102 protein-coding genes and 1 pseudogene (1 of these 103 only partly in view) are annotated in these 113,193 nt (G+C 72.9%); 51 read left to right on the top strand and 52 right to left on the bottom strand.

The genetic code is table 11. The features are described 5' to 3' along the window. Positions 1-107 precede the first annotated feature (107 nt). Positions 108-962: an alpha/beta fold hydrolase gene (locus HD593_RS20270; RefSeq protein WP_185103681.1), complete on the top strand. Its 855-nt coding sequence runs from the start codon at positions 108-110 to the stop codon at positions 960-962. A 67-nt stretch (positions 963-1,029) separates the two neighbouring features. Here the strand turns inward: HD593_RS20270 and HD593_RS20265 are convergent, their stop codons facing one another. The 7 genes from HD593_RS20265 to HD593_RS20235 form a co-directional block, all read right to left on the bottom strand. Beyond that, positions 1,030-1,515, bottom strand: a complete 486-nt coding sequence (locus HD593_RS20265; RefSeq protein ID WP_185103679.1) for an Ohr family peroxiredoxin — start codon at positions 1,513-1,515, stop codon at positions 1,030-1,032. 84 nt (positions 1,516-1,599) lie between these two features. Beyond that, positions 1,600-4,344, bottom strand: coding sequence for an ATP-binding protein (locus tag HD593_RS20260; RefSeq protein WP_185103677.1), 2,745 nt, complete (start codon positions 4,342-4,344; stop codon positions 1,600-1,602). A 57-nt stretch (positions 4,345-4,401) separates the two neighbouring features. After that, on the bottom strand, positions 4,402-5,355 hold the full coding sequence (locus HD593_RS20255; protein ID WP_185103675.1) for a carbamate kinase: 954 nt from the start codon (positions 5,353-5,355) through the stop codon (positions 4,402-4,404). Between the two features lies 1 nt (position 5,356). Beyond that, complete coding sequence (argF, locus tag HD593_RS20250; protein ID WP_185103673.1) at positions 5,357-6,358, bottom strand: ornithine carbamoyltransferase; 1,002 nt, start codon at positions 6,356-6,358, stop codon at positions 5,357-5,359. Then, positions 6,355-7,611, bottom strand: coding sequence for an arginine deiminase (locus HD593_RS20245; protein WP_185103671.1), 1,257 nt, complete (start codon positions 7,609-7,611; stop codon positions 6,355-6,357). The genes argF and HD593_RS20245 overlap by 4 nt, the downstream gene beginning before the upstream one ends. Continuing rightward, positions 7,608-9,050, bottom strand: coding sequence for an amino acid permease (locus HD593_RS20240; RefSeq protein WP_221524845.1), 1,443 nt, complete (start codon positions 9,048-9,050; stop codon positions 7,608-7,610). The genes HD593_RS20245 and HD593_RS20240 overlap by 4 nt, the downstream gene beginning before the upstream one ends. Positions 9,051-9,144: 94 nt before the next feature. Next, entirely contained in the window at positions 9,145-10,380 is a 1,236-nt protein-coding gene (locus tag HD593_RS20235; RefSeq protein ID WP_221524844.1) for a low temperature requirement protein A, read from the bottom strand. 191 nt (positions 10,381-10,571) lie between these two features. Between HD593_RS20235 and HD593_RS20230 the strand changes: the two genes are divergently transcribed. The 4 genes from HD593_RS20230 (at position 10,572) to HD593_RS20215 (ending at position 14,248) form a co-directional block, all read left to right on the top strand. Continuing rightward, on the top strand, positions 10,572-11,813 hold the full coding sequence (locus tag HD593_RS20230) for a glycoside hydrolase family 16 protein (RefSeq protein ID WP_185103669.1): 1,242 nt from the start codon (positions 10,572-10,574) through the stop codon (positions 11,811-11,813). 71 nt (positions 11,814-11,884) lie between these two features. After that, on the top strand, positions 11,885-13,579 hold the full coding sequence (locus HD593_RS20225; RefSeq protein WP_185103667.1) for a protein kinase domain-containing protein: 1,695 nt from the start codon (positions 11,885-11,887) through the stop codon (positions 13,577-13,579). Continuing rightward, positions 13,488-13,871 carry a tetratricopeptide repeat protein gene (locus HD593_RS20220; RefSeq protein ID WP_350668418.1) on the top strand — a complete coding sequence of 128 codons (384 nt, stop codon included), beginning with the start codon at positions 13,488-13,490 and terminating at the stop codon, positions 13,869-13,871. Before HD593_RS20225 ends, HD593_RS20220 begins: the two co-directional genes overlap by 92 nt. Then, positions 13,868-14,248, top strand: coding sequence for a hypothetical protein (locus tag HD593_RS20215; RefSeq protein WP_185103664.1), 381 nt, complete (start codon positions 13,868-13,870; stop codon positions 14,246-14,248). Before HD593_RS20220 ends, HD593_RS20215 begins: the two co-directional genes overlap by 4 nt. 25 nt (positions 14,249-14,273) lie before the next feature. Here HD593_RS20215 and HD593_RS20210 read toward each other — a convergent pair whose 3' ends face one another. From HD593_RS20210 to HD593_RS20195, 4 genes are all read right to left on the bottom strand, one after another. Beyond that, positions 14,274-15,578: a hypothetical protein gene (locus HD593_RS20210; RefSeq protein WP_185103662.1), complete on the bottom strand. Its 1,305-nt coding sequence runs from the start codon at positions 15,576-15,578 to the stop codon at positions 14,274-14,276. 73 nt (positions 15,579-15,651) lie between these two features. Beyond that, on the bottom strand, positions 15,652-16,623 hold the full coding sequence (locus HD593_RS20205; RefSeq protein WP_185103660.1) for an Acg family FMN-binding oxidoreductase: 972 nt from the start codon (positions 16,621-16,623) through the stop codon (positions 15,652-15,654). 135 nt (positions 16,624-16,758) lie between these two features. After that, the gene (locus tag HD593_RS20200; protein ID WP_185103658.1) at positions 16,759-18,408 is read right to left on the bottom strand and encodes a sensor histidine kinase; all 1,650 of its coding nucleotides are present in this window, start codon (positions 18,406-18,408) and stop codon (positions 16,759-16,761) included. A gap of 62 nt (positions 18,409-18,470) precedes the next feature. After that, positions 18,471-18,908 (bottom strand): hypothetical protein, encoded by a 438-nt coding sequence (locus HD593_RS20195; protein ID WP_185103657.1) that lies wholly within the window; start codon positions 18,906-18,908, stop codon positions 18,471-18,473. Between the two features lie 144 nt (positions 18,909-19,052). On the opposite strand from HD593_RS20195, the gene HD593_RS20190 reads away from it, so the two are divergent. The 5 genes from HD593_RS20190 to HD593_RS20170 all read left to right on the top strand — a co-directional run bounded on the left by HD593_RS20190 (position 19,053) and on the right by HD593_RS20170 (position 22,660). After that, positions 19,053-19,487, top strand: coding sequence for a pyridoxamine 5'-phosphate oxidase family protein (locus HD593_RS20190; RefSeq protein WP_185111986.1), 435 nt, complete (start codon positions 19,053-19,055; stop codon positions 19,485-19,487). A gap of 111 nt (positions 19,488-19,598) precedes the next feature. Continuing rightward, positions 19,599-20,837, top strand: coding sequence for a cytochrome P450 family protein (locus HD593_RS20185; RefSeq protein WP_185103656.1), 1,239 nt, complete (start codon positions 19,599-19,601; stop codon positions 20,835-20,837). A 39-nt stretch (positions 20,838-20,876) separates the two neighbouring features. Then, positions 20,877-21,764: a hypothetical protein gene (locus HD593_RS20180; RefSeq protein WP_185103655.1), complete on the top strand. Its 888-nt coding sequence runs from the start codon at positions 20,877-20,879 to the stop codon at positions 21,762-21,764. 113 nt (positions 21,765-21,877) lie between these two features. Further along, complete coding sequence (locus HD593_RS63475; RefSeq protein ID WP_185103653.1) at positions 21,878-22,291, top strand: ribonuclease domain-containing protein; 414 nt, start codon at positions 21,878-21,880, stop codon at positions 22,289-22,291. Between the two features lie 9 nt (positions 22,292-22,300). Next, positions 22,301-22,660, top strand: coding sequence for a barstar family protein (locus HD593_RS20170; RefSeq protein ID WP_185103652.1), 360 nt, complete (start codon positions 22,301-22,303; stop codon positions 22,658-22,660). Here the strand turns inward: HD593_RS20170 and HD593_RS20165 are convergent, their stop codons facing one another. Continuing rightward, positions 22,661-23,305: a LuxR C-terminal-related transcriptional regulator gene (locus tag HD593_RS20165; RefSeq protein WP_185103650.1), complete on the bottom strand. Its 645-nt coding sequence runs from the start codon at positions 23,303-23,305 to the stop codon at positions 22,661-22,663. A gap of 11 nt (positions 23,306-23,316) precedes the next feature. Then, positions 23,317-24,534 (bottom strand): sensor histidine kinase, encoded by a 1,218-nt coding sequence (locus tag HD593_RS20160; RefSeq protein ID WP_185103648.1) that lies wholly within the window; start codon positions 24,532-24,534, stop codon positions 23,317-23,319. A gap of 183 nt (positions 24,535-24,717) precedes the next feature. Between HD593_RS20160 and HD593_RS20155 the strand changes: the two genes are divergently transcribed. Next, positions 24,718-26,202 (top strand): alpha/beta fold hydrolase, encoded by a 1,485-nt coding sequence (locus HD593_RS20155; RefSeq protein ID WP_185103646.1) that lies wholly within the window; start codon positions 24,718-24,720, stop codon positions 26,200-26,202. A gap of 18 nt (positions 26,203-26,220) precedes the next feature. On the opposite strand, the gene HD593_RS20150 is transcribed toward HD593_RS20155, so the two are convergent. Then, complete coding sequence (locus HD593_RS20150) at positions 26,221-26,682, bottom strand: SRPBCC family protein (RefSeq protein WP_185103644.1); 462 nt, start codon at positions 26,680-26,682, stop codon at positions 26,221-26,223. Positions 26,683-27,118: 436 nt separating this feature from the next. On the opposite strand from HD593_RS20150, the gene HD593_RS20145 reads away from it, so the two are divergent. From HD593_RS20145 to HD593_RS20135, 3 genes are read left to right on the top strand one after another with little or no spacing between them, the layout of a single operon-like run. Beyond that, positions 27,119-27,550 (top strand): SRPBCC domain-containing protein, encoded by a 432-nt coding sequence (locus HD593_RS20145; RefSeq protein WP_185103642.1) that lies wholly within the window; start codon positions 27,119-27,121, stop codon positions 27,548-27,550. Continuing rightward, positions 27,537-27,908 (top strand): ArsR/SmtB family transcription factor, encoded by a 372-nt coding sequence (locus HD593_RS20140; protein ID WP_312903560.1) that lies wholly within the window; start codon positions 27,537-27,539, stop codon positions 27,906-27,908. The genes HD593_RS20145 and HD593_RS20140 overlap by 14 nt, the downstream gene beginning before the upstream one ends. A gap of 12 nt (positions 27,909-27,920) precedes the next feature. Beyond that, positions 27,921-28,406, top strand: coding sequence for an SRPBCC family protein (locus tag HD593_RS20135; RefSeq protein WP_185103639.1), 486 nt, complete (start codon positions 27,921-27,923; stop codon positions 28,404-28,406). Between the two features lie 269 nt (positions 28,407-28,675). On the opposite strand, the gene HD593_RS20130 is transcribed toward HD593_RS20135, so the two are convergent. Further along, positions 28,676-29,635 carry an NAD(P)H-dependent flavin oxidoreductase gene (locus tag HD593_RS20130; protein ID WP_185103637.1) on the bottom strand — a complete coding sequence of 320 codons (960 nt, stop codon included), beginning with the start codon at positions 29,633-29,635 and terminating at the stop codon, positions 28,676-28,678. A gap of 89 nt (positions 29,636-29,724) precedes the next feature. Continuing rightward, on the bottom strand, positions 29,725-29,961 hold the full coding sequence (locus HD593_RS20125; protein WP_185103636.1) for a DUF2630 family protein: 237 nt from the start codon (positions 29,959-29,961) through the stop codon (positions 29,725-29,727). 351 nt (positions 29,962-30,312) lie between these two features. Here HD593_RS20125 and HD593_RS20120 point away from each other — a divergent pair, with 351 nt between their 5' ends. From HD593_RS20120 to HD593_RS20100, 5 genes are all read left to right on the top strand, one after another. After that, positions 30,313-32,193 carry an AfsR/SARP family transcriptional regulator gene (locus HD593_RS20120; RefSeq protein ID WP_185103635.1) on the top strand — a complete coding sequence of 627 codons (1,881 nt, stop codon included), beginning with the start codon at positions 30,313-30,315 and terminating at the stop codon, positions 32,191-32,193. A gap of 302 nt (positions 32,194-32,495) precedes the next feature. Beyond that, on the top strand, positions 32,496-33,869 hold the full coding sequence (locus tag HD593_RS20115) for an aspartate aminotransferase family protein (protein WP_221524843.1): 1,374 nt from the start codon (positions 32,496-32,498) through the stop codon (positions 33,867-33,869). Continuing rightward, positions 33,851-34,897, top strand: coding sequence for an NAD-dependent epimerase/dehydratase family protein (locus tag HD593_RS20110; protein ID WP_185103631.1), 1,047 nt, complete (start codon positions 33,851-33,853; stop codon positions 34,895-34,897). The genes HD593_RS20115 and HD593_RS20110 overlap by 19 nt, the downstream gene beginning before the upstream one ends. Positions 34,898-34,913: 16 nt before the next feature. Continuing rightward, a complete protein-coding gene (locus HD593_RS20105) occupies positions 34,914-35,870 on the top strand; it encodes a UbiA prenyltransferase family protein (RefSeq protein ID WP_185103628.1) in 957 nt (318 codons plus the stop codon). Positions 35,871-35,919: 49 nt separating this feature from the next. Further along, positions 35,920-36,693, top strand: coding sequence for an AfsR/SARP family transcriptional regulator (locus tag HD593_RS20100; protein ID WP_185103626.1), 774 nt, complete (start codon positions 35,920-35,922; stop codon positions 36,691-36,693). Here the strand turns inward: HD593_RS20100 and HD593_RS64400 are convergent. Genes HD593_RS64400 through HD593_RS20075 form a run of 5 tightly spaced genes read right to left on the bottom strand, consistent with a single transcriptional unit; the run spans position 36,683 to position 41,618 of the window. Continuing rightward, on the bottom strand, positions 36,683-37,852 hold the full coding sequence (locus tag HD593_RS64400; protein WP_185103623.1) for an endonuclease/exonuclease/phosphatase family protein: 1,170 nt from the start codon (positions 37,850-37,852) through the stop codon (positions 36,683-36,685). The two genes, HD593_RS20100 and HD593_RS64400, sit on opposite strands and share 11 nt — an antisense overlap. Next, entirely contained in the window at positions 37,849-38,889 is a 1,041-nt protein-coding gene (locus tag HD593_RS20090) for a glycosyltransferase family A protein (protein ID WP_185103621.1), read from the bottom strand. Before HD593_RS20090 ends, HD593_RS64400 begins: the two co-directional genes overlap by 4 nt. A 3-nt stretch (positions 38,890-38,892) precedes the next feature. After that, positions 38,893-39,897 (bottom strand): glycosyltransferase family 2 protein, encoded by a 1,005-nt coding sequence (locus HD593_RS20085; protein WP_185103618.1) that lies wholly within the window; start codon positions 39,895-39,897, stop codon positions 38,893-38,895. After that, positions 39,894-40,595 (bottom strand): sulfotransferase family protein, encoded by a 702-nt coding sequence (locus tag HD593_RS20080; RefSeq protein WP_185103616.1) that lies wholly within the window; start codon positions 40,593-40,595, stop codon positions 39,894-39,896. Before HD593_RS20080 ends, HD593_RS20085 begins: the two co-directional genes overlap by 4 nt. A 6-nt stretch (positions 40,596-40,601) precedes the next feature. After that, positions 40,602-41,618, bottom strand: a complete 1,017-nt coding sequence (locus HD593_RS20075) for a glycosyltransferase family 2 protein (protein WP_185103614.1) — start codon at positions 41,616-41,618, stop codon at positions 40,602-40,604. A 128-nt stretch (positions 41,619-41,746) separates the two neighbouring features. Between HD593_RS20075 and HD593_RS20070 the strand changes: the two genes are divergently transcribed. The 5 genes from HD593_RS20070 to HD593_RS20050 all read left to right on the top strand — a co-directional run bounded on the left by HD593_RS20070 (position 41,747) and on the right by HD593_RS20050 (position 51,766). Next, complete coding sequence (locus HD593_RS20070) at positions 41,747-42,943, top strand: endonuclease/exonuclease/phosphatase family protein (protein WP_185103612.1); 1,197 nt, start codon at positions 41,747-41,749, stop codon at positions 42,941-42,943. 28 nt (positions 42,944-42,971) lie between these two features. Continuing rightward, positions 42,972-44,057 (top strand): glycosyltransferase, encoded by a 1,086-nt coding sequence (locus tag HD593_RS20065; protein WP_185103606.1) that lies wholly within the window; start codon positions 42,972-42,974, stop codon positions 44,055-44,057. A 20-nt stretch (positions 44,058-44,077) separates the two neighbouring features. After that, positions 44,078-45,103, top strand: a complete 1,026-nt coding sequence (locus HD593_RS20060) for a lysylphosphatidylglycerol synthase domain-containing protein (RefSeq protein ID WP_185103604.1) — start codon at positions 44,078-44,080, stop codon at positions 45,101-45,103. 104 nt (positions 45,104-45,207) lie between these two features. Then, a complete protein-coding gene (locus HD593_RS20055) occupies positions 45,208-46,854 on the top strand; it encodes a phosphodiester glycosidase family protein (RefSeq protein WP_185103602.1) in 1,647 nt (548 codons plus the stop codon). Positions 46,855-47,029: 175 nt separating this feature from the next. Continuing rightward, positions 47,030-51,766, top strand: coding sequence for a GH92 family glycosyl hydrolase (locus HD593_RS20050; RefSeq protein ID WP_185103600.1), 4,737 nt, complete (start codon positions 47,030-47,032; stop codon positions 51,764-51,766). A 73-nt stretch (positions 51,767-51,839) separates the two neighbouring features. Here HD593_RS20050 and HD593_RS20045 read toward each other — a convergent pair whose 3' ends face one another. After that, on the bottom strand, positions 51,840-52,334 hold the full coding sequence (locus HD593_RS20045) for a DUF305 domain-containing protein (protein ID WP_185103597.1): 495 nt from the start codon (positions 52,332-52,334) through the stop codon (positions 51,840-51,842). Between the two features lie 56 nt (positions 52,335-52,390). On the opposite strand from HD593_RS20045, the pseudogene HD593_RS61520 reads away from it, so the two are divergent. Then, positions 52,391-52,879, top strand: a pseudogene (locus HD593_RS61520) (class I SAM-dependent methyltransferase); the annotation flags it as partial. A gap of 262 nt (positions 52,880-53,141) precedes the next feature. Continuing rightward, positions 53,142-54,314, top strand: a complete 1,173-nt coding sequence (locus HD593_RS20035; protein ID WP_185103596.1) for an FAD-dependent monooxygenase — start codon at positions 53,142-53,144, stop codon at positions 54,312-54,314. An 18-nt stretch (positions 54,315-54,332) separates the two neighbouring features. Here the strand turns inward: HD593_RS20035 and HD593_RS20030 are convergent, their stop codons facing one another. Together HD593_RS20030 and HD593_RS20025 are read right to left on the bottom strand one after the other, a co-directional pair. Further along, complete coding sequence (locus HD593_RS20030) at positions 54,333-55,580, bottom strand: AI-2E family transporter (RefSeq protein ID WP_221524842.1); 1,248 nt, start codon at positions 55,578-55,580, stop codon at positions 54,333-54,335. A gap of 119 nt (positions 55,581-55,699) precedes the next feature. After that, complete coding sequence (locus HD593_RS20025) at positions 55,700-56,485, bottom strand: alpha/beta fold hydrolase (protein ID WP_185103594.1); 786 nt, start codon at positions 56,483-56,485, stop codon at positions 55,700-55,702. A 95-nt stretch (positions 56,486-56,580) separates the two neighbouring features. Between HD593_RS20025 and HD593_RS20020 the strand changes: the two genes are divergently transcribed. After that, entirely contained in the window at positions 56,581-57,219 is a 639-nt protein-coding gene (locus tag HD593_RS20020; protein ID WP_246546658.1) for a TetR/AcrR family transcriptional regulator, read from the top strand. Here the strand turns inward: HD593_RS20020 and HD593_RS20015 are convergent. The 4 genes from HD593_RS20015 to HD593_RS20000 are packed head-to-tail and all read right to left on the bottom strand — an operon-like array spanning position 57,216 to position 60,967. Beyond that, a complete protein-coding gene (locus HD593_RS20015; RefSeq protein ID WP_185103593.1) occupies positions 57,216-57,443 on the bottom strand; it encodes a hypothetical protein in 228 nt (75 codons plus the stop codon). The two genes, HD593_RS20020 and HD593_RS20015, sit on opposite strands and share 4 nt — an antisense overlap. A 13-nt stretch (positions 57,444-57,456) precedes the next feature. Further along, complete coding sequence (locus tag HD593_RS20010; protein ID WP_185103592.1) at positions 57,457-58,794, bottom strand: TRAP transporter large permease subunit; 1,338 nt, start codon at positions 58,792-58,794, stop codon at positions 57,457-57,459. A gap of 56 nt (positions 58,795-58,850) precedes the next feature. Further along, complete coding sequence (locus tag HD593_RS20005; protein WP_312903559.1) at positions 58,851-59,795, bottom strand: HpcH/HpaI aldolase/citrate lyase family protein; 945 nt, start codon at positions 59,793-59,795, stop codon at positions 58,851-58,853. Then, entirely contained in the window at positions 59,792-60,967 is a 1,176-nt protein-coding gene (locus tag HD593_RS20000; protein ID WP_185103589.1) for a CaiB/BaiF CoA transferase family protein, read from the bottom strand. Before HD593_RS20000 ends, HD593_RS20005 begins: the two co-directional genes overlap by 4 nt. A 68-nt stretch (positions 60,968-61,035) precedes the next feature. Between HD593_RS20000 and HD593_RS19995 the strand changes: the two genes are divergently transcribed. Beyond that, entirely contained in the window at positions 61,036-61,689 is a 654-nt protein-coding gene (locus tag HD593_RS19995; protein ID WP_246546657.1) for a GntR family transcriptional regulator, read from the top strand. Positions 61,690-61,697: 8 nt separating this feature from the next. Here the strand turns inward: HD593_RS19995 and HD593_RS19990 are convergent, their stop codons facing one another. After that, complete coding sequence (locus HD593_RS19990; RefSeq protein ID WP_185103588.1) at positions 61,698-62,534, bottom strand: helix-turn-helix domain-containing protein; 837 nt, start codon at positions 62,532-62,534, stop codon at positions 61,698-61,700. Between the two features lie 136 nt (positions 62,535-62,670). On the opposite strand from HD593_RS19990, the gene HD593_RS19985 reads away from it, so the two are divergent. From HD593_RS19985 to HD593_RS19965, 5 genes are all read left to right on the top strand, one after another. Beyond that, entirely contained in the window at positions 62,671-63,408 is a 738-nt protein-coding gene (locus tag HD593_RS19985; protein ID WP_185103587.1) for a hypothetical protein, read from the top strand. Next, complete coding sequence (locus HD593_RS19980; RefSeq protein ID WP_185103585.1) at positions 63,405-64,103, top strand: HAD family hydrolase; 699 nt, start codon at positions 63,405-63,407, stop codon at positions 64,101-64,103. Before HD593_RS19985 ends, HD593_RS19980 begins: the two co-directional genes overlap by 4 nt. Positions 64,104-64,247: 144 nt before the next feature. Further along, the gene (locus HD593_RS19975; RefSeq protein WP_185103584.1) at positions 64,248-65,087 is read left to right on the top strand and encodes a TIGR04222 domain-containing membrane protein; all 840 of its coding nucleotides are present in this window, start codon (positions 64,248-64,250) and stop codon (positions 65,085-65,087) included. 57 nt (positions 65,088-65,144) lie between these two features. Continuing rightward, entirely contained in the window at positions 65,145-65,885 is a 741-nt protein-coding gene (locus HD593_RS19970; protein ID WP_185103582.1) for a GntR family transcriptional regulator, read from the top strand. Positions 65,886-65,981: 96 nt separating this feature from the next. Then, a complete protein-coding gene (locus HD593_RS19965) occupies positions 65,982-66,866 on the top strand; it encodes a PPOX class F420-dependent oxidoreductase (protein WP_221524841.1) in 885 nt (294 codons plus the stop codon). A 63-nt stretch (positions 66,867-66,929) separates the two neighbouring features. Here the strand turns inward: HD593_RS19965 and HD593_RS19960 are convergent, their stop codons facing one another. Continuing rightward, positions 66,930-67,457 carry a P-loop NTPase family protein gene (locus HD593_RS19960; protein ID WP_221524840.1) on the bottom strand — a complete coding sequence of 176 codons (528 nt, stop codon included), beginning with the start codon at positions 67,455-67,457 and terminating at the stop codon, positions 66,930-66,932. Between the two features lie 142 nt (positions 67,458-67,599). Between HD593_RS19960 and HD593_RS19955 the strand changes: the two genes are divergently transcribed. Genes HD593_RS19955 through HD593_RS19915 form a run of 9 tightly spaced genes read left to right on the top strand, consistent with a single transcriptional unit; the run spans position 67,600 to position 78,226 of the window. Beyond that, positions 67,600-69,522 carry a glycoside hydrolase family 127 protein gene (locus HD593_RS19955; RefSeq protein ID WP_185103581.1) on the top strand — a complete coding sequence of 641 codons (1,923 nt, stop codon included), beginning with the start codon at positions 67,600-67,602 and terminating at the stop codon, positions 69,520-69,522. Beyond that, positions 69,519-71,213 carry an ABC transporter substrate-binding protein gene (locus HD593_RS19950; protein ID WP_185103579.1) on the top strand — a complete coding sequence of 565 codons (1,695 nt, stop codon included), beginning with the start codon at positions 69,519-69,521 and terminating at the stop codon, positions 71,211-71,213. Before HD593_RS19955 ends, HD593_RS19950 begins: the two co-directional genes overlap by 4 nt. Then, on the top strand, positions 71,214-72,149 hold the full coding sequence (locus HD593_RS19945; protein ID WP_185103577.1) for an ABC transporter permease: 936 nt from the start codon (positions 71,214-71,216) through the stop codon (positions 72,147-72,149). Continuing rightward, entirely contained in the window at positions 72,146-73,144 is a 999-nt protein-coding gene (locus HD593_RS19940; protein WP_246546656.1) for an ABC transporter permease, read from the top strand. The genes HD593_RS19945 and HD593_RS19940 overlap by 4 nt, the downstream gene beginning before the upstream one ends. Then, positions 73,141-73,941: an ABC transporter ATP-binding protein gene (locus HD593_RS64395; RefSeq protein WP_185103576.1), complete on the top strand. Its 801-nt coding sequence runs from the start codon at positions 73,141-73,143 to the stop codon at positions 73,939-73,941. The genes HD593_RS19940 and HD593_RS64395 overlap by 4 nt, the downstream gene beginning before the upstream one ends. Beyond that, on the top strand, positions 73,938-74,750 hold the full coding sequence (locus HD593_RS64390; RefSeq protein WP_185103575.1) for an ATP-binding cassette domain-containing protein: 813 nt from the start codon (positions 73,938-73,940) through the stop codon (positions 74,748-74,750). The genes HD593_RS64395 and HD593_RS64390 overlap by 4 nt, the downstream gene beginning before the upstream one ends. Further along, positions 74,747-76,021 carry an alpha/beta fold hydrolase gene (locus HD593_RS19925; RefSeq protein ID WP_246546655.1) on the top strand — a complete coding sequence of 425 codons (1,275 nt, stop codon included), beginning with the start codon at positions 74,747-74,749 and terminating at the stop codon, positions 76,019-76,021. Before HD593_RS64390 ends, HD593_RS19925 begins: the two co-directional genes overlap by 4 nt. Then, a complete protein-coding gene (locus HD593_RS19920; protein WP_185103574.1) occupies positions 76,014-77,339 on the top strand; it encodes an aminopeptidase P family protein in 1,326 nt (441 codons plus the stop codon). The genes HD593_RS19925 and HD593_RS19920 overlap by 8 nt, the downstream gene beginning before the upstream one ends. Further along, positions 77,336-78,226: a dihydrodipicolinate synthase family protein gene (locus tag HD593_RS19915; protein ID WP_185103573.1), complete on the top strand. Its 891-nt coding sequence runs from the start codon at positions 77,336-77,338 to the stop codon at positions 78,224-78,226. The genes HD593_RS19920 and HD593_RS19915 overlap by 4 nt, the downstream gene beginning before the upstream one ends. Before the next feature lie 7 nt (positions 78,227-78,233). Here the strand turns inward: HD593_RS19915 and HD593_RS19910 are convergent, their stop codons facing one another. Then, on the bottom strand, positions 78,234-79,127 hold the full coding sequence (locus HD593_RS19910) for an ACT domain-containing protein (RefSeq protein ID WP_185103572.1): 894 nt from the start codon (positions 79,125-79,127) through the stop codon (positions 78,234-78,236). A gap of 122 nt (positions 79,128-79,249) precedes the next feature. Beyond that, entirely contained in the window at positions 79,250-79,492 is a 243-nt protein-coding gene (locus HD593_RS19905) for a neutral zinc metallopeptidase (protein WP_185103571.1), read from the bottom strand. 439 nt (positions 79,493-79,931) lie between these two features. Here HD593_RS19905 and HD593_RS19900 point away from each other — a divergent pair, with 439 nt between their 5' ends. The 5 genes from HD593_RS19900 to HD593_RS19880 all read left to right on the top strand — a co-directional run bounded on the left by HD593_RS19900 (position 79,932) and on the right by HD593_RS19880 (position 84,829). Beyond that, entirely contained in the window at positions 79,932-80,207 is a 276-nt protein-coding gene (locus tag HD593_RS19900; RefSeq protein ID WP_185103570.1) for a hypothetical protein, read from the top strand. Positions 80,208-80,427: 220 nt separating this feature from the next. Further along, on the top strand, positions 80,428-81,510 hold the full coding sequence (locus tag HD593_RS19895; RefSeq protein ID WP_185103569.1) for a hypothetical protein: 1,083 nt from the start codon (positions 80,428-80,430) through the stop codon (positions 81,508-81,510). A 16-nt stretch (positions 81,511-81,526) separates the two neighbouring features. Then, positions 81,527-82,669, top strand: coding sequence for a toxic anion resistance protein (locus HD593_RS19890; RefSeq protein ID WP_312903558.1), 1,143 nt, complete (start codon positions 81,527-81,529; stop codon positions 82,667-82,669). Beyond that, entirely contained in the window at positions 82,666-84,222 is a 1,557-nt protein-coding gene (locus HD593_RS19885) for a vWA domain-containing protein (RefSeq protein ID WP_185103568.1), read from the top strand. The genes HD593_RS19890 and HD593_RS19885 overlap by 4 nt, the downstream gene beginning before the upstream one ends. After that, on the top strand, positions 84,209-84,829 hold the full coding sequence (locus tag HD593_RS19880) for a hypothetical protein (RefSeq protein WP_185103567.1): 621 nt from the start codon (positions 84,209-84,211) through the stop codon (positions 84,827-84,829). Before HD593_RS19885 ends, HD593_RS19880 begins: the two co-directional genes overlap by 14 nt. Positions 84,830-84,837: 8 nt before the next feature. On the opposite strand, the gene HD593_RS19875 is transcribed toward HD593_RS19880, so the two are convergent. After that, the gene (locus HD593_RS19875) at positions 84,838-86,901 is read right to left on the bottom strand and encodes an alpha-galactosidase (RefSeq protein WP_185103565.1); all 2,064 of its coding nucleotides are present in this window, start codon (positions 86,899-86,901) and stop codon (positions 84,838-84,840) included. A 127-nt stretch (positions 86,902-87,028) separates the two neighbouring features. Beyond that, positions 87,029-88,471 carry an RICIN domain-containing protein gene (locus tag HD593_RS19870; protein WP_185103564.1) on the bottom strand — a complete coding sequence of 481 codons (1,443 nt, stop codon included), beginning with the start codon at positions 88,469-88,471 and terminating at the stop codon, positions 87,029-87,031. A 283-nt stretch (positions 88,472-88,754) separates the two neighbouring features. Here HD593_RS19870 and HD593_RS19865 point away from each other — a divergent pair, with 283 nt between their 5' ends. Beyond that, positions 88,755-89,651 carry a siderophore-interacting protein gene (locus tag HD593_RS19865; RefSeq protein WP_185103563.1) on the top strand — a complete coding sequence of 299 codons (897 nt, stop codon included), beginning with the start codon at positions 88,755-88,757 and terminating at the stop codon, positions 89,649-89,651. A 3-nt stretch (positions 89,652-89,654) separates the two neighbouring features. Here the strand turns inward: HD593_RS19865 and HD593_RS19860 are convergent, their stop codons facing one another. Both HD593_RS19860 and HD593_RS19855 read right to left on the bottom strand, forming a co-directional pair. Further along, positions 89,655-92,618 carry a DUF2339 domain-containing protein gene (locus HD593_RS19860; RefSeq protein ID WP_185103562.1) on the bottom strand — a complete coding sequence of 988 codons (2,964 nt, stop codon included), beginning with the start codon at positions 92,616-92,618 and terminating at the stop codon, positions 89,655-89,657. Continuing rightward, positions 92,618-93,691 (bottom strand): hypothetical protein, encoded by a 1,074-nt coding sequence (locus tag HD593_RS19855; protein WP_185103561.1) that lies wholly within the window; start codon positions 93,689-93,691, stop codon positions 92,618-92,620. Before HD593_RS19855 ends, HD593_RS19860 begins: the two co-directional genes overlap by 1 nt. Positions 93,692-94,059: 368 nt before the next feature. Here HD593_RS19855 and HD593_RS19850 point away from each other — a divergent pair, with 368 nt between their 5' ends. Both HD593_RS19850 and HD593_RS19845 read left to right on the top strand, forming a co-directional pair. Further along, positions 94,060-94,383, top strand: a complete 324-nt coding sequence (locus tag HD593_RS19850) for an STAS domain-containing protein (RefSeq protein ID WP_185103560.1) — start codon at positions 94,060-94,062, stop codon at positions 94,381-94,383. Between the two features lie 33 nt (positions 94,384-94,416). Further along, on the top strand, positions 94,417-95,838 hold the full coding sequence (locus HD593_RS19845) for an RNB domain-containing ribonuclease (RefSeq protein ID WP_312903557.1): 1,422 nt from the start codon (positions 94,417-94,419) through the stop codon (positions 95,836-95,838). 12 nt (positions 95,839-95,850) lie between these two features. Here HD593_RS19845 and HD593_RS19840 read toward each other — a convergent pair whose 3' ends face one another. The 9 genes from HD593_RS19840 to HD593_RS19800 form a co-directional block, all read right to left on the bottom strand. After that, positions 95,851-96,450, bottom strand: a complete 600-nt coding sequence (locus tag HD593_RS19840; protein ID WP_185103559.1) for a TetR/AcrR family transcriptional regulator — start codon at positions 96,448-96,450, stop codon at positions 95,851-95,853. A 257-nt stretch (positions 96,451-96,707) separates the two neighbouring features. Then, positions 96,708-98,630, bottom strand: a complete 1,923-nt coding sequence (locus tag HD593_RS19835) for an ABC transporter ATP-binding protein (RefSeq protein WP_246546654.1) — start codon at positions 98,628-98,630, stop codon at positions 96,708-96,710. Positions 98,631-99,103: 473 nt separating this feature from the next. Next, the gene (locus tag HD593_RS19830) at positions 99,104-101,827 is read right to left on the bottom strand and encodes a DEAD/DEAH box helicase (RefSeq protein ID WP_185103558.1); all 2,724 of its coding nucleotides are present in this window, start codon (positions 101,825-101,827) and stop codon (positions 99,104-99,106) included. A 122-nt stretch (positions 101,828-101,949) separates the two neighbouring features. Then, positions 101,950-102,843, bottom strand: a complete 894-nt coding sequence (locus HD593_RS19825; protein WP_185103557.1) for a diacylglycerol/lipid kinase family protein — start codon at positions 102,841-102,843, stop codon at positions 101,950-101,952. Between the two features lie 39 nt (positions 102,844-102,882). After that, on the bottom strand, positions 102,883-103,719 hold the full coding sequence (gene tatC, locus HD593_RS19820) for a twin-arginine translocase subunit TatC (protein ID WP_246546652.1): 837 nt from the start codon (positions 103,717-103,719) through the stop codon (positions 102,883-102,885). 92 nt (positions 103,720-103,811) lie between these two features. Beyond that, complete coding sequence (gene tatA, locus HD593_RS19815; protein WP_185103555.1) at positions 103,812-104,171, bottom strand: Sec-independent protein translocase subunit TatA; 360 nt, start codon at positions 104,169-104,171, stop codon at positions 103,812-103,814. 29 nt (positions 104,172-104,200) lie between these two features. Continuing rightward, positions 104,201-104,401, bottom strand: coding sequence for a hypothetical protein (locus HD593_RS19810; RefSeq protein ID WP_185103554.1), 201 nt, complete (start codon positions 104,399-104,401; stop codon positions 104,201-104,203). Continuing rightward, a complete protein-coding gene (locus HD593_RS19805) occupies positions 104,398-105,363 on the bottom strand; it encodes a helix-turn-helix transcriptional regulator (RefSeq protein WP_185103553.1) in 966 nt (321 codons plus the stop codon). Before HD593_RS19805 ends, HD593_RS19810 begins: the two co-directional genes overlap by 4 nt. Further along, positions 105,360-106,310 carry a helix-turn-helix transcriptional regulator gene (locus HD593_RS19800; RefSeq protein ID WP_185103552.1) on the bottom strand — a complete coding sequence of 317 codons (951 nt, stop codon included), beginning with the start codon at positions 106,308-106,310 and terminating at the stop codon, positions 105,360-105,362. Before HD593_RS19800 ends, HD593_RS19805 begins: the two co-directional genes overlap by 4 nt. A gap of 38 nt (positions 106,311-106,348) precedes the next feature. Between HD593_RS19800 and HD593_RS19795 the strand changes: the two genes are divergently transcribed. Beyond that, the gene (locus HD593_RS19795; RefSeq protein WP_185103551.1) at positions 106,349-107,416 is read left to right on the top strand and encodes a DUF3866 family protein; all 1,068 of its coding nucleotides are present in this window, start codon (positions 106,349-106,351) and stop codon (positions 107,414-107,416) included. Here the strand turns inward: HD593_RS19795 and HD593_RS19790 are convergent. From HD593_RS19790 to prcA, 7 genes are all read right to left on the bottom strand, one after another. Next, positions 107,362-107,856, bottom strand: a complete 495-nt coding sequence (locus HD593_RS19790; RefSeq protein ID WP_185103550.1) for a DUF3291 domain-containing protein — start codon at positions 107,854-107,856, stop codon at positions 107,362-107,364. The genes HD593_RS19795 and HD593_RS19790 overlap by 55 nt on opposite strands. Before the next feature lie 16 nt (positions 107,857-107,872). Next, the gene (locus HD593_RS19785) at positions 107,873-108,529 is read right to left on the bottom strand and encodes a helix-turn-helix transcriptional regulator (protein ID WP_185103549.1); all 657 of its coding nucleotides are present in this window, start codon (positions 108,527-108,529) and stop codon (positions 107,873-107,875) included. Between the two features lie 28 nt (positions 108,530-108,557). Further along, positions 108,558-109,454, bottom strand: a complete 897-nt coding sequence (locus tag HD593_RS19780) for an FKBP-type peptidyl-prolyl cis-trans isomerase (RefSeq protein WP_185103548.1) — start codon at positions 109,452-109,454, stop codon at positions 108,558-108,560. 110 nt (positions 109,455-109,564) lie between these two features. Beyond that, the gene (locus HD593_RS19775; protein ID WP_185103547.1) at positions 109,565-110,533 is read right to left on the bottom strand and encodes an FKBP-type peptidyl-prolyl cis-trans isomerase; all 969 of its coding nucleotides are present in this window, start codon (positions 110,531-110,533) and stop codon (positions 109,565-109,567) included. 123 nt (positions 110,534-110,656) lie between these two features. Next, positions 110,657-112,015: a Pup--protein ligase gene (gene pafA, locus HD593_RS19770; protein WP_185103546.1), complete on the bottom strand. Its 1,359-nt coding sequence runs from the start codon at positions 112,013-112,015 to the stop codon at positions 110,657-110,659. 141 nt (positions 112,016-112,156) lie between these two features. Continuing rightward, complete coding sequence (locus HD593_RS19765; RefSeq protein WP_312903556.1) at positions 112,157-112,681, bottom strand: hypothetical protein; 525 nt, start codon at positions 112,679-112,681, stop codon at positions 112,157-112,159. Between the two features lie 211 nt (positions 112,682-112,892). Then, positions 112,893-113,193, bottom strand: partial view of a proteasome subunit alpha gene (prcA, locus tag HD593_RS19760; RefSeq protein WP_185111975.1) — the 3' end only. Its footprint extends 512 nt past the window's final position; only the last 301 of its 813 coding nucleotides appear in the window; its start codon lies off the right edge, out of view; its stop codon occupies positions 112,893-112,895.

Genomic DNA, 113,193 nt, shown 5'->3' with positions numbered 1-113,193 from the left:
ACCCACACGAGCCGGGCGGTACGCGCCCCGGCCGCGGCTCCGGCGCGAACCGTCTCCAGTCTCCCGTCCGCCGGAGCCGCCTCTCTCACACGGAACAGGACAGAGTCATGATCAATCCCCCTGCCCGCCGTACCCTGCGCCGGACCCGCACCGCCGTGGCGCTGCTCGCCGCCGCCGCCCTCATCCTGGGCGGCGCCGGCCCGGCGCTGAGCGTCGCCGCCCAGGACAGCCGGTCGCGTACGCCGAAGCCCACCGTCGTGCTCGTGCACGGAGCCTGGGCGGACGCCTCCAGCTGGAACCGGGTCATCGCCAGGCTCCAGGCCGACGGCTATCCGGTCAGGGCGATCGCCAACCCGCTGCGCTCGCTGTCGGGCGACGCCGCGTCCGTGAAGGCGTTCCTGGAGACGCTGACGGGGCCGGTCGTCCTCGTCGGCCACTCCTACGGCGGGGCCGTGATCACCAACGCGGCCGCCGGAACCCCCGGCGTCAAGGCGCTCGTCTACGTCAACGCCTTCGCCCCCGACGCCGGCGAGTCCGCGACCCAGCTCGCGGGACCGGACTCCGCCCTTTCCGTGCCGGACCCGACGACCGTGTTCGACCTCGTCCCCCCGGCCCTTCCGCCCACCGCGGAGACCGACCTGTACCTGAAGACGCCGACCGTCCTGACGTCGTTCGCGAACGGGCTGAGCCTCGATGACAAGGCGCTCGTGGCGGCCACCCAGCGGCCGGCCACGCTGGGCGCGCTCAACGAGCCGTCCGGCGCCCCCGCCTGGCGGACGATCCCGTCCTGGAACGTCATCGGCACCAAGGACCGGATCATCCCTCCCGGCGTGCAGCGGAGCATGGCCGAGCGGGCCGGCTCCACCGTCGTCGAGTACGACGCCGGGCATGTCGGCCTGATGACGGCTCCCAGGACCGTCGCCCACGTGATCGAGCAGGCCGCGCGGGCGAGCGTGCGGTAGCGGGACCGAACGTGGACGAGGGCACCGGCCGTCACGGGCCGGTGCCCTCTCGTCGTGCGGGGCGGTCTCAGCCGGCGAGGGCGATCGTGGCGGGGATGCCGTGGCGGGCCATCTTGGCGTACGGGCACAGCGCGGTCGCCTGGGCCAGCAGCGGGGTGGCCGTGGCGCGGTCCACTCCCGGCCAGGTCACGACGAGGTCGGCGCGTAGCTGGTAGCCGCCGTCGGCCGGGTCGCGGCCGAAGGTGACGGTCGCCTCCACCGTGATCGCCCCGGGGTCGAGGAGGTGCTGCCTGGCCAGCAGGCTGAGCGCGCCCTGGAAGCAGGCGGCGTATCCGGCGGCGAAGAGCTGCTCGGGGTTCGGGCCGGGGTTGTCGCCGCCCAGCTCCTCGGGCAGGCGCAGCTCCAGGGCGAGCGCGCCGTCGGCCGAGCGGGCCCGGCCGCTGGCGCGCGCGTGGCCGGAGTCACCGCCGGTCACGGCGACGCGGGTGACGTACAGCGGTTTGAACACGGAGCCGCTGTGGTCGTGCTCGGTGGACAGGGTGTGCTCGCTCACTGGGACGCCTTTCAACGGCACATGGGACGGGTCGCCAGCTAAGACCGGACAGCCTTCGGGCTCTGTGACAGCTCCCGCGGTCCCCTAGTCCCTCGGGCGCAGCTGCCTGCGCGAGGTGATGCCGAGCTTGGTGAAGACCTTGCTCAGGTGCCATTCGACGGTGTGCGGGCTGAGCAGGAGCCTGACGCCGATCTCGGCGTTGGTCAGCCCGTCGCCGGCGAGCCTGGCGACGTCCGCCTCCCGCGGGGTGAGGGTGTCGCGCGGGCGGGCGGCCCGCTCGGTGACCGGCTCTCCGGCGGCGGCGAGCTCCTGGCGGGCCCGGCCGGCGAACGCGGCGGCGCCGGCCTCGGTGAGCAGGTCGTGGGCGGTGCGGAGCCGGCCGCGCGCCTCCTTGAGGCGGTTCTCCCGCCGCAGCCACTCGCCGTACAGCAGGTGGGCGCGGGCCAGCTCCGTCCGGATCCTGGTCCGGCCGAGGTGGTCGATCGCCTGCCGGTACAGCTCCTCCGCCGTACGGCCGGACGCCAGCAGCGCCTCGGACCTGGCCAGCACGCCGAGCGCCCAGTCGGTCCCGGAGGCCCGGGCCGTCGCGGCGAGGCGTTCGCAGGCGGCGGCCGCCCACTCGGGCCGCCCGCTGCGGACGGCCGCCTCGACCAGCTCCGGCAGGGCCCAGTAGACGACGCCGGACTCCGTCGGGTGCTCGGTCGCGGCGCGGGCCGCCGTGGCGGCCTCCTCGTAGCGGGCGAGCCCGTTCAGCAGCAGCGCCCGCGCCCAGTGGGTGACCACGACCCCGCTGTCCTCGCCGCGGGCCATCGCGTCGGCCGTGCTCGCCTCGATCAGCGGGGTGGCGGCGGCCTCGTCGCCGTGCCAGGCGGCCAGCACCAGCGCGCCGTACGGCGCCAGCGTTCCCCCGGTCGCCTCGCCGATGGCCTGGATCTCCGCGACCAGGGAGACGGCCGCCGCGCGCTCGCCGGAGAGGAGCCGGACGACCGCGAGCGAGTTGAGGGTGAGCGGGAGGACGCTGAGATCGCCGAGCTCGCGGGCGACCCGGACGTGCCGCTCGGTGAGGACGGCCCAGCTCTCGTCGTCCCACATGTCGGCGGCGGTGATCCCGGCCAGCCACAACCAGGGCTGGTCGTTCGCGCTGGACTTGTCCTCCGCGCGGAACGCCCGCAGCGCCTCCCGGGCCAGCGGCACGGCGGCCGCGTAACCGTCGGTGTAGAGCGCGGCGAGGCTGTCCAGGAGCTGGTCGCCGGGCCGCTGCGGGGCCGGCGCCGGCGCCGCGCGCACCGCCAGCGCCACCGCGCGCACGCCGGAGTCCTCGGTGAACGCGCCGGCGAGCAGGGCCGCGCCCATGGCGTCGCGGTAGGTGTCGCGGGCGAGCTCCAGGTCCAGCGGCTCCAGCCGGCGGCCCGCTTCGAGGAGCAGCCGCGGCGCGGCCATGTCGTGGCCGGAGGCGAAGGCGACCTGCGCCCGCAGCAGGGTCACCCGGGCCTGGTGGAACTCGCCGGCCGCCGCCTGGTCCGCCATGTGCAGCAGCCTCAGGGCGACGTCGAAGGCGCCGCAGCGCAGCGCGGCCTCGGCGGCGGACAGGGCGCGGATCGCGCGGGTCTCCGCGTCCGGGGTCAGCTCGGTGGCGCGCCGCAGGAACTCGGCCACGGCCGCGACCCCGCCACGCCGCTGCGCCCGGTCGGCGGAGCTGACCAGCTCGGCGGCGACCTCCTCGTCGGCATCGGCCGCCGCGTGCGCCCGGTGCCAGGCGCGCCGGTCGGGGTCGGCGGCGGGGTCGATCGCCTGGGCGAGGGCCTGGTGCACGGCGCGGCGGTCGCCGGGCGGCGCCGCCCGGTAGATGGCCGTACGCACGAGCGGGTGCCGGAAGCGTACCCGGGAGCCCAGCTCGATCAGCCCGGCCGCCTCGGCCGGCGCTCCCGCGCTCATCGGCAGGTCCATGGCCTGGGCCGCGCGCAGCAGCAACGTCATGTCGCCGACCGGCTCGGCCGCCGCCGTCAGCAGCAGGCGCTGCGTCGGCGCGGGCAGCGACCGCACCCGCCGGACGAAGCTGAGCTCGATCTGGCTCGCCAGCGGCTGCAGGTCGGGCCGCCCGAACCCGCCGGCCAGCTCCGCCGCCGTCAGCCCGCGCGGCAGCTCCAGCAGGGCCAGCGGGTTGCCGCGCGTCTCGGCCACGATGCGGTCGCGCACCCGCTCGTCCAGCCGCCCGGGAACGGCCGAGTCCAGCAGCGCGCGGGCGTCGTCCTCGGGCAGGCCGCCGACCGCCAGCTCCGGCAGCCCCCGCCACTCCGGGCCCGCCGCCGGTTCCCGTACGGAGAAGACCACGCCGATCCGCTCGGCGAACAGGCGGCGCGAGGCGAACGTCAGCGTCTGCGTCGAGGCCTGGTCCAGCCACTGCCCGTCGTCGATCACGCACAGGAGCGGCTGGTCCTCCGACGCCGCCGCCAGCAGGCTCAGGACGGCCACCCCGATCAGGAACCTGTCCGGCGGGCTGCCGCTGCTGTGGCCGAACGCGACGGCCAGCGCCTCGGCCTGCGGGCCGGGGATGCGATCGAGGCGGTCCAGCATCGGCGCGCACAGCTGGTGCAGGCCGGCGAAGGGCAGCTCCATCTCGGACTCGACGCCTGCCGCGCGCACGACCCTGCAGCCGGCCGAGCGGCCCACGAGGTAGTCGAGCAGCGCCGACTTCCCGACGCCCGCCTCGCCGCGGACCAGCAGGGCACGCCCGGGACCCGAGCGCACGTCGGCGAGCACCCCGTCCAGCACCGCGCACTCCACGCGCCGATCACGGAGCTCGAACGTCCCCGCCGCATCACTCGTCATTGCTCCACCACCCCGACAGGAGAGTAGAGGCATGGACCGCTTCGCAGGTAAGCGGGTCTACCGATCGGCTGCCACGGCGGCTCCCGCGCTGGTGACGGTCCTGGTGCCGGCCGTGATGGTGGTCCCGGCCGTGCCGGCGAGCACCGCGGCCGCGTCCCGCAGCGCCCCGATCGCCGCCGGCCTGCCGGTCGCGGTGACGAACCGGAGGCAGGCCTCGACCTTCGGCGCCATCGATCCGGCGGGGAAGCGCATGGCGCGCAGCTCGCCGGCGTCCACCGCGGACAGCGGCCGCTCCCGGGGGGTGCCGAAGTCCCGGCGTACGGCGTCCACGTCGGTGAGCACCACGAGCCGGTCGGCTCCCAGCTCCACCGCCAGCAGCGCGGCCGTGAGGTCCTTGTCGACGACGGCCTGCGCCCCCTCGTACCGGCCGCCGTCCCCGGCGAAGACGGGCACCCCGCCCCCGCCGCCGCAGATCACGGTCGTGCCGCCGGCCACCAGGTGCCGGATCGTCGGCAGCTCGACGATCCGGCGGGGTGCCGGGGAGGCGACGACCCGCCGCCAGCCCTGCCCGTCCCCGGCGACGGTCCACCCGTGCTCCCCGGCGAGCCTGCGGGCCACCGGCTCCGGGTACGTCTGGCCGACGAACTTGGCCGGGGCACGGAAGGCCGGATCGTCCGGGTCGACCTCGGTCCGCGTGACGATCGTGACGACCGGCCCGGCCAGGCCCGCGTTGCCCAGCTCCAGCGCCAGCCAGTACCCGATCATGCCCTGGGTCTGGGCGCCGAGCGTGTCGAGCGGGAACGGGTGGGTCAGCGCCGGGTCGTTCTCGCTCTCCACGGCCAGCATGCCGATCTGCGGCCCGTTGCCGTGGCAGAGCACCAGCGTGTGCTCGGCGGCGAGCGGGGCCAGGGCCAGGGCGGCGGCCCGGACGTGCTCCCGCTGCACCTGCGCGTCCGGGCGTTCCCCGCGTTCGAGCAGAGCGTTGCCGCCCAGGGCGACGACGATCAGCATCTCACTCCCCCAGCGCCGTGACGAGCAGGGCCTTGATGGTGTGCATCCGGTTCTCCGCCTGCTGGAAGACCACGGAGGCGGCGGAGGTGAACACCTCGTTGGTGACCTCGGCCCCGGCGAGCCCGTAGTTCTGGTGGATCCGCCGCCCCAGCTCGGTGGTGGTGTCGTGCACCGCGGGGAGGCAGTGCAGGAAGCGGGTGCCGGGACGGCCGGTGGCGGCCATCAGCTCCGCCGTGACCCGGTAGGGCGTGAGCAGCGGGACGCGCCGGTCCCACTCGGCCTCGGCCTCGCCCATGCTGACCCACACGTCGGTGTAGACGAAGTCGGCGCCGTCGAGCGCCGCCGCCGGGTCGCTGGTGACCGTCACGCGGGCGCCGCTGGACAGGGCCGCGTGCCTGGCCTCCTTCACCAGCGCCTCCGGTGGCAGCAGCTCGGCGGGGGCGGCGATGCGTACGTCCATGCCGAGCATGGCCCCGGTGGCCAGCAGCGAGCGGGCGATGTTGCCGCGCCCGTCGCCGACGAAGCAGCAGCTGATCGCCTCGACGTCGCCGGGCCGGTGCTCCCGCATGGTGAGCACGTCGGCGAGCATCTGGGTCGGGTGCCACTCGTCGGTGAGCCCGTTCCAGACCGGTACGCCGGCGTGCCGGGCCAGCTCCTCGACGGTCTCCTGGGCGAACCCGCGGAACTCGATCCCGTCGTAGAGCGCGCCCAGCACCCGTGCGGTGTCCGCGACGCTCTCCTCCCTGCCCAGGTGCGACCCCGTCGGGCCGAGGTAGGTGACGTGGGCGCCCTGGTCGTAGGCGGCCACCTCGAACGCGCACCGGGTTCGGGTGGAGTTCTTCTCGAAGACCAGGGCGATGTTGCGGCCGGTCAGCACGGGTCGTTCGCGCCGGGCCCGCTTGGCCTCCTTCAGCTCCGCGGCGAGGTCGAGCAGCGCCAGGAAGCCCCTGCGGCCCAGGCCGGTCGGGGTGAGCAGCGAGCCGGGCGCGGTCGGGAATGTCATGACTGTTCCTTCGGGGCGGGCGAGACGGGGTCACGCAGGATCGGGCAGGTCATGCAGCGGGCGCCGCCTCGGCCGCGGCCCAGCTCGCTGCCGGCCAGCGGGATGACCTCCAGGCCGTGCTCGCGCAGCATGGCGTTGGTCGCGGTGTTCCGTTCGTAGCCGAGCACCACTCCGGGGGCGATCGCCAGGAAGTTGTCGGCGTCGTTCCACTGCTCCCGCTCGGCCTCGCGCCGGTCGCCCGCCGCGGTGAGGATGCGGACGCCGTCGTCCTCCAGCGCCTCGCTCAGGCCGGCGGCCAGCCCCTTCCGCTGCTGGACGCCCCCGCCGGGGGTGAGCAGCCAGACGCGGGCGGCGGCCTGGTCGAAGTAGGGGTAGGCGACGAAGGTGGCGACGTCGACCATCGTCAGCACGGTGTCCAGGTGCATCGTGGAGCGGGCCTTGGGCAGCTCCACGGCCAGGACGCGGCGGGCGTGACCGCCCTCGAAGAGCCGCCTGGCCAGCGCCTCCATGCCCATCGGCGTGGTGCGCTCGCCCATCCCGACCATGGCGACGCCGTCGCCGATGACGTGGATGTCGCCGCCCTCCAGCGTCGCCGGGGCGTGGTCGAGATCGTCGTCCCCGTAGACGATCTCGAAGCCCGCCCCGGCGAACAGGGGGTGGTGCCGGTAGACGGTCCTGGTGTTGATCGACTCGCGGCTCCTGGCCGGCTTGGCCATCGGGTTGACGGCGACGGCCCGCCCGACCCAGGCCGCGTTGTCCCGCTGGAACAGCGTGTTGGGCAGCGGGGTGAGCACGAAGTCGTCGGCGTCCAGGCTCTGCCACGCCACGCTGCGCCCGACGAGCGGGCCGAGGTCCGACTTCACCACCCCGCCGATCAGGTAGCCGGCCAGCAGCGCCGGGTCGAGGTCGAGGAACAGCGCGCGCAGCTCCCTGGCCAGGGCCGCGCCGAACCGCTGGTCGGTGCACACGCGGTCCACGGCGAAGCTCCGGCCGGCGTCCGTCGCGAGCGCCTGCGCCAGGAGCTCGGCGAACAGGTGCACCCGTACGCCGTGGCTCCTCATCACCTCGGCGAACTCGTCGTGCTCGCGGCGGGCGCGGTCCGCCCACAGCACGTCGTCGAAGAGCAGCTCGGCGGCGTTGTCCGGGGTCAGCCGGTCCAGCTCCAGCCCCGGCCGGTGCACGACGACCTCGCGCAGCCTGCCGATCTCGGAGTGGATGCCGACCCGCAGCGTGAGGTCCTGGCTCGTGGTCATCGCGCCACCGCCGGGCTCTGGCCGTAGACGCCGCGGCGGGCCTTCACCCACACGTACACGGGCACGCCGAGCAGCAGGCAGAACGTGCCGTAGTAGACGGCCTGGTAGCCGCTGCCCGCCAGCGCCCAGAACCCGAACGCCAGCGCGAGCGCCGAGACGGTGACGTCGCGCACCAGGTGGCCGGCCTTCAGCCGCCTGCCCTCCGTGCACAGCCAGTACAGCTGTGCCGCGGCGGCCAGCAGGTACGGCACGACCGAGGTGAGCACCGACAGCAGCACCACGGTGATGAACACCTGCTCGAAGCTGGTGTAGCTGACGACGGTGAGGCCCGCGGCCAGCAGGGTGGACACGACGATGCCGTACGCGGGCACCCCGGACCTGGTCTGCCGGGCGAAGGCGGCGGGGAACAACCCGTCGCGCGCCGCCGCCCGCGGCATCTCGGCCACGATCAGGGTCCAGCCGACCAGCGCCCCGAAGCCGGACACGACGGCCGCCGCCGCGACCGTGGCCCCCGCCCACTCGCCGCCGAAGATGGCGTTGGCCGAGTCGGTGAAGGGCGCGGTGGAGGCGACGAGATCGGCGTGCGGCACGGTGCCGAAGACGGTGACGGTGCCGAGGATGTAGACCGCGGCGCAGGCCAGGGTGCCCAGCACGGTGGCCCGGCCGACGTTCCGCCTCGGGTCGCGGACCCTGGCCGCGGCGACCGACGCCGTCTCGATGCCCAGGTAGCTGAACAGCGCGATGGCGCCCGCGGCGCTGATGGCGCCCAGCCAGGAGGTGCCGCCGGCGTTGAACTCGCCGAAGTTCGCCGTGTTGACGAACAGCAGGCCGATCGTCGCCATGAACAGCAGCGGGATGAACTTCAGCACCGTCGCGACGATCTGGAACGCGGCGAAGCTCCGCAGCCCCATCAGGTTGACCAGCGCCGGCAGGAGCAGCCCCGTCAGCGCGATGACGATCGACCAGCCCACCTCGTGCCCGGTGTTCCAGAACACCTCCACGTAGCCGACCCAGGCCACCACGATCGCCGCGTTCCCCGCCCACGCGGTGATCCAGTAGCTCCAGGCGATGAGGAAGCCGGCGAACTCGCCGAACGCCTCGCGGGCGTAGACGTACGGGCCGCCGGCGCCGGGCAGCCGCTCCGCGAGAGCGCGGAACGCCAGCGCCAGCGCGATCGCGCCGATCGTGACGAGCCCGAACGCCACCAGCGAGATCGGCCCGAACACGGCCAGGGCGGACGGCAGCGCGAACACCCCGGTCCCGATGACGGAGCCGACGACCAGCGCCGACGCCGTCCCCAGCCCGAATCGCCCCGCACCGGCTTCAAGGGGTTCTGCCTGGGCCGGGGCGCTGCTCGCCTCCGGTGTGCCGGGGGCCGTGTCCCGGTCTGGGGGCTCCGCCCAGGGGGCCGGTGTCCGGCCGCGGGAATCCCTCATCATCCACCTCTCTCGTCGCGGACGGGGATCACTTCGCTCACTTGGACCGGGCGGCCGCCGCGTCCGTGACAGCGCAGGCCCGGGACCGTACGAAGACCTACGGAGCGGCCCTGAACGGCAGCCGCACCCGCCGGACCCCGGCCCCCGGCGCCGCCTCGCGACCGGAGCTCCAGGCGATCGTGACGGCGACCGCCAGCACGCACGTCACCGCGATCGCCGTGGCCACCCCGTGCACGCCGATCCACGGCACGGCGAGCGGCAGCGCCAGGACGACGGCGGCGCACCCCGAGATCACGGCGGGATGGATGACGGACTCCGGCTCGATCGGCGTGTGCACCATCCAGAGCAGCAGGAGGAACACCCCGACGGGGATGGCGACGGCGTAGGCGACGGTGAGCGGGGTGGCGGCGATGTGGTGCCCGCTCTGCTCGACGGCGACCTCCAGCCCGGCGCCGAGCGCGGCCAGGGCCGCGAAGATGCCGTAGTGGCCGTACCCCCACCGGTAGGAACGATCTCGCCGCCCGCTGAGCCCTTCACCGGCCTCCACCAGGAAGTACAGCCACCACAGGGCGAACAGCACGACGAGCCCGGAGACGGCGATCATCACGAACGGGCTGCTGATCGCGCTCGCCTCGAGCGCCCTGGCGACACCCCTGGACGCGGCGAGCACGCTCTCCCCGAGCAGGATGATCGTGAACAGCCCGTAACGCTCGGCGATGTGGTGCGGGTGCCAGGTGGTGGGCTCGGCCCGCTCCGCCCACAGCGGCACGGCCAGCTCCAGCGCCGCGAGGAGCAGGAAGAGCGGCAGCTCGATGCTCAGCGGCGCGACCCACGAGTGGTACATCCAGCCCGCGGTGAGGACGGTGATGCCGCCCGCGTAACGCAGCGCGGTACGCCGGCGCGCCGGGTCCTCGAACGCGACCCGCAGCCACTGGGCGACGAGCCCGATCCGCATGATGACGTAGCCCAGCGTGACGAAGCCGTAGTCGGTGTGCTCGCTCGCGGCCGGCACGCCCGCCGCCAGCACCAGCACGCCGGCCATCTGCACCATGGTCAGCACCCGGTAGGCGACGTCGTCGGTGTCGTACGACGAGGCGAACCAGGTGAAGTTCATCCACGCCCACCAGATCGCGAAGAAGACCTGGAGGAACGGGATGATGCCGGCCGCCGCGTGCCCGTCGACGATCTGGTGGGCGAGCTGGGCGGTGACGGCCGCGACCGCGACCACGAACGTGAGGTCGAACAGCAGCTCGAGCTGGCTGGCGACGCGGTTCGGCTCGTCGATGGGACGCGCCCGCATCCGGATGCGGACGCGGATCGTGGCTGGTGGCAAGCTGTCACTCCTGTCGCGTGCGTGAGGCGGTCCTGGCGCTGAGACAGGACAGCGCCCCGATTCGTGACAGGTCCGGACGAAAAATCTGCGGGCACCGGCCATTGCGAGAGAGCGCTCTCTTGACAGGTGTGCTCACGTTGCCGGAGTGTTTCCGTAAACCCTCACCCCATGGATCCGATGAGGTAACCCACATGGCACGCACCCCCCGCTCCAGAACGTTGCTCGCCATCGGAAGCGCTCTCGCAGCGATCATCGCGATGGTCTTCCCCATGGCCGGCACCGCCGCCGCCGCTCCCGCCCCCGGCCCCCTGGTCTGGTCCGACGAGTTCAACGGCGCCGCCGGCAGCGCCGTCGACCAGTCGAAGTGGCGCTTCGACATCGGCGGCAGCGGCTGGGGCAACAACGAGCAGCAGTACTACACCAGCAGCACCCGCAACGCCGCCATGGACGGCGCGGGCAACCTGGTGATCACCGCCCGCCGCGAGAACCCGTCCAACTACCAGTGCCACTACGGCACCTGCCAGTACACCTCGGCCCGCCTGCTCACCTCCGCCACCTTCACCCGCGCCTACGGCCGGTTCGAGGCACGCATGAAGCTGCCGCGCGGGCAGGGCATCTGGCCGGCGTTCTGGATGCTCGGCAACGACATCGGGACGGTCGGCTGGCCCAACAGCGGCGAGATCGACATCATGGAGAACATCGGCCGCGAGCCCACCACCGTGCACGGCACTCTGCACGGGCCCGGCTACTCCGGCGCCGGCGGCATCGGCGCCGGTTACACCATCGGCAGCCCGTTCGCCGACGCGTTCCACACCTTCGCCGTGGACTGGTCGCCGAACCTGATCATCTGGTACGTCGACGGCGTCGAGTACCAGCGCCGCACCCCGTCCGACCTGGGCGGCAACCGGTGGGTCTTCGACCACCCGTTCTTCATGATCATGAACGTGGCGGTGGGCGGCCACTGGCCCGGCTACCCCGACGCCACCACCACGTTCCCGCAGACCCTGACCGTCGACTACGTCCGCGTCTACGCCCCGCCCACCAGCGTCCCCGGCGGCCGGATCACCGGCTACGGCGGCAAGTGCGTGGACGTCGCCGGCGCCAACCCCGCCAACGGCACCGCCGTCCAGCTCTGGGACTGCAACGACACCGCCGCCCAGAGCTGGTCCTGGAACGCCGACGGCTCCGTCCGGGCGCTCGGCAAGTGCATGGACGTGACGGCCGGCGCCACCGCGAACGGCGCGCAGGTGCAGCTCTACGACTGCAACGGCACGGGCGCGCAACGCTGGACGTTCGACGCGGGCACCGGGCGGATCGTCAACCCGCAGTCCGGCAGGTGTCTCGACGCGACAGGGGTCAGCTCGGCCAACGGCACCCGGCTGCAGATCTGGGACTGCACGGGCGGCGCCAACCAGCGGTGGGCCCGCTCCTGACCCGAACCCCCGGCCCGGGCGGGCCCGGCATGTCATCCTGAGGAGCACGGACGACCTGCGAGGGGCCCGCCATGCCCGATCCCGCACCGCTGCAGCCAGGAGATCCGCGCAGCCTGGGCGACATCACGCTGCGCGGACGGCTGAGCACCTCCCAGTACCTTGGCGTGACGGCGTCGGGTGAGACGGTGTCCGTGCGCGTCGTGCCTTCCGGATCGCACGCGTTCCGCGGGATCGCCCGCGACCTCCATCACCTTCCCGGGATCGGCGTCGCCCCGGTCGTCGGCACGGGAGAGGACGGCGGCCTGGAATACCTCGCCGCCCGCCACGTCGAGGGCCCCACCCTCCACGAGACCGTCAGCCTCCACGGCCCGCTCTCCGGCGAGGAGCTGCGCAGGCTCGCGGCCGGCATCGCGATCGGGTTGCGGACGATCCACGGCGCGGGGGTGGTGCACCGTGCCCTGACCCCGCACGCTGTCGTGCTCTCCCAGGACGGGCCGGTCGTGACGGACCTCGGGCTGGCCGCGAGCACCGCGGCTGCGGCCGTGACCTCGACAGGGTCCCTCGCGGGCACCATGGAGGTGTCGTGCCTGGCTCCGGAACAGGTGGGCGGCGAGCACGTCGGGCCTGCCGCCGACGTGTTCGCGTGGGGCTCGGTGGTGGCGTTCGCGGCGTCCGGCGAATACCCCTTCGGCAGCGAGCCGCTGCCGGCGGTGCTGCATCGGATCCTGTCCGGCGAGCCCGAACTGCGTCACGTGCCCGAGCCGCTGCGTGATCTGGTCAGGCGGGCGCTGGCCAGGAACCCCGCCGAACGGCCGACGGCCGGCAGCCTCGTGCTGGAGCTCATGGCCCAGGAAGGGCCGCCGCAGCAAGGCCAGGGGCAGGCCCCACCCTCCTACGGACCGCCCTCGGCCCGGCCGGCCTCCCCGCCGTATCCCGCCCAGCAGCCCCAGCCGTATCCGCCCGAGCCCTATCCCACCCAACCATCCCAGCCCTATCCGCCCCAGCCGTATCCCTACCAGCAGTCCCCGCCGGCCTACGGCTACCAGGGCTCCGTCCCCATGCCCGTCAGCCCGTCCATCTCCTGGGCGGCTGCCCGGAGCGATCGGCCGCGCCGCCTCGTCCCCTCGCTGCTGACCGACGCGGTCGTCGTGTCGCTGGCGCTCGTCGTCGCGGCGATCCTGCGGTGGTTCGGCCCGTCGTCCACGGCGGTGCTGGTCGTCGCGCTCGGGACGGCCACGGCCGCGGGGCTGGGCCGCATCTGGCTGAACCGGCCGGCGTCCGTCGCGCGCTGGGCGGCCAGGCGCGGGCGCAGGCTGCTGGACCAGGGGCGGCCTGACGCGGCACTGGACGCCTGGTCCCTCGCGGCCGATCACGCCACGGGCAGGAGGCGGCTGATCGCGCGGGCCAACCTCGCGCTCGCCCACCGCGAGCAGGGCAACCTGGGCGAGGCACACTGGGTGCTCGACGGCCTCCTGCCGCACCTGACCGCCGCGTTCGGCGCCACGCACCCGGAGGTGCTCACCGCCCGGGCGGACCTGGCCGCCGTCCTGCGCGACCTCGGCCAGGCCGAGCAGGCCCGCCGCCGAGCTGCTGGAGGTCGCCGACCTCACCGAACGCGCCCTCGGCGCCGACCATCCGCAGACCCTGCGAGCCCGCGCCAACCAGGCCGTCGCGCTGGACGACGCGGGCGACCCCGAGGGCGCGCTGCGGTTGCTGCGCGACCTGCTGCCCCGCGTGGAACGGGTCCTCGGCCGTCATCACCGTGACGTCCTGGCGATCCACGCGAACGCGGCCGCGATCGAGGAGCCGGGCCGGGCCGCCGAGTCGCTGCGCCTGGTGCTCGGACGGCAGCGGCGCGAGCTGGGGCCCGGCCATCCCGACACGCTGCGCACCTCGACGAACCTCGGCTACGTGCTGCTGCGCGACGGCGACCGGGAGGCGGCGCTGGCGCTGTTCGACGAGGTGGCCGGCCTGGCCGGTGACACGCTGGGCCGCGGCCATCCGCTGGAGCGGCGGGCCAGGGCCGGCGCGGCGAGCGCGCGCGGAGGCGAGCGGTGATCGCCCGCCTCTCGCCGCGGGCACTGCTGACCTCCGCCGTCGCCGCGACGCTGGGCGTCGTCATCAACGTGGCCACCGACCTCCGCGACAACGCGTGGGCCTGGGCGTCCGTGCTCGCGCTCACCCTCGTCTCCGGTACGGTCGCCGCCGCCGTCGAGACCCGCCCGGCCGGGAGCGGCAGGACGGTCGTCACCCGGGTGGGCGGCTGGCGGTCCTGGTTGTCCGGCACCAGGCACCGCACGGAGATCCAGGGCATCGTCCTGGTCATCGAGGTGGAGACCCGCCCCGACGGGTCCCGGCTCAAGCGGACCACCGTCTACTCGGAGGAGGTCGCGATGAAGCTGACCGGCCTCGGCGAACGCGAGGCCGAGGGCTGATACCCGCGCGGCCTGCCTCGGGGTGTCAGTGGACGGGCCGTACCCGGATGCCGTGGGCGTCTGCGCGTTCGGCGCCGGCCGCGTCCACGTTCGTGATGGGGATCAGGCCCCGCACCTCGCCCGAGCGCCCGTCGTCGGTCATGCGCACGATCAGCATGCCGGGGTCGGTGCCGTGGGAGGAGTGCGGGTCGCCGGACAGCGGCGTGGGGCCGCGGGTCGAGGCGAACACCCAGCCGTGGTCGGGCGAGGACGCGAACAGGTCCACCGTCGGGTCGGCGCTGTACGGGGACGTCAGCGGCACCGTGTTGACCCGGGCCCCGGTGCGCCCGTCGAAGACCTCCACCACGTTGCCGTCCCGGTCCCCCACCCAGACGTACCGCTCGCGGGGGCCGGCGGCGGTGCCGTGCGCGTCGCGTTCCGGGGCGTCGTCGTCGAAGAGCCGCTCGACGGCGGGCGTGTTCGGCGGGTTCGCGGCCGAGTAGCCGCCGCGCGGCACCCGGAAGACGCTGAACTGGTCGAGGTTGGCCGGGGTGCCGCCGCCTCCGTCGCCGAAGACGGCGCCCTTCGCCTCGATGAACCCGCACCCGTTGGCGGGCACGTGCGCGGCGTCGTACTCGCCGAGGATCGCCATCGGCGTGGCGCGCCAGTCCACGACGAACATGCCGCCGCCGCGCAGGCTGACGAAGACCGGGCCGTTGTCGGAGGCGATGAACGGGCAGATCGGCGCGTTGTCGGGGCGCAGCTCGGGGGCCTGGCAGGGCGCGCCACTCGGTGTGGTGCAGCCGGCCAGGTCGAGCGTCGCCGCGGGCTCCTGGGTGAACGTGCCGGAGGCGTAGTCGGTGCGGACGCGCTCCAGCTTCTTGCCGTTCTGGTTGGCGATGACGAGGTAGCGGTCGTCCCCGGTGGGCCACAGGGCGTGGGCCTGGCGGGCGCCGCCCGCTCCCGTCTCGGTCTCGACGCAGGCGAGCGGGCGGCGGGAGGCGGCGTCGAAGATCACGACATGGCCGCTGGCGACGAAGGCGAGCGCCGCGTGCGTCCCTGTCCCGTTGAACACGATCATGTGCGGCCTGACCGGGTTCCTGCCGGTGGTGGCCAGGCAGAGGGACGACGTGGCGCCCGCGAGGTCGATCACGGCGGCCGGGCGCGCGGCCGACAGCCGCCTGGTGACCTCGCCGCCGTCGTAGACGTGCACGTAGCCGCCGTGGGTGAGCCCGTTGCTGTCGGACTGGTCCACCAGCCAGATCTCGTACGCGTCCCGGCCGGGGACGGCCCCGGCGGCCCCCAGGGTGAGTGTCATCAGCAGAGCGGCGATCACGGCACGCCATTTCACGGCGCCTCCCGGGGGCGTCTCCAGCACCGATCGTCGCCTGCAGTGTCTCCGCGATCTCGCGTCAGGACAAGGGTCACCGTACGAGGTCGGCCAGGGGCCGGCGGACGGCGCTCGTACCGTCGAAGGTGACGCCCAGCCGCATGATCATCTGCGGGTGTTCGCCGGAGCAGAGCTCGCGGCGCAGGAACTCGCGCAGCAGGTCCAGCTCCAGCGCCTGCGTGTGGAAGGCAGCGCTGACGCCGTGCGCGGCGGCCAGCAGCAGCACGTGCTGCAGCGCCTGCCCGCAGGAGATCCACTCCTCCCGGCCGTCACCCGTGGTGGTGAGCAACGCCGGGACGCCGATCGACGTGCCGGCGCCGCCGTCGCCGCCCCAGTCGTGGCGCCAGGAGTAGTCGCGCTGCGGGAAGCCGGGGTCGGTGGGCGCCGCGCGGCGCGGGTAGCCGTCGGCGGGCACGCCGTCCTTGCGGCTGCTGCCCGGCGGTCGCGCCCAGCGGATCACCTCCAGGCTCCGGACGCGGTCCCCCGCCTGCACGCCCTGCGCCGCCCGGGTGAGCCCGGCGAGCACGTCCACCGCCCCGGGCGCGCGTACGGGGGTGAGCCTGGCGCCCCCGGCCGCGGCCGCCGCGACCAGCCGGTCGAGGAGCCGGTCCGGCACGGGCAGGCCGGTGAACCCGGCGCGGTGGGTGCGCCGCCGCTCGATCTGCTCGCCGAGCAGCCCGGTCGCCTCGTCGGGCGGGGCCGCGGCGCCCGGCCTGATGGTGGCGACCAGCGACGGGCGGTCGGGGTCCGGCAGGACGCGCACGACGGGCTCGAAGCCGTGGGAGCGGATCGACGTACGCATCGTGAACAGGGCGGCGCCGCAGCTGATCAGCAGCTCGCGCCCGGACGCGTCGCCGGCCCGCAGTTTCCTGTCGGTGTCGGCGCGCAGGCCGATCTCCTCCTCCGACACCGAGAACGTCCAGGGCTGGGTGTTGTGCACCGACGGCGCCCAGCGGGCCGCCTCCAGGGCGGCTTCCAGCACCTGCTTCACCGAACGATCGATCATGGCCTCGCCCCTCCGCCTCACGGTGCACCCAGCGCATCACGGCGCGGAGGGTCCGGAGCAGGGCCGAAGGTCCCGCTTTCGCAGGGCCGGTCGGCCTTGATCCGGGGCGAAGGACCCGCGTCGCGGGACCGGGCGTCAGGGCCGGAGATCCGCCTCCGCGGGGCCGGGGCGCAGCGGGACCTGCCAGCGCAGGCAGGTGCCGCCGCCGTCCGGGACGTCGAGGTGCGCGGTGCCGCCGAGCCCGCGGGCCCGCTCCTCGATGTTGCGCAGCCCGCTGCGCCGCCCTGCCTCGCCGACGCCGACGCCGTTGTCGGTCACCACCAGTGTGAGCCGCTCGCCCGCCTCGACCGACACCTCCGCGCGGCCGGCCCGGGAGTGGCGCACCACGTTCGACAGCGCCTCGCGCAGCACGGCCAGCAGGTGCTCGGCGACCGGCTCGGGCACGACGGTGTCGATCTGGCCCTCCATGCGCAGGCCAGGCATGAAGCCGAGATGGCTGCCCGCCCCCTCGACCAGCTCCACGATCTGCCCGCGCAGCCCGGGCGCAACCTCGTCCAGCGGCCCCTGCAACGCGAAGATCGACGACCGGATCTGCCGGATCGTCTCGTCCAGCTCGTCGATCGCGTGCTGCAGCCGCCTGGACGCCTGCGGATGGTCGACCAGCCGCACCGTGCTCATCAGCGTCATCGCCGTCGCGAACAGCCGCTGGATGACCACGTCGTGCAGGTCCTTGGCGATGCGGTCGCGGTCCTCCAGCAGGCCCAGCCGCTCGGCGTCGCGCCGCGTCTCCGCCAGCTCCAGCGCCAGCGCCGCCTGCCCCGCGAACGCCTGCAACATCTGCCGGTCCGCCCCGCTGAACGGCAACCGGCCGCTCCGCTTGCCCAGCATGAGCACGCCGCGCACGCCCGGCGCGGTGCCCAGCGGCACGAGCAGCGACGGCCTGCCCTCCTGCCCGGTCAGCGGCTCGCCCGCGGTGAACACCTCGCCCGCCGGCGTGCCGTCGATCTCGCACGCCGTGCCCAGCAGGTCGTCCGCGCCCTCGCCCTCGGCGGCCGCCACCCGCAGCGTCCGCCCTTCCGGCAGCAGCACCTGCGCCAGGTCCGCGTCGCTCATCTCCCTGGCACGCGCGGCCACCACGGACAGCACCTGGCGGGGGTCGGCCCCGGACAGCAGGTTCGTGGTCACGTCCGCGGACGCCTGCAGCCAGCGCTCGCGCCGCCGCGACTCCTCGTACAGGCGGGCGTTCTCGACCGCGACGCCGGCGGCGGTGGCCAGCGCGATCACGACGGCCTCGTCCTCCTCGTCGAACTCGGCGCCGCCGCGCTTCTCGGTCAGGTACAGGTTGCCGAACACCTCGTCGCGCACGCGTACGGGCACGCCGAGGAACGTGCCCATCGGCGGGTGGCCGGGCGGGAACCCGTACGACTCGGGGTGGTCGGAGATGCGGCCGAGCCGCAGCGGCCGCGCGTCCTTGATCAGCAGGCCGAGCAGCCCCAGCCCGTGCGGCCAGTGCTCGATGCGGGCGATCTCCTCCTCGCTCAGCCCCACCGGGATGAACTGGACGAGCGTGTCCTCCTGGCCGACGACGCCCAGCGCGCCGTAGCCGGCGTCCACCAGCGTGGTCGCGGTCTCCACGATGCGCCGCAGCACCGTCTCCAGATCGAGGTCGCTGCCGATGGAGACCACGGCTTCGAGCAGCGCGTGGACGCGGTCCCGCGTCGCCAGCACGGCGTTCAGCCGGAGCTGCAGCTCCACCAGCAGCTCATCGAGGCGCATCTGCGGCATCAACGGACGGTGCTCGCTCTCCACACCGATCAGTCTGGCACGCGGAGTGCGCGGTCCGCTCCCTAGGTCGCGGGCAGCGCGGCGGCCAGCAGCACCACGCCCAGCGAGCCCACCAGCGACGCGATCGCCATGCTCCTGGCCAGCAGGGGACGGCCGGCGCCGCCGGCCCAGCCGTGCGCGCCGGCCATGGCCATGACGGCGCAGAACAGCAGCAGCTTGGCCGCCAGGATCCTGCCGTACCCGGGCTCGGCGAGCATGGCCCAGGTGACGCCCTTGTGCCAGGCGATGGCCACGCCGGTGGCGAGCTGGAGCGGCAGGAACACCGCGACGGTGAGCAGCCCGAAGCGCCGGCCCACCGCGGACAGCACCTGGCCGCGCCGCTCGGCGTCGAGCAGCCGCCGGGCCAGCGGCAGCACCACCAGCGACACCGTGAGCTGCCCGCCGACCCACAGCGCGGCCCCGAGCACGTGCAGGAACCGCACCACCGCCCACCACGTCATGGCCGTATCCGCCCTCCTCCACCGTCACGGAGCGCGATCAGGCTATCGGCCGCGCCGGCCGCCGCCGCAGGGTCCTCCGGCCGGTGAAGTAGGGACTTTGGTCCCTGGCCCCGTACGGGACGGGGTCGGCAAGCTGTGACGGTGATGTACCAGAACGGGACGGGCGCCCGGCGGCTGCGGGAACTGCCCGAGAAGGAGGCGCTGCGCCTGCTGGCCGGCGTGCCGTTCGGCCGGATCGTCTTCACCCGCCACGCCTTGCCCGCGATCCGGCCGGTGAACCACGTCGTGGTGGACGGCGCGATCGTCATCCGGTCCAGTCCCGGCACGATCCTCGGCTCCCACGTGGCGCCGGCGGAGGCCGTGGTGGCGTACGAGGCGGACGAGCTGGACGGGCATGAGCGCCTGGGCTGGAGCGTGATCATCACCGGGGTGGCGCGCCTGGTGACAGAGCCGGGCGAGGCGGCGCGGCTGCGGGCCGTGCTGACCCCCTGGGTGGCGGGCGAGATGGAGCAGGTGATCCGCATCCAGCCGGAGATCGTCACCGGGTTCGAGCTGGTGCCCGCGGCGGTCACGGCGTAGGGGGGTCGTACAAAGATCGGTCCGCCGGGATAGTGGGCGGGGCCCGGCCGGATGGGGAACGCTGCCCGTGGGACAGAACGGACGTAAACCCCCCAAAGTCGGGAGATCCCCATGGACCATGCCGGTGCACGCCCGTTCGTCATCGATCCGGCGGGCCGCGACCTCCACGGTGAGGCCGAGCACCTGCGCGCGCTCGGGCCCGCCACGCGCGTCGAGCTGCCCGGCGGCGTCGTGGCGTGGGCGGTGAGCGACCAGGCCCTGCTCAAGCGGCTGCTCACCGATCCCCGGGTGTCCAAGGACGCCTACCTGCACTGGCCGGCCTGGATCAAGGGCGAGATCTCCGCCGAGTGGCCGCTGTTCGCGTGGGTGGCGGTGCGCAACATGCTCACCGCGTACGGGCCGGACCACCGGCGGCTGCGCGGGCTGGTCTCCAGCGCCTTCACCGTCCGCCGCACCGCCGCCCTGCGCCCGCGGATCGAGGCGATCACCGCGGAGCTGCTCGACGAGCTGGCCGCCGTGCCGCCGGCGACGGTGACGGACCTGCGCGAGCGGTACGCCTACCCGCTGCCGATCAGGGTGATCTGCGAGCTGTTCGGCGTCTCCGACGAGGCCACCCGCGAGGAGGTGCGCCACTGCGCCGACTTCTTCTTCCAGATCGGCAGGCCCGACGCCCCGGACACGGCCGACGTCCTGGCCCGCCTGCAGGCCGTCCTGCGCGGGCTCGTCGCGGACAAGCGCGCGCACCCCGGCGACGACCTGTCCTCGGCCCTGATCGCCGCCCGCGACGAGCAGGACGCGCCGCTGGAGGAGCACGAGCTGGTCGACACGCTCATCCTGTTCCTGAGCGCGGGCCACGAGACCACGGTCAACCTGCTCGACAACGCGATCAGCGCGCTGCTCGCCCACCCGGACCAGCTCGCCCTCGTCCGCGCCGGCCGCGTGAGCTGGGACGACGTCGTCGAGGAGACGCTGCGCTGCCAGGGCCCGATCGCGAACCTGCCGCTCCGCTTCGCCGTCGAGGACATCGACCTCGGCGACGGCGTCGTGCTGCCCGCGGGCGAGCCCATACTCAACTGCTACGGGGCCGCCGGGCGCGACCCGCTCGTGCACGGGCAGGACGCCGGCGCGTTCGACGTCACCCGCACCTCGAAAGAGCACCTGGCCTTCGGGTACGGCGTGCACCGCTGCCTCGGCGCGCCGCTGGCCACGCTGGAGGCCACGATCGCGCTGCCCGCCCTGTTCGCGCGGTTCCCCGACATGAGGCCGGCGGTGGCGCCGGGCGAGCTGCTGCCGCTGGAGTCGTTCATCTCCAACGGGCACCGCGCGCTGCCCGTCCTGCTGTCGGTCTGACGTTGGTCCCGTCAGGACGAACGGGGCGGAGGAAGGCGCATGGCCGGAGGCCGTGAGGAGATCGTCGAGCAGGCCCCGCGCGGGCCGCGATGGGCGGGGACGGCGGCGCTGCTCGCCCTCCTGGCCGCCCTGCCGCTGATCGCCGTGCTCACCCGGGGCGAGGACGCCGCACCTCCCCGGCCCGTCGTGACCCGCGCCCCCGTGCGCCTGGCGGCCGGCGTGACGCCGAACGCGATCTACCCGGCGGCGCGCGTCTCGGGTGGCACCGGCACGATGCCGGTCACGTTCCCCGACGGGTCGCGGGCGGAGATCGGCTATCCGGCCCGCCTGAACCTGGCCTCGCTCGGCGCGCGGCCGTACGCGAGCGGCACGCTGAGCGGCGCCGGCGGCGAGGAGTTCCGCGTGCTCACCGCCCCGCTCTACGGCGAGGCCGAGACGGCCGCGGGCCGGGCGATGATCCGCCCGCTGACCGGCCACGTCGGGCTCTGGCCGGGGCCGCCCGGGGTGGACGCCGCCAGCCAGGTGCTGCTCTTCCGGTTCGGCGACTGGCGGCTCGCGCTGCAGGACGAGCCCGGGGGGATGACGTTCGAGCAGCGGCTGGCCTGGGCCGGCAACCTGCGCGGCACGCCCGGCCCCGACGGCTTCCTCACCCTGTCGGCCGGCGGCCCGCTGCGGCTCTCGCGGCCGGGCGAGATCCGCGACGGCCGGCTCGTGGGGCCGCAGCTGTGGCTCGGCGGGCTGAGCCGCCGCATGCTGGTGGTGGCGCCCGTCCCCGACTGCGGGCGGCTCGGACGGGCGCCGGTCGTCCTCGACGCCCGGCACGCCATCGCGGGCGGCGACTGCCGGGACGGCTACTACCTGGCCGCGTCCGGCGACCCCGAGTTCGTGCGCGAGGCGATCGCGAAGGTGCGCGTCCGCCCGGCCTGACACCATGAACCGGCCTCGCATTGTTCACCGTCCCTTGGCGCTGCCGCCCTTGGTCGACAAGCGGAGAAAGGCGATCATGACGGTGTCCGTCACACCTTCCGCAAGGAGGCTTCGTGCACGCTCCGCCGCGCTCCCGCCCGTCCTGGCCGGTACGGCTGGCCGTCGTCCTGTCCGCCCTCACCACCCTCGTCGGGCTGGCCGGGGTCGCCCCCGCCAACGCCGCGGTCTACAGCTCCTGCACCATCTCCCGCTGCGCCGACGCCCGCTCGGCCAAGTCGATCTGGGCCTCCAAGGGGTACCCCACCAGCGCCGGCTGGTACTCCTGGCCCGACGGCAGGTACAACTACACCGGCGGACGCCACTACAACCGCGAGGGGCAGCTGCCCGCCAACGCGATCTACTACGAGTACGACGTGTACTCTCGTGCCCGGGGCGCCGCGCGTGACGCGTACCGGATCGTCGTCAACCGCAGCACCGGCGCGGCCTGGTTCTCGCCGAACCACTACACCGACTTCCACCGCCTCTAGGGAACGTTCATGACCTCTGCCCCGCGTCCGCTGCCCGCGTGGCTGACCGTGTCCACCGGCCAGGTCGTGGACGGGCGGGCCTGCCGGACCCGCGCCGCCTTCTTCGAGGAGGTGGCGCGGGCCCTGCGATTCCCGGCCTACTTCGGCCGCAACTGGGACGCGCTCACCGACTGCCTGCGCGACACCGGCGCCGTCGAGCTCGTCGTCGGCCACGCCGAGGAGCTGCTGGCCGACGAGCCCGGCGAGCAGCTCGCCACGCTGCTGACCGTGCTCGCCGACGCCTCCCGCGACGGGCTCGCCGTGACGCTGTGCACGGACGCCGGGCACGACGCCGCGCTGCGCGAGCGCGTCGCCGCCGCGCTGACCTGATCACCCCTGGAGGTAGCGCAGGACGGCCAGCACGCGACGGTGGTCGTTGTCGGACGGGGCCAGGCCGAGCTTGGTGAAGATCTGCGTGACGTGCTTCTCCACCGACCCGTACGACAGGAACAGGGTCTCGGCGATGGCGCTGTTGGAGCGGCCCTGCGCCATCATGGCCAGCACCTCGCGCTCCCTCGGCGTGAGCAGCGCCAGCGCGTCGCCGCGGCGGCTGGCGCCCATGAGCTGGGTGACGACCTCGGGGTCGAGCACCGTCTCCCCCGCCGCGATGCGGTCGAGCGCCGACAGGAAGTCCCTGACGTCGGCCACGCGCTCCTTGAGCAGGTAACCGATCCCCCGCGCGCCGCCGGCGAGCAGCTCGGCGGCGTAGCGGGTCTCGATGTACTGCGAGAACACCAGCAGGCCCAGCCCTGGACGGTCGCGGCGGACCCGGATCGCGGCCCGCAGCCCCTCGTCGGTGTGGGTGGGCGGCATGCGCACGTCCACGACCGCCACGTCGGGGCGGTGCTCGGCCACGGCCGCCACCAGCGCGTCACCGTCGCCCACGGCGGCCGCCACCTCGTGGCCGCGCGTGGTGAGCAGCAGGCACAGGCCGTCGCGGAGCACCACGGCGTCCTCGGCGATCACGATGCGCATGGGCCGTCCGTTCAGGCACGCAGGGGCAGGTCGACGGTGACCACCGTAGGGCCTCCGGCGGGGCTGTGGATCGCGAGCTCGCCGTCCACCACCCGTACGCGGCCGGTCAGGCCGCGCAGCCCCGACCCGGTGGCCGGGCCGCCGTCCGCCACGACGGCGCCGCCCTCGCCGTCGTCCCACACCCGCAGGCGCAGCCGCCCGTCCTCCGCGCGCAGCCGGATCGCCGCCTGCCGGGCGCCGCTGTGCTTGGCCACGTTGGCGAGCAGCTCGGCGGCGCAGAAGAACGCGATCGTCTCGACGGCGGGCGAGGGCCGCTCGGCCAGCTCCGCGTCCAGGTCCACGGGCAGCGGGCTGCGGGCGGCGAGCGTGGCCAGGGCCACCTCCAAGCCCTTGTCCAGGGCGGGCGGGTGGATGCCGCGGATCAGGTCGGTCAGCTCCGACAGGGTCTCCTTGGCGCCGCGGTGGGCGCCGTCGATCAGCGCGCGGGCGCGTTCCAGGCGTACGGGGTCGCCGGCCTCGTCCAGCTCCTCCTTGGCCATGCTGAGGCTCATGGCCAGCGCCGTCAGCCTGGCCGCCGTCCCGTCGTGCAGGTCGCGCTCCACGCGGCGCAGCGCGGCGGCGGCGTCCTCCACGGCCAGCGCTCTGGTCTCCTCCAGCGTACGGATGCGGGCCTGGGCGGGGGGCGGGCCGAGCAGCGTACGCGCCAGCATCCGCTCCGGCAGCAGCGCGACGTGCACGGCCCAGGGCGCCAGCAGCAGCAGCCCCAGCCCGAGCACGCCCAGCAGCAGCGCGCCCGGCCAGCTCTCCGGCGCCGCGGGCAGGCCGGGGAACCGCCACCACAGTGGGCACGTCAGCAGCACCAGGCCGAGCCCCCACGTCCCGGCTGCCGCCGCGAAGGCGAGCGCCGCCGCGGGCAGCCGGACCACGGAGTGGATGATCGCCCGCCAGCCGGCGACGTCGCCGAGTGCCGTGCCCAGCCTGTTCAGCGGGCCCCGGCCCGGGCGGTAGGGCGCGGGCGCCGGCACCTCCGTTCCCGCCAGCGCCCGCGCCAGCCCCCGGTTCGCCGCGCCGAGCCGTCTCGCGGCCACCACGCATCCCCCCAGCAGGGGCAGGCCGATCACGTACGTGGAGGCCACCAGCGCTATCAGCACGATGAGGAGGTGGGTCAGGCCGAGTGCGGCCATCAAGGGGACTGTCAACGTGTAGCCGAGCTCGCGCCAGATCCGCACCGGGGCGCTCCCTTCTCCTCGCCCTCCAGGCTGACGGAACCGCTCCCGGGACGGCCACCCGGCGGGCCCCCCGGGGTTGTCCGGAATGCCATGGGTGGAGGGCCTTGTGGTGCGTGGCGGGTGTCGCGGGTGAGGGTGGCTCTGTGGTGATCGCTCGGGGCTTCGGTGGAGAGGAGTCATGACATGTTAGGCGAGTGTGCGGTGCGGGCGGCCGGGGTGGCGATGGCGACGCTGTCGGGCCTGGTGGGGCTCATGGGGCTGGGGCCGGCCCAGGCGGCGGCGGCTCCGGCGAGAGGGGTCCAAGGTCCTGTGCCGGTCGAGTGGCGGGCGTGCACCGGTGAAGGTGTTCCCTCCGGGATGGAGTGCGGCGCGCTCGACGTACCGGTGGACTGGTCGAAGCCGCGCGGCAAGCAGGTCAGGCTGGAGCTGGTCAGGCTGCCGGCCACCGAGCCGGCCCGCCGCATCGGCAGCGTGCTCGGCATCCCGGGCGGCCCCGGCGCGAACGGCATCGACGACCTCAAGCGGGCGGCGCCCGGCCTGACCGAGCTGCGCCGCCGCTTCGACCTCGTCGGTTACCGTCCGCGTACCACGGCCTGGACCACGACCGCGGCCGAGCCGTGCTGGAAGCCCGGCGTCGCGCTGCGCGACCCGCGCGACCCCAGGGACTTCGAGGCCATGGCGGCGGCGATGGCCGAGGCGTTCGTGGCCTGCCGCGAGAGCGACACGACGGGCCTGTTCGCCCACCTGGACTCGCTGTCCGTCGCCAGGGACATGGAGGCCGTGCGCCGGGCGCTCGGCGAGGAACGGCTGAGCTTCATGGCCAACTCCTACGGCGGGGTGGCCGCGGCCGCGTACATGAGGCTGTTCCCGCAGCGCATCAGGGCCATGTACGTGGACGGGGTGGTCAACCAGACCGAGGGCTGGCCCATGGTGAACCTGGTGATGCGCGCCGGCGTGGAGCGGTCGCTGGAGCGGTTCGGCGCCTGGTGCGCGGCGACGCCCGCGTGCGCGCTGCACGGCGAGGACGCCGCGGAGGTCTGGCGCGAGCTCACCCGCGACGCCGACCGCGAGCCGATCCCGGTCACGTCGGAGCAGTACGGTGCGGGCGAGCTGACGGGCTGGCACCTGCGCAACCTCGGCTTCGTCCCCGACCCCGGCCCCGGCCACTCCCGGTGGCTGGCGCTGGCCGAGTGGGTGGACAGGGCGCGGCGCGGGGACGGGTCGGGGTTCGCCGACTACGTCCTGGGCAACACGCAGGTGTGGGCGATGCCCGTGATGCTGGCGATGAGCTGCGGCGACGGGCGCCACTACACCGGCTGGGCCCAGCTCCAGCAGTACCGCCGCGACATTCGCAAGGTCGCGCCGAGCTTCCCGGGGGCGGCGTTCGACCAGCTCGGCTGCATCGGCTGGCCGGAGCCGGTGGCCAACCGGGCGCGGCCGCTGGAGGTGCGCGGGCTGCCGCCGATGCTCGGGGCCGGCAGCCTGGAAGGGGACTTCACGTCGACCGAACGGTTCATCCGGATGGTGCCGGGTTCGGTGACCGTGGGGTATGACGGGCCGGGGCACGCCCTCTACCTGTCGGGCAAGAAGTGCCCGATCGCGCACGCCACCGCGTACCTGACCGAGCTGAAGCTGCCGGCGGCGGGCACCGTCTGCCCAGCCGAATGACGCGGGGCGCGGCCCCGCTCATCGATCGAGGCGCGTGACGTCCTGGATGTGGGCGTTGCGGAGGAGGATGAGCCTGGTCAGGTAACGCTTGAGGACCAGGATCTCGGCGAGCGTGCCCAGGGGCGGCAGGGGGGCGGCGAAGTCGACGACGTCCGTCATGAGCGTGGCCGCGCCGTCGTGTGCGGGCTCGAACGTGTGGGTGTGGTGCCAGCGCCTGAACGGGCCGGTCACCTGCTCGTCCACGAAGTACTCGGGGGGCGTGCAGGCGCTGATGGTCGAGGTCAGGTGCCAGGTGAGGCCGAAGTGGCGGGCGCGCCACGTGACCTGGTCGCCCAGGGCGAGCCGCCCGGACGTGACCCCCGCCACCGCCCGCTCGGCCGTGTGCCCCATCGAGGACGTGTGCACGTCCACCGACAGGGACGCGTCGAACACGACCGGTGGCGGCGCCGGCACCAGCGTGGTTACCTCAAAGCGGGACATGCGCGGATCCTAGCCCCGCCCATGCCCGCCCGATAAGACGGCCACGCGACAGAGCGGCACCACCTCAGTCCGCAGCCCGCCCAGTACGCAGCCCCGCCGGCCCCAACCCGGCTGGCCGCAACCTGGCCGGCCGCAGCCTGGCGAGCGACACGGCGCAGTCGCCGGTCACGGTCGACACGCGGCGGTCATCCGCCCGCGAGCGGCAGGTGCCAGTGCGCGGGGGCGCTGGTCCGTGGGCGGCAGGCCGCAACTCGGCGGGCGAAGCTGGGCCGCTCGCGAGGCGTACTCCTCCCGAGGCAACCGCGCCTACCTGCGCCGACACCGAATCAAAGCGGTCATCCCGTAAAGGGCGGGGAGGAGCCCCACCAGGTCTTGATGCAACCATCCGGTTGCCATACAGTAGCAACCAGATGGTTGCTATGAGCTGGAGGCTGCGATGACATTCCCCGACCGGATCGAGCGGACCGTGGAGCTCGCGAGCCCGCCTGAGCAGGTGTGGGCCGCACTCACCACATCCGAAGGCCTGTCGTCCTGGCTCGGGGAAAGGGTGACAATCGACCTGCGACCCGGCGGAGCCGCTCAGCTGGCAGTCAGGAGCGGGCTCACCGTCGACATGCGGGTCGAACGGGTCGAGGAACCGGTGGTGTTCGGGTTCACCTGGCGGCTCCCCGAGCTTGCCGACGATGATCCGCGCCGTACCTACGTCGAGTTCACCCTCGAAGCGGCCGGCTCCGGCACACGCCTGCGGGTCGTCGAGACAGGGTTCGCACAACTGCCTGACGGCTTCCGGCGCAAGGCCCATGAAAGCCACACCGAGGGATGGGCGAGCAAGCTCGATACACTGGTCGGCCACTGTGACGCCGCCTGACATCGAGGCGATCGCGGAGCAGGTCTTTCAAGCCCTGGCCGACCCCACCCGGCGAGCGATCCTGGCAAGGCTGGCGGCACAAGGCCCGGCCACTGCCACCGATCTGGCCGATTGCCTCCCGATCACGCGCCAGGCGATCGCCAAACACCTCGTCTTGCTGGCTGACGCGGGTCTGGTGACCGCCGAACCCGGTGAGCGGCGGCGAGTGCGATACCGGCTCCATTCCGCACCCGTGCGGCTCGCGCAGCAATTCCTCGCAGCGTTGGGCCACGACTGGGACGACCGTCTCCAGGCGCTAAGCGACCACCTTGACAGCTCTGCCCCTGCTCCACGCCACGACAACCAGCATTCGAGCTGAAAGGACCTGCCCATGACGAGCACTGCGGACTACCAGACGACCGTGCGGGTGAAAGCCGCTCCTGACGTCCTCTTCGACGCGCTCACCACCATCACGGGGCTCGCGGCATGGTGGAATCCGGCGACCGGGTCCGGCGCGACCGGCGGCGAGCTGCACTTCCTCATGAACACCCCCGAGCCACTCGTGATCTTCGTCGAGGAGGCGACCCGGCCGACGTCGGTGCGATGGACCGTCATCGACTGCCCCTTCCTGCCCGGCTGGATCGGCACCAGGCCGACGTTCACCATTACCCCGATCGGCAGCCACACATCTGAACTCGTCTTCCGCCACCAAGGCCTGAGCAAGGACCTGGAGTGCTTCGGCATGTGCAGCCGCAGCTGGCAGCACTACATGACGAGTCTGCGCGACTATCTGGAGGTCGGCAGTGGAAGCCCGTTCGGCAGCCCCGCGGACCGTGCCCGCCGACAAGTACAAGCAGCCGGCACGTCCATCCGTTAGAGCCTGTACGGAGTCCGGATCTCTAGTCTGGCTGGAGGCTTCGGATCCATGAGATGGCTCCGCGTAGGTGCAGGCCGGCCAGAAGGCTGTCGGGCGTCTTGTCGGACCGGAAGGCCGGCCCAGGCCACTCCCCGTCCAAGACCATCACGGCGGCATGGTGGTGGGCGCGGGCGGTGGTGGAGTCGACGCTGACCAGGTCGAGGCCGGCCTGCCCCCGGGCTGCGGCCTCGGCGATCACCGCCTGCATCAGCTACTCGAACACGCACGCCCTACTGGTCGTCGGTGAGGCGGCGGAGGAGGTTGTCGGCGGTGGCGAAGTCGGCGACCACGTCCGCCGCCGTGCGGTGCCGCGTCACCATGCCCACCGCCTGCCCCGCGTAGACGTAGGCGGTGTCGAAGTCGCCCGCCGCGCGGGCGGCCTCCAGCTCCGCCCGTGCCGCCTCGTCACCCGCCAGTTCCTCCTCCCGCCCGTGCCACCGCTCGAAGAACGCGTTCCGCAGCGCGCGCCCGCCGAACTCCGGCGGCCAGGCCAGCCGCTGCGCGACGTCGAAGACCCGCCCGTACGCCGTGCCGGTCTCGCCCGTGGCCAGCACGCGCGCCCGGGCGGCCTCCGGCAGCATGGTCTCGGCGCAGCCCAGGAACGCCGTGCCGGCCCAGGCGCCCGCCGCGCCGGCGGCCAGTACGGCGGCCAGCCCCCTGCCCGTGGCGATCCCCCCGGCGGCCAGCACCGGGACCGTCACCTCCTCCAGCACTCCCTGCAGCAGCGGCAGCGTCGCCACCTCGTCACGGCCGTGCCCACCGCCCTCGCCGCCCCTGGCCACCACGACGTCCGCGCCGGTCTGCTCGGCCTCCCGCGCCTCCCGGGTGGTGCCTGCCTGGACGGCGACGGTGATGCCGGCGCGGCGCAGCGGCTCGACGTACGGGGCGAAGTTCCCGAAGCTCACCGAGACCAGCGCCGGCCTGGCCTCCAGGACGGCGTCGAGCTGGGCGGGATGGTGCTCCAGCGCCCACGCCATCAGCCCGATCCCGTACGGGCGCCCGCCCGCGGCGGCGACGGCGGCCTGCTCGACGATCCACGGGGCCGGTGCGGAGCCGGGCACGCCGATCATGCCGAGCCCGCCCGCGGCGGAGACGGCCGCGGCCAGCCGCCCGTCCCCGACGCCCGCCATCGGCGCGCCGACCAGCGGCACGTCCAGCCCGAACCGGTCGGTCAGCCAGGTACGTGGCATTCGTCGCTCCTCGTCACCAGAGATCTCGCCGCCGAAGGTCTCGCCATCAGCGGCCTTCTCCCCAGCGATCTCATCACAAAGGGCCTCGCCTACTGCAGGTAACCCTCGACCTGCGCAACCGGCGCCACCTCGGCCCCCTCAGGATCCAGGCCGGCCGCCTGGCGAGCGCGGCGGCGCCGCAGCAGGTCCCAGCACTGGTCGAGCGTCTCCTCCAGGTGGGCGATCCGGGCATGCTGCTCCGCCCCGGCGGACTCGCGCCGCGAGAGCAGGTCGTGCTCCTCCTCCACGAGGGCGTGAATGCGCTGGAGGATCTGCTGGTCGTCCATCGTCCGTCCTTCGTCTTCCTGGGTGCCGCCGATCGGGACCCACGTGCCAGGGTGACGATCTACCGTACATCGCACGAATGTGTGATCTTGACAGCGTGCCGCCCGGGTGGATGAAAGGACGCGCCCGCACCGGTCAAGGCGAATTTCTCGCACCCCGCATATCGATGCGGCAATAAATTTCAACAGCCCGGGAACCGCCGGCCGGATTTTCCGGACGCGTAATCTTCTTATGCCGTTCCAGGAAGTACCGTTCCAAGGTCGCTTCCGCCGATCATTGGTCGCGGCAAATCAAGATCCGTGTGCAATCGTACGGTCCTGTCGGGGAAAAGCCGCGCGCTGCAGGGTGGTCATATGGATTTCAAGATCCTCGGTCCGATCGAGGTTCGAACCTCTCTCGGGAGACCTATCGCGCTCGGCCGCCGAAAACAGCGCGTGCTGCTGGCCGCCCTGCTGCTCAACACGGGAAAGGCGATCCCCAGCCGGCGCATGCTCGACTGGCTGTGGGGCGAGCGCGCCCCGGCCACCGCGGAGTCGAACCTCTACACCTACATCTCAGCGCTGCGCAAGGTGCTCGGCTCCCCCTCCCGCATCGAGGCGGGCTCCAACGGGTACATGCTGCGCGTCACCCCGGGCGAGGTCGACGTCACGCTGTTCGAGGACCTCGCCGCGCAGGGGCAGCTGGCGCTGTCCGCCGGGCGCCACGACGTCGCGCTCGAACGGCTGACCCGGGCCCTGTGCCTGTGGCGCGGCGAGTCCGTCCTGGAGGAGCTGCCCTTACCGGCGACGCTGCGCTGCGAGGCGGCGCGGCTGGAGCGGCTGCGGGCGACCGTCGTGGACGCCTCGCTGGAGGCCAGGCTGGCGCTCGGCCTGCACGGCGAGGTGCTCGCCGACCTGGAGGCACTGACCCGCAGGGATCCGCTGAACGAGCGGCTCAGGGCCCAGCTCATGCTGGCCCTGTACCGGTGCGGCCGCAGGGCCGACGCGCTGACCGTCTATCAGAGCGCGCGGATGACGCTGGCCGCGGAGATCGGCATCGACCCCGGCCCCGACCTGGTCCGGATGCACCAGCGCATCCTCGCCGACGACCCCGCGCTGACGCCGCCGCCGGTGGTCGCGGCCCGCAGGACCCCGGCCGAGCTGCCCATCGGCTCGGCCGCCTTCACCGGCCGGACCACCGAGATCTCCCGCCTGCGTACGATGCTGATCACCGGCTCCGGCACGACCGCCATCTCGGCGATCACGGGCGCCGCGGGGGTCGGCAAGTCGGCGCTGGCCGTGCACGTCGCCCACCAGGTCGCGGGCCACTTCCCGGACGGCCGGCTGTACGTGGACCTGCACGGCTCCACCCCCGGCGTCGCGCCGCTGAACCCGGCCGACGTGCTGGCCCGGCTGCTGCGCTCGCTCGGCGACGGCACGGTCGCGGGATCCGGCGGGCGGTTCGACGTGGACGAGGCCGCGGCCCGCTTCCGTTCGCTGACCGACGGCAGGCACCTGCTGCTCCTGCTCGACAACGCCCGCGACGCCGCGCAGGTGCGCCCGCTGCTGCCCGCGAGCCCCACCTGCCGCGTGCTGGTCACGGCGCGCCGGATGCTCACCTCCCTGGACGCCGCGTCGCACTTTCGCCTCGGCGTCATGGCCGAGGACGAGACCGCCACGCTGCTCGGCCGCCTGATCGGGGAGGAGCGTGTGGCCGCCGAGCAGCGGGCGGCGCGGGCGATCGTGCGGCTGTGCGCCGGGCTGCCGCTGGCGATCAGGATCGCCGCCGCCCGGCTGATCGCCCGGCCGGGGCTGTCGCTGCGCGCCCTGGCCGACCGGCTGGCGGTCGAGGACCACCGCCTGTCCGAGCTGCAGGCCGACGACCAGGCCGTACGGGCGTACTTCATGATGAGCTACCGGAGCCTGGACGCCGAGTCGTCCCGGCTGTTCCGGCTGCTGAGCCTGCTCGGCGGCGGCGCCATCAGCGTCGCGGCCGCCGCCGCCCTGGCCGACCGGCCAGAGCCGCGCACCGCGGACCTGCTGGACCACCTCGTGGAAGCCCAGTTGCTGGAGTCGTGCGGCCACGAGCGCTACCGCATGCACGACCTGCTCTGCCTGTTCGCCCGCGAGCGGGCCAGGGAGGAGGACACCGAGGAGGACCAGGCGCAGGCCGCCCGCCGGGCCCGGCCAGAGGGCCGCACGCTGCTTCCTCCTCCGTCCGTCCAGCCGGTCACCTATATGACGGTCAGGGGCTGACGCCGGCCTGCTCCCGGGAAATCATCCGTTATCACCGCGAGATCTGGCCGGGAAATACCCGGTGATCCGCTCCCGGCCGGTTATTCTCCGGCACGCTCCCGCGCCCGCCGCAGACCTACACACATTTGTATGGCACGGGGCATAGCCGGTTTCGACATTGTTGACGCCGGGTCTCACCTTTTCTCACCGCCGAGAAGAAGGCCGGGCACCAGCGGAATTCGCGCGAACCGGGAAGGGCGGACGTGTCTGAACTCATCGGCGTGGACGAGTGTGAAAGTTTCACCGTGAAACAGGTCCAGGACTTGTACAGAAAGTACGTCAGCCGCAGCCAGGTCAACCTCATGACCTCCTTCGGCTTCGGCCGGGAACTCGTCGAGAGCGCCGAGGGCGCCCGGATCAGGACCCGCGGCGGCCGGGAGGTCCTTGACGTCACGGGCGGGGTGGGCGTACTGAACCACGGCCACAACCACCCCCGCATCCTGGAGGCCCGGCGCCGCTTCGCCGACCGCCGGCGCATGGAGGTGCACAAGGCGTTCTTCTCGCCGTACGTGGCCGCGCTCAGCCACAACATCGCCGAGCTGCTGCCGGGCGACCTGAACATCTCCTACTTCCCGAACTCCGGCGCCGAGGCGAACGAGGGCGCCGTCAAGATGGCGTACAAGTACCACGGAGGGCGCCGCAACACCATCCTCCGCTCCGACATCAGCTTCCACGGCAAGACCCTGGGCGCCGGCAGCCTGACCGGGTCGTCGGAGAACTCCTTCCGCTTCCCCGGCCTGCCCGGCATCGTCGTCCACCCGTACGGCGACCTCGAGGCCGTCCGCGCGGCCGTCGAGGCGGCCCGCACTCCGGACGGCGGCTGCGACGTCTACGCGATCATGGCGGAGCCGTTCAGCGCGTCGAGCATGCGCTGCTGGGCGGAGAGCGACCTGTACGAGCTGCGGCGGCTCTGCGACGCCAACGACATCATGCTGATCTTCGACGAGGTCTACACGGGCTGGGGCAAGACAGGCAGCCTCTTCTACTTCATGCGCTACCCCGACCTGCTGCCCGACATCCTCGTCTACTCCAAGTCCCTCGGCGGCGGCAAGGCGTCGATCGCCGGGTACACCGCCCGCGAGCGGGTCTTCCGCAAGGCGTACGACCGGCTGTCGGACGTCATCCTGCACAGCACCACCTACTACGGCTTCGGCGAGGAGACCGCCACCGCCATCGAGGCCGTCAACATCGTCGTCGAGGACGACTACCCCGCCAGAGCACGCCAGATCGAGCGCATCCTGGGCCCCGGCCTGCAGAACATCCACAAGCGCCACCCCGACGTGGTCGGCCGGGTGAGCGGGGTGGGCGCGCTGTGGGGCGTGTTCCTCAGCGGCGGGCCCAAGGTGCTCGACCTGGCCGCCAGGCTCGCGCCCGGCTTCTCCGGCGACCCGCAGTTCCGCACCAAGCTGATCGCGCTCTCGGTCATCGCCGACCTCTACCGCGAGCACGGCATCGTCTCCTACTACAGCCCGAACGCCGACAATCCCCTCGTCGTCGCGCCGACCCTGGCCATCGAGCCGGAGGACGTCGAGTACTTCCTGGACAGCCTCGACAGGACGCTGGCCAAGGGGCTGCCGCGGCTGCTCGCCGGGTTCGTGCGGGAGAAGGTGGGGTCGCGATGGCCCGCCGGGTCGTAGTCACCGGCAGCGCCGGGATGCTCGGCGGCCACCTGGCCCGCCGGCTCGTGCTCGACGGCCACGACGTGCTCGGGGTGGACGTGCGTCCCCAGCCCGACCCGCTGCTGGCGGCGGGTCACCGGACCGGCGACGTGCGCGACCTGCCGCTGATGACCGAGGCCATGGCCGGGGCGGACGCGGTGGTGCACTGCGCGGGCGCGCTGCCGAGCTACCCGGCCGAGCAGATCCACGACCTGATCGTCACGGGCACCGGCACGGTCCTGGAGGCCGGGCGGCGGGCCGGCGTGGAGCGGCTGGTGCACATCTCCTCCACCGCCGTGTACGGGCTGCCGTCGCTGGTGCCCACCCCCGAGGACCATCCGCGCGCGCCGGTCGACCCTTACACCAGGGCGAAGGCCGAGGCGGAGGAGCTGGCGGAGAGGTACCGGGCCGGCGGCATGTGCGTGCCCGTCCTTCGCCCCAAGACCTTCCTCGGGCCCGGCCGGATGGGCCTGTTCGCGATGCTCTTCGAGTGGGCCGAGGAGGGCCGCAACTTCCCGGTGCTCGGCCGCGGGGACAAGCGCATCCAGATGTTCGCGATCGAGGACCTGGTGGACGCGGTGGCCCTCGTGCTCGACGCGCCGGCCGGCGTCGCCTGTGACACCTACAACCTGGCCGCCGCCGAGTTCGGCACGCTGCGCGAGGACTTCCAGGCGGTGCTCGACGCGGCCGGCCACGGCAAGCGGGTCGTCCCGCTGCCCGCCGGTCCGGCTGTGGCCGGGCTCCGGCTGCTGGAGCGCAGCAGGCTGTCCCCCGTGTACGGGCGGCTGGCGCGCAAGCTGCTCGCCGACTCCTACGTCAGCATCGACAAGGCCCGTGAACGGCTCGGCTTCCGCCCGCGGCTGTCCAACCGGGACGCGATCCTGCGCACGTACGCGTGGTGGCGGGAACAGCGGGCGGCCGGCGCGCCCGCGGGTTCGAGCGGCGGGGCGACGAGCCGTGACGCGTGGCGGCAGGGCGCGCTGTCCCTGGCGAAGGTCTTCTTCTGAGCTATCGGGGTGAAGCATGCGCCTTGTCGAATCGGCAGACGTTCCAGAGATCCCGCAGCGCCCGGAAGCGGCGCACGACCGGGCCGTGGCGACCCGCAGGCGCCCGGTCGCCGACCTGGCCGCCCTGATCCGCCCGTCCCACGCGGCCAAGGCGATCCTGCTCGTGCCCGTGGCGCTCATCGGCCCGGCCCCGCCCAGCCTCGCCGAGGTGGCCGGGGTCTTCTGGGCCACGGTGGCGTTCATGGTCGCCTCCGCCGCCGTCTACATCGGCAACGACCTCGCCGACCGGCACCGCGACCGCCTCCATCCGGTCAAGTGCGCCCGCCCCATCGCGGCCGGCCGGGTGGGGGTGCTGACCGCGGGCGCCTGCTGCGCCGTCCTGCTGGCGGTGCTCGCGGCCATCGTCGCCCGGTCGCCCGCGGCCTCCTGGCCGGTGCTGGTGTACCTGGTGCTCAACGTCGCCTACAGCCGCGGGCTCAAGCACGTCCCGCTGGTCGACGTGGGGGTGGTCGCGGCCGGCTTCGTGCTGCGCGTCCTCCAGGGGTACGAGGTGACCGGGGACCGGGTGCCCGCCTGGCTGCTGATCACCGTGTTCGCGATGTCGCTGCTGCTGCTCATCGGCAAGCGCCGCCAGGAGCTGCTGGAGGGCGGGGCCGCGCACCGGCCCGCGCTGCGCGGCTACTCGATGGAGCTGACCAACTGGCTGTTGCAGATCGCCTCGGTGCTCGCCCTGGTCTCGGGCCTGATGTACCTGCGTGACGAGGGGCCGTTCGGCCCGGAGCACGGCCAGACGGCCATGATGTTGTCCACCCCGTTCGCGCTGTTCGCCCTCTTCCGCTACCTGCAGCTGCAGCTCGTGCACAAGCAGGGCGGCGACCCGGTGCGCGTGCTGCTGGGCGACCGCGTCATGGTCGCGAACTCGGTGTTGTGGGCCGCCGCCCTGGGCGTGACGCTCGTGCTGGTCCACCTGTGAGAATGCCGCCCGTGAGAACGCTCGTGAGATCGATGGTGAGAGGAAGGCGATGGACGTCCGTTTACTGGGACCGGTCGAGGTGACCTCCGTTGATCGTGGTGTGCCACTGGGACCACCCCAGCGGCGCGCGGTGCTGGCCGCCCTGGCGATCGACGCCGGCCGTCCCGTCTCGCTGCGCACGCTGACCGAGCGGGTCTGGGACGACCCTCCGGACCGGGCGGCCGACTCGCTGTACGCCCACATCGCCCGCCTGCGGCAGGCGCTGACCGTGACGGGCCTGGCCATCGAACGCCGCGACGGCGGCTACACGCTGGAGGTGGACCCCGACCGGGTGGACGCCTTCCGGTTCCGGCGGCTCGCCAAGCAGGCGCAGCTCCGCGCCCGCGACGACGTCGCCAGGGCCCGGCTGCTGGGCGAGGCGATGGAGCTGTGGCGCGGCACGCCGCTCACCGGCATCCCCGGCGAGTGGGCCGCCCGCATGCGGTACGCCATCGAGCAGCAGTACGTCGGCGCCCTGGTCACCTGGGCCCAGGCGCACCTGCGCCTGGGCCACCCCGACCTGGTGGTCACCGAGCTGACCCCGCTGGTGCCGCGGCACCCGCTCGCGGAGCCGCTGGCGAGCATGCTGATGCGCGGCCTGTGCGCGCTGGGGCGCGGCGCGGAGGCGGTGGCCCTGTACGCCCGCCTGCGCGGCTACCTCGCCGACCATCTGGGCGTCGAGCCGGGCCCCGAGCTGCGCGCGCTGCACCTGCGGATCCTGCGGGCGGGCGGCACGGACCCGGCGCCCCGCCCCGCCCGGCTGCTCGCCCAGGTCACCGGCTGAGCGAGACGACCAGCCGCTGCCCGCTGTGGTCGGACAGGCCGTTCGAGCGGACCAGCCGGTACTCGTGCACGGCGAGCTCCGGCGTGGTGTACGCCCAGTCGATCCGCCACAGCGACAGCAGGGGCCGCCGTTCGTCCCAGGTGGCGGGGTAGAGCGAGCGCAGGGCCGGGGAGGCGTCGACCATCCGCTGCGGCACCAGGCGCAGGATGCCCATGGCGGGCGAGGCGTTGAAGTCGCCGGCCAGAAAGGCGGGCAGCGGGTTCGCCCTGATGTCGGCGGCGAGCGCGCGCAGGTTGGCGTCGCGTGCCTCGTGCTGGTCGCGGCTGAGGCCGCCCTGGGCGACGGGCGAGTTGATGTGGGAGTTGTAGAACGAGACGGTCCCGCTTCCGACGCGCAGGTCCGTGCGCAGCGTCTTCACCGCGTGGAAGTCCGGCCAGCCGGAGCCCGCCGGGGCCGGCGCGCCCTCGATGCCGCGCTCCAGGAGGATGGGGAAGCGTGACAGCGTCACCATCTCGCTCGCGGCGGCGATGTGGTACCCGGGGAACTCCCTGCGCAGCCGGTCCAGGTCGTCGACCTTGATCGGCCGGGAGTCCGGGCCGAAGTAGACGTACTCCTGCAGCAGCAGCACGTCGGCGTCCTGGGCCCGGAGGTGGCGGTAGAAGGCGTCGGCGTCCCGCGCGGGCGTGCCGGTGGGCGGGGGCATCATGGCGCTCACCGGCTGGTCCCAGTACCAGGTGTTCCACGAGAACACCTTGATCGCGCCCGGCGGCGCCGGAGCGGCGTGGTGCCACGGGGCGGCGAGATCGAGCCCGCTCAGTCCCCCGCCCAGCGCCGCGGACGCCAGCGTCACGACGGCGGCCACCCGGCGTGCCCGGCGCGCCACCGCCAGGGCCGCGGCGAGCAGCACGACGGGGACCGCCGCGAACGCCAGCGGCGGGACGAGCTCGGGGCCCTGCCACCACCACACCCGCCCGGACAGGGCCCGGTGCAGCACCACGAACGCCAGCCAGGCGATCGCCGCGCACAACACCAGCGGGACCCTGCGTCGCACCGGAGACGCGCGCGACACATCGCCACGCCCCGGCATGCCCGCCCGGGTGCCGTCGGCTCTGCGCGCCCGGCGGACCGGGCCGAGCAGCGCCCGCAGCGGAGCCGTCACGTGGCCGCCTGCCCTGAGATCCCTATGGTCACCTCGGGATCGTAGAGCCGGCGGAACCTCGCCGAGCACAACCACCGCACCACCCCGGCCGCCACCCCGGCGGCGATGGTCACGTTCACCAGGAAGTGCACGGCGCCGAAGTACAGCAGGAACAGCGGCCCGCGCCTGCGCAGCACGAAGCGGTACATGCCGAGGTCGGCGAGCAGCGACACGGCCAGGGCCAGGCCCGCGACCCCGGCGCCGGCCGGGCCGAACGGGATCACCAGGGGCACCGCGGCCACCGCCGCCAGCGCGGCGAGGCTGCCGCCGGCCCGGCTGGAGGTCTCGAACCCGCGGGCGAAGCGCCGCCGCCTCGCGTACAGCGGCACCCTGGCGCGCCCCCGCCGGTACAGCTTGCGCAGCAGCTTGACCAGCCGGTCGTCGTGATCGTGCCGCGAGCGCACGGCGGTGGTGAGCAGCATCTCGTAGCGCTGGGTGAGCCGGTGGCCGTAGTCGACCTCCTCGGTCTCGCGCAGGCGCGGGTTGAACGGCCCGATCTCGTCGAACACGCGGCGCGGCATCGCCATCAGCGCCGAGAACAGGAACGAGACGGGCCCCTCGGAGCTGACCGTCCAGTAGTGGTACTGCAGCGCCCGGTACTCCTCGACGAGGCTGTCGCGGATCAGCGGCTCGGGGTCGTGGATGCTGGACACCACGCCGAGCCCCGGGTCGGCGGCGAGCAGGCCGACCGCCACCTCGGCGGCGTCGGGGTAGGCGGCCACGTCGGAGTCCACGAACATGAGGATCTCACCGGCCGCGTGGGCGGCGCCGAGGTTCCGCGCGGCGGCCGGGCCCTGGTTCTGCTCGGTGCGGATCACCCGCACGCCGAGCCGCCGCGCGACCCCGGCCGAGTCGTCGGTGCTGCCGTCGTCCACGACGATCAGCTCCATCGGCCGGTACGTCTGCGCCTGCAGGGCGCGCAGGCACAGCTCCAGCGAGGCGGCGTAGTTGTAGTTGGGCACGATCACCGACACGAGAGGCCCTGGCCCGGTGGTCATCGCTCACACCTCCGCGGGAAGGTCGTAGGTGCGCCTGAACCTGCTGGACACCACGCACTGGGCGGCCCCGGCGAACACCGCCACCGCGACGGTGACGTTCACCAGGAAGTGCACCGCGGTGAAGTACAGGGTGAAGGGCGCGCCGGCGTACCGCAGGACGAAGCGGTACATGCCCAGGTCCGCCGCGATGGAGCCGGCCAGCAACCCGATCGGCGCCGCCAGCCAGGCGGGGCCGAGCAGGACCGGCAGCGGCGCGGCGAGCACGGCGAACAGGGCGGCGAGCGAGCCCCAGCCGCGGCTGCTGTTGGCCGGGCCGCCGTTGAAGTCCGGGCGGCGCAGGTACAGCGGGATGTGCAGGCGGGCGCGGTGGAAGAACTTCGACAGCACCACCTTGAGCCGGTCGTCGTGGTCGTGCCTGCCCCTGATCCGGTTGTCGAGCACGATGCGGTACCGCTGGGTGACGCGGTGGCCGTACTCGGCGTTCTCGCTGTGGCGCAGGGCGGGGTTCAGCGGGCCCACCTCGCGGAAGACCTCCGCCCGCATGGCGAACAGCGCGGAGTAGATCGTGCTGATCTCGCCCTCGTCGCCGGAGATCCAGTAGTGCAGCTGGAGGCTGCGGTAGCGCTCCACGAGGCTGTCGGGGATCAGCGGCTCGGGGTCGTAGGTGCCGCACACCACCCCCAGGGTGGGGTCGGCGGTGAGCAGGTCCACCGCGTGCTCGACCACGTCCTCGGCCAGCGCCAGGTCGGAGTCGAGGAAGAACAGCACCTCGCCGCGGGCGTGCCCGGCGCCGAGGTTGCGGGCCGCCGGGGCGCCGATGTTGGTGTCGGTGACCACGACCCGCACGCCGTGCCGGTGGGCGACGGCCACGGAGTCGTCGGTGCTGCGGTCGTCGACGACGATCACCTCGATGCGCGGGTACGTCTGCCGCTCCAGCGCGCTCAGGCACAGCTCCAGGGTGCGGGCGTAGTTGTAGTTCGGCACGATCACCGAGACCAGCGGCCTCATCGGGAATCCCTTCGCCTGGTCCGGCGGAGCAGCAGCGGCAGGGGCCGGCCGAGGCCGCTCCTGGTGAAGTCCGAGGAGTTGTTGACCCGGGGGTACGGCTCGCCGGGGACCGGGACCTCGAGGAACTCGCACAGCGGGCCCCAGCCGTCGGCGGGGTCGAAGACGAGCAGCCGCCCGGCGGGGATGGCGGCGACCACCCTGTCCGTGTGCTCCTGGAACAGCTTGACGGCCCGTTCGGGCTCCCGGTCGGCCGCCGTGGCGAAGGTCCGTGCGTCGAGGGTCGTGTCGACCATCCTGACGAACGCGGCGAGGTCGGTGCCGAGCAGCGTCGACAGCAGGACGGCGGCCCTGCCGGGCAGGGACTCGATGCGCCGCCGCTGGGCGAACAGGGTGCGCTGCATGCTGGCCAGCCAGCGCTCCGGGTCGCGCGTGGTGAGGATGACCTTGGCCTTCGGGTAGTGGTCGGCGAGCTGCCGCCAGTAGGCGGAGGTCGGGCCGTCCACGCAGGACTCGTAGCCGACCAGCAGCCGGTCCCAGTCCACCTCGCGGGCGGTGGCCGCGGCCAGCCAGGGCCTGATCTGGCTCGGGTGGGCGAACACGTCCACCATGTGGTGGCACGGCCCGAAGCCGAGCCGTTCCAGCGCCGTCTTGAGCGAGAGCGTTCCCGTCCGGCCGAAGCCGGTGCCGATGATCTGCATGGCCGCTCAGTCCTCGGCCGCGAGCCGGGCGAGCTTCTCCAGGCGGGAGAGCGCGAACCGCTGCGTCACGCCCACCGCGCCGCCGAGGGCGCCGGTGAAGGTGACGGCCAGGTGCACGCCGGAGAAGTACAGGCCGAACGCGGCGCCCCGGTGCTGGTAGGCGAAGCGGTGGGTGCCCGCGTCCAGGGCCATGGCGGCGGCCACCAGCGCGGGCGGGACGAGCGTGCCGGCGCGGCGGGCCCGTTCGGGCAGGACGCGGGGCAGGGCGAGCGCCGGGACGGCGGCCAGCAGCAGGACGCCGCCGATCGCGCGCGGCACGGAGTCCCCCGGCGTCTCCCCCTCGCGCCAGTCGAGCGCGCTGAGGCGGGCGCGGCGGAACACCTTGCGCAGGATCGTCCGCACGGTGGGGTCGTGGTCCTTGCGACCGCGGATCGCGTCGCTCAGCTTCACCTCGTACGAGCGCGTCACGCGGACGCGGTAGTCGGAGGAGACGGTCTCGCGCAGCCGCGGGTCGAAGGGGCCGACCTCGGCGAACACCTTGGCGGGGACCGCCAGCACGGACGCGTGCAGTTCGAGCGTCGGCCGGTGGGCGGGCATCCACCAGCGGTGCATCTGCAGGGCGCGGTACTGGGCGGCCAGGCTCTGCGAGACCAGCGACTCGGGCAGCAGGACGCCGCCCAGGGCGCCGATCTCCGGGTGGTCCCGCAGGATCCGCACCGCGTTCGCCACCGCGTCGGGGTCGAGAGCGATGTCGGCGTCGAGGAAGAACAGGATCTCCCCGGTGGCGTGCTCGGCGCCGAGGTTGCGGGCGGGGGTCGGGCCGCCGTTGACCGTGGTCCGTACGACCTTGGCGCCCATGGACGCGGCCACCCGCGCCGCGTCCTCGGTGCCGCAGTCGTCCACCACGATGACCTCGACGTGCGGGTGGGTCTGCGCTCTCACCGCGTCCAGGCAGAGCCGTAACACGTCGGACCGGTTGTAGCTGGGGATGATGACCGAGACTAGCGGGTGCTCCGGACTCATGATGTGCGCTCCATTGGCCGGGTCAGACCTCATGTCCGGTTCACGCTAGGCACGGCGCCTTGTCCCCTTCTTGTCGGGCGCGTCCCGCGACAAGAACGGGACAAGGACCGCTCGGTACGTTCGGCACCGTGATCGAGCAGCGGCTTGCCGCGCGTACGCCCCGGCCGGAAAGATCCTTCACCGAGCGAGTCAGGCACGTCGTCCGCCCGCGCCGGCGCTGGTGCTGGGGCACCAGGCTGGTCGTCACCGGCTCGGTGGCGTGGCTGCTGTTCGTGCTCTGCCACCTGGCGGCCAGCGGGCGCACCTCGCTGTGGGCGCCGATCGAGCTGATCCCGCCGTTGCTGTTCCTGCTGGTCCCCGTGCTGCTGCTGGCCGTGGCGCCGCTGGCCAGGCCGGTCCGGTGGCGGATCATCCCGCTGCTGGTGCTCACCGCGGTGCTGGGCGCCGGCCGCAGCGGCGTCAACTACGCCACCCTCTGGTACGCGCCCCCGCTCGCGGGTCCTGAGGCCATCACCGTGGCCGCCTGGAACACCGAGTTCTGGGACCAGGACCTGCGCACCTCCGGCGGCGACCGGTACTCGCCCGGCTTCTACGCCTACCTTCACCAGCTGGACGCCGACGTCTACCTGCTGACGGAGTACCTGTACAAGTCCACCGGCGCGAGGGGCGGGCGCTGGACCGCCGACCAGGCACTGCGCATCGACAAGCTGGCCGAGCTGCGCCGCGAGTTCCCCGGCTACCACCTCGCCGCCTCCGGCGAGCAGATCACCCTGTCCCGGTTCCCCATCGCCGGGCAGCGCGGCCTGGACCTGCGCCCCTGGCTGCCCGAGGATCAGCGGGAGATCCCAGGGACGCTGCGCGGCTGGCCGGAGGGCTACACGGTGGAGACGCTGCGTACCGACCTCGACGTCAACGGCGAGGTCGTCAGCTTCTACGACAGCCAGATCCTCCAGCCGCCGATCGAATGGCGGCTGTACGACGCCGGGACCCGTGACGTCGCCCACGACAAGACGCTGCGGCGGGAGGCGAGCTTCCGGGCCATCGCCGCCGACGTCGCGGCCAACCCCCACCCCGTCGTGCTCGCCGGCGACCTGAACACCTCCCCCGCGATGGGCATCCGCCGCCTGCTCCCCGAGCGGCTGATCGACAGGACGCCCGCGCTCTCGTCCCTCTACCCGGCCACCTACCTGGCCGGGACCGCCGAGCTGTGGCGGATCGACTGGCTCTACACCAGCCCCGACGTGACCGTGCACTCCTACGAGCTGCCCGGCGCCGAGGGGCTGTCCGACCACCGGGCCCAGCGCATGGTCGTGTCGGTGTCCTGACCGGCCCCACGGATGAAGGGAAACGGACATGCTGCCTGACGAGGTGGCCTGGCGCGATGACGTCGCGGTCATCGTGCCGAACTACAACAAGCGCAAGACCCTGCGGGCCTGCCTGGAGTCGGTGTACGCGCAGACCTACCGCCCGGCCGAGGTCGTCGTCGTCGACGACGTCAGCACCGACGGCTCCCTCGACCTCGCCCGGGGCTTCCCGTGCACGGTCGTCCAGTCCCCGCGCAACCAGGGGCCGGCGGGGGCGCGCAATCTCGGGGTGGCGAACAGCTCGGCTCCGCTGCTGTTCTTCGTCGACTCCGACACGGCCCTGGCGCCCGACGCGATCCGCAACGCGGTCAAGGCGTACCGGGAGACGCCGGACTGCGGCCTCGTCCAGGGGATCTACGACCTCGAACCGCTCTACGACGACGGGCCCGTCGAGCGCTACCGCGTCCTGTGCGAGCACTACGAGCGCAGCCGGACGACGGCGACGTTCCTGTCCTGCACGCTGATCCCGCGCCACGTCTTCGCCGAGGCGGGCGGGCTGGACGAGCGGCTGCGCGACGGCGAGGACTTCGAGTTCGGCACCCGCGTCCCGGCCCGCTACCGGCGGGTCGTGGCCACCTCCGTGGTCACCAGGGCCGACGACGAGGACCGGTTCTGGGGGTGCCTGGCGGAGCGCTTCGTGCGGTCCACCACCCTGCCGGTGATCATGGTGCGGGCGCGGCGGCTGCGCGGTGAGGGCAAGGCCGGCTTCCAGCTCGACATGATCGGGACGGGCCGGCACAAGCGCCGCAAGGGGCCCCGGCTCTCGTCGGCCTCGGCGACGGCCACGTTCCTCACCCTGCCGCTCGCGCTGCTCAGCCCCTGGCTGCTGGGCGTGCCGGCGGCGGCGCTCTCGGTGTTCCTGTACAGGAACCGGGTGTTCATCGGGTTCGCCCGCCGCCACCGGGGCGTCCGCTTCGCCGTCTGGGTCGCCTGGATGCAGCTCTGCTTCCACACGGCGTTCTTCCTCGGCGCCTGCGTGGGGCTGCTGCGGGTCGCCTACGAGCTGGGCCGCCGTCGGGGCGAGCCGATCAGGACGGGCCCGTCCCCGGTGCCGTCGGCCGGGGCCCGCGAGTGATACCGGACGAGGGCACGGGAGTGGCACCGGAGGAGTCGCCTCGCCGGCCCTGGCTGCGCCTGCCTCGGCTGCCGCGGCCGGTGGCGCGGGCGCTGGTCGCCGGGTTCGCCCTCGCCGTCGTGGCCGCGATCGCCTGGACGATGTCCCGGCTGGACTGGAGCGTGGTCGGCGTCCTGTTCACCCGGCGCGACGCCGGCCAGATCGCCCTCCTGCTCGGCGGCTCGCTGCTGGCGAGCACGGCGGGGCTGTCGCTCGGGTTCCTCGCCTGGCGCGTCGTGCTGCTGGAGCTCGGCCCGCCGGTCAGCGGGCCGCGCGTGGTGCGGATCTTCTTCGTCGGCTTCCTGTCCAAGTACCTGCCGGGACGGGTTCCCGGCATGCTCGCCACCGCCAGGGTCGCCGCGGTCAACGGCATCACGTTCGGCAGGCTGATGACCACGGCGGCGCTCGTCATGAGCCTGGTGCTGCTGAGCGGGTTCACGGTGGGGCTGCTCGCGGGTGTGCAGCTGCTGGGCGCGCGGGCGGCCTGGCTGGCCGGAGCCGCGGTGCTGATCGTGCTCGTCCTGGTGCGCCCGCAGCTCGTCAACCAGGGCTCGGCGCTGCTGCTGCGGCTGCTGCGCCGCCCCGCGGCCGCCAAGGCGGCCTCCGTCCGGGGTGTGCGGCTCGCGGTCACCTGGCAGAGCCTGTCGTGGGTGGTCACGGGCCTGCATCTGTGGCCGCTGGCCATCGCGATGGGCGCGCCCCCGTCCCGCTCCCTGCTGCTGTGCGTGGGCGCGTTCACGCTCGCCACCTCGATCGGCATCGCGGCCGTGTTCATCCCGGACGGGATCGGCGTCCGCGAGGCGGTGCTCACAGCCACGCTGAGCGTGGTGCTGCCCACCCCGGCCGCGGCGGTGGTGGCCCTGGCCAGCCGGCTGGTCTCCACCGTCAGCGAGGTGCTGCTCGGCGCGGCCTCGTTGGCGATCGCCGAGTACCTCATCCGCCGCGACCGGGCCGAGCCACGGGAGGCGCCCCAGCCCGCGGCGTCGCCGGGGCACGGCGGCGGGTGATCTCCGACGCTGTTCACCTGGGTGCTTCGCGGGCAGCGCCCGCCGTTCATCGGCGGGCCCTTGACTGCCCTGGCAGACAGATCGCACCTGGACCGAGGACGTACATGCACCGCAACACCCTCTCCGCCGTCGCGGCGGCCGTGACCCTGCTGGCCGTGAGCGCGGCGCCGGCCACAGCAGCGACACCGGCGGCCACCCCAGCGGCCACCCCAGCAGCGGCCCCAGCGGCGGCCCCAGTGGCAGCCCCAGTGGCAGCCTCGCCGTCCGGCTCCTTCTTCGGCGGGAAGCTGCCGCTGAGCGCGCCGGCGGTGACCACCACGGTGGCGCCCGGCGTGACCCTGACCTCGATGTCGCTCGGTGCCAAGGACGCCGGCGACTACTGGACCGTGCACGTGTACCTGCCGGCCACGATCGACGGCCCGCTCAACACGGCCGGCACCGCCCTGGGCGCGAGGGAGATCGCCGACCGGGTGGCGGCGGCGGTGCGGGAGAAGGGGTTCGAGCCGCGGGTGGAGGAGGTCACCACGGCCGCGTTCGCCGACCGCCCCGCCGGCACGCTGGGCTGGATCGTCCGGGTCGGCCGGTACGCCACGAGCGCCGAGGCCGCCACCGCGCTGTCCGCGATCAGGGCGGCCGGCTTCGCGGGCGGCACCCGCTACACCGCGCAGGACGGCACGGACCCGGGCGCGCCGCAGAAGGTGCACCTGCTCCGGGTGGACTTCCGGCAGTTCCGCGGCACGGTCGGCACCGACTTCGGCGCCGCCCTGAACGGCACGGAGAAGCTGACCGACCTGGCCGCCGCGGCGGGCGCGGTGGCGGGGATCAACGCGCAGTGGTTCTACAACAGCGCCCCGGGCGGCATGTACGTCAAGGACGGCAAGCTGATCGGCTCCGCCACCCAGGGCCGCGCCGGCATCAAGATCACCAGGGGCGGGCGCGCCGTGGACGTGGACACGTACACGGCCCGGGTCACCCTGCGGGCCGGCCGGGACAGCGTCGAGATCGACGGCGTGAACCGGGTGCCCGGCGAGATCTGGAACTGCGGCGGGGTGGGCGGCGACCTGCCCACCGAGAAGCCGCAGCACGACCTGAAGTGCACGGACGCGAGCGAGCTCGTGCTGTTCACCCCGGAGTGGGGCACGCCGCCCGCCGGCGCGGGGGCCGAGGCCGTGCTGGACGCCCGCGGCACCGTCACCGCGGTGAACGCCTCGCGCGGGACCGCCGTGCCCGCCGGCGGGTCCGTCGTCCAGGCCATCGGCGACAGCGCGGCCTGGCTGCTGGAGCACGCGAAGGCGGGCGAGCGGCTCAGGGTGAGCGAGCGGATCGAGGACGGCAGGGGGCGGCGGGTCGCGCTGACCCCTGACACCACGATCCTCCAGGTCGGGCCGTCCCTGGTGCGGGACGGGCGGGTGTCGGTGAACGCGGCGGCCGACGGCGTGATCCGGGAGGGCACCGACCAGACGTTCACCTACAACTGGACCGTCCGGGCCAACCCCCGGTCGATGATCGGGACGGACTCCCGGGGCCGGCTCATGCTGGTGGTCGTGGACGGGCGGCAGGACGGGTACAGCGAGGGGCTGGGCGTGGCGCAGACGGCCGAGCTGATGAAGCTGCTCGGGGCCCGCGAGGCGATGAACCTCGACGGCGGCGGTTCGAGCGTCATGGTCACGTCGGGCGGCGGGATCGTGAACCGGCCGTCGGACGCGGCAGGCCAGCGGTCGCTGGGGAACGTCATCCTCGTCCGGCCGTAGCCGCACCCTGTTCGAACCGGGGCCCTGGCCGCACCGGCCAGGGCCAGTACCGCAACACCGATGACAGCGCTGTCTTGACAGCGCGCCCCCTGGGTGAAACTTTCATACCAGATCGGGGTTGACAACGTTGTCAGATTTGTTGGTACTGGCCTGCTGACCTGCGGAAAGGTCCCCGATGAAGCGATCCGTCCTGACAGCACTCTTATCCCCTCTCCTCGCCCTCGCCCTCGCCGCTCCCGCCACCGCCGCGCTCACCGCACAGAAAGGCCCGGACCCCATTCCCAACCCAGGCCCTTCGGGCACCCCCTCCCCCGGCCCGTCCTACAGCCCGCCGCCCGACCCGTCCGTGGCCGAGCCGGCCCCGCCCGCCGGCGAGGCGCGCAGGGCCGCGCGTGACGGCCAGGACCTGGCCAGAGCGGAGGGTGCCGCCTTCGCCACCTCCTTCGAGGACGGCGACCCGCAGCCGACCTGGCTCAACACGGCCGAGAAGGCCGAGAACGTCACAGGCACCCTGCCCGGCGGCATCGAGGGCAGCATCACCGACAAGATCGCCCAGGTCCGGGCCAGCGGCGAGTACGCGGCCGCGGGCGAGGTGAAGGAGAACCTGGCCGACACCGACGCCAACACCAAGTGGCTGGTGTTCACCGGCACCGCCTGGGCCCAGTACGACCTGTCCGAGCCCGTCGCCGTCGTGCACTACGCGCTGACCTCCGCCGACGACGCCCCCGAGCGCGACCCGCGCGACTGGGAGCTGCAGGGCTCGCAGGACGGGCGGACCTGGACCACCCTCGACACCCGCGCCGGCGAGACGTTCACCGCCCGCCACCAGCGCAAGGAGTACCGCTTCGGCAACACCACCGCCTACGCCCACTACCGGCTGAACGTCACCCGCATCGGCGAGGGCTCGACCCTGCAGCTCGCCGAGTGGGAGCTGTCGGACGGCACCAGCGGCCCCCGGCCGCCCAGCGACATGCGCAGCCAGGTGGGCACGGGCCCGACGGGCGGGTTCGTCTCCAAGCCGCGCGCCGGCTTCACGGGCCTGCGGGCCCTGCAGTACGCGGGCAGCACCACCTCCGGATCCGGCGGCCGTTCCCTGAACAAGGTGTTCGAGGTGGACCTCCCGGTGACGCGCGGCACGGAGCTGTCGTACCTGGTCTTCCCCGAGTTCACGGCGGCCGACCGGCGCTACCCCAGCACGTACGTCTCGGTGGACCTGGCCTTCGACGACGGCACCTACCTCAGCGGCCTCAAGGCCGTGGACCAGCACGGCGTGCGGCTGGCCCCGCGCGAGCAGGGCGAGTCCAAGACCCTCTACGCCGGCCAGTGGAACTTCAAGCGCGCCGAGATCGGCCAGGTGGCCAGGGGCAAGCGGATCACCCGCATCCTGGTGGCCTACGACAGCCCGGCGGGCCTGGCCGGGTTCCGGGGCTGGGTGGACGACATCAGGATCGTCTCGGAGCGCAGGCGGCAGCCGTACGAGGGGCACGCGGCGCACCGGAGCCTCGCCGACCACGCGGTCACCACCCGGGGGACGCACTCCACCGGCGGCTTCTCCCGGGGCAACAACTTCCCGGCCACCGCGGTCCCTCACGGGTTCAACTTCTGGACGCCGATGACGAACGCCGGCTCGACGAGCTGGCTGTACGAGTACCACCGGGCCAACAACGCCGCCAACCTGCCGGCGATCCAGGCGTTCACCGCCAGCCACGAGCCGAGCCCGTGGATGGGCGACCGGCAGACGTTCCAGTTCATGCCGTCGGCGGCCGAGGGCACGCCGGACCCGTCGCGCACGGCCCGGGCGCTGCCGTTCCGGCACGAGCGTGAGGTCGCGCGGCCGCACCTGTACGCGGTCACGTTCGACAACGGGATCAAGGCCGAGATCGCCCCGTCCGACCACGCGGCGCTGGCGCGCTTCACGTTCCCGGGATCCGCGGCGAAGCTGGTCTTCGACAACGTGAACAACAGCGGCGGCCTCACGCTCGACACCGCCGCCGGGGTGGTGACCGGCTACTCCGACGTGCGCAGCGACCTGTCCACCGGCGCCACGCGCATGTTCTTCCACGCCGTCTTCGACCGCCCGGTCACCGGCGGCGGCAGGCTCACCGGGCAGGGCCGCGACAACGTGCTCGGCTACCTCGCCTTCGACGCCGGCCCGGCGCGTACGGTGACCATGCGCATCGCGTCCTCGCTGATCAGCGCGGAGCAGGCGCGCAGGAACCTGGAGCTGGAGATCGCCGCCTCCGACACGCTGGAGGCGGTCAGCGAGCGGGCACGCCGGGCGTGGGACGCCAAGCTGGGCGTCATCGAGGTGGAGGGCGCGAGCCGGGACCAGCTCGTCACGCTCTACTCGAACCTGTACCGGCTGTTCCTGTATCCGAACTCGGGCTTCGAGAACACCGGCACCGCCACGCAGCCGGTGTACCGGCACGCCGTGCAGTCCGCGACCGCCACCCCGCCCAGCACGCCGACCGAGACGGGCGCGCGGGTGGTGGACGGGAAGGTGTACGTCAACAACGGCTTCTGGGACACCTACCGGACGACGTGGCCCGCGTACGCGCTGCTCACGCCGGAGGCGGCCGGCGAGATGGCGGCCGGGTTCGTCCAGCAGTACCTGGACGGCGGCTGGATCGCGCGCTGGTCGTCGCCGGGGTACGCCGATCTGATGGTCGGCACCAGCTCCGACGTGGCCTTCGCCGACGCGTACCTGAAGGGGGTGCCGGGGTTCGACGCCGAGGCCGCGTACGCCGCCGCGGTCAAGAACGCCACGGTCGTGCCGCCCAGCCGGAACGTGGGCCGCAAGGGCCTGGCCACGTCCGCGTTCCTCGGGTACACGACCATCCAGTCCACGGGCGAGGCGATGTCGTGGGCGATGGACGGCTACATCAACGACTTCGGCATCGCGAACATGGCCAAGGCCCTGGCCGGGCGCTCCACGGGCGCGAAACGGGCCCGCTACCTGGAGGAGTACGAATACTTCCGTAACCGGGCGCTGAACTACGTGCACCTGTTCGACCCTGCGACGGGCTTCTTCCAGGGCAGGAACGCCGACGGGTCGTTCCGCCGCAAGCCGGGCGCGTACGACCCGCGTACGTGGGGCTTCGACTACACCGAGACGAACGGCTGGAACATGGCCTTCCACGTCCCCCAGGACGGCCGCGGCCTGGCCAACCTGTACGGCGGCGCCGCCGAGCTGGCGGACAAGCTGGACACGTTCTTCGCCACGCCGGAGACGGCGCTGTTCCCCGGCTCGTACGGCGGCGTCATCCACGAGATGCGCGAGGCCAGGGACGTGCGCATGGGCCAGTACGGGCACAGCAACCAGCCCTCGCACCACATCGCCTACATGTACGACTACGCCGGTCAGCCGTGGAAGACGCAGGCCAGGGTGCGCGAGGCCCTGTCGCGGCTGTACCTGGGCAGCGAGATCGGCCAGGGCTACCCGGGCGACGAGGACAACGGCGAGATGTCGGCGTGGCAGGTGTTCAGCGCGCTGGGCTTCTACCCGCTGCAGATGGGCAGCCCGTACTACGCGATCGGCTCGCCGCTGTTCGAGAAGGCGACGGTGCGGCTGGAGAACGGCAGGAAGCTGGTCATCAGGGCACCGGGCAACAGCGAGCGCAACGTCTACGTGCAGGGGCTGAAGGTCAACGGCAAGCGGTACGACAGGACGTACCTGCCGCACGACCTGATCGCCAAGGGCGGCGAGCTGGTGTTCGAGATGGGGCCGAGGCCGTCGCGATGGGGCACCGGCAAGGACGCCGCGCCGCCCTCGATCACCCGCGACGACCGCGTCCCCGCGCCGCTGCGCGACGTCACGGGGCCGGGCCGCGGCACGGCGTCCGGCGCCGGCGGCGCCGACGTGAGCGCGCTGTTCGACGACAGCTCGGCCACCCGGGCGGCGCTGCCCGAGTGGGTCCGCTACGACCTGGCCGGGAAGCGGCAGGTGAGCTTCTACACGCTGACCTCGGGGGCGCAGGAAGGGCAGGACCCGGCCGGCTGGGTGCTGGAGGGGTCCGTGGACGGGCAGGCGTGGCAGGTGCTCGACGAGCGGGCCGGCGAGAGCTTCGCGTGGCGGCTGCAGACCCGGCCGTTCAAGATCGCCAGGCCGGGAACGTACGAGCACTACCGGATCAGGTTCACCGCCACCGGCCAGCCGTCGCTCGCCGAGATCGAGCTGCTCGCCCCGGCGGCGCCGGAGACGTCGCCGCTGGTCATCGACGCAGCCGGGGGCTTCGCCGCACCCGGGGAGACCGTGACGCTGCCGGTGACCGTGACCAACCACGCCGGCCGTCCCGCCGGCGGTGAGCTGGCCGCGACCGGGCCGCAGGGCTGGACCGTCCAGCCGGGCTCCGCTGCCTTCGGGCCGCTCGCCGCGGGCGCGTCGCAGGTGGTGCCGTTCCAGGTGACGGTGCCGGCCGCGGCGGCTCCCGGCAGCCATCCGGTACGGCTGTCGGCGACCTCCGGCCTGGGCACGACGAGCGAGCAGGTCGCGGTCACGGTGGTGGGCGACGTCGTGGAGTTCACACCCGGCACCCCGGCCGAGGAGCCGTGGCTCCTCGACGAGGACGGCTCCCAGCTCGACGGCGAGGTGCACGACGGCCGGGCCCGCTTCACCGACGGCGACAGCCAGGCCGTCTACCGGTTCGCGCTGCCGGCCGGGGCGACCTGGGGCTCGCTGACGCTGGACATCGGCAACCAGTTCCTGGTCCAGGTCTCCCCGGACAACCAGAACTGGCGGACGGTGCTGCAGGAGAGCGCGAACGTGCGCGACCTGTCCAACCGGGAACAGCGTTCCGTCGACCTCGGCGAGGGACGCTCGTTCTACCTGCGCATCGCGGACAGCCGGCCGCAGGACGGCTGGGGAGCCTGGCTGGCCAGGGTACGCCTGGAGCTGCGCCGCCCAGCCACCTGACCCGAGAACGGTGACCCGCCCGGGGGCGCGCTCGCGTCACCGGGCGGCACCGCGCGGGCCGGCCGGCCGCCGGTCAGGCCAGTCGCTCGCCGATCTCCTTCAGCTCCGCGTTCTGCACCTGGATGATCTTCTCGGCCAGCTCCAGTGTGGGCCCGTGCTTGCCGGCCTTCCGCACGGTCTCGGCCATCATCACGCCGTGGTGCAGATGCTCCGACAACGCCTTCAGCCACGCCCGGTCGAACCCGTCCCCCTCGGGCAGGTCCGCTCCCATGGCGGTCACCGGTTTCACCGGGATCTTCTCGTTCCAGGACCGCAGCCACGACTCCATCATCGCGATGTCCGCCCGTTCCTCCGGGATGAGCTTCCCGGCGAGGTCGCGCACGTACGAGCTGCCCGCCCGCCCGGCCGCCGCCTCGGCGAGCTGGATCGTCTGCTGATGATGCGTGATCATCTCCTGGTTGAAGGCCACGTCCGCCTGCGCGTACGCCTTCTCCGTCTCCGCCGCCGCGGCACAGCCCGCCGCGAGCAGCAGGCCGAGCAGCGCCACGATTGCCGTCTTCCAACGCATGTGCTGAGGTACGCACGCCACCGCCCGGCGGTTCGATATCAGCCGTCCACCTCGTCGTGGACGGCGAGCCGCACCTCTTCCGCGACACCCTGGCCGCGACCTTGCTGGGCGGCCAGGCCGGAGAGCTCATCGGCTACCACCGCGCGCACGGCGACCACGTGGTGCTCTCCGGCACCCGCGCCCAGGTGACCGCCCGCGCCGCCTACACCGAGCGCCTGCTCGGCGACCGTTTCGAGCAGTACGTGGTGCTCGGCGCGGGGCTCGACACGTTCGCGCTCAGGCGCGCGCCGGGCGGGCCGCCCTCCCGGGTGATCGAGGTCGATCATCCCGCCACGCAGCGGTGGAAGCGCGACCTCATGACGGCGGCGGGGCTCGCCTCGCCGGACGGTCTGGTGTTCGCGCCGGTGGACTTCGAGTCGGGCGACCTGATGGCCGCCCTGCGCGCGGCCGGGCTCGACCCGGAGCGGCCGGCGCTGGTGAGCTGGCTGGGCGTGGCCATGTACCTGACCGAGGAGGCGATCGCCGCCACGCTCGCCGTCCTCGGCCGCCTGCCCCGGGGCAGCGAGCTGGTCATGGAGTACGCCCTGCCGCCCGGCCTGCGTGACGAGCGGGGCGCCGAGTACGCCTCGTTCGCGCTGGCCGCCGCCGCCGACCGCGGCGAGCCGTGGCCGTCGCCTCCCGCACCCCGTCGGCCGGACGCGTGCTTCACGGGGCCGGGCGACACGGGGGTGCCCTCCGCTACCACAACGCCACCGACTGCTACTCTCCGTTATGGATTGCCTACTTTTCGTATAGCGGGGAGCTCTTGTGAAGGTCGCGTGCGTAGGCGGCGGGCCCGCCAGCCTGTACTTCTCGATCCTGATGAAACGGGTGGACCCCGCCCACGACATCACCGTGTACGAACGCAACCCGGCCGGCTCCACGTACGGCTGGGGCGTGACGTACTGGGACGAGCTGTTCGGCTACCTGCACGACGTCGACCCGGAGTCGGCCCGCGAGATCAGCGCGAGCTCGGCCCGCTGGGACAGCTGGGTCGTGCACCTCCACGAGCGCGCCACGGTGACGGTGGGGCACGGCGACAAGGGGTTCGGCATCAGCCGGCGGCGGCTGCTCGCGATCCTCGCCGAGCGGGCCGAGTCCCTCGGCGTGCGCGTCGAGTACGAGCGCGAGATCGCCGGCGAGGAGGACGTGGCGGACGCCGACCTCGTCGTGGCCGGCGACGGCGTCAACAGCCGGCTGCGCGAGCGGCACGCCGAGCATTTCGGCACCGAGGTCATGGTCGGGCGCAACCCGTACATGTGGCTCGGCACCACCAAGGTGCTCGACTCCTTCACCTTCGCCTTCGTGGAGACGGAGCACGGCTGGATCTGGTGCTACGGCTACCCGTACAGCGAGGAGCACAGCACGTTCATCGTCGAGTGCGGCCCTGACACGTGGCGGGGGCTCGGGCTCGACACGGCGAACGAGGCGGACGGCCTGGCGCACCTCGAGAAGCTGTTCGCGGAGGTGCTGGACGGGCAGCCGCTGATCGGCCGCACGCAGGCCGACGGCGGCCCGCACTGGCTGCACTTCCGCACCCTGACCAACCGCACGTGGCACCGCGGCAACCTCGTCCTGCTCGGGGACTCCGCGCACACCACCCACTACTCGATCGGCGCCGGCACCGCCCTGGCGCTGGGCGACGCGGCCTTCCTGGTGGACGCGCTGCACGCGGACGCGGACCTGGAGACGGCCCTGGCCGGGTACGAGCGGGAGCGCATGACCGCGATCCGGCCCTCCCAGCGGGCGGCGCGGCGCAGCGCCCAGTGGTACGAGCACGTCCCGAGGTACGTCGACCGGCCGCCCCGGGAGATGATCGCGCTGCTGAACCAGCGGCATTCCGGGCTGCTCCCGCACGTGCCGCCACGCCTGTACTACTGGGCGGGCAGCACCGCCGCGGCGGTCTCCGGGCTCGGCGCACGCCTGTTCAGGCGCGGCTGACACCTCCGCCACGACGGCTCAACCGGGCGGGCGGCGCCCGCGCTCAGGCGGCGCCGGCTCGCCGGACCCGGGAGCCGGAGGACCATCCGCCGCTCGCGATGGCGGGCCGTCCGGCTCGGGCGGTGGCGGGCCGCCCGGTGGCGGTGCCGCGCTGTGGTGATCGGCCGCGGCGGCCTGCCCGGCCGGAACGGCCTGCACGAGATCCTGCCTGGCGACGAACGTGTCGATCAGCGACAGCAGCATGGCCACCACCGGCACGGCCAGCAACGCCCCCACCGCCCCGAACAGCGACGCCCCCAGGATCACGCCCGCGAACGCCACCCCCGGATGGATGTCCACCGACCTGCCGCTGATCCGCGGCTCCAGCGTCAGGTTCTCCACCTGCTGGTACAGCACGCCCCAGCCGAGCGCGACCAGCCCGATCCACGGCCGGGGCGACACGAGCCCGACCACCACGGGCAGCGCGATGGCGATGTAGGTGCCGATGGTGGGCACGAGCTGCGCCACCAGCCCCGTCCACAGCCCGAGCGCGAGCCACGACGGCATGCCGAGCACCAGGAACACCACGGTCGAGGCGGCGGCGTTGACGGTGGCCAGGATGAGTCTGGCCCACACGTACCCGCCGGTCTTGACCAGCGACACGTCCCAGACGGTGAGGAAGACGCGCTGGAGGTTGGCGGGCATGAGCCGGGCGAGCCACACGCGCAGCCGGGGCCCGTCGGCGGAGAGGTAGAAGATCAGCAGCAGCAGCGTGAACAGGTTCACGATGGCGCCGGTGAGGGTGCCGAGCAGGCCGAGCACGTTGCCGAGCACGTCCTGGGCGTACTGGGCGGCCTGCTGCGGGGTGAGGTTGAGCGAGGAGAGGATGTCGGCGATCTGGTAGTTGGTCCCGAACCGCTCGTTCACCCAGGCGACGGCGCCGGTGAGGATGTCGGGCAGCTCCCGCACCAGGACGGCGACCTGCTCCGCCAGCAGGCTCCCGAACAGGTACAGGAAGACCGCCGAGACGAGCAGGAACGCCACCATGACCAGCAGCGCCGCCGCGCCGCGGCGCATGTGCCGGGCCAGGCGGCCCACGGCGGGCTCCATGGCCAGGGAGATGAACCAGGCCATCACCACCACGACGATCAGCCCGCCCGCGTCGGCCAGCACGAAGCGCGCGAAGAGCACCACGGCTGCGACCGCGACGACGGCGAACGCCACCCGCCACACGTTCGCGGGCGAGAGCAGCACCCGCACGACTCGGGGCCCTTCCTGCTGCGTCATGTCCCCTCCCTGGGGCTCGCGGTCGCCGCGTCCTCCTCCGGATCGGCTGGCATGATCGGCGACAGGTACGTGGCCTGCGCAGCGTACGTGGTGAATGAGGTGGTTGCCCAGCTTCGGGGTCAGGCCGCGAGGAAGTCGTCGATCATCGAGGCGAGCCATTCCGCGCGGTGCACGAGCGTGACGTGCGTGGTGCCGGGCAGCACGGCCAGCCGCGCGTCCGGCAGCCCGGCCTGATCGCCGGCCACCCCGCCGCCCCGCAGGCGGAACGTCTCCACGGCGTGCTCGGGGCGGATGATGTCGGAGTCGCCGATGACCACCATCGTGGGCGCCTGGATCGAGCGCACCTCCTCGGCCGTGGGCTCGACGAGGTCGCGCATGAGGGCGCTCACCTTCTCGCACAGCGCGGGGAAGTCCTCGGGCCGGGGCGCGAGCCGGAGGTACTCGTCGTGGAACGGCGAGCCGTGCAGGTGCTCGGGCCGGATGCTCTCGAAGCCGTCGGCCAGGCCGGGGTGCAGGCCGTCCGGGGTGAAGGAGAACGAGGCGAGGACGAGCTTGCGGACCATATCCGGGCGCTGCTGCGCGACGTGGAAGGCGATGCTGGAGCCGAGGCTGTAGCCGAGGACGTCGGCCCGCCCGACGCCGAGGTGGTCGAGGAGCGCGGCCACGTCGCCGGCGAGGACCTGGGGCGACAGGGGCCGGTCGATGTCGGCCGTGCGGCCGTGCCCCTGGATCTCGACGCCGATCACCTGGCGGTTCTTGGCCAGGTACGGCAGCAGCCTGCCGAAGGAGGTGCCGATGGCGGAGAAGGAGCCGTGGATCAGGACCAGCGGGTCGCCGGTCCCGTGGATCTCGTAGTACATGTCCAGGCCGTTGACGGGGGCGTAACCGCTCGTGTGAGTCGTCATGCGTCCATGGTGCGAGAGCATGCTTACGCTCTTCTTCAGGTTCACTTCTGCCCGACACAGTAGAACGGAATCCTACGTTCCCTTACACTGCGGGTATGAGCAGCGCACCCATGAGCGGCCGCAAGGCGCAGGCCGCGCGCAATGACGAGTTGATCCTCCAGGCGGCGCGGGCGGTCTTCACCGCCGAGCCCGGCGCCCCCATCGCGGCCGTGGCCGAGAAGGCGGGCGTCGGGATCAGCGCGCTGTATCGCCGCTACCCCAGCAAGGAGGTGTTGCTGCAGAAGCTGTGCGGGGACGGGCTGCGCCTCTACATCGAGGTCAGCGAGCGGTCGCTGGCCGACGACGGGGATCCGTGGGAGGCGTTCGCCGGGTACCTGCGCGGCATCGTGGACGCCGACTCCAGCTCCCTGACGATCAAGCTGGCGGGCACGTTCACGCCGACGGAGGAGCTGGGCAGGCTCGCGGCCAGGGCCTCGGCCCTGGCCGTCGAGGTGCACGGCCGGGCGGTGGCGGCGGGCGTGCTGCGGCCGGACGTGACGGTGGCCGACATCGCGCTGCTGTTCGAGCAGCTCGCCTCGATCAAGCTGGGCGGCGAGGAACGCGCCTCCCAGCTCCGCCACCGCTACCTGACGCTCATGATGGACTCCCTGCGCATCCCCCCGGCCCACCGCGAGCTGCCCGGCCCCGCGCCCGAGGACGCGGAGCTCGGCGCCCGCTGGGTGCCGCGCGGCTAGTCCTCGCCGGTCTTCCAGTGGAACAGGTACGACATCAGGAAGCCGAGCAGCCCGGTCACCCCGGCCGACACGGTCATCGCCAGGCCGAGCGCCGACACCGCGCCGGAGACCAGGCCGGGGCTGCCGGCGGCGAGCCCGACGGCCTGGGCGAGCACGAGGGCGACGCCGAGCGCGAGGAACAGCACGAGGCCGATCTTGAACAGGACCAGGACGAGGTTCTTCATGACGGGGCTCCTCTCAGATCGGCAGCACGCCGGTGGCGACCAGCACGCCGATGACCAGGGTCGGGATGACGAACCAGGCGATCAGGCGGCCGAACGTCCTGGCCGGGTCCACCTGGGCGATGCCGCTGGCGATGTAGATCGGGGCCGCTCCCGGCGGGGACGCCCCCTCGGTCGAGGCGAAGATCATGATGGCGGTGGCCGCGGCGGCCGGGGCGATCCCGGCCGCGGTCAGGGCGCTGAAGGCCACCCCGCCGACGGCGGCGATCGTGGCGGTGCCGGTCAGCGGCGCGGCGATGACGACGAGCAGCAGGCCGACGAGGGTGGCGATGACCACCGCGGGCGCGTCCAGCCCCTGGAGGATCGCGGTGAGCTGGTCCACCAGGCCCAGCTCGCCCAGGCTGGCCGCGGCGGCGAAGGCGAAGAACAGCGTGGCGCCGATGACGGCGTACCTGGGGGCCATCTCGCCGAGCAGCTCGCTCCAGGCGCGGCCGGTGCGCGGCAGCCGCTTCCACGCCACCGCGAACGTGGCCAGCACGGTCAGCACCGGGATCCACACGATGATGCTGATGTCGTCGGCCGCCTCGCCGACCCGCGACTCCATCAGCGCCACGCCGAAGTCCAGGGTCATCAGCACCGGGACGAGGATGCCCGCGTACACCAGCAGCGACGTCCACCCAGCGCGCAGCGCCGCCCGCAGCGGCACGAGGTCGGCCGCGTCGGTGGCGGCGATGCCGTGCCTGCGCACCCACAGGAACACCACCACGAACCGGTAGGCCACCGTCCACAACCCGCCCACGAGGGCGGGCACGAAGAGCTGGTCGGCGATCAGCACGGGCGCCACGGCGGCCGAGCCGAGCAGCAGGAACATCGACGAGCTCGGCGGGATCGAGATGCCCAGCCCGGCATTGCCCGCCACCAGCGAGGCGGCCAGGTCGGGCCGCCAGTTCGAGCGGATCATCCAGGGGATGGTGACGGAGCCGACGGACGCGGAGATGCCGGAGCCCGACCCGGAGGGGCCGCCCAGCAGCGCGGAGGCGGAGGTCGAGACGTATCCCGCGCCGCCGCGCAGCCTGCCGAAGATCGAGTTCAGTACGGTAACCTGCTCCTGGATGAGGCCCAGCCTGGTGAGCAGGTAACCCATGAAGACGAAGGCCAGGGCGGCGAAGACGACCTCCTCGGCCATGGCGTCGGCGATGCCCGCCCACGCCAGGTCGAGGAAGCTCGTGCCGCCGAAGAGGCACACGCCCGCGAAACCGATGAGCATCGCTTCACCGATGTTGCGTTTCAGCACGCCGTTCCAGACGACGATGATGGCGATGTAGGCGATGAGCGCCCATACGGCGATTCCCATGGCGAATGACCTCCAATGGGGGGTTGTGCTGGGGGTGAACGGCCCTCGGCCGATGGTCAGACGCCGGCTCCCGGCGGGGACGAGGGCGGGGACTGCGGCGGGGACTGCGGCGGGGACTGCGGCGGGGACTGTGGCGGGGACTGTGGCGGGGTCGGGGGCGGGGACTGTGGCGGGGGCGGGTCGGCGAGGCGGCGGGCCAGGTCCACGGTGCGGCGGGCCCTGACGACGATCGGGGCGTCCACGAACCGGCCGTCGGGCAGCGCCACCGCGCCGATGCCCGCCTGCTCGGCCCGTTCCGCCGCGGCGACGATCTCGGCGGCCCTGGCGGCCTCCTCCTCCGTCGGCCGGAACGCCCGCCTGATCACGGGGATCTGGCGCGGGTGGATGGCGGTCCTGCCGAACAGCCCGAGCGCGCGGCCCGCCCGGCAGGAGGCGAGCAGCCCGGCCTCGTCCTTGACGTCCGGGTAGACGGACATGGGCACCGGTGGCAGCCCGGCCGCGGCGGCGGCGAGGACGACCTGGAGCCTGAGGTGGTTCAGCGCCTGCTCGCCGGTGATGGCCAGCTCGGCGGCCAGGTCCTGCTCGCCGAGCGCCACCCCGGCCACGCGCGGGTGCGCGGCGATCTCCCTGGCCGCGACGATCCCGGCCGCCGACTCCAGCAGCGCGTACGCGGGCGCGCCGGTGAGCGTGTCGAGCACGGCCGCCGACTCGACCTTCGGCAGCCGTACGGCGTCGGCGAGCTGCCCGACGGCGGCCAGGTCGTCGCGCCCGCGGGCCGTGGCGGGGTCGTTGACCCGCACGTGCACCTCGACGCCGCCGCTGTTGCGCCGGTCGCGCAGGTAGGTGACCGCGTTCTGCCGGGCCTCGTCCTTCTTCACGGGCGCGACGGCGTCCTCCAGGTCGATGATGACCACGTCGGCACCCGACTCCACGGCCTTGCCGAACCGCTCGGGCCGGTCGCCGGGCACGTACAGCCAGGTCACGGGGAGCAGCGGGCTCACGCGATCACCCCGTCCTCGCGCAGGGCGGCGATCCGCTCGGCGGGGTAGTCCAGCTCGCCGAGCACCTCGTCGGTGTCCTGGCCAAGGGTTCGCCCCGGCCATCGGATCTCGCCGGGCGTCTCGGACATGCGGAACATGACGTTCTGCATGGTGAGCGTGCCGAACTCCGCGTCGGGCACCTCCACGAACGTGTTCAGCGCCGCGTACTGCGGGTCCTCGGCCAGGTCGGTGACGTCGTAGATGGGCGCGACCGCGGCCTGCACCTCCTCGAACCTGGCGATGACCTCGGCGGCGTCCCGCTCGGCGATCCAGGAGGCGACGGCCTCGTCCAGCTCGTCCACGTGCTGCACCCGGCCGTGCCCGCTGGCGAACCACGGCTGCTCGACCAGGTCGGGCCGCCCGACGAGGGTGACCACGCGCTCGGCGATGGGCTGCGCGCTGGTGGAGATGGCCAGCCAGCGGCCGTCGCGGGTGCGGTAGGTGTTGCGCGGCGCGTTGCTGCTGGAGCGGTTGCCGGTGCGCTGCTGGACGAGGCCGAGCGCCTTGTAGATGCTCATCTGCGGCCCGAGCAGGCCGAGGATCGGCTCGATGATGGCCAGGTCGATGACCTGCCCGCGACCGGTCCGCTCGCGGGCGTGCAGGGCGACCATGATCGCGTACGACATGGCCAGGCCCGCGATGCCGTCGGCCAGGGCCAGCGGCGGCAGCGTCGGCGGCCCGTCGGGCTCCCCCGTCATGGCCGCGAAGCCGCTCATGGCCTCCGCCAGCGTGCCGAACCCCGGCCGGTTGGCCATCGGCCCGAACTGCCCGAACCCGGTCATCCGCGCCACGATGAGCCGCGGGTTGAGCTCCAGGAGGTCCTGCGGGTCGAGGTTCCAGCGTTCGAGGGTGCCGGGGCGGAAGTTCTCGATCAGCACGTCGGACCGTTCGGCCAGGCGGCGCAGGATCTCCTGCCCCTCGGCCCGCGACAGGTCCACGGCCGCGGCGCGCTTGTTGCGGGCCAGCGTCTTCCACCACAGGCCGGCGGCACCGTGCCCGCGCGAGGGGTCGCCCCGGCGGGGGTGCTCGATCTTGATCACGTCGGCGCCGAAGTCGCCCAGCATCATGGCGGCGGAGGGACCGGCGAACAGCGTCGCCGCGTCGATGATCCTCAGGTCGTCGAGGCTCGTCATGGATATGTAACTTATAAGAAATATGTCATAGGTCAAGAACGTGCCCGTTCTGCGAGACACTTGAGGACATGTCAGCCACCGAGCCCCGGCCGCCCATGAGCAAGGCCGAGTACGTCTACAGCGTGCTCCTGGAGGAGATCCGCACCGGCCGGATCCCCGGGGGCACGGCCTTGCGGGCCGGGGAGGTGGCCAAGCGCCTCGGGGTGTCCGTCACGCCCGTGCGCGAGGCGCTGCGCAGGCTGGAGAAGGACCGGCTGATCAGCTACGAGGCCCATCACGGCGCGACCGTGGTGGACCTGGGCGACGAGGCGCTGGCCGAGTACTACGGGGTGCGCGCCGTCGTCGAAGGGCTGGGAGCGCGGCTGGCGGCGGCCAGGATCACGGCGGAGGAGCTGGCCGGGCTGCGCGAGCTGCACGCCTCGATGGCCGAGGACGCCGCGCGGGGCAGACACGACCGGCTCGGCGAGCAGAGCAGGCGCTTCCACCTGCGCATCGTCGACATCGGCGGCCCCGCCTTCCTGGGCGCGCACGCCAGGTCGGTGCGCAACAGCTTCCCCGTGCCCGCCGAGGCGTCACTGTGGCTGGACGAGACGCAGGTCAAGGCGCAGCTGGAAGCGCACGAAGGCATCCTGGCGGCCCTGGAGTCGGGCGACGCGGAGACGGCCGAACGCATCATGATCGACCACGTGCGCCGCGCCGGCGAGTTCCGCCAGCACCACTGACGACGAGCTCAGCCCGGCAGCGTGGCGCGGACCTCGTCCAGCACGTCGGGGGTGGACTCCACGGGCAGCGCCGACAGCGACAGCCGCGCGAACGCCTGCTGGTGCTCCTCGACCCGCCGCCGGTCCTCGATGACGACCGGGGCGTGCAGCAGGTGCAGCACCAGCGCGTCGGGCCGGTCCTGCTCGGGGAAGCGCAGCAGCGTGAACGGCGGCCCCTGGTAGAGGTACCCGCTCTCGCTGACGGGCCGGGCGACCTGCACGGCCAGGTGCGGCTGCCTGGCGGCCTTGGTGAGCGCGTCGAGCTGGGCGAGCCGGTCCTCGGCCCGGCTCAGCGGCGGGTCGGTCAGCGCCGCCCGGTCGAGCACCGCCCACAGGTGCGGCCCCTGGTGCCGGTCGAGCACCCGCTGCCGGATCGCGACCAGCTCCGCCGCGCCGGCCGCCCGCTCGTAGGTGGCTCCGGCGGGCAGCCCGGCCAGCGCGGCGGACAGCGCGTACGCCGGCGCCTGCAGCAGCGCGGGCACCTGCATCGGGCAGTACGTGTAGATGATCTGCGCCTGATCCTCCATCTCCAGGAACGCCGACAGCGCCAGCGGCACCCCGGGGGCGTCGTACCAGCCGGGCACCCGCTCCTCCCGCAGCAGCGACAGCAGCCGCGGCGTGTGCTCGCCGTGGCCGTACAGCTCCAGCAGGGTGCGTACGGTGGCCTCGCGCGGCGCCACCAGCCCGTGCTCGATCCGGAAGATCGTGGAGGTGTTGAGCCCCGCGGCGTCCGCCGCGGCCTTCATCGACAGCCGGGCCGCCGCGCGCAACGAGCAGAGCCGGGCCGCGACAACGCTTAACTGCATACGTCTGTCACAACCATCGATGACAAATATCAGCCTTTACACCTGGTCTATTGAAACCGAGTGACGGGTGTTGCACGATGGCCACTCTAGTGGTCAGACACGTCATGCATACGCCAATCGGAAAGGCAGAGAAACTGTGGCGGACGCGTGGATACTCCATCCCGACTACCGGACTCCTCCGGCCCCCACAGACCTCGGCCTCGCCCCCGGACCGTGGCGGCATCCTGACGGCGGCCAGATCATGAACGGCACCTACGAGCGCCCCCTGCCCAAGCGCCGGGTCGAGGTGGTGACCGTCTGGTACGGCTACCCGCTGAGCCACTGGCGCGGCCCGCGCATGCCGCGGTTCAGCAGCCCGATGGTGTCGGCCTGGAACCCGGTGCTGGCGCAGGGCCTGTCCGTCGATCCGCACGCCCCGGCACCCTACCGCGACGAGCTGTGGTGCGACCGGTGGATCGCCGAGGCGCTGCTGTACGCGCGCAAGCCGTACGGGGCGTTCACGCTGCCCGCCGGCGAGGCGATGCGCTGGTTCGCCAAGGCCGGCGGCACGAACCTGGTCTACCGCGCCCGGCTGGAGGCCGAGGCGGACGGCGAGCTGGTGCGGGTGGTGGCCGGCACGTCGGAGCGGTACGCGCAGCTCTTCGACCTCGACGCGCTGATCGCCGACTACCGCGAGGCGCTGCCGAAGGAGCTGGCAGAACGGGAGGCGCAGGCGCTGGACGCCCACCGGTCCAGCTCCCCCGCGCTGAACTACGTGCTCACGGAGGACGCCGAGCCGCTGTTCGCGCAGGCCGCCCTGTCGGTGCGCGGCCTCACGCTCGGCTACCCGCCACGGGAGACGGCCGCCCGCATCCTCGCGGAAGCGGCCCAGTGACCCGGCCGGGGATCAAGGGCATCCTGTTCGACCTCGACGGCACCCTGTTCGACCATCGCGGCGCCGCCGACGCCGGCATCACGGCGTGGGTGGCGGGGCGGTTCCCCGGCCATCCGCGCCTGGAGGAGGCGGCGGCGGTCTGGGCGGCGCTGGAGGGGCCGTACCTGGCGATGTGGCAGGCGGGGCGGTGCTCGGTGGAGGAGCAGCGGCGGCTGCGGCTGGCCGCGCTCTGCGCCGAGCTGGCCGTGCCCGTGCCCGGCGACCTGGACGAGGCGTACGCGGGCTTCGCCGAGCTGTACCGGCGGCACTGGGCGGCGTTCCCCGACGTGGCCGGGGCGCTGGCGGGGCTGGGCGGGTACGCGCTCGGGGTGCTGACCAACGGCACGCTGCCGATGCAGGAGGAGAAGGTCCGCACGATCGGGCTGGCGGGGCTGGTCGGGCCGGTGCTGACGGGCGAGGTCCTGGGCGGGCACTTCAAGCCCGCCCCCGCCTGCTACACCGGGGCCGCCGCGGCGCTGGGGCTGGCGCCGGAGGAGGTGCTGCTGGTGGGCGACGACGTGGAGAACGACGTGACGGGCCCCGCGGTGACCGGGATGCGCTCGGTCTGGCTGGACCGGCTCGCGGCCGGCCCGCCGCCCGGCGGGTTCCCCCGCATCACGTCCCTGTCGGAGCTGCCGCGGCTCGTCGCGCGCTGAACGGAGCACGGGGTACCCGGCGGCGCTGACGCGGTCATCACGGACCACGGCATGCCCGGACCGCGCTGACGCGGCCATCGGCATACCCGGACGGCGCTGACGCGGTTATCTTCGGTACAGCGGTCCCGCACCCGGAGGTGCCCGATGGTGGTGATCGTCGCAGCCGTGCTCGCCCTCGGCCTGGTGGCCGTCGTGGCACTCGTCCTGGTGGAGTGCCTGCTGCGGTGGCGGCTCCGGCACGGCACGGCGGACGAGCTCAGGAGCGCGTGCGAGCTGGCCGTGTTCGTCAAGGGCCGCCACTCGCTCGCACACACGGCGATCACCGCGCTGGTCAGGCGGAACGCCGTCCGCGAATCCCGCTCGGGCCTGTGCACCGCGGTCGCCGGCGCCTCCGCCGAGGAGCCTGCCGAACGCCTGGTGCTGGACTTCCTGGCCGCGCGGGCGGGCCGCGCCACCCGCGGGGAGATCGCGGTCGCGCCCGGCTGGCCGCCGCTGGAGTCCCGGATGCGGGCCGAGCTCGTACGGCGCGGGCTGCTGCGTCCCGGCTGGATGTCGTGGACGCTCATCCTGTCGGGGCTGACCGTGATCCCGGTGCTGTGCACGAACATCTCCACCTTCCTGCTCGCGATCGACACCGCCGGCGATCTGCTGACGGGAGAGCCGGTGTGGCCCCGGCTCGGGCAGTGGTGGCCGGCGCTGCTCGCGCCGCCGCTCACCGTGGCGTTCCTGATGGTCATCGAGTGGATGAGGACGCCCGCCGATGACAGGACGCTGCTGGGCGAGGCGGTCCACCAGCAGGTGCTGGCCGCGCACCCCGACCATGACGGCAGCCTGGAGTCGTACGTGATCCGGGGCGAGCGCCCGCCCGAGACCGTGCCCGCCCCCGCACCCGAACGCGGCAGGGCGGACGACGACGGGGACGACGACGGGGACGGCGACGCGGGCGGGGACGGCGGGTGCGGCTGCGGCGGCGGAGATGCCTGAGACACCCGCGCACGACACGTTTGTCAGGACATTCTGACGTCGGTTAAGCTGATCAGCATGACCGCGAACCTGGCCATCGACCTGGACCGGTCCAGTCCCGTGCCGCTCTATTTCCAGGTGGCCGAGCAGATCGCGGAGGCGATCCGCCGCGGCGACCTGGCCCCCGGCTCGCGGCTGGACAACGAGATCCTGCTGGCCGACAAGCTGGGCCTGTCGCGGCCCACGATCCGGCAGGCGATCCAGTACCTGGTGGACAAGGGCCTGCTGGTGCGCAAGCGCGGTGTCGGCACCCAGGTGGTGCACGGCCAGGTCAAGCGCTCGGTCGAGCTGACGAGCCTCTACGACGACCTGCGCAGGGCGGGTCAGGAGCCGGCCACGCAGGTGCTGGCGCTGGAGTCGCGGCCGGTGGAGGAGGAGATCGCGCCGATCCTGGGCGTGCAGCCTGGCGCGCAGATCCTCTACCTGGAGCGGGTGCGGTTCGCGGCCGGTGAGCCGCTGGCCGTCCTGCACAACTGGCTGCCGCAGGGGCTGGCCCCGCTCACGCCGGCCGACCTGGAGGGGCGCGGCCTGTACGAGCTGCTGCGCGGCGCGGGGGTGCGGATGCGGGTCGCCAACCAGCGCATCGGCGCCAGGGCGGCCACCCAGGCCGAGGCCCGGCTGCTGGAGGAGCGCCGCGGGGCGCCGCTGCTGACGATGGTCCGCACCACCTACGACGACCAGGGCCGCGCCGTCGAGCACGGCTCGCACGTCTACCGCGCCTCCCACTACTCCCTGGAGGTCACGCTCATCGAGCGCTGACTGGCAGTGATTCGGCCTGCCGATGGCATGAAGCGGCTCGCCGGGGGCAGTGGGGACCGTCGCCGCGGTCAGGCGGGAGGTGCGAGGAGGCACCGGATGGGTTCGGCGGATCGGATCGGCCCGGCGGCGATGGGCGGGCCGTCACGGGCGTTCCCTGCAATGGTCCTGATCGTCTCCGGGCTGGTGATGCTCGCCGGCGGCGGGTGGGCGGAGCTCGCGCCGCGCTCGTTCGCCGCCTTCACCGGCTTCGCGTACCACCCGCACTTCGTGCACGACGCCGGGGCGTTCAGCATCGGGATCGGGGTGACGCTGCTCCTCGCCGCCGTCTGGGCCGACGTGGTGGCCGTCGTGCTGGCCGGGTTCCTGGCCGGCAACAGCCTGCACGCCGTCAACCACGCGATCGATCTCGAAGCCGGCGGGCACGGCTGGGATCCGTGGGTCCTGGGGATGGGTTCGCTGGTGGTGCTCGCCGCGTTGCTGGTGCGGATGCGCGGGCTCGGCTGGGTGGCCGGCGAGGTCGCCACGACCGTCACGAGCGCGGCGCTGGCGCCGTTCGTCCGCCAGAAGACGATCCTGCTGACCAGCTTCCGGCGTGACGGCAGGCCGGTCGGTGCGCCGGTCAGCGTGGTGGTCGACGGGGACCGCGCGTACGTGCGCAGCCCCGGCGAGGGCGGCAAGATCAAGCGGATCCGCAACAACCCCGTGGTGGAGATCGCCCCGTGCACCGGGTCGGGCAGGGCGACGGGCCCGGCGGTGCGCATGTCGGCCCGGCTGCTCGACGGCGCCGAGTTCCGGCACGCCGGGCGGCTGCTCGCCCGCAAGTACCCGATGCTGCACGGCGTGCTCGTGCCCCTGGCGCACCGCCTGGGCCGCGCGAGGTTCGGCCGGACGGCCCACCTCGCGCTGACCCCGCTCGGCGACCGGCCCCCTACCGGGGAACCGCCGGCGCACCCAGGGACGGAGTCGCGGACGGCCCGCTGACTCCGCCGGATCGTCGGCACGCCGGAGGTGACCGGCCAGGCCCGGTGGGACCGCGCCGGGGGTTCACGGGGCGCCGGCGCTCAGCAGGCTCTCGGCGTCGGCCCTGGAGGCGATGCGGACGAACGTCAGATGCGCGTTCACCGGATCGACGGCTGCGCGGTGGTAGCGGTCCCGGTAGGTCGCGTGCTTGGTCCACGCCCAATGGAGGATCGACTCGTTCCTGTCGAGCAGGAAGCGGAACGACTCCTTGTTACCGTTCCACAGCTCGGCCCCCGTGGCCATCCGGCGCAGTGTCCTGGCGGCGAGCTGGCGCATCACCGTACGCCTGGGCAGGTCGAACCAGACCACGGTGTCGGCCCGCCGCCACACCAGGTCGCGTACGGCGGAGTAGTTGCCGTCCACCACCCACCCGCCGCCGGAGGTGAACGCGTCGACCTCGGCGCGGAACTCCTGCTCCGGCCGCGGCGTCCAGTCCCGCATGTGGAAGATGGAGTCCAGTTCGAGCCACGGCACGCCGAGGCGCGCCGCCAGACCGGCCGCCAGCGTGGACTTTCCCGAGCCGCTGTTGCCCACCACGGATACGCGTCGCACCGCGCCACTGTAGCCGTCCGCGCTTCCCTGTCCCAGATTCCGGACGGGTTACTTTCTCTTTTCGTCACCCCCGCAACCCTTGGCAACACACCTCCCAGACACCTATCGTTCAGTGCAATGCCACACATTACTGGGAAGGTTCATGACGTCTAAGCAGGTCAAGCCGCTGTCCGGTGCCGTACGCACGTCCGCCGGGGCCGTACGGCCGCTCCCGGGCGTGCGGATCACCGGTGGTCTGCTGCACCACTGGCAGCGCCGGAACGGCACGGCCACGATCCCGCACACCATCGAGCAGCTCCGCGCGGCGGGCAACGTCGCCAACCTGGGCCGCCTCCTGGAGCAGGACCCGGCGCCGTACCGCGGCCGCTACCCGTTCCTGGACACCGACCTGTACAAGACCCTGGAAGGGCTGGCCTACGAGCTGGGCGACGGCCGCGCGGGGGAGCCCGTACGGGAGTTCTTCGAGGAGGTCGTCGGCCTCCTGGAGCGGGTCCAGGCCGAGGACGGCTACCTCAACTCCTTCTTCCAGGACCCGGCCGCCACGAAGAAGCCGTGGGAGGACCTGTCCTGGGGGCACGAGCTGTACAACCTGGGTCACCTCGTCCAGGCCGCCGTGGCCGCGGCGCGCCGGATGGGCGACGATCGGCTGCTGCGGGTGGCGCGGCGGTTCGCGGACCTGGTCGTGGAGCGGTTCGCGGACGAGGGGGTGTGCGGCCATCCCGAGGTGGAGATGGCGCTGGTCGAGCTGTTCAGGGAGACCGGGCGGCGTGCCTATCTCGACCTGGCCGCCGCGTTCGTGGACCGGCGCGGCTCCGGGCAGCTCAAGCACAGCATCTTCGCCAGCGACTACTTCCAGGACCACCTGCCCTTCCGCGAGCTGCCGTCGGTGACGGGGCACGCGGTGCGGATGGCGTACCTGGCGGCCGGCGCGGCCGACGTGCACCTGGAGACCGGCGACCGGTCGCTGTTCGAGGCGCTGGAGCGGCTCTGGGACGACATGGTGGCGACCAAGCTGTACGTCACCGGCGGCCTCGGCAGCCGCCACTCCGACGAGGCGATCGGCGACCGGTACGAGCTGCCGTCCGAGCGCGCCTACAGCGAGACCTGCGCGGCCATCGCGGTCATGCAGTGGGCCTGGCGGATGTTCCTGGCCACGGGCGGCGCCACGTACCTCGACGTGTTCGAGCGCGTGCTCTACAACGCCTACGCCGTGGGCCTGTCGGCGGACGGCCGGGCGTTCTTCTACGACAACCCGCTGCAGCGCCGTCCCGACCACGAGCAGCGCAGCGGCGCGGAGGCCGGCGGCGAGCCGCTGCGCCGCGCCTGGTTCACCTGCCCGTGCTGCCCGCCGAACATCGTGCGCTGGATGGCCCAGCTCGCCGACTACGTGGCGGCCGAGCGGGACGGCGCGCTGCTGGTCGCCGCCTACGCCGAGGGCCGGATCGAGGGCACGGAGCTGGACCTGGCGGTGGAGACCGCCTACCCGTGGGACGGCGACGTGCGGCTCACGGTCGAGCGGGCGCCGGACGGGCCGTACGGGCTGCTCCTGCGCATCCCGGCCTGGTCCCGCGGCGCGACGCTCACGATCAACGGCGAGCCGCTGGTGGCAGAGCCGGTGGACGGCTGGCTGCGCGTCGAGCGCCGGTGGAAGGCCGGCGACGAGGTACGGCTCACGCTGCCGATGCCGGTCAGGGCGCACGGCTCGCACCCCCACCTCGACGCCACCAGGGGCACGGTCAGCCTGGCCCGCGGCCCGCTCGTCTACTGCGTGGAGCAACAGGACAGCCCGGACGCCGCCGTGGACGACCTGGTGATCGGCGTACCCGACATTGTCAACGCGAACATCGGCCGGCGGGACGAGGCCGTGGTGCTGACCCTCACCGCCACCGCCGCTCCCCCGCCCTCCGCCGAGCTCTACCCGGAGCTCCCGCTGGAGCAGGCGCTCCCGGAGACGACGGTCACGGCGACCTTCGTCCCCTACTTCCTCTGGGGCAACCGCGGCCCCGAAGCCATGCGGGTCTGGGTCAGGACCCCCGACGCAACCTACGGAAAGAAGGCGAAATGAGGAGATCGGCGGCGCTCACGAGCGTCACGATGACCGCCGTGCTGGCACTGTCGGCGTGCGGCGGTGGCGGCGGCACGGCCCCAGGCCCGGGCACCGGCACCGGCGCGGCCGGCTCATCGGCGGCCCCCGCGACGGGCGGCACGGTACGCGTCCTGGCCATCTCGGACTTCTCCCACCTGGACCCGGTACGCGGCTTCGACGGCGGCGTGAACAACTTCTACCGGCTCATCTACCGGGGGCTGACGACGTTCGGCGCCGGCCCGGGGGCCGAGGGCACGAAGATCGTGCCGGACCTCGCGACCGACACGGGCACGCCGTCCAGCGACGCCAAGACGTGGACGTTCACGCTGAAGGACAACCTCTTCTTCGAGGACGGCACGCCGATCACCAGCGAGGCGGTCAAGTTCGGCTTCTCGCGGGCCTTCGACCCGGAGGCGGGCATCGGCTCGCCGTACGGCAAGCTGCTGCTCGACGCGCCGAAGGACTACAAGGGGCCGTACCTGTCGGGCGACCTGGACACGATCGAGACGCCGGACGACAAGACGGTCGTCATCCACCTCAAGAAGCCGTACGCCGACTTCCCGAGCGCGCTGGCGCTGGCGAACTTCACCCCGTTCCCCAAGGGCACCGGGGCGGGCGCGGCGTTCGACACCAAGCCGATCGCGAGCGGGCCGTACAAGGTCGCGAGCTACCAGCGCAACGCGTCGCTGAAGCTGGTGCGCAACCCGCAGTGGAAGCAGGAGACCGACCAGGTGCGCACGGCCAAGCCGGACGCGTTCGAGTGGACGTTCGGCCTGGACGCGGCCACGATCGACGAGCGCCTGCTGGCCGGGCAAGGCACCGACGCCGACGCGCTCGGCCCGAGCATCCAGGCGGCGACCGTGGCGCGGGTGCAGACGCCGCAGATCAAGGCGCGCACGCTGTCCGGGCTCAACGGCTGCACGACCTACATGGGCCTGAACACCACCAAGAAGCCCCTGAACGACGTGCGCGTGCGCCAGGCGATCAACTACGCGATCGACAAGGACACCATCGTGGCGGCGATGGGCGGGTCGCTGCTGGCGCAGAAGGGCACCTCGATCCAGCCGCCCACGGTCGCCGGCCGGGTGGACTACGACCCGTACCCGCACAACGTCGAGCAGGCCAAGAAGCTGCTGGCCGAGGCGGGCCTGTCGGGCGGGTTCTCGCTGACCCTGGACGGCAGGGCGCAGCCGAAGATGGCGGCGGTCTCGGTCGCCGTCCAGGAGGCGCTGAAGCAGGTGGGCATCGACGTCAAGATCAACAACATCGACGCCTCGACGTACTACGAGGTCATCGGCACCCCGGCCAAGCAGAGCGACATGGCCGTGACCGGCTGGTGCCCCGACTGGGCGTCCGGCGCGACGTTCCTGCCGCCGCTGTTCGACGGCCGCAACATCACCGCCAAGGGCAACTCCAACCTCGCCCAGCTCAACGACAAGGCGATCAACGCCAAGATCGACGAGATCGCCGCGATGACCGACGTCGAGCAGGCCAACGCGGCCTACGGCGAGCTGGACAAGCAGATCATGGAGCTGGCGCCGGTCGTGCCGCTGGCCTACGAGAAGCTGATCCTGGTCAACGGCGCGAACATCGCGGGCGCCTACCAGTCCAACTCCTACTCCGGCGGCGTCGACCTGGTCACCGTCGGGCTGGCGAAGCCGACGAAGTAGATGACGGTCGCAGCGCATCCAGAGCAGGTGGCGGGCGGCGCGCCCGCCACCTCGGGCCGGCGCGTTCTCCGCGTGCTGCTGCGTGATCGGGGCGCCGTGGTCAGCGGCGCCTACCTCGCGCTGATCGTGCTGATGGCGATCGGCGCGCCGCTGATCAGCGCGATCACCGGGCACGGCCCCAACGACTTCGACACGGCCGCGGTCAACACCGACCTGGGCGGGGTGCCCTACGGTTCGCTCGGCGGCATCAGCGCCGAGCACCTGCTGGGCGTCGAGCCGCAGAACGGCCGCGACATCCTGGCCCGCATCGCGTACGGGGCCCGGGTCTCCCTGATCATCGCGGTCTCCGCCACGGCGCTCACCACGCTGCTCGGCGTGGTGCTGGGCATGCTGGCCGGGTTCTACCAGGGCTGGGTGGACCAGGTGATCTGCCGGGTCATGGACTTCCTGATGGCGTTCCCCGCGCTCATCTTCATGATCGCGATCCTGTCCGCGCTGCCGCAGGGCAACCGGCCGGTGCTGCTGGTCGTGGTGATCAGCGTGTTCGGCTGGCCGTACCTGGCCCGGGTGGTGCGCGGGCAGACGCTCACGCTGGTGAACCGGGAGTTCGTGGAGGCCGCGCGGGCCTCGGGCGCCTCGACGGGGCAGCTCGTGTTCAAGGAGATCCTGCCGAACCTGCGCAGCTCCCTGATCGTGATGACCACCCTGGCCGTGCCCGGCTACGTCGGCACGGAGGCGGGGCTGTCGTTCCTGGGGGTCGGCGTCACGCCGCCCACCCCGTCGTGGGGTCAGATGATCTCCAGTTCGGTCGGCTGGTACGTCGTCGACCCGATGTACTTCGTCATTCCCGGCGCGTTCCTGTTCCTCACGGTGCTGTCGCTGACGGTGCTGGGCGACAGGATCCGGGCCGCCTTCGACGCGGGGGACGCCTCATGATGGCGCGCTACGTGATCGGACGCCTGGCCGGCGTCGTGGTGATCCTCTTCCTGGTGTGCCTGTTCACGTTCGTGCTGTTCTTCACCCTGCAGCCGGACCCGGCGGTGATGATCTGCGGGAAGACGTGCACGCCGGAGCGCATCGACCAGATCCGCGACGTGCTGGGGCTCAACCAGCCGTTCCTGACGCAGTTCCTCGGCTTCCTCGGCGGCATCTTCGCCGGCCGCGACTACGGCGAGGGCGCGAACCTCGTGCACTGCGCCGCGCCGTGCCTGGGCTACAGCTTCCAGACCAACCAGTCCGTGATGGACATGGTGGTGGAGCGGCTGCCGGTCAGCGCCACGGTCGCGATCGGCGCGGCCGTGCTGTGGCTGCTCGTCGGGATCGCCGCGGGGCTGCTCAGCGCGGTCAAGGAGGGCACCTGGTGGGACCGCACCGCGATGGGGCTGGCGCTCGGCGGCTCCAGCATCCCCAACTACGTGCTGGCGCTGGCCCTGCAGTACGTGCTCGTCGTGCAGCTCCAGGTGCTGCCGTTCCCGCAGGCCGTGGCGTTCTCCGACGACCCGGTGGTGTGGTTCCAGTCGTACCTGATGCCGTGGATCGTGCTCGCCACCGGCTACGCCTGCCTGTACGCCCGGCTCACCCGCGCCAACGTGATCGACACCCTGGCGGAGAACTTCATGCGCACCGCCAGGTCGAAGGGCCTCAGCCCGGCGCTGACCATGCGCAGGCACGCGCTGCGCCCGGCGCTGACGCCGATCGCGACGATCTTCGGCATGGACTTCGCCGCGCTGCTCGGCGGCGCGCTGATCACCGAGACCGTGTTCGGGCTGAACGGCGTCGGCAAGATGGCCGCCGACTCGATCGCCAAGAACGACCAGCCGGTCATCATGGCGGTCACGCTGCTGGCGGCGTTCTTCGTGGTGATCGGCAACGTGCTGGTGGACCTCGTCTACACGAGGCTGGACCCGAGAGTGAGGATCACGACCCCATGAGCGAACTGCTTGTCGTGGAGGACCTCACCGTCACCTTCCCGACCACGCGCGGGCCGGTCGACGTGGTCAAGGGCGTGTCGTTCACGGTCGGCAGGGACGAGACGGTCGGCATCGTCGGCGAGTCCGGCTCCGGCAAGTCGATGACCAGCCTGGCGATCATGGGCCTGCTGCCCAAGGGCGCGCGGACCAGCGGCAGCATCCGGCTGGACGGCGCCGAGCTGCTCGGCCGTTCCGACCGGGAGCTGCGGAAGCTGCGCGGCGACCGGATGTCGATGGTCTTCCAGGATCCGCTGTCGTCGCTGAACCCGTACTACACCGTGGGCCTGCAGATCGAGGAGATGTACCGGGCGCACCGCGGCGGCTCCAGGAAGGCCGCGCGCCAGGTCGCCGTGGAGGCGCTCGGGCGCGTCGGCCTGCCCGAGCCCGAGCGGCGCGTGAACTACTACCCGCACCAGTTCTCCGGCGGCCAGCGGCAGCGCGTCATGATCGCGATGGCGCTGGTGTGCGAGCCGGCGCTGCTGATCGCCGACGAGCCCACGACCGCGCTGGACGTGACCGTCCAGGCCCAGATCCTGCGCCTGCTGGCCGCGTTGCAGCGGGAGAGCGGCACCGGCCTGGTGTTCATCACCCACGACCTGGCCGTGATCAGCTCGATCGCGACCCGCGTCCTGGTGATGCGGCGCGGCGAGCAGGTCGAGTACGGCACCGCCGAGCAGGTCTTCGCCGAGCCGGAGCACGACTACACCCGGATGTTGCTGGACAGCATCCCGCGCATCGACGATGAGGTGGTCCTATGACGTTGCTGCGTGCCGAGGGCCTGACCAAGCGGTTCGTCTCGCGCGGCCCGCTGGGCGCCAGGGCCGAGTTCACCGCGGTGGACCAGGTCGGCTTCGAGGTACGGCTGGGCGAGACGCTGGCCGTCGTCGGCGAGTCGGGCAGCGGCAAGTCCACCACCGCCCGTATGATCGCCAAGCTGATGGACCCGAGCGGGGGCACGCTGGAGTTCGAGGGCGAGGACGTCACGCACGCCAGAGGCGCGGCACTGGCCCGCTTCCGCGCGAACGTGCAGGTCGTCTTCCAGGACCCGTTCTCCTCGCTGAACCCCCGCCACACGGTGGAGCGCATCCTCATGGCGCCGCTGGTCTACCAGGGCCTCGCCCCCAAGGGCAGCCGCCGCGAGCACGCCAAGGAGCTGATGGAGCGGGTCGGGCTCAACCCGGACCACTCGCTGCGCTACCCCGCGCAGTTCTCCGGCGGGCAGGCGCAGCGCATCGGCATCGCCCGCGCGCTGGCCGTCAACCCCAAGCTGGTGATCTGCGACGAGGCCGTGTCGGCGCTGGACGTGTCGGTGCAGGCGCAGGTGATCGAGCTGCTGCGGCGGCTGCAGCGCGAGAGCGGCTTCAGCTACGTGTTCATCGCCCACGACCTGGCCGTGGTGCGGCAGATCGCGCACCGGGTGGCGGTCATGAGCAAGGGCCGGATCGTCGAGCTCGGGCCCGCCGAGCAGGTCTTCCGCGATCCGCAGGACGAGTACACGCGCACGCTGCTGGCGGCCGTCCCCCGGATCGACCCGGAGTGGGACCGCCGCAGGAGGGAGAGGTCTTGATCACCGCGACGTACACCATCCCCGGGATGCGGGTGCGCGACCACGTCGAACGGGTGCCCCTGGACTGGGCCGACCCGGAGGCGACCATCACGGTGTTCGCCCGCGAGCTGGTGGACCCGGCCCGCGACGGCGAGGACCTGCCCTGCCTGCTCTACCTTCAGGGCGGGCCCGGCGGCAAGGGGCCCCGCCCGGTCGGCACCTCGGGCTGGCTGGGGCGGGCGCTGGAGTCGTACCGGGTGATCCTGCTCGACCAGCGGGGCACGGGCCGCAGCTCGCGCATCGACGGCCGGGTGATGAGCGCGCTCGGCGCGCGGGAGGGCGCCGACTACCTGGCGCGCTTCCGCGCCGACTCGATCGTCGCCGACGCGGAGCACCTGCGCAGGACGGTGTTCGGCGGGCGGCGCTGGTCGACGCTGGGGCAGAGCTACGGGGGTTTCCTGACGCTCACGTACCTGTCGAACGCGCCCGAGGGGCTCAGCGCCTGCTACGTGGCGGGCGGCCTGCCGTCGCTCGACCCGGACGCCGCCGAGGTCTACCGGCGCACGTACCCGCGGGTGGCGGCCAAGAACGCCGAGTTCTACCGCCGCTACCCGCACCACGCCGAGACGACGGCGCGGCTGGCCGACCGGCTGGCCGAGGGCGGCGTGCTGCTGCCCGACGGTGACACGCTGACCGTTCGGCGGCTGCAGTCGCTGGGCATCGACTTCGGCATGAAGCCCGGCTACGAGCGCATGCACTGGCTGCTGGACGAATCGGACGGGCTGCCGGAGACGTTCCTGCACCAGGTGCTGGCCCGCTCCTCCTACGCCGACAACCCGCTGTTCGCCGCGCTGCAGGAGAGCATCTACGGGCACGGGGCCGGCGCGACCGCGTGGGCGGCCCAGCGCGAGCGCGCCTGCCACCCCGCCTTCGCCGAGGACGCCAGGCCGCTGCTGTTCACCGGGGAGATGATCTATCCCTGGATGTTCCAGGAGATCCGCGCGCTGCGCCCCTTCCGCGGCGCCGTCGAGCTGCTCGCCGAGCGGGACGACTGGCCGCCGCTGTACGACGTGGACCGGCTGGCCGCCAACGACGTGCCGGTGGCCGCCGCCGTCTACTTCGACGACATGTACGTCGACTCGGGCCTGCAACTGGACACCGCCTCCCGGGTGGGCAACACGCAGGCCTGGGTCACCAACGAGTACGAGCACGACGGCATCGGCGAGGAACGCGTCTTCGCCCGCCTGACGCAGCTCGTCCGCGAGCTAGGAGGAGGACTCACCGATGGGTGACGGCAAGCTGCCCAAACTGGTCGACATCCCCGCGTTCACCCAGTACATCGCCCAGGGCTGGGACTCCCCCGCCCGCACGCCGGACGTGGTCCCCGGCGCGGCCGAGGCCGCCGCCGCCCACCGGGCCAGGCTCGCCGCGGCGCTGCCCGGCCGGACCGTCGTGGTGAAGGCCGGCCACGCGCCGGTCCGCAGCAACGACACCGCCTACGACTTCCGCGTGGACAGCGACTTCTACTGGCTGACCGGCTGCGCGGTGGAGCACGCGGTGGCCATCGTCCGTGACGGCGCGGCCACCCTGTACCTGCCGCCGCCCGCCCGCCCCGGCGAGACCGGCTTCTTCGCCGACGCCGCCTACGGCGAGCTGTGGGTCGGCCCGTCCCCGTCGCTCGCCGAGTGGTCGGCCGCGCTCGGCGTCGAGGTGCTGCCGCTGGCCGACTTCACCGATCCCGGCGTGCCCGCCGACGACGTCGGCCGGGTGCTCGCCGAGCTGCGCATGATCAAGGACGAGTGGGAGGCCGGGCAGCTGCGCGAGGCCGTGGACCGCACGGTCGAGGGCTTCGCCGCCGTGCTCGCCGAGGTGCCCGCCGCGGTGGCCGGCGGGGGCGAGCGGTGGCTGCAGGGCACGTTCGACCGGTACGCCAGGACGTACGGCAACGGCCCCGGCTACGCCTCCATCGTCGGCAGCGGCCCGCACGCCCCCACCCTGCACTGGGTGCGCTGCGACGGCCCCGTCCTGGAGGGCGAGGCGCTGCTGCTCGACCTGGGCGTGGAGACGCGCTCCCACTACACCGCCGACGTCACCCGCACCTTCCCCGTCGGCGGCGCGTTCAGCCCGGCCCAGCGGCAGGTGCACGACCTGGTGGAACGGGCGCACCGGGCCGGGCTCGCGCAGGTGGCGCCCGGCCGCCCGTTCACCGCCTTCCACCACGCGGCCATGGAGGTCATCGCGCGTGGCCTGCATGACTGGGGGCTGCTGCCGGTGTCGGTGGACGAGGCCCTGTCGGACACCGGCCAGCACCACCGCCGCTACCTGATCTGCGGCATCGGCCACCATCTGGGCCTGGACGTGCACGACTGCGCGCGCTCGCGTCCCGAGGCGTACCACGGGGCGGCCATGGCGCCGGGCATGGTGCTGACCGTCGAGCCCGGGCTGTACTTCCACGCGCACGACCGCACGGTGCCGCCGGAGCTGCGCGGCATCGGCGTGCGCATCGAGGACGACCTGCTCGTGACGGCGGACGGCGCGGAGAACCTGTCCGCCGCGCTGCCCATCGACGCGAGCGGGCTGGAGAACTGGACCAAGGAGAAGAACGTATGACCGCCCCTGTGTGGCACGGCGTGCACGTCGCGACCGCCCTCCCCTTCGGCGACGACCTGTCCGTCGACTACGACGCCTACGCCGAGCACGTGCGTTTCCTGGCCGAGGGCGGCTGCCACGGCGTGTGCCCCAACGGCTCGCTCGGCGAGTACCAGACGCTGACCGACGAGGAACGCGCCCGCGTGGTGCGCACCGCCGTCGAGGCCGCGCCCGACGGCTTCCACGTCATGCCGGGCGTGGCCGCGTACGGGTCCGCCGAGTCGCGGCGCTGGGCCGAGCAGGCGGCCGAGGCGGGGGCCTCGTCGGTGCTGCTGCTCCCGCCGAACGCCTACCGCGCCGACCGCCGCGCCGTCGTCGCCCACTACCGCGAGGTGGCCAGGGCGGGGCTGCCGGTGGTGGCCTACAACAACCCGATCGACACCAAGGTGGACCTGACGCCCCCGCTGCTGGCGGAGCTGCACCAGGAGGGGCTGATCGTCGGGGTGAAGGAGTTCACCGGGGACGTGCGCAGGGCGTACGAGATCGCCGAGCTGGCGCCCGGGCTGGACGTGCTGGTCGGGTCGGACGACGTGCTGCTGGAGCTGGGCATCGCCGGCGCGGTCGGCTGGATCGCCGGCTACCCGAACATGATTCCCCGCGCCACCGTGGAGCTCTACCACCTGGCGGTGGCGGGCGACGTGGCCAAGGCCCTGCCCATCTACCGGGACCTGCACCCGCTGCTGCGGTGGGACTCCAAGACCGAGTTCGTGCAGTCGATCAAGCTGTCGATGGACCTGGCCGGGCGCAGGGGCGGCCCCTGCCGGCCGCCGCGCCTGGCCCTCGCGCCCGAGGTCGCGGCCCGGATCACCCGCGACACGGAGGCGGTGCTCGCCAAGGGCTACCGCTGACCGCCGGCTACCGGGCGGTGTAGCGGGCGTGGGTGGCGGCGGCTGTCAGGGCCGCCGCCCGGGCCGCCTCCGTAGGGGTGAACGGCAGCTCGGGCCGCCGGACGAGCAGCGCCCGGTCGGGGTTGACCGAGATGACCATGGTGGTGTTCAGCTCGGCGCCCTCGTCCACGGTGTCGCCGGGCCGCCGCCACTCGACGTGCGAGACGCGCAGCAGTTCGGCCAGCGCCTCGGGCAGCCGGTCCGGGTCGTCGCTGACGCGCTGCGCCAGCACCAGCGCCTGGACGCCGGGGTCGGTGAGGTCCTTCACCCGCGCGGGCACGATCACCACGTCCTGCCCGCCGGCCTCCGTCAGCGCCCCGGCCATCGCGTCCAGCGCCAGCCCGCGCGGCGCCTCGATGACGAACTCGTCGAGCGCGTCGCACCCGGCCGGGGTGATGGCGCTGCCGCCGGTCGGCGCGATGTGCAGCGCCAGGATGTTGCACTCCAGCCGCCCGAACGCCGCCGCCACGGTGGCGAGCCGCCCGGGCCGCTCCACCACCCGCATCCGGATCCGCCACAACGCCATGGGCCCGCCGGCCCCGCCCTCGACAGGCAGCGGAGCCTTCTCACGACCGGCACGCGAACGACGGCGGAACCGCCCCGCCGGCCCGGCCCCAGCCCCAGAACGGTAGCCGGAGCCTGCGGGGCGGTGGACGAGCCGCTTGTGGATCGCGGCGCCGGCGATCAGCGCCATCCCCAGCCCGACCAGGACGAAGGGCCCAGGTTCCCCGTGGCCGAGCAGGGTCGCGAGCAGGTGCGCCAGGCCGACCGCGAGAAACAGCGCGGCGAGCTCGCCGATCTCCCGCCCCCAGGAACGGCCAGGTCCGGTACGTGCGTCAATCACCTTCGGTGCATCGCTCATGACCCCCAGTCTGCGCGGACCGTGTTTCCTGATCATGAGTCTCAGGGTTGCGGCGGCATTAAACCCGGTTCACCACCCGGCCCGAATCTGTCCCCGTTTTACCGGCGGTTGTCCTCCAGCCGTCAGGCGACCTTGGAGGCGGAGGCCGTCCAGGTGTTGCACGCCGCGGGCGAGACGGCCTCGTAACACTTGTCCAGCCAGGCGGCGATGTTGCGCCCCTTGCCGTGATCGCGCACGCCGGTCTGCTCGTCGCCGCCCTCCACCTGGAGGTCGAGCAGGTACTCCCAGTCGTCCTCGGTGCGGTCCAGGCTGTCCCACACGCTGCCGATGAAGACGCCCGCCAGGCACTCGGCCTGCAGCTCCATGCGGCGCGACTGCTCGTTCAGCTCGCTCTTGTTGCCGCTCGTCCGGGCAGTACGCCCCGGCGGCCTCGCCCCACGACTCCCCGCAGAAGCGCTTCTTCTTGGTGATGAAGCCGATCCTGGCGTTGCTGAACGGCAGGCCGGCGCGCTTGAAGCAGGCACCCCAGGAGGCGTTGAGGCAGTTGAACACCTTCGTCAGGTAGCTCTTGGCCATGGCGACGTCGTTCGGCCTCACCTCGCGCTCCGTGCACTGGCTCGCCGGAAGCCATACTAGGACAGCTCGGGCCCGCCCCGGGAGCTCCAGATCGCCGCTCCCGAACGTTCCGCCGGCACCTCCGAGCCCGCCGCTCCCGGGCGTTCCGCCGGCACCCCGGAGCCCGCCGCTTCCGAACGGGCCGCCACCACCCCGGAGCCTGCCGAACGGGCCCCGGACGGCAACCCCATGGCCGGCCCCGGGACGGTGTGCGGGGAGGCCGAGGCCGCGAACGGTTCCCTGGCGGCCGTCGCCGTACGGCGGGGGCGGGCCGACTGCGCGGAGGCCGTGCGCGTGTTGCGCGCCTACTACCGGCCGGGGACCCCCAAGCAGGGCAGCGCCGGGGTCGCCACCGTCGCGGGCTGGGAGTGCGTCAGCAACACCGCGGCCGAGAGCATGAGGACGGGCAGGCTGACGTCCTGCCGCAAGGGCGGCACCACGATCGTCGCCGACGTCATCCCGTAACGCCGGTCATCCCGCATCTCCACGTCGCCCCGTAACTGCGCGTCATCCCGGCACGCCGGCGTAATCCCGTAACACCGGAAAGGCGCGGCCACCCGCCACTTTCGCCCTGCCCGTGAACGGCGAATGAATTCTGCCGTACGTTCGCCTTCACACCCACGCGCCCCCCTCTCACCCCGTCCCATAATTCCGCCATGGGGGTCATTTCAAGAAACGGGGCTCAATGAAGCGGTGGATCGGCGTCATTCTGGCGGCGGTTCTGGCCGGGGTGGCGGTGGTCGCGATCGTCACCGGGAACCAGGGGGACGACCAGCCCGAGGTGGCGGTGGTGCGGGGCGTCATCGGATCGGAGAAGAAACCGTTCTTCGACGACCCGCACGTCAGGGCGGCCTTCGCCAAGCACGGCCTGCGCGTCGAGGTGGACACCGCGGGCTCCCGGCAGATCGTCACCGACGTGGACCTGAGCCGGTACGCCTTCGCCTTCCCCTCCAGCGTCCCGGCCGCCGAGCGGATCAAGCGCGACCGCGGCGCCACGGTCACGTACTCGCCGTTCTACTCGCCGATGGCGGTGGCCACGTTCGAGCCGATCGTGCGGTTGCTGGCGAAGGCCGGGGTCCTCAACGATTCCGACAAAAGCCACCAAACCCTCGACATAAAGAAATATCTCGACATAGTAGCCAAAGGCACTCGCTGGGACGAAATTCCGGATAATTCGACCTACAAGGCCCGCAAGCGGGTGCTGCTGACGACCACCGACATCCGCACCTCGAACTCCGCCGCCATGTACCTGTCCGTGATCGGCTACGTGGCCAACGGCGAGGACGTCATCACCTCCGACGACCAGGTCGCCAAGATCGCGCCCGTCCTCGCCCCCGCCGTACTCGACCAGGGCTTCTCCGAGTCCACCAGCGAGGCGTCCTTCGACGACTACCTCGCGCTGGGCGCCGGCAAGACGCCGATGCTGGTCGTCTACGAGGCGCAGTACCTGGCGCACGTCTTCGCCGGCGACGGCGCGATCAAGCCGGAGATGCGGCTGATCTACCCGTCGCCGACCGTGCTCAGCAAGCACACCCTCGTCCCCCTGTCGGCGGACGGCACCCGGGTCGGCGAGCTGCTCACCAAGGATCCCGATCTGCAGTCGCTGGCCGCGCAGTTCGGCTTCCGCACCACCGACCCGCAGGCGTTCGCCGGCCTCGTCGCCAGGACGAAGGCGCCCGCCGCCGCCGACCTGGTGGACGTCGTCGAGCCGCCCACGTACGAGCGGCTGGACCGGCTCATCACCACCATCGACGCCGCACGCCCCTAGCAAGGAGATCCCGCACGTGTCCGATCTGGTGCTCACGCCGCCCGCGCCGGTCACTCCGGTACCGGCCGAGACGGCGGCCACCATGCTGCCGATGACCGACGAGCGCGCGGCCGAGCTGACCGCCAAGGCGCGCGAGTTCGCCGGCGAGCTGGGCGGGATCGACCCGCGCTCGCCGGAGTTCACCCGCAAGGTCCACGACATCTCCTCGATGGGCGACACCGAGATCAGGTCCGCCTCTCAGGTGGCCAACCGCATGCTGAAGCGCCCCGTCGCGGCCCTCGACGCCGCCGGGGGCGAGGGCGCCGACGCCCAGGGCAGGGTGGCGAGCGGCCTGGTGGCGCTGCGCCGTACCGTCGTGGACCTGGACCCGAAGCAGGCGGCGAGCGGGACTCGCAAGCTGCTGGGGCTCATCCCGTTCGGCGACCGGCTGCGCGACTACTTCGCCAAGTTCCACTCCGCGCAGAAGCATCTCGACGACATCATCCGCGCGCTGAAGTCGGGCCAGGACGAGCTGCTGCGCGACAACGCCGCCATCGAGGGCGAGAAGGCGAACCTGTGGGAGGCGATGACGCGGCTGCAGGAGTACGCGGTCATGGCCAAGGCGATGGACGCGGCCCTGGAGGAGCGCATCGCGGTGGCGGACGAGACGCAGGCCACGGCGCTGCGCTCGGACGCGCTGTTCGCCGTCCGCCAGAAGCACCAGGACCTGCTCACCCAGCTCGCCGTCTCCGCCCAGGGCTACCTGGCCCTCGACCTGGTACGCAAGAACAACCTGGAGCTCAGCAAGGGCGTGGACCGCGCCACCACGACCACCGTCGCCGCCCTGCGCACGGCGGTGACGGTCGCGCAGGCGCTGGCGAACCAGAAGCTGGTGCTCGACCAGATCACCGCGCTGAACGCGACGACCGGCGACCTCATCCTGGCCACCAGCGAGATGCTGCGCACGCAGGCCGGCGCCATCCAGAACCAGGCCGCCTCCACGACCGTGGACCTGGACACGCTGCGCCAGGCGTTCGACAACGTCTACGCCACGATGGACCTGATCGACTCCTTCCGCGCCAAGGCCGTGGACAGCATGGCCGTCACGGTGGACAGCCTGTCGTCGGAGCTGGAGCACGCCAGGACGTACCTGGACCGCGCCAAGGAGGCCTCCGCATGAGAGGTCCCCTGGCCGCGCTCCTCGTTCCCGCCCTGCTGCTGACCGCCGCCTGCACAGGTGAGAGCGGGGAGGTCACCGACGGCCCCGACGTGCTGCGCGTCCTGGCCGGCAGCGAGATCAAGGACCTGGAGCCGCTGCTCGAACGGGCCGCGAGCGAGGCCGGGGTGCGGGTGAAGCTCACCTACACCGGCACGCTCGACGGCGCCGACCAGGTCGCCGGCGGCCGCGCCGACGGCAAGCTGGACGCCACCTGGTTCTCCTCCAACCGCTACCTGTCCCTGATCGACGGCGCCCAGGCCAAGCTGTCCACCCAGACCAAGATCATGGTCTCGCCGGTGGTGCTGGGCCTCAAGCCCGCCAAGGCCGCCGAGCTCGGCTGGGACGCCGAGCAGGTCACCTGGGCCGACATCGCCGCGGCGGCCAGGGACGGCAGGTTCAGCTTCGGCATGACCAACCCCGCCTCCTCCAACTCCGGCTTCTCCGCCCTGGTCGGCGTGGCCGCCGCGCTCTCGGACGCCGACGGGGCGCTCAGCGCCGAGCAGGTCGCCGCGGTGACGCCCCGGCTGAAGGACTTCTTCTCCGCGCAGCGCCTGACGGCCGGCTCGTCGGGCTGGCTGGCCGACGCCTACGCCCGCGACCCGAGCGTGGACGGCATGGTCAACTACGAGTCGGTGCTGCTGGGCGCCCGCGAACCGCTCACGCTCGTCTACCCGGGCGACGGCGTCGTCAGCGCCGACTACCCGCTCACGCTGCTGGCCTCCGCCCCGGAGGAGAAGAAGGTCCTGTACGGCAAGCTCGCCGCCTGGCTGCGCACCCCCGCCGTGCAGAAGGAGATCATGACCGGCACGCACCGCCGGCCGATCTCCGGCGGCGTCCCGCTGGAGCCGCGTTTCAGCTCCGCCCAGCTGATCGAGCTGCCGTTCCCCAACCGGCGCAGCACGGCCGACGAGCTGATCGCCACCTACCTCAACCAGGTGCGCGTCCCGGCCCAGGCCACGTTCGTGCTGGACACGTCCGGCTCGATGAAGGGCGGCAGGATCGACGCGCTGCGGCAGGCGCTGGTGGCGCTGACCGGCGCGGACACCTCCGTCTCCGGCGCCTTCACCCGCTTCAGCAACCGCGAGACCGTGACGATGATCCCGTTCAGCGGCTCGCCGCGGCCGCCCGTGCCGTTCACCGTGCCCGAGCGGAACCCCGAGGCGGTGCTCGCCGAGATCAGGAGCTTCGCCGAAGGGCTGGACGCCAACGGCGGCACCGCGATCTACGACAGCCTCAAGGCCGCCTACGACCGGCCGGTCGAGGCGGGCCACTACGGCTCGATCGTGCTCATGACGGACGGCGAGAACACCGACGGCTCCGACTACGCCGGCTTCGAGAGCCACTACCGGTCGCTGCCGGAGGACAGGCGCCGCGTGCCGACGTTCGTGGTGCTGTTCGGGGAGAGCGACGCTGAGGAGATGCGCCGGGTGGCCGAGCTGACCGGCGGCGCCGTGTTCGACGCCCGCGAAACGTCGCTGACCAGCGCGTTCAAGGAGATCCGTGGCTTTCAGTGAGCGGGCCCTGCGGTATCTGGGCTCGACCAGGAACATCGTCGGCTCCTGCCTGGCGCTGCTCGGCCTGGTGGCGCACTTCCTGGGGCTGGCGGGCGCGTACTGGCCGGTCGTCGTGGTCGCCCTGTACGGGGCGGGCGCGCTGCTCACCCCGCCCGACCGGGTCCGGCTGACGATCTCGCACGCCGAGGTCGAGACGCGGGCGCTGCGCGAGGACCTGGACGGGCTGCTGCGGCGCATCGACGGGCGGTTCCCCGACGACGTGCGGGCCGCCGTGCACGGGCTGGCCGAGGTCATCGGCGGCGTGCTGGCCAGGGCCGAGCAGCTCACCGCCTCCCCCGACCAGCTCCACGTGGTCTCGCAGACCATCCGCCGCTACCTGCCCGCCAGCCTGGAGGCGTACGCGAACCTGCCCCGCCGCTACGCCCTGACCAGGCGGGCCGGGCGGGAGCGCAGCGCCCACGAGGAGCTGCTGGAGCAGCTCGCCCTGCTCGACGCCCAGATGGGCAAGGTCGCCGAGGCGATACACCGGGGCGACGAGCAGGCGCTGCGCGACCAGGGCCGGTTCCTGCGCGACCGGTTCGGCGGCTCCGGGCTCGACCTGAGCTAGCCATACGGTTAGACGCGTTCGAGCTCCACGATCAGCGCGGACGCGGGCCGCAGCACCGGGGCGGGCAGCCCCAGCTCGCCCAGCACGGCGCCCGGCAGCCGCACCGGCGCCGCCGCCCACTCCGGCATCGCCGCCCGCTCGGGGACGGGCCCGGCGACGCGCACCTCGTACACGGCCTCCGGGTCGAGGCCGGGCAGCAGCAGCGGGCCGGGCATGATCTCGAGCCTGGAGCCGGCCTGCACGTACGCGTACACGGCCCGCTCGGGCAGCACCACGCCGTGCAGCAGCGCCGACGGGTCCGGGTGGTCGGCGCGCACCACGCGCCCGGCGTGCAGCACCGGCCGCAGCCGCTTGTGCAGCGCGATCCAGGTGGCCAGCTCGTCCAGCTCCTCCTGGCTCGCCGCGGTCAGGTCCCACTCCACGCCCATGTGCCCGAACAGCGCGGTCGCGGCGCGGAAGGCCAGCGGCAGCACCCGGCCGGTGACGTGGTCGCGCGGCGCGCCGACGTGGCAGCCCAGCCGCTCCGGCGGCACCAGCAGCCCCGTCCAGCGCTGGATCCGCTGCCGGTCGAGCGCGTCGTTGCTGTCGGAGGTCCACACCCGGTCGGTGCGGGCCAGGATGCCGTAGTCGACGCGCGCGCCGCCGGACGAGCACGACTCGATCTCCAGCCCGGGGTGGCGGGCGCGCAGCTCGTCCAGCAGCCGGTACGTGGCCAGCGTCTGCGCGTGCACGCCCGGCACGCCGTCGTGCACCGGCTCGGCGATGTCGCGGTTGTGGTCCCACTTGATGTAGTCCAGCGCGTACTCGCCGACCAGCGTGTCCAGCCGTTCCAGCAGGTACGCGTACGCCTCCGGCCTGGCCAGGTCGAGGACCTGCTGGTGACGCTGGGGCGGCGGCATCCGCTCGGCGTGCCCGAGGATCCAGTCGGGGTGCTCGCGGGCCAGGTCGGAGTCCGGGTTGACCATCTCGGGCTCGAACCAGAGGCCGAACTGCATGCCCAGCTTGCGTACGCGGTCGGCCAGCGGGTGCAGGCCGTCCGGCCAGACGCCCTCGTCCACGTACCAGTCGCCGAGGCCGGCCCGGTCGTGGCGGCGGTGGCGGAACCACCCGTCGTCGAGCACGAACCGCTCGATCCCGGCCTCGGCGGCCCGGCCGGCCAGCTCCAGCAGCCGGTCGAGGCCGTGGTCGAAGTAGGTGGCCTCCCAGTTGTTCAGCGTGACGGGGCGCACCGGCAGCGGGCGCGAGCGCAGGTGCGCGTGCAGGCGCGCGCTCGCGTCGTCCAGCCCGCCGCCCGACCAGGCGAAGTACACCCACGGCGTGCTGTAGCTCGCCTCCTCGGCCAGCACGACCTCGCCGGGTTCGAGCAGCTCGCCCGCGCCCAGCAGCGCCACGCCCTCGGCCAGCCGCTCGGCGTAGTGCACGTGGTCGCCGCTCCAGCCGGCGTGCACCGCCCACACCTCGCCGCCGCGGAACCCGAACCCCTCGGTGCCCGCCACCAGCAGCCCCGTCGCGTCGTGCCCGGTACGGCCGCGCCGGTTCTCCCTCGACCACACCCCCTGCCCGAACGCCCTGCGCTGCGGCGCCTTCTCCAGCGCCCACCGGCCGGTGAAGTCCAGCAGCTCACCGGCCCGCGCCGGCACCGGCAGCCCGCACACCAGCCCCGCCACCCGATAGGGCGATATTTCGGTGTTCGTCACCGTGTGCCGCATCCGCACCAGGCCCTCGCCGTCCATGACCAGCTCGCTCACCAGCCGCAGGCCCGCCCTGGCGTCGGAGGCCGTCACGGTCACCGACCCGCCGGAGCCCGGCTCGGCCGTCACGCCGATCCCGTCCACCGCCCACCGGACCGGCCAGTGCTCGCCGTCCCGGCCGCCGGACAGGCCGGGGCGGCCGTACCAGCCGTCGCCCTGGGCGGGCAGCAGCGGCGGGGCGGGGGCGGCCAGCGCGGGCAGCAGGTCGGGCCCGGCGACGGGCCCGAGCCCGGCGCCGAAGTGCCGCACCCGCGGCAGGCCGGGGCCGGAGTCGTCGAGCACCAGCGCGACGCCCGCCGCGGAGAGGATCACAGGAGACAAGTCGGGCTCCTAACGCAGGGAGGGGGACACCTGTTCAGCGGCTACGACGCTACCTCCCCCGCTCTCGCGGGCGCACGACGAGGCCCCTCCGGCGGGCGGGTGCCGGAGGGGCCTCGGGGATGGGGGCTCAGACGGAGATGCGTCCCGCGCCGGCCCCCGCCGTCACGATCGACTTGACGCCGGAGGCGCTGTCGAGCGCGTACGAGTACGGGATGGAGGCGACGCTGCCGCCGCTCTGCCCGCTGCCGGAGTTGACGAAGTGGTTGTTCCGCGCGACCAGGGTGCCCGGCCCCGAGTCACCCTCGCCGAGGTGGAACGGGTCCTCGGTGTTCTCGAAGTAGTTGCCCTCGACGAGCACGCCCGCGCCCTCGGTGGAGGCCACGCCATAGCCGCCGACGTTGGCGTAGTAGTTGTTGTAGACGTGCACCGGGTTGCCGAACCGCACGCGCGGGTGGCGCTGGTTGGTTCCGTCGAACCAGTTGTGGTGGTACGTCACGCGCAGGTGGCCGCGGTCCTCGGAGCCGTTGCCGTCGTCGTGGCCGAGCAGCATGGTCTTGTCGTGGTCGAAGACCCGGTTCCAGGAGATGGTGACGTAGTCGCTGGCCCGCTTGACGTCCACGGCGCCGTCGCCGCCGTTGCTGAAGGTGTTGTGGTCGATGAACACGCGGGTCGAGTACTGCACGTTGATCGCGTCGTCGCCCCAGCCGCGGAAGGTGAGGTTGCGGACGATCACGTTCGAGGCCTCGGCGATGTTGAACCCGCAGCCGGAGATCACCGCGCCCGAGTTGCCCAGCACGGTCTTGTTGGAGGCCACGCGCAGCATGCCGGAGCAGGAGATCGTGCCCGACACCCTGATCACCGCGGCGCTGCCGGACGACAGGGCGCTGGTCAGGGCCGAGGCGCTGGTGACGGTGGTCGGCGAGGCGTTGCCGCCGCCGGTGGTGCCGCCGCCCTGGGTGGCCCAGCCGACCAGGCCGGTCGGGTTGCCGGGAGGAGGCGTGGTGGGCGGGTCGGTCGGGTCCGGCGGGTCGGTGGGGCCGCCACCGGACGGGACGAGCCGCCACTGCTTGGTCGCGACCGAGTCGCACGAGTTCTGCTGCACCAGGGCGCCGGACGCGGTCGAGTTGTCCTTGATGTTGAGGCACTTGCCGCCGTTGGCGTTGACGACCCTGACGGTGGATCCCGACTCGGGCAGCGTCCACGTCTGGGAGGAGGCGCCGGTGCAGCTCTCCTGCTGCACGGCCTTGCCCGCGGAGGTGCTGGCGTCCCTGACGCCCGCGCACTTGCCGCTGTGGGCGGCCCTGAGCGTGTAGCCGCCGCCGCTCGCGGCCAGCGTCCAGGTCTGCGCGGCGCCGCCGCAGGCGGTCTGCGTGAGCTGCACGGCGTCGGACGTGCTGGCCCCCGGCACGGTGAGGCACAGGCCGCTGCCGTTGTTCACCACGGTGTACGCCCCCGGCGCCGGTGCGGCGGCGGCCGAGGAGGCGCCTGCGACGCCGGCCACCGTGGCGCCGGCCAGGGCCAGGACGATCGCGGCGAGAGCAGCCGCGCTGCCGTTGATTCTCTGTCGCACGATCCACGCTCCTTGCTGTGGCCTCGAGCAGGCCGGCCCGGCCTGCCGCTTGGTGTCCCCCCAGCGAGCGAACAGCCCACAACATAGGTAAGCGCTTTCCCACTGTCAATCGGCCGTGAAACTTTCATCACACCGCCGGTTTCACGCTGCGAGCACCGGCCGCGACCTGCCCGTATCCACGGACGGCAACCCTGAGGTCACCTCAGGCGAGCACGCCCGAGTGGCCTAAATCGCCACGATCGTTTAGGTTAGGCTCACCTAATCTAGATCGGAGATTTCGGGGATGACCGAGCCCTATCACATGTTCCACGTACGGGTGGACCGGCTCGAACGGCTGAGCCCGTCGTTCCTGCGGGTGACCTTCACCGGCGAGGACCTGCACCACTTCGCGGACAACGGCTTCGACCAGCGGCTCAAGCTCCTCCTCCCGGTCCCCGAGCACGGCATGGCGCACCTGCCCACCGGCCAGGACTGGTACCTGCGCTGGCGCGAGCTGGATCAGGCCAAGCGCAACCCGATGCGCACGTACACGGCCAGGCTCGTCCGCCCCGAGGCCGGCGAGGTGGACGTGGACGTCGTCATGCACCCCGACGGCGGCCCCGTCGCCCGCTGGGCGGAAGGCGTGCAGCCCGGCGACGTCGCGGCGCTCTACGGCCCGACCTCCCGTTTCGAGGGCCGCCACGGCGGGCTGGAGTTCCACCCGCCCGCCGGCACGGGCTGCGTGCTCATCGCCGGCGACGAGACCGCCGTCCCCGCCATCTGCGGCATCCTGGAGCGCCTGCCCGCCCACCTCAACGGCGAGGTGTTCATGGAGGTGCCCTGCGACGACGACGCCCTGCTCGTCGAGACCCCCGCCTCCGTCAAGGTCACCTGGCTGGCCAGGAACGGCGGCGAGCGCGGCGCCCGGCTCATCCCCGCCGTCCGCGCCGCCGCCGGCCGCCTGCTGCCCTCCTCGCCCGCCGCCGCGTCCCCCGACTTCGTGGACGTGGACGTGGACGCCGAGGAGCTGTGGGAGGTGCCGCCGGAGGAGGAGGTCGACTACGGGCCGCTGTACGCGTGGCTGGCCGGCGAGGCGTCCGTCATCAAGACGCTCCGCCGGCACCTCGTGGCCGAGCGCGGCATGGACCGGCGCTCGGTGGCGTTCATGGGCTACTGGCGGGACGGCCGCGCCGAGAACTAGCGATCATGGAGTGCGCGACGGTGTCGGAGTCGTCTCCACGGCCGGTCCGCTGGGCAGCGGCGCGATCACGTTGTTGACCAGCGCGGTCGCCGCCGTCGTCGCGATGGCGATGGCCACCGCGGCCAGCGGCGCGGCCAGGGCGCGCAGCGTGCGCACGTCCCTGATCCGGCCCCACGGCTCGCCCGCCAGCCACATGAGCCGCCACTCCCACCACAGGCCCAGCCCGATGCTGACCACGGCGATGTTGCCCACCGCCACGAGCACGCCGATGAGCGCCTCGTCGGCGGTGGGCTGGCCCGGCTCCGGCAGCCCGGTCTGCGCGATGGTGGCCATCACGAGCGTGTACACGTACGTGGGCAGCTCGACGAGCAGAGCCGTGAGAAAGAACGCCAGGGACTTGGCGATCGGGTGCGTGCCGCGTACGCGCGGATAGAAGTAGCCGAACACCATGCTCAGGACGGGCAGCGACAGCAGCGCCAGCGCGGCGGCGGCCAGCTCGGTCGCGCTGCTCTGCTGGCCACGCACCGACTCCGCGATCCGCACCACCGAGTACGGCAGCGACAGCAGCGCTCCCACCCCCAGCGAGGCCAGCCCGTTCTGCCAGGGGGTGCGCCCGGACAGGGTGGTGAGCGCGAGGTCGGAGTCGAGCGGCCCCTCGCGCCTGTCGCCCGCCTGCTCCAGCGCCTGCCGCCGCTGCTCGAAGTCCTCGCCCTCACCCGGCTCCCGCAGCAGCCCCGTCAGCGCGGCGCGGGCCGACCGTCGCTTGACCAGATCGCGGACGAGCAGCCGGTGCTCGTCCGGCTGGACCGGCCGGAGCAGCTCCGCCCGCGCCGGCGGCAGAAGGACGAACACGCCCGCCCACACCAGCAGCACCAGGAGACCCGAGGCGGCACCGCCGGTCGAGACGCGCATGAGCAGCAGGAAGAACACCGCCGTATGGAAGGCGACCGGCTCGGTGAGGCCGGCGGGGCCCTGGCCGAGGCGGCGCACGCGCACGACGAGCATCACCAGCGCCAGCAGCGGCACACCCGAGAACGCCACCGTGACGGCGATGATCGTCAGGGAGTCCCACGGCAGGCCCGTCCAGATGCTGGAGTAGTCCATCATGCTCGTGGCGTAGAGCTGCACGCCGAGCACGACCGACGCCGTCACCACCCACCGGATCGCGCTGGCCGCCGACCACCGGTGACTCGCCTCGGTCACCCAGCCGAACACCAGGACGAACCAGCCGAGCACCAGCAGCGCCAGCCACAGGAGGTGCGGCGGGGTGAGCCCGGACAGCACCGCCATGCCGGCCAGCATCACCCCGGCGCCCAGCAGCGCCAGGCAGGCCGCCGGCAGGCGGCGACGCTGCCCGGGGACGGCGGCCGTCACGCCCGCGAGCGCCGCCGCGACGGCCAGCACGCCCGCCGCGGGCCAGGCGCCGAAGGAGGCCACCAGCGGCCACGCCGCCAGGACGAGCCCCGCCACCGCCCCGGACAGCGCCGCCACCATCACCGGCAGGTCGCTGCGCCCCCGGGCGGCACGGAACGTCGAGTACAGGGCCAGCGCCGGAACGCCCGCCACGATCGCCAGCGCCGTGGCCTCCACGCTCACGGCCCAGGAGGCGAACCAGAACACGGCGGTGCCGCCCACCACCAGGGCCGCGAGCACCCCGTTGCGGGGCCGGCGCCACCATGCGCCGCCGAGTGCGCGAGCCAGGGTGTAGAGCAGGATCAGCCCGGCCGCCGCCAGCCCCACCGTCAGCGACGCCGTCCAGACCCGCCCCAGGAACGTGACGGACTCCTCGGCGTACCAGTCCCCCGGCGGCCCGTCCTGCTCCTCGGCCTCCTGCTCCCCGGGGTCGCCGCCCTCCAGGTGGGTCGCGATCCCCTTGTCCTGGCCGACGTAGCCGGCCACGGACGCGTTCCGGCCGTCCTCGGTGAAGGCCACCTTCATGGGACTGCCGCCGCCGTTGAGCCGCAGCAGGTGCGCGTCCTGCGCAAGCGGTGGCGGGCCGCTCACCCCCGCCACCGTCCAGCCCGTGGCGGTGACGACGATCTCGTGGGCGGCCGGCCGGGGAACGGTCTCGCCCGGCGGCTGGTACTCGACCCCGACGAAGCGGTTCGTGTCCGCGAAGACGACACCGTAGTGGACGCCGGTGAAGGTGATGACCGCCTCGCGCGAGCCGCTCTCCGTCCTGACGACCGGCGTGGAGTACGCCAGATCGAGCAGGAACTCGGACGACACCACCTCGAAGGCGCCCAGCCGCTCGGCGACGAACCCGCCGGGGTCACGGGCGGCGGCGCCCGCACGCACGGCGGCCACGTCGGGATCGTCGGCGGGCATCCGCACCTCATGGGTGATCTGGACCCGGCAGAGGGTCCAGCTCGGGTCGAGCGTGGTGTCGGCCGGCTCGCCGTCCGGGTGGTCGCGCCAATCCCCCGGGCGGGCCGGGGCGAGGGCGATCCTCGTCGTGGCGGAGCGCTCCGGCTCCGTGCGCTCCGTACGGCCCGGGCCCCGCGTGATCTCCAGCTCGGCGGTGCCGAACCGGGTGCCGCACCTGGCGAACACATGATGCCTGCCAGGCGGGAGCGCGGGATCCAGCGCGACGTCGGCGGACATGGCCGCGCCGGACGGGCTTCCGGCGAAGACCGGGCTCGCGGCGAAGGCGCCGGACTGGGCGGCGACCTCGTTCGCGGGCGCCGTGCAGAAGGCGGTCACCCGCACCGCCCGCGTACCGGCGGGCACGCGGCGCGGCTCGACGCCGACCCGGAGCGGCTCCCCCTCCCCGGCCTCCCCGGCGGGCTCGGACGTGGACTCGGACGTGGACTCGGACGTTGACTCGGACGTGGGCTCCGCCTGCGGCCGGGCGGCGGTGGGATCGATCCGGGACACCGTCCACAGCCCTGCCCCGAAGACCAGCAGCATGGCCAGCACTGCCAGCGAGCCGCGCCGCACCCGTGCGGGTGATCTGTCCCTGGCCATCAGCGCAGCTCCGGTGAGCTCCCCAGCACGGTGCGCAGCTCCCCTGGTCTCGGCGGTCTGCTCCACGTCACGCCGGGTCCCCCGCCGGCGATCAGCCGGGGGACGACCTCGCGCAGCAGCGTCTCCGTGCCGGCGTCCGGCCGCTGGGCACGGGCCTCGCGGTAGAGGTCGAGCACGCGGGCCAGGTCCAGCATCATCGTGTTCGCCTCACCCGCCCCCACCCTGGGGACGGCGCCGCTCCCGCCAACGCCGCTGCCGTCAACGCCACTCACGTCAACGCCGCTCACCTCAACGCCACTCACGTCAACGCCGGGCACCTCTGCGCCGCTCCCCCCGGACCTGCTGTCGCCGGTGCCGCTCGCATCGCGAGCGCTCCCGCCGGCGTCCCCGGTCGCTTCCTTCCCCGTAACGGCGCCCTTGGCGGCGAGCGGCTTGATCGGCGTGCCGTTGACGTGCGTCAGCGTCCTGCCGCCGCTCACGGGCGCGTTCTCGCCCCGCTCCTCGCCCCGCTCCCTGTCGGGCGCCTCGCCGTTCTCGTCGTCCGGCACGGTCACCTGCAACGCTCCAACGCCGGCCTCGGCCGTCCAGCCGCCCGCGCGTACCGCCTCGCCCACGGCCGCGGCGAAGCGGACGGCGTCCAGGCCGTCCACCTCCCCTTCCAGCCAGCCGGGCCGCAGGTGCAGCACCCCGGGGCGCTCGGCGGCGGCCAGGCGTTCCAGCAGCGTCTCGACCGTCCCCTGCGGGTCGTGCAGGGCCGCGTCCCCCCGGGCCGCGAAGGCGTCGGCGAGCAGGTGCAGGGAGATGAGCCGCGGCGGCTCGTACGTGGTGAGCACCCCCTGCTCCGCACTCACCCGCAGCGCCCCGCCCCCCTCGTGGTAGGCCCGCAGGCCCTCCATGAACGCCGCCTGCGCCTCGGACGTCAGCGGCAGCTCCCATCCCCGCCCCGGCCCGGCCCCGGGCGTGCCCGGGCCCTCACCGCCCACCGGGTCCCCGCCGGAGGCCCCGTTCCGGCGGAGCCACCAGGCCACCGCGCCCACCACGGCGGCGGCCAGTACTGCGACTGCGATTAACACGATCTTGGTTCGCTTTCCCCTCGTATTTCCGACAGGGCTAGCAGCGTAGTGATCGCCCCCGACAAATGCGGATATTTCCGCAAATTAAGATCAGCTTGGGCGGCGCCTGTTCGGACACGAAGGAGCGCTCCACCCGCCACCGTGTCCAAAGGGTGAAGTTTCTTCTATCTGGTAACCGGAATTGTTTTCCTGAGGAATTCTCCTGTCCACCCGAAACGCAGCCGCCCTCTCGACGTGGACGTACAGGCATGTACACTCCAATCCGGAAGCACACAGTCGCTCTATGTGACGCATGACATCTGGTGCCAAAGGGCGGGTCCGCGCTACCGACGGGATGATCCCGGCCCTGAGAGAGCGCGGAGCCGGATATGGACCTGCTACACCTGACCACCAGCCGCCGTAACGGCACACTCACCGTGAGCGTGGCCGGTGAGCTCGACATCGCCACCACCGAGCAGTTCCGCAGCCACCTGCTCGCGCTGCTGCAGGAGGCGGGCCACTCGCGCCGCGCCGACACGGAGCTGGTCATCGAGGTGAGCCGCCTGTCCTTCATCGACGCTGCCGGGCTCGGCATCCTCGTCTCCGTCCAGAACCAGGCCGTCAACCAGCACACCCGGCTGCACATCGAGGGCGCGCCACCGAACATGCGCCGCCTGCTCCGCATCACCGGCCTGGACCAGCACCTCAGCTGACTCCGGCGATCCCGCGCCTGTAGGTTGTCACGCGTGCCTACGATTCAGGTCCCCGATCAGATACCCCTCAAGCTGGAGGACGGGTTCGAACGGATCAGGCGGGAGCTGAAGCTGCCCGGCGGCTTCCCCCGCGCCGTGCTCGACGAGGCCGCCTGGGTGGCCAAGGTGCCTCGGATGGACGCCAGGGACCTGACGGACGTCCCGTTCGTCACCATCGACCCGCCCGGCTCCATGGACCTCGACCAGGCCCTGCATCTGGAGCGCCTGCGGGCCGGCTACCGCGTCTGGTACGCCATCGCCGACGTCGGCGCGTTCCTGCGCCCGGGCGGCGTGCTCGACGCCGAGGCCCGCACCCGGGGCGAGACCGTCTACCTGCCGGCGGGCAAGGTGCCGCTGCACCCGCCGGTGCTGTCGGAGGACGCGGCCAGCCTGCTGCCCGGCGCGCTGCGGCCCGCCGTCGTGTGGCGCATCGACCTCGACTCCGACGGCCGCACCCTGGGCGCCGACGTCCAGCGGGCCCTCGTACGCAGCCGCGAGCGCTACGACTACGACTACGTGCAGGCGGTCCACGACACCGGCACCGCCGACGGCGTACTGGAGCTGCTGGCCGAGATCGGCGAGCTCAGGCTGGCACTGGAACGCGAGCGCGGCGGCGTCACGCTGCCCACGCCCGACCAGGAGGTGGTGCGCGACGACGGCGGCTACCGGCTGGAGTTCCGGGTGCCGCTGCCCGCCGAGGCGTGGAACGCGCAGATCTCCCTGCTGACCGGCATGGCCGCCGCCACGATGATGCTCGACGCCGAGATCGGCGTGCTGCGCGTGCTGCCCCGCCCGCAGCCGGGCGACCTGGCCAAGGTACGCAGGGTGGCGCAGGCCCTCGGCGTGGCGTGGCCGGAGGGCACCGGGTACGGCGCCGTGGTGCACGGCCTGGACCCGAAGGCGGGGCGGCACGCGGCGTTCCTGCACGAGTCGAAGGTGCTGCTCCGCGGCGCCGCCTACGTGGCCTTCGACGGCGCCCCGCCCCGGCTGGCGGAGCACTCGGCGGTCGCGGCCCCGTACGCGCACGTCACGGCCCCGCTGCGGCGCCTGGTCGACCGGTACGCGACGGAGGTGTGCCTGGCGGTCGCGGCGGGCGAGCCCGTCCCGGCCTCCGTCCGGGCCGCGCTCCCGCTCCTGCCCGACCTCATGGCGGCCTCCGGACGGCGCGCGGGGGCGGTGGAGCGGGCGTGCGTGGACCTGGTGGAGGCGTTCCTGCTGCGGGACCGGATCGGGCAGGCGTTCGAGGCGGTGGTGATCGACGTGGACGAGCGGCGCGGAGGCGGGCAGGTGCAGCTCGTGGACCCGGCGGTGATCGCCCGCTGCGACGGCGCCCTCCCGCTCGGCGAGCAGGTCACGGTACGGCTCACCCAGGCCGACCCGGCCACCCGCGAGGTGCGCTTCACCCTGGCCACCTGACCGGGCCCGCTGTCAGAAGGTGGGCGGCGGCGCGGAGGACTTCGCGCGCATGCCCTCGCAGATGACCTCCGCCATCCGCACCGCGCCGCCCCTGGCCAGGGCGCGGCGCTCGGCGGCCAGGCAGCCGCGCAGCAGGTCGTGGACGTCCCCGGCCTCCAGGTCGCCCCGCACCGCCCCGACCCGCTGCGCCCGGGCCAGCAGCCTGGCCAGCGCCGCGGCGAAGTCGTCGGCCAGCGTGGAGCCGGGCCGCAACGCCATCCCCGAGCCGCTCTCCAGCATGTCGCACAGCGCCTGGTTGGCCGCGGCCTGCTCGACCACCGCCGTGAACCAGCCGAAGAACGCCCGGCCCGCGTCCTCGGCGGTGGCCAGCGCCCTGGCGTCGGCCACGAACCGCTCGATCCGGCCCACCAGCACCGCCTCGACCAGCGCCTCCTTCGTCGGGAAGTGCCGGTAGACGGTGCCGACCCCGAACCCGGCCCGCCGGGCGATCTCGTCGAAGGAGATCGTCAGCCCGTCACTGGCCAGGGCCTCCTGCGCGATCTGCAGGACCCGCTCGCGGTTGCGGCGGGCGTCGGCGCGCAGCGGCCTGGCGGCGCTGTGATCGTCGCCCATGACCTCGACCTGCCTTCACGACAAACGGAGAGAGCTCTCCGATTCTACCGAGGACTTTCCCCTCCATACCAGCCCAACGAACCTGCCCCCGCCCCACGCCCCACCCACACCGCCGCGACGCGCGCCGCACGTCGGCGACGCGGACGCCGCACGAACGGGACGACACCCACCCCACCCCGGCGAGACGGGCGCCGCACGAGCGGGACGGCGCCCGCCCCACACCGGTGGGACGGGCGCCGTGTGAACGGGCGGCGCCGTCACGACGACCCGGGCGACGCCGGCGCCTCCTCACAGCCGGCCCCTCCAGCAGGCGGCACCGGCGAGCGGCCGGACTTGGACGAGCAGCCGGACGACCCCCCGGACACGGCCGACCGGCCGGGCACCGGCACGGTGCCGATCACCCGCTCGGCACCGGCCCCGGCCGCCCGCCCGGACGCCGGAGCACGGGCCGGCGCCGGAGCACGAACTGTGCCCGACACACGGTCCAGCACGGGCGCACGGTCCGACGCGGAGGCACGGGGCCCGCGGAGCCCGCGGGGTGGCATGCCGACGCGCTTGAGCCGGATCCGCTCCTCCCGCGGCACCGGCTCCACCGCCACCACCCGCGCCCTGTCCGGCAGATGCCGCAGGTCGTGCGTGATCAGCAGCGTCGTACGCCCGGCCATGAGCCGCTCCAGCACCCGCATCACCTGGGCGGCAGTGGCGTCGTCGAGCCCGGCGGTGGGTTCGTCGAGCACGAGCACCGGCGAGTCCCGCAGGATGGCCCTGGCGATCGCGACCCGCTGCCGCTGCCCCCCGGACAGCAGGCGCCCCCGCTGCCCGACCCGGGTGTCGTACCCCTGGGGCAGCAGCTTGACGAAGTCGTGCACCCCGGCCGCCTCCGCCGCCCTGATCACCTCGTCGAGCGAGGCGCCGGGCCGGCCGTAGGCGATGTTGTCGCGTACGGAGCCGGAGAACAGCATCGTCTCCTGGTGCAGGATCGTCACGTTGTCACGCAGCGACTCCCGCGTCAGGCACCGCAGGTCGGTGCCGTCCAGCAGGATGCGTCCCTCGTCCGGGTCGTAGAAGCGCAGCAGCAGCTTGGCCACGGTGGACTTGCCCGCCCCGCTGGGCCCGGCCAGGACGACCACGTCGCCGGGTTCCGCGGTGAACGACAGGTCCCGCAGCACCGGCCGCCCCCGTCCCGGGTAGGCGAAGCCGACCCGTTCGAAGGCGACGCGGCCCTGGCTGCGGCCCGTGGGCCCGGCGTCGCGCGCGTCGGTCACGGCGGGCCCGTTCCGCAGGATCTCGATGACCCTGTCGGAGCCGGCCGCCGCCTCCGAGACCGTCAGGGCCAGCTCTCCCAGGCTCTGGACGGCCGGGTAGAGCAGGGCCAGGTAGGCGGCGAAGGCGAGCAGCCCGCCGAGCGTCAGCCGGCCGGCCGCGATCTCCCACGCGCCGAACCCGAGGATGACGATCAGGCACACGGTCTCGATGAGCTGGACGACCGGGCTGTAGAGGCCGGCCAGCCAGGCCTGGGCCATGTTGGCGCTCAGCCAGCCGCGGCCCTCGTTGTGCAGCCGGCGGGACTCGGCGTCCTGCCTGTTGTAGGCCTGCACGAGCGGCTGGTTGGCCAGCCCCTCCTCCAGGACGCTGTTCATCGCGCCGTTGCTGGCGCGCTCGAGCGCCGCCGCGGACCTGAACCTGCCCGCGAACACCTTCGAGACCACCAGGAACAGCGGGATCAGCGCCATGGTCAGCAGCGCGAGGTCCCATCGGATGACGAAGGCCGCCCCGGCGAAGAAGATCACGCCGGCGACCGTGGTGATGATCTTCACGAGCCCGGACCCGACGAGTTCCTCGATGGCCTCGATGTCGTCCGTCAGGCGGGCCATCAGGTCGCCCAGCCGCCGCTTCTCGGAGAAGTCGGGAGCGAGCGTCTGCACGTGCGCGTACACGCGGTCGCGCAGGGCCAGCAGGAACCGTTCGGCGCCCAGCGCGGTGGCGTAGGCCCCCGCGAAGGACGTCACCCCGGCGAGCGCCGCGAGCCCGAGCCACCAGATCGCGGGTGCCCAGAAGGCCCCGAGGTCCCGGGTCGTCAGCACTTCGTCGGTGATGTGCCCGAACAGGCGGATCGCGGCCACCTCGCAGAGCGCGGCCAGAATGGCGAACACCACCCCCGCCGCGAACAGCTTCCGCAATCCGCGGGTGTCCGGCCAGAATTCGCGAAAGGTGCGGCGAATGGAAATCGCCGGCGCGAGTTCACGGCCGGAGGCGCTCAATGAGAGCCGGCGGCTGAGCCGCCGGCTCTCAACGGGGCGCTCTAGCACCCCCACCACCTGCGACGGTGGCAGCAGTTCCACCTGCGGTAGCAGCGGCGGCGGCGTCGGCAGCCCCATCCCTGCTGGTATCCGGCCTGAGACAGTTGCGTGTTCGCCATGATTCCTCCCCCGTTGGCTGAACACTGACAAATCGGACGCTAGCACCCGAAATGCGATAAATCAGCAGATACTCGGCGATTTCAAGCAGTCTTGACTGGTAAAACCAAGCCGGAAAGGCACTGCAGGAGAAGATGTAAAGGCGCCCGCCGACAGGTAAAACGACAGGGGGAGGTCAAACCAGAACAAAAGATGCTCCTGAGAACCAGTTCTCAGGAGCATCCTCAAGGGGCGGATCAGGTGAGCGACGAGTACGCCACCACACCCCGCCGCATCGCGTCCATCGCCTTCACCGCGGTCTGCTTGATCTTGCTGCCGGGCGGCGCCGCGTTCCCGAGCTGGCCGAGCAGGTCCATGAGCTGCTTGATCCACCGGACGAAGTCACCGGCCGCCAGCTCGTTGCCGTTGACGCCCTCCATCAGCACCGCGTCGAGGCTGTGCCCCTTCGTCCACCGGAACGCCGCCCACGCGAACCCCAGATCGGGCTCCCTGATCGTGGACAGCCCGTGGTCGGACTCGATGCCCTCCAGCTCGCCCCACAGCCGGATCATCGCCGACAGCGCGTCCTGGGCCCGCCCCGCCGGGATCTTCGGGCGGCGGGTGTCGTCGGACGCCCGCGACTCGAACACCAGCGCCGACACGCACGCCGCCAGCTCCGCCGGGTCCAGCTCCTCCCACAGCCCCTTGCGCAGCGACTCCGCGGTCAGCAGGTCCAGCTCCGTGTAGAGACGGCCCAGCCGCCGCCCCTCGTCGGTGACGGCCTCGCCGTCGAGGTAACCGAGCTGCTCCAGCACCGAGCAGATGCGGTCGAACGTACGCGAGATGACGTGCGAACGCCCCTCGACCCTCCTCCGCAGCCCCTCGGTCTCCCGCAGCAGCTTGTAGTACCGCTCGGCCCAGCGCGCGTGATCCTCGCGATCGTCGCAGCCGTGGCACGGGTGCTGGCGGATGCGCCGGCGCAGCTCGTTGACCTCGTCGTCCTCCACCGTGTGGTCACGCGCCCTGACCGGCTTGCCCAGATCACGATCACCGATCTTGGCCAGCAGCGTGGAGACGAGGTTGGCACGCTCCTTCGGCGAGCGGCCGTTGAAGTTCTTCGGGATGCGCAGCTTCTCCAGCGGCTCCACCGGCACCGGGAAGTCGGCCGGATCGAGCTTCTTGATCTGCTTGCCGATCGTCAGCACCAGCGGGCTCGGCCCGGTGCCGCGCGGGTTGCGGCCCGGGTCCAGCACGATCGCCAGCCCCGCCCGGCGCCCGCCGGGCACCCGGATGACGTCACCGGGCTGCAGTGCCTCCAGCGACCGCACCGCCGCCGCCCGGCGCGCGGCGCCCCGCTGGCGCGACAGCTCCGCCTCCCGGTCCGACAGCCGACGCCGCAGCGCCGCGTACTCGGGGAAGTCGCCCAGGTGGCACGTCATCGCCTCCTGGTAGCCCTCCAGCGCCTCCTCGTGCTTGCGCAGCTGCTTGGCCAGCCCGACGACCGCCCGGTCCGCCTGGAACTGCGCGAACGACTCCTCCAGCAGCGTCCTGGCACGCTCCCGGCCGAACTGCCCGACCAGGTTGACCGCCATGTTGTACGACGGCTGGAAGCTGGAGCGCAGCGGATACGTACGGGTGCCCGCCAGCCCCGCCACCGACAGCGGATCCATGCCCGGCTGCCACAGCACCACCGCGTGACCCTCGACGTCGATGCCGCGCCGCCCGGCCCGGCCGGTGAGCTGGGTGTACTCCCCCGGCGTGAGATCGGCGTGAGTCTCGCCGTTCCACTTGTCGAGCTTCTCGATCACCACGCTGCGGGCCGGCATGTTGATGCCCAGCGCCAGCGTCTCGGTCGCGAACACCGCCTTGACCAGGCCGCGCGTGAACAGCTCCTCCACGACCTCCTTGAACGCCGGCAGCATGCCCGCGTGATGGGCCGCCAGCCCCCGCTCCAGGCAGTCGCGCCACTCCAGGTAGCCCAGCACCGCCAGATCCTCATCGGGCAGGTGCGCCGTGCGCTCGTCCACGAGCTGCCTGATCTCGTGCCGCTCGCGGTCGGTGGTCAGCCGGATGCCCGCGTACAGGCACTGCTGCACCGCCGCCTGGCAGCCCGCCCGCGAGAAGATGAACGTGATCGCCGGCAGCAGCCCCTCGGAGTCCAGCTTCTCGATCACCTGCACCCGGTCCGGCGGGCGCGAGCGCTGCGGCCTGCCGTAACCCCGCCGGCCCCGCCCCGCCGTCAGCCGCTCGGCGTCACGCGTCACCCGCATCAGCGTCGGGTTGATGCGCGGCGTCAGGTCGTCGGTCATGAACAGGTCGTAGATGCGGTTGCCGACCATCATGTGCTGCCACAGCGGCACCGGCCGGTGCTCGTCGACGATCACCGTGGTGTCGCCGCGCACCTCGCCCATCCACTCGCCGAACTCCTCGGCGTTGCTCACCGTCGCCGACAGCGCCACCAGCCGCACCGAGTCGGGCAGGTGGATGATGACCTCTTCCCACACCGCGCCCCTGAACCGGTCGGCCAGGTAGTGCACCTCGTCCATCACGGCGAACCCGAGCCCGGCCAGCGTCGCCGAGCCGGCGTAGAGCATGTTGCGCAGCACCTCGGTCGTCATGACCACGATGGGCGCCTCGCCGTTGACGCTGTTGTCGCCGGTCAGCAGGCCGACCTTGGCGGTGCCGTACCGCTTGACCAGGTCGTTGTACTTCTGGTTCGACAGCGCCTTGATCGGCGTCGTGTAGAAGCACTTGCGGCCCTGCTCCAGGGCGAGATGGACGGCGAACTCCCCAACGACCGTCTTGCCCGAGCCCGTGGGCGCCGCCACGAGGACTCCGTCACCGGCCTCCAGGGCCCTGCAGGCGTCCAGCTGGAAGTCGTCCAGCTCGAAGTCGTAGAGACCTCGGAACGAGCTCAGAGCGGCCCCGTCGTCCCCGTGCTTCTGACGGAAGGCCGCGTAGCGTTCCGCTGGCGTTGTCATACCCGCCAGCCTACCGAAATCGCCATTCCGGTCCGTCCCGCCTATTCCGGCCCTCGCCGCGCCCGCGGGCGTCCGTCAGGGACGCGGCGCCGTCCCGGCCAGGCGCCTTTACAAAGTAGATCTCATACGATGACGCGCAGCGCCCCCGGCCGGACCTCGCAGTGGACCGGCACGGCGCCCACCCGTTCGCCGTCGGCGTAGGCGACCAGGTTCTCGGCCTCCACGCGTACGCTGCGCACCCGCCACACCGACACGGCCGGATGCGTCACGTGCCTGCCCCGGTACACGCCGGGGAAGACCCGCAGGAACTCCAGCTTGGACACGGCTCCGATCATCACCACGTCCAGCAGCCCGTCGTCGGGCCTGGCGTCCGGGCAGACCCGCATGCCCGCGCCGTACGAGCGCGTGTTCGCCACCGCCACCAGCATGGCCTCCCGCTCGACCACCTCGCCGTCGTCCAGCGTCAGGCGGAACGGGACCGGCCGGAACGAGCGCAGCTCCCGCGCCGTGGCCACCAGGTACCGGGCCGTCCCCGGCGGCCAGGTGAGCCGGTTGGCCCGCTCGTTGACGCGCGAGTCGAACCCGCAGCACGCCACTCCGGCGAACAGTTCCTCGGTCGTGCCCGCGCGGATGCGCGCGGCGTCGACGCGGCGCGACTTCATCCGCAGCACGGTCGCGGCGGCGGCCACGAGGTCGTGGCGGGGCAGGCCGAGCGCGGCGGCGAAGTCGTTGCCGGTGCCGGCGGGGATGATGCCGAGCGGCACGTCAGTGCCGGCCACCGCCTGCACGGCCAGGTGCACCAGGCCGTCGCCGCCGAAGGCCACCAGGGCGTCGGGGCGCTCGGACACGGCGGTGCAGGCACGCTCCAGCGCGTCGGTGGCGTCGTCGCCGACGATCACCGTCAGCTCGGCCCCTCCGGCACGCAGCCGGCGCGCCACGGGCTCGAGCAGGCGCAGCGTACGCCCGCCGCGCGCGGCGGGGTTGACGAGCAGGGCGAGTTGCGGCGATGAGGACACGCCCGGAATGTATCGCCTGCCGGGCGCGACCGGAATGCCTTAACGCTTGTCCGCCGCGGGCGGCTCCTCGTCGAGAGGCGTCGGGTCGTCGTCGGGGGACGAGGTGTCCTCGGCCAGCGGCGAGGCCTCGTCGTCGGACAGGTGGGAGAAGTCCTCCGTGTTCGGCAGGCGCCGCTCGCGGAGGTACATGAAGCCCTCGGCCACGAAGTACAGCACGACCATCGGCGCTGCCAGCGCCATCATCGTCAGCGGGTCTCCGCCGGGCGTGATGACCGCGCCGAAGATGAACATGACGAAGATGACCGTACGGCGGTGCTTCTTGACCGTGGCGTGGGACAGGACGCCGATGATGTTCAGGAACACCAGCAGCAGCGGCAGCTCGAACGAGATACCGAAGATCACCAGCATGATGAGCACGTAGCTGACGTACTCGTCGATCTGGATGGCCGCGACGGAGTCGGTCGGCGCGAACCCCAGCAGGATCGCCAGGCTGGTGTCCATGATGAAGTACGCCAGCGCGGTGCCGAGCAGGAACAGCGGGACCGCCAGCGCCAGGAAGGTGAAGGAGTACCGCTTCTCGTTGCGGTAGAGCGCGGGCGTGACGAACGCCCAGATCTGGTACAGCCAGACGGGCGAGGACACCACGACGCCGACCAGCGCCGACACCTTCAGCGTCAGGAAGAACGACTGGAAGATGCCGCCGAAGATGAGCGTGCACTCGCCGGGGCGGAGCTGACCGGCCTGCGGTGTCTCGCAGAACGGTTCCTTGATGAACGCCCACACCGGATCGAAGACGATGAAGCCCACCACGATGCCGACGAGCACGGCGGCCAGCGCGATGACCAGGCGGTTGCGCAGCTCCCGCAGATGCTCCATCAGCGGCATGCGACCCTCGGGGTCGGGTGCCGTAGTGCTCGATCGTTTGAGCAGCGCCATCTAGCAGTCCAGGTGACGAGGAGGGATGGGGATCAGGCGTGCTTGTCGGCCTGCGAGGCGGCGCCCGCGCGCAACCTGGCGGCCTGCTCCTCGAGCTGGCGGGCCTGCTCCTCGGCCGACAGCACCGGAGCCGGGGCCGGAGCGGGCGCGGAGGCCTGGATCTGCTGCGGCTGCACGGGCTGGGGCTGCGGGTGAGGCTGGGCCTGCATCGGGGCCTGCTGCACCGTGTGCTGGGTCTCGTCGTCGTCATCGCGAAGCTTGGCGGTCTCCGACTTGAAGATCCGCAGCGACCGGCCGATGCCGCGAGCCATGTCAGGCAGCTTCTTGGCACCGAACAGCAGCACGAGCGCCAGGAGGATGATCAGGAGTTCGGGCACTCCGAGGTTCGGCATGAAACGCCCTTTCTAGCGAGTTGCCTGTTTCAGCCACGATCGTACGCTGCCTGGGGCGAGGTCTCACCCCCCTGGCCCGCCAATCTGGCCCGCCTTGGCTCAAGCTGCGCCTGCGCCGCGGCGATTTCCCTCTTCAGATTACGTGCCGCGGCGACGACACGGGCACCGGCGATGCCGAGCACGACCAGCCCGGCCACGCCCAGCCCTGCCGACACGAAGATCCAGGTCATGAGTGGTGAGCGTACAGGGCCAGGGCACGCTCGGCCTCCTGGCGCACGGTCTCGGCCATGTCGGGCGGCGAGACGACCCGGCCGGTGTCGCCCAGGCGCAGCGCCAGCTTGAGTATCCAGTCCTGGTCGCGGGCCCGCAGCGCCACCCGCAGCCGCCCCTCGCCCAGCTCGGTGACCTGCTCGCACGGGTAGTACTCGGCCACCCACCGCCCGGCCGCGCTCAGCTCCAGCTCCACCAGCTCGTCGGTCGGGGAGGGGCGGAAGACGCCGGCGGTGACGTCGCGCGGCTCGGCCTCGGCGGGCGGGTCGGCCGGCACCTCGAGCACGTCCACGCCGAGCACCCGGTCGAGCCTGAACAGCCGCATCGCCTCGGCCCGGTAGCACCAGCCCTCCAGGTAGGCGCGGCCGTCCACGACGACGACCCGCATCGGGTCCACCTCGCGCGGCGTCACCTCGTCGCGGCCCTGCACGTAGTAGCGCAGCGACAGCCGCCTGCCCCTGGTCAGGCCCTCGCGCACGCGCGGCAGCGCGTCGGGGGCGGCCTCGACGTCCACGGCGACCTGGGTGCTGACGGTGGCGGCGCCCTCCCCCGCGGCCCGCTCCAGCTTGGCCGTCACGCGCGGCAGCGCGTCGCCCGGCACTTCGGCGAGCTCGGGGGTGGCGGCCAGCATGCGCAGCGCGACCAGCAGCGCGCTGGCCTCGTCGATGCCCAGCCGCAGCGGCCTGGCGATGGTGTCGGCGTTGTCGATGAGGATCTCGCCGCCGTCCCAGGAGACGTCGATGAGGTCGCCGGGGGTGTGGCCGGGCAGCCCGCACATCCAGACGAGCTGCAGGTCGTCGATGAGCTGCTTCTCGCTCAGCCCGAACACCGAGGCCACCTCGCCGACCTGCGCCCCCGGGTGGGACATCAGGTACGGCACCAGCGCCAGCAACCTCGGCAGCCGATCCGCGGAACCACTCACGCCATAGCCCCCTTCAAACGCCTGATGACCGCCTCGCGGGCGTCCGGCGGCTCGACCACCTCGACGTCGGCGCCGAGGCTGGCCATCCATCCGGCCAGCCGCTCGGGGTCGGTGAAGGCCAGCTCGGCCTCGTCCCACCCGTCGGTGCCGGGATGCACGGCCCTGGCGAGCTGCCGCAGCCCCTCGCACGCCCCCTGGCGCACGCGGACGACGGCGACCCGCTCGTCGGTCGTCTCGTCGGGGAAGCCCACCATGGCCCGCAGGTCGATGCCCTCGGGCACCTCGACGGCGCCCGGCCGGCCCACGGTGGTGACCTGCCCGGTGATGCGGCTGAGCCGGAAGGCGCGCGGCGCGTCCCTGTCGCGATCGTACCCGGCCAGGTACCAGCGGCCGCGCCGGCTGACCACGCCCCACGGCTCCACGGTGCGGCTGCGGACGGACTCGCTGCCGGCGCCGCGGTAGTCGAAGCGGACCACGCGCCGGTCGCGCACGGCGTCCCACAGCGCGGGGAAGGCCGGGTCGCGGGTGTCCACCCGCAGCTCCAGCGCCCCGGTGCCGACCGGCTGGTCGGTGGCGACGCCGCCGGCCCGCAGCTTCAGCAGCGCCCCCGACGCGGCCTCGGCCAGGCTGGCGCGCTGCCACACCTGGGCGGCCAGGCCCAGCACGGCGGCCTCGTCGGGCTCCAGGGTGATCTCGGGCAGCTCGTACGACTCCCGCTCGATCCGGTAGCCCGGCTCGTCCTCCCACGGGTCGCGCACGACGTCGATCGGGATGCCGATCTCGCGCAGCTCGTTCTTGTCCCGCTCGAACATCCGCTGGAACGCCTCGTCGCCATCGCGGTCGTATCCGGGGACGGCCTGGCGGATCTGCTCGGCCGACAGCGGGCGCCGGGTGGCGAGCAGGCAGATCACCAGATTGAGCAACCGTTCTGTCTTCCGGCGCGACATCTGCCTCACTCCTCCTTCATCGACGCTACCCTGCCCCCGTGATCAGATGGCGCAAGGGCGAGGTCGTACGGATCCGACGCGAGTGGCCGGGAGCGGTGGAGCTGGACGTCACCGTCCCCGAGGGGGAGTGCCGGGCGCTGGCGTATCCACCGTTGGTGGGCCGCCCGGAACCCGGCGATGAGGTGCTGCTCAACACGACCGCGCTCGCGATGGGTCTCGGTACGGGAGGTTACGCCATGGTGGTGGCCGTCCCGAACCGTTTGCCGGAAGATCCCGTCGGTCCTGGCCACCTGGTGAAGGCGAGGTACACGCCGCTGCAGGCCACGGTGCAGGGCGCCGACGAGCAGGATTCCCCGTTCCACGAGCGGTTGCGCGAGGCGGACTCGCTCGACGGCATGCCCGTGATCGTGGCCGATCTGCACTCGGCGCTGGCCCCGATCCTGTGCGGCCTGTACGCCGCCAGGGCGGGCGTGCGGGTGGCGTACGTGATGCAGGACGGCGGGGCGCTGCCCGTCTGGTTCTCGATGGCGGCGGCCCGGCTGCGGGAGACCGGCTGGCTGGCCGGCGTGGTGACGGTGGGCCAGTCGTTCGGCGGCGACCTGGAGGCGGTCACCGTGCACACGGGGCTGCTGGCGGCCAGGCACGTGCTGGAGGCCGAGGTGGCGATCGTCACGCAGGGCCCGGGGAACCTGGGCACGGGCACCCGGTGGGGCTTCTCGGGGGTGGCGGCGGGCGAGGCGGTCAACGCGGCGGGCGTGCTGCGGGGGCAGCCGGTGGCGGCGCTGCGGGTCAGCGAGGGCGACCGGCGCGAGCGCCACTACGGCGTCTCGCACCACTCGCTGACCGCCTACGGCCGGGTCGCGCTGTCACCCGCGCAGGTGCCGGTGCCGGAGCTGCCGGGCGAGTTCGGGGTGCGGGTCAGGGACCAGGCCGAGCTGCTGGCCGTACGGCACCGGCTGGTCTCCGTCCCCGTGGACGGCCTGCGTGAGGCGCTGGAGACCTCGCCGGTGCGGTTGTCGACGATGGGCCGGGGCCTGGACGAGGACCTGCCCTACTTCCTGGCCTCGGCGGCGGCGGGCAGGCTGACGGCCTCGCTGCTGTCGTAGGAGTCCTTGAACGTGAACGCCTCGGGGCCGGGCCCCTCGCTCCTGAGGCGTTCCAGCCGCCGCATGCCCTCCGCCAGGGTGGGGATGTGCCCGGCGGGCACCCACCACAGCACCATGTACGGCTCCATCATGCGCAGGAACCACTCCCTGCGCCGCCGCAGCACGGCCAGGTGCTCGCTGCGGTAGGCGTAGTTCCACAGGGTCTCCAGCGACTCCCACACCGAGAAGTTGATCAGCAGGTGGTCGCCGTAGTCGTGCACGACGGTGGCGGTGGGGTCGACCTCACTCTCCTTGAGCCGCCACACGAACCCCGGCGCCGCGTCGGCGACGGCGTTGATGGGCTCCAGGAGGGCGACGAACTCGGCGAGCTCGGCACTGTCGATGGGCGCGCGCAGGTGGGCGATGTTCAGCTCGGCGAGATGCATGGCTGGTGGATTCATGGGAGCCAGCACACCATCACCCGCCTTCTATGTCAATATCCGTTTGTTTTAGAGAGACGCAGCACTCCCCCGGCCGCGGGTCCAGCGCCGCCCGCCCGGGGTCGTCGCCGAGCCCCTCCAGCAGCCCCTGGCACAGCGCGAGGTTCATGGAGCACACCAGCAGCGGCTGCTCCTCGGCCAGCACGTGGAACGGGCAGTTGCGCAGCCGCACCTTCCCGCCCTCGGCGTACGGCTCGTAGCCGCGCTCGCCCAGCACCCGCTCGACGGGCTCGCCCCGGCGGCCCTCGGCGATCGCGGCACCCGCCCCGCGCGCCACCTCCTCGGCCCGCTCCTCGGCGCCCAGCGCCTCCACCACGCCGGCCAGCACCGAGGCGAGCGTGACGTAGTCGCGCGGCGGCAGGCTCACCGACCGCTCGCCCCTGGCCCGGCGGTAGACCTTCGCCGGCCGGCCGCTGCCGGGCCCCTTCCTCTCCTGCTGCCGGAACCCGCTCTCCAGCAGCCCCGCCTCCACCAGCTTGTCCAGGTGGTGGCCGGCCAGCGTCCTGGACACGCCCGCCGCCTCCGCCGCCTCGCCCCGGCCGACGTCACCGCCCCGGGAGGCGACGACGTCGTACAGGCTGCGGCGGACGGGGTCGTGCAACAGGGCCAGCGCCTCGAGGTCGTCGCTACTCACAGCGGGAGTCTACGAGCAGGACCCGACCTCAGTAGGCGGCGAGGAGATCCACGACGAAGACGAGCGTGTCCGAGCCCTTGATCCCGTACGCCGGGTTGCCGGCGCGGCCGTACCCGTCGGCGGGCGGGACGATCATCAGCACGCGGCTGCCCGCGGGCACGCCCGCCAGCGCCCTGTCCCACGCCCTGATCACGCTGCCGTCGCCCAGCTTGAACGCCTTCGGCCCGCCGCTCGCCCAGGTCGCCTCGAACACCTTGCGGCGGCCCCAGACGGCGGCCTCGTACTGGGTGACGACGAGCTGTCCCGGCCGCGCCGCGCGGCCCTCTCCCCTGGCCAGCACCTTGGCCGCGAACCTGGCCGGCGGCGGGCCCGCGGGCACCGTCAGCGCCGGCCTGGCGCCGCCGCCCACCCGCACCCCGGCCAGCGTGCCGCCCTCCGACTGGACCGAGGCGCCCCTGGGGTGCGCGCCGAGGATGTCGACGACGTAGAACAGCTCCTCGCCGGCGGCCACGCCCTGCGGCGGGTTCGCGCCGAACCCGTCCCCCGGCGGGATGGCGGCGATCACGCGGCTGCCCACCCTGCGGCCCTTCAGCGCCCGCTCCAGGCCCGGCAGCAGCTCCCCCACCGGGAACGCCGCCGGGGTGCCCCGGTTGAAGCTGGAGTCCACCAGGCGGTTGCCCCGGCCGTCCCACACGTGCGCGGTGTACTGGACGATCGCCACGTCGTCCGCGCCGAGCCGCTCGCCCTTGCCCGTGGCCAGCTCGTCCACCTGCAGCCCGGCCACCGGCTTCCCGTCGGGGAAGTCGATCGTCGGGCGGGCGCCGAACGCGCCGCCCACCCGCAGGTCCAGGTCCCCGGCCGCCTCGCCCGTGCAGCCGGCCAGCAGCAGGGGCACCAGCAGCAGTGACGTGGCGGCGCGGCGCATCGGTGTCCTCCCAGCACGCGACGGCCCGGCGGCTCGCCCGCAGAGGGCGCCGCCGGGCTCGCGATGCTACCGCTAGAGGAGACCGCCCGTCAGCAGAGCCTCCGGTCCGGTCAGTAGGCGCCCAGGACGTCCACCACGAACACCAGCGTGCTGTTGGCGGGGATGCCCTGCTGCGCCTGGCTGCCGTACCCGAGGTCCGGCGGGATGCTCATCACCACGCGGCTGCCGACCGGCACCCCGGCCAGGCCCTTCTGCCAGCCCTGGATGACCTGCGCGAGCGGGAACTCGGCCGGCTGGCCCCGCTCCCAGCTCGAGTCGAACTGCTGGTCGGTGCCCCAGATCTTGCCGGTGTAGTGGACCACGAGCGTCTGGTTGGCCTGCGTCTTCGCGCCGGTGCCCTGGATGAGCGTCTTGACGACCAGCTCCTTGGGCGCCTTCTCGTCCGTCTTGGTGGTCAGCGTGGGCGCCTTCTCGCCGCCCGGGTTGTCCACCGTGACGCCCTTGATCGACTCGCCGGTCTCCTTGCCCTCGGCGGCCTTCAGCGCAGGCGGCTGGGTGCCGACCACGTCGAAGACGAACACCTTGGTCGGCTCGGCCGGCGTCGTCGTCTGCTGCTGGGCGACGGAGTCGTTGGCCAGCACGGCCAGCAGCCGGCCGCCGTGCTTGACCTTCGTGAAGCCCTCCTGCAGCACCTGCGGGAGCTGCTCGGTGACCGCGATCGTCTCCGGCGCCTTGGTGTCGTAGGACGAGCCCGCGACGGCGTTGGTCTTGCCGTCCCAGTTGTAGACGGTCAGGTTGACGATCACCCGGTCACCGGCCTTGACGCCGGTGCCGGTGCCCGGCTGGATCACCTCGTACGACGACTTCGTGGCGGGCGAGCCGGAGGGGAAGGTCACCGTGGGCTTGGCGCCCACGTTCCCGGCGACCTTGACCCCCGACGGCGCGCCGGCGGCGGAGCCGCTCGCGGTCGCGCCCGTGGTGGCGCCCGTGGTGGCACCCGTGGTGGCGCCGTCGGAGCCGCACGCTGCGGCGGACAAGATCAATGGCACGGCGGCCAGTACGGCCAGAGCGCGGCGCATGGATTTCCCTCGGAAAGACGTCAGATTCGCGTCACACTACCCGACTTGCCGGTAGGGCCGAGGTAAACGGAGTCCCACGTTCCGCGTTACCCGGCCGGCCGCCGTCCGGCCGGCCGGCTCCGCTCACATGCCGGCGATCAGCTTGTCCACCCGCTCGTCCACGCTGCGGAACGGGTCCTTGCACAGCACCGTGCGCTGCGCCTGGTCGTTCAGCTTGAGGTGCACCCAGTCGACGGTGAAGTCGCGCCGCTTCTCCTGCGCCTTGCGGATGAACTCGCCGCGCAGCCGCGCCCTGGTCGTCTGCGGCGGCACCGACTTGGCCTCGAAGATCTTCAGGTCGGACGCCACCCGCTCCACCGAGCCGCGCTTCTGCAGCAGGTAGTACAGGCCGCGCTTGCGGTGCACGTCGTGGTAGGCCAGGTCGAGCTGGGCCACCCGCGGCGAGGACAGCGGCAGGTCGTACTTGCGCCGGTACCGCTCGATGAGCTGGTACTTCGTCACCCAGTCGATCTCCCGCGAGACCAGGTCGAGGTTGCCCGTGTCGACCGCGGTGAGCGTGCGCTCCCACAGCTCCAGCACCCGGTGGGCGATGGCGTCGCCGCCGCGGCGGTCGACGAAGTCCTTCGCCTTCGACAGGTACTCCTGCTGGATCTCCAGGCTCGACGCCTCGCGCCCGTTGGCCAGCCGCACCCGGCGCCGCCCGGTCATGTCGTGGGAGACCTCGCGGATGGCCCTGATCGGGTTCTCCAGCGACAGGTCGCGCATCACCGTGCCCGACTCGATCATGCGCAGCACCAGGTCGGTGGCGCCGACCTTGAGCAGCATCGTGGTCTCGCTCATGTTGGAGTCGCCCACGATGACGTGCAGGCGGCGGAACCGCTCGGCGTCGGCGTGCGGCTCGTCCCTGGTGTTGATGATCGGACGCGAGCGGGTGGTGGCGCTGGAGACGCCCTCCCAGATGTGCTCGGCCCGCTGCGAGACGCAGTAGACGGCGCCGCGCGGCGTCTGCAGCACCTTGCCCGCCCCGCACACGATCTGCCGCGTCACCAGGAACGGGATGAGCACGTCCGCCAGCCGGCCGAACTCCCCGTGCCTGCCGACCAGGTAGTTCTCGTGGCAGCCGTAGGAGTTGCCGGCCGAGTCGGTGTTGTTCTTGAACAGGTAGATGTCACCGGCGATGCCCTCTTCGCGCAGCCGCTTCTCGGCGTCCACGAGCAGGCCCTCGAGGATGCGCTCGCCCGCCTTGTCGTGGGTGACGAGCTCGATGACGTTGTCACACTCGGGTGTTGCGTACTCAGGATGGCTGCCCACGTCCAGATACAGACGCGCGCCGTTGCGGAGGAAGACGTTGCTCGATCGGCCCCAGGACACGACCCGCCGGAACAAGTAGCGCGCGACCTCGTCGGGGGACAACCTGCGCTGCCCCCTGAACGTGCAGGTCACGCCGTACTCGTTCTCCAGCCCGAAGATGCGACGATCCATCACCTCACACTATGCCCACGGATCGGCGAGCGGGAGAGATCTTCGCAGGTGTTTTCCCTCCGGAGCCGCCGATGACCGCTTTCGCCCCGTTCCGGCCCCCGTGCCCGCCCTCACGGGGCGCGGGTGCCGCGGCACGCCCTCTCAGGGGGTGTAGATCTCCTGGACCTGGACGATCCTGCCCTTGTGGACGGTGATGAGGGACGGGTGGCCTGTCTTGCCGTGCTGCTTGATCAGCGTCGCCCTGGAGCAGCGCTTGGCGCCCAGGCCCGTCTTGCGGCTGACGGTCAGCTCCGAGCGGGACGGCTTGCAGCCGTACGCCGACAGGTAGATCACGTCCTTGGCGATGGGCGAGGCGTAGGCCATGGCGTCGCCCTCGGGCGGGCCCTCGAAGTGGCCCTCGGTCTGGGTGCCCTTCTTCCACCTGATCGGCTCGTACTCGGCCACGCCGCCGCGCACGTAGGTGAACCAGCCGCGCAGGATGCCGTCGTGGCGGGAGTGGATGTGCTTGGTGAAGTCGTGCTTCGGGTCCGCCTGGAACGTGGTGCCGAAGATCTTCGGCGCCTTGTACCTGGGGAACGCGGTGGCGGCCTCGGCAGCCACGCCGGAGGTGAGCATCACGGCCGCCGCGGCACCGGCCGCCAGCAGGCCACGCAAGGGAGTGTTCACAGATCATGAGATCCGCGATCACCGCCCGGAGTTCGGGCGCCCCCGGGTGAAACAGGTCACACTGGAACCGCCCGCCACCCACCCGACCCGCCACCCCGGCCACCGCCCCGCACGGCACCCTCGACGACCCGGCCCCACAGCGGCGGGGCTCGGCCCGGAACGGCGACGGGGACCGCCGTGGCGGTCCCCGTCGTGACGTCCCGTGCCCGCCCTACAGCGGCGAGGAGCCGTCGTCCACGTCCCCGTCGGGCCCCGTGGGCGGCGGCGTGTCACCGGAGCCCTGAGGCGGCGTGGCGGGCGGGGTGGCAGGCGGGGTGGCAGGCGGGGTGGCGGGCGGGTTGCTGGTCTGGGCCAGCAGCCGCTCCAGCCGCGCCCCCGTCAGCCGCAGGAACTTGCGGTGCTCCCGGTTGCGGTCGAGCACCGCCACCTCGAGCTGCGCCACCGGCGGCCGCTCCCCGCCGGGCTCGGTCAGCGCTGTCAGCGCCACCTCCAGCGCGTCGGCCAGCGACATC

The organism is Nonomuraea rubra (assembly GCF_014207985.1).
Classification (GTDB): Bacteria; Actinomycetota; Actinomycetes; order Streptosporangiales; family Streptosporangiaceae; genus Nonomuraea; species Nonomuraea rubra.
Note: the sequence above shows the minus strand (reverse complement) of the source record. Positions and strands in the feature narration are given on the sequence as shown.

Bases quoted from the DNA above. Each gene is read 5' to 3' on its own strand.
- HD593_RS20270 (WP_185103681.1), top strand. From the start codon at position 108: ATGATCAATCCCCCTGCCCGCCGTACCCTGCGCCGGACCCGCACCGCC.
- HD593_RS20260 (WP_185103677.1), bottom strand. From the start codon at position 4,344: ATGACGAGTGATGCGGCGGGGACGTTCGAGCTCCGTGATCGGCGCGTG.
- HD593_RS20255 (WP_185103675.1), bottom strand. From the start codon at position 5,355: ATGCTGATCGTCGTCGCCCTGGGCGGCAACGCTCTGCTCGAACGCGGG.
- argF (WP_185103673.1), bottom strand. From the start codon at position 6,358: ATGACATTCCCGACCGCGCCCGGCTCGCTGCTCACCCCGACCGGCCTG.
- HD593_RS20245 (WP_185103671.1), bottom strand. From the start codon at position 7,611: ATGACCACGAGCCAGGACCTCACGCTGCGGGTCGGCATCCACTCCGAG.
- HD593_RS20240 (WP_221524845.1), bottom strand. From the start codon at position 9,050: ATGATGAGGGATTCCCGCGGCCGGACACCGGCCCCCTGGGCGGAGCCC.
- HD593_RS20230 (WP_185103669.1), top strand. From the start codon at position 10,572: ATGGCACGCACCCCCCGCTCCAGAACGTTGCTCGCCATCGGAAGCGCT.
- HD593_RS20225 (WP_185103667.1), top strand. From the start codon at position 11,885: ATGCCCGATCCCGCACCGCTGCAGCCAGGAGATCCGCGCAGCCTGGGC.
- HD593_RS20205 (WP_185103660.1), bottom strand. From the start codon at position 16,623: ATGATCGATCGTTCGGTGAAGCAGGTGCTGGAAGCCGCCCTGGAGGCG.
- HD593_RS20200 (WP_185103658.1), bottom strand. From the start codon at position 18,408: ATGCCGCAGATGCGCCTCGATGAGCTGCTGGTGGAGCTGCAGCTCCGG.
- HD593_RS20195 (WP_185103657.1), bottom strand. From the start codon at position 18,908: ATGACGTGGTGGGCGGTGGTGCGGTTCCTGCACGTGCTCGGGGCCGCG.
- HD593_RS20190 (WP_185111986.1), top strand. From the start codon at position 19,053: ATGTACCAGAACGGGACGGGCGCCCGGCGGCTGCGGGAACTGCCCGAG.
- HD593_RS20185 (WP_185103656.1), top strand. From the start codon at position 19,599: ATGGACCATGCCGGTGCACGCCCGTTCGTCATCGATCCGGCGGGCCGC.
- HD593_RS20180 (WP_185103655.1), top strand. From the start codon at position 20,877: ATGGCCGGAGGCCGTGAGGAGATCGTCGAGCAGGCCCCGCGCGGGCCG.
- HD593_RS20170 (WP_185103652.1), top strand. From the start codon at position 22,301: ATGACCTCTGCCCCGCGTCCGCTGCCCGCGTGGCTGACCGTGTCCACC.
- HD593_RS20165 (WP_185103650.1), bottom strand. From the start codon at position 23,305: ATGCGCATCGTGATCGCCGAGGACGCCGTGGTGCTCCGCGACGGCCTG.
- HD593_RS20155 (WP_185103646.1), top strand. From the start codon at position 24,718: ATGTTAGGCGAGTGTGCGGTGCGGGCGGCCGGGGTGGCGATGGCGACG.
- HD593_RS20150 (WP_185103644.1), bottom strand. From the start codon at position 26,682: ATGTCCCGCTTTGAGGTAACCACGCTGGTGCCGGCGCCGCCACCGGTC.
- HD593_RS20145 (WP_185103642.1), top strand. From the start codon at position 27,119: ATGACATTCCCCGACCGGATCGAGCGGACCGTGGAGCTCGCGAGCCCG.
- HD593_RS20135 (WP_185103639.1), top strand. From the start codon at position 27,921: ATGACGAGCACTGCGGACTACCAGACGACCGTGCGGGTGAAAGCCGCT.
- HD593_RS20130 (WP_185103637.1), bottom strand. From the start codon at position 29,635: ATGCCACGTACCTGGCTGACCGACCGGTTCGGGCTGGACGTGCCGCTG.
- HD593_RS20125 (WP_185103636.1), bottom strand. From the start codon at position 29,961: ATGGACGACCAGCAGATCCTCCAGCGCATTCACGCCCTCGTGGAGGAG.
- HD593_RS20120 (WP_185103635.1), top strand. From the start codon at position 30,313: ATGGATTTCAAGATCCTCGGTCCGATCGAGGTTCGAACCTCTCTCGGG.
- HD593_RS20110 (WP_185103631.1), top strand. From the start codon at position 33,851: ATGGCCCGCCGGGTCGTAGTCACCGGCAGCGCCGGGATGCTCGGCGGC.
- HD593_RS20105 (WP_185103628.1), top strand. From the start codon at position 34,914: ATGCGCCTTGTCGAATCGGCAGACGTTCCAGAGATCCCGCAGCGCCCG.
- HD593_RS20100 (WP_185103626.1), top strand. From the start codon at position 35,920: ATGGACGTCCGTTTACTGGGACCGGTCGAGGTGACCTCCGTTGATCGT.
- HD593_RS20090 (WP_185103621.1), bottom strand. From the start codon at position 38,889: ATGACCACCGGGCCAGGGCCTCTCGTGTCGGTGATCGTGCCCAACTAC.
- HD593_RS20085 (WP_185103618.1), bottom strand. From the start codon at position 39,897: ATGAGGCCGCTGGTCTCGGTGATCGTGCCGAACTACAACTACGCCCGC.
- HD593_RS20080 (WP_185103616.1), bottom strand. From the start codon at position 40,595: ATGCAGATCATCGGCACCGGCTTCGGCCGGACGGGAACGCTCTCGCTC.
- HD593_RS20075 (WP_185103614.1), bottom strand. From the start codon at position 41,618: ATGAGTCCGGAGCACCCGCTAGTCTCGGTCATCATCCCCAGCTACAAC.
- HD593_RS20065 (WP_185103606.1), top strand. From the start codon at position 42,972: ATGCTGCCTGACGAGGTGGCCTGGCGCGATGACGTCGCGGTCATCGTG.
- HD593_RS20055 (WP_185103602.1), top strand. From the start codon at position 45,208: ATGCACCGCAACACCCTCTCCGCCGTCGCGGCGGCCGTGACCCTGCTG.
- HD593_RS20050 (WP_185103600.1), top strand. From the start codon at position 47,030: ATGAAGCGATCCGTCCTGACAGCACTCTTATCCCCTCTCCTCGCCCTC.
- HD593_RS20045 (WP_185103597.1), bottom strand. From the start codon at position 52,334: ATGCGTTGGAAGACGGCAATCGTGGCGCTGCTCGGCCTGCTGCTCGCG.
- HD593_RS20030 (WP_221524842.1), bottom strand. From the start codon at position 55,580: ATGACGCAGCAGGAAGGGCCCCGAGTCGTGCGGGTGCTGCTCTCGCCC.
- HD593_RS20025 (WP_185103594.1), bottom strand. From the start codon at position 56,485: ATGACGACTCACACGAGCGGTTACGCCCCCGTCAACGGCCTGGACATG.
- HD593_RS20020 (WP_246546658.1), top strand. From the start codon at position 56,581: ATGAGCAGCGCACCCATGAGCGGCCGCAAGGCGCAGGCCGCGCGCAAT.
- HD593_RS20015 (WP_185103593.1), bottom strand. From the start codon at position 57,443: ATGAAGAACCTCGTCCTGGTCCTGTTCAAGATCGGCCTCGTGCTGTTC.
- HD593_RS20010 (WP_185103592.1), bottom strand. From the start codon at position 58,794: ATGGGAATCGCCGTATGGGCGCTCATCGCCTACATCGCCATCATCGTC.
- HD593_RS20000 (WP_185103589.1), bottom strand. From the start codon at position 60,967: ATGACGAGCCTCGACGACCTGAGGATCATCGACGCGGCGACGCTGTTC.
- HD593_RS19995 (WP_246546657.1), top strand. From the start codon at position 61,036: ATGTCAGCCACCGAGCCCCGGCCGCCCATGAGCAAGGCCGAGTACGTC.
- HD593_RS19990 (WP_185103588.1), bottom strand. From the start codon at position 62,534: ATGCAGTTAAGCGTTGTCGCGGCCCGGCTCTGCTCGTTGCGCGCGGCG.
- HD593_RS19975 (WP_185103584.1), top strand. From the start codon at position 64,248: ATGGTGGTGATCGTCGCAGCCGTGCTCGCCCTCGGCCTGGTGGCCGTC.
- HD593_RS19970 (WP_185103582.1), top strand. From the start codon at position 65,145: ATGACCGCGAACCTGGCCATCGACCTGGACCGGTCCAGTCCCGTGCCG.
- HD593_RS19965 (WP_221524841.1), top strand. From the start codon at position 65,982: ATGGGTTCGGCGGATCGGATCGGCCCGGCGGCGATGGGCGGGCCGTCA.
- HD593_RS19955 (WP_185103581.1), top strand. From the start codon at position 67,600: ATGACGTCTAAGCAGGTCAAGCCGCTGTCCGGTGCCGTACGCACGTCC.
- HD593_RS19950 (WP_185103579.1), top strand. From the start codon at position 69,519: ATGAGGAGATCGGCGGCGCTCACGAGCGTCACGATGACCGCCGTGCTG.
- HD593_RS19945 (WP_185103577.1), top strand. From the start codon at position 71,214: ATGACGGTCGCAGCGCATCCAGAGCAGGTGGCGGGCGGCGCGCCCGCC.
- HD593_RS19940 (WP_246546656.1), top strand. From the start codon at position 72,146: ATGATGGCGCGCTACGTGATCGGACGCCTGGCCGGCGTCGTGGTGATC.
- HD593_RS64395 (WP_185103576.1), top strand. From the start codon at position 73,141: ATGAGCGAACTGCTTGTCGTGGAGGACCTCACCGTCACCTTCCCGACC.
- HD593_RS64390 (WP_185103575.1), top strand. From the start codon at position 73,938: ATGACGTTGCTGCGTGCCGAGGGCCTGACCAAGCGGTTCGTCTCGCGC.
- HD593_RS19920 (WP_185103574.1), top strand. From the start codon at position 76,014: ATGGGTGACGGCAAGCTGCCCAAACTGGTCGACATCCCCGCGTTCACC.
- HD593_RS19915 (WP_185103573.1), top strand. From the start codon at position 77,336: ATGACCGCCCCTGTGTGGCACGGCGTGCACGTCGCGACCGCCCTCCCC.
- HD593_RS19910 (WP_185103572.1), bottom strand. From the start codon at position 79,127: ATGAGCGATGCACCGAAGGTGATTGACGCACGTACCGGACCTGGCCGT.
- HD593_RS19905 (WP_185103571.1), bottom strand. From the start codon at position 79,492: ATGGAGCTGCAGGCCGAGTGCCTGGCGGGCGTCTTCATCGGCAGCGTG.
- HD593_RS19900 (WP_185103570.1), top strand. From the start codon at position 79,932: ATGGCCGGCCCCGGGACGGTGTGCGGGGAGGCCGAGGCCGCGAACGGT.
- HD593_RS19895 (WP_185103569.1), top strand. From the start codon at position 80,428: ATGAAGCGGTGGATCGGCGTCATTCTGGCGGCGGTTCTGGCCGGGGTG.
- HD593_RS19885 (WP_185103568.1), top strand. From the start codon at position 82,666: ATGAGAGGTCCCCTGGCCGCGCTCCTCGTTCCCGCCCTGCTGCTGACC.
- HD593_RS19865 (WP_185103563.1), top strand. From the start codon at position 88,755: ATGACCGAGCCCTATCACATGTTCCACGTACGGGTGGACCGGCTCGAA.
- HD593_RS19860 (WP_185103562.1), bottom strand. From the start codon at position 92,618: ATGGCCAGGGACAGATCACCCGCACGGGTGCGGCGCGGCTCGCTGGCA.
- HD593_RS19850 (WP_185103560.1), top strand. From the start codon at position 94,060: ATGGACCTGCTACACCTGACCACCAGCCGCCGTAACGGCACACTCACC.
- HD593_RS19840 (WP_185103559.1), bottom strand. From the start codon at position 96,450: ATGGGCGACGATCACAGCGCCGCCAGGCCGCTGCGCGCCGACGCCCGC.
- HD593_RS19830 (WP_185103558.1), bottom strand. From the start codon at position 101,827: ATGACAACGCCAGCGGAACGCTACGCGGCCTTCCGTCAGAAGCACGGG.
- tatC (WP_246546652.1), bottom strand. From the start codon at position 103,719: ATGGAGCATCTGCGGGAGCTGCGCAACCGCCTGGTCATCGCGCTGGCC.
- tatA (WP_185103555.1), bottom strand. From the start codon at position 104,171: ATGCCGAACCTCGGAGTGCCCGAACTCCTGATCATCCTCCTGGCGCTC.
- HD593_RS19810 (WP_185103554.1), bottom strand. From the start codon at position 104,401: ATGACCTGGATCTTCGTGTCGGCAGGGCTGGGCGTGGCCGGGCTGGTC.
- HD593_RS19800 (WP_185103552.1), bottom strand. From the start codon at position 106,310: ATGTCGCGCCGGAAGACAGAACGGTTGCTCAATCTGGTGATCTGCCTG.
- HD593_RS19790 (WP_185103550.1), bottom strand. From the start codon at position 107,856: ATGAATCCACCAGCCATGCATCTCGCCGAGCTGAACATCGCCCACCTG.
- HD593_RS19780 (WP_185103548.1), bottom strand. From the start codon at position 109,454: ATGCGCCGCGCCGCCACGTCACTGCTGCTGGTGCCCCTGCTGCTGGCC.
- HD593_RS19775 (WP_185103547.1), bottom strand. From the start codon at position 110,533: ATGCGCCGCGCTCTGGCCGTACTGGCCGCCGTGCCATTGATCTTGTCC.
- pafA (WP_185103546.1), bottom strand. From the start codon at position 112,015: ATGGATCGTCGCATCTTCGGGCTGGAGAACGAGTACGGCGTGACCTGC.